This is a genomic window from Sorangium sp. So ce394 (assembly GCF_051474665.1).
Lineage (GTDB): Bacteria > Myxococcota_A > Polyangia > Polyangiales > Polyangiaceae > Sorangium > Sorangium cellulosum_D.
Genome location: NZ_CP150339.1, coordinates 11,262,501 through 11,377,843, shown reverse-complemented (window position 1 = coordinate 11,377,843; position 115,343 = coordinate 11,262,501). Strand labels below are relative to the sequence as shown.

Here is a 115,343-nt window from a genome sequence, read left to right as displayed (position 1 = left end):
GGACCGGGCTGAAGATGGCCGACATCGACCTCTTCGAGGTCAACGAGGCGTTCGCGTCGCAGGCCGTCTACGTGCAGCGGTCGCTCGAGATCCCCGAGGAGAAGCTCAACGTGAACGGCGGCGCGATCGCGCTCGGCCACCCGCTCGGGTGCACCGGCGCGAAGCTGACCGCGACCGCCCTCCACGAACTCCGCCGGCGCGGCGGCCGGTACGCCATCGTCACGATGTGCATCGGCGGCGGCATGGGCGCGGCCGGGCTGATCGAGCTGGCCCGCGCGACCGCGAGCGCCTGATCTCGGCCGGGGCGCGGCCCGCCGCGGCGCCGCGCTCCGGCTTCCCCGCGGCGGGTCGATGGCCTATAGAAGGGCCCATGCCCACCCACCTGACGACGTTTCAGGGGTCGATCCCCGACGCCTTGAAGCGGGCCATCGAAGAGAAGATCGAAGGCTCCACCGCCGAGGTGACCGGCGGCGGAGGGCACTTCAACCTCGTCGTGACCTCGCCGGTGTTCGCCGGCAAGAGCATGCTGGAGAGCCAGCGGCTGGTCTACAGCGCGATCGCCCACCTCATGGCCGGCGACCTGGCGCCCGTCCACGCCATCGACAGCCTGAAGACTAGGACTCCCTGAGCGGGATCAGCGGCGGCGCAACGGCGCCGCCGTCCACGCGGGCTCGACCTCGCAGGCGCTGCTGCAGCCGTCGCCGTCGACGGTGTTGCCGTCGTCGCACGCCTCCCGCGCGGTCTGGATGCCGTCGCCGCACACGGAGACGCACGCGCTGGGCTCGCCGCTGCACGTGTAGCCGAGCGTGACCTCGCAATCCGGGCTGCAGCCGTCCGCCCCGACCGTGTTGCCGTCGTCGCACGCCTCGGTGCCGATGAGCAGGCCGTCGCCGCAGAGCGGGCCGCAGACGCTCGGCTCGCCGACGCACCTGTAGCCCGCCTCGATCACGCAGACCCCGTTGCAGCCGTCCTCGCTCGCGAGGTCGCCGTCGTCGCAGGTCTCGGCGCCGCGCAGGAGGCCGTCGCCGCACATCGTCGAACAGATGCTCGGAGCGCCGGCGCAGGTGTACCCGGCCTCGATGGCGCAGCCCTCGCCGCAGCCGTCCCCCGCCGCGGCGTTGCCGTCGTCGCACCCCTCGGCGCCGGCCACCGCCCCGTCGCCACACACGGCGTCGCCGTCGCCGCCGCCGCCTCCCGCGCCGCCCGCGCCTCCCGCGCCCGCGCCGCCGGCACCGCCTGCGCCGCCGCCGCCCGCGTCGCTTGCGCCCCCGTCGCCGCCGCCTGCGCTCGCGGTCCCGCCGGTGTCCGCCGTCGTCGCGCTCGACACGGAGCCCGACCCGCCCCCGCCCGACCCGGCCCCGCCGCTGCTGTCGTTCGGGCCTCCCTCCCCGCACGCAAGGAGCGCCACGGCCGCGAGCGCCGCGGCCGACCCAGTCCACCTCGTGAACAGCATCCATCCCTCCAGGAGCGAGATCCGCGACCGACGGTGGCCCCCCATCGACTCCGTACCGAGCACCTGTCGCCGCAATCTCCCTCGGAATACCCGTCTCCGATAGCCAGGGACAATTCTAGCGCTGCTGGCGCGCTCGTCGCCCGGCGCGCACCCCGGCGCGCCGGGATCGCGCGGAGGGAGCGCGGTTTTCCCCGGCAGATCGCGGCGCTCCGGCGCGAGGCGACCCGCGCGCGGGGCCGGGCCGCGCCCGCGCCGAGGGGCCCCCGCCCGGCCCGCGGCCGGAGCCCGCCGCGCCGTCTGTTTGACACCGGAATTCGCGCGGTGGTACGTGGCGCCGAGCGCCAGCTCCAGGTGCGCTTGCCCCACCGCGACCTCACGAACCCGAGGACCCTGCCATGACGCCTCGCTCTCCGTTGCCCCCCGCCGAACCGCGCCCGGGCGCGCCCGACGCGCCCGACGATCGGCGCGCGCCGCCCCCCCGCAGCCAGCAAGGCCGGCCCCGCCGCCCGGGCGCCGCGCTGCTCTCCCTCGCCCTCGGCGCCGCGATGACCGCCGCCGCCGCGGGCGAGGCCGCGGCCCAGATGCGCACGGGCGAGGGCAGGAACGGCGACGGCATGGACCTGCACCTGTTCCGGCCGGCGGTCGACTCCAAAGGCCTCTTCTCGGTCAACGGGGCGGACATCCTCGGCGCCAACGACATCAGCCTGGGGCTCGTGCTCGATTACGGGCACAACATCCTGCCGCTCACCGAGAACGACCAGGGAACGAAGGTGATGCTGAATCACGCGTTTCAGGGCACGTTCCAGTTCGATTACGGCATCGCCAACTTCCTGGTCGTCGGCCTCTCCGCGCCGGTGGTGCTCAACGGGGCCAAGGCGATCAACGACATCGGCCCGGGCCCCGGCGGCAATTACGACGACGACTCGCTCGACGCCCAGGCGCTCGGCAACCTGGCGATCCACGCCAAGGTGCGCCTGCTCCGCCCCGATCAGGACGTGATCGGGCTCGCGGTGATCGCCCAGGCCGGCGTCGGCGTCGCCGGGGCGGAGGACTTCGCCGCGGACCCGGGGTTCTTCTTCTGGCCGCAGATCGTGCTGGAGAAGCGGTTCGGCATCACCAACCCGTTCCGGATCGCGCTGAACGCCGGCTACCGCGGCCACACCGGCAAGAACCCGGCGTTCGGCCTGCGCTCGGACGGCGCGACCTACCAGCTGAAGCACGGGGACTTCGAGTACTCGGACCTGATCACCGGCGGGTTCGGCATGAGCTACCGCGTGCTCACGCCGCTCGACCTCGTGGCCGAGACGTACCTGACGCAGCAGGTCGGCGGCGGCGAGAGCAGCAAGCAGAAGCTGTCGGCCGAGGCGGTCGGCGGTATCAAGCTCTTCATCGAGCGCAACAGCTTCCTCATGCTCGGCGCCGGGCTCGGGTACACGCCCGGCTTCCAGGCGGCGGAGCAGCGCGCGACCATCGGGTTCGTCTTCGAGCCGTCGATCGGCGACCGCGACGGCGACGGCATCAAGGACGATCAGGACGACTGCCCCGACGAGCCGGAGGACTACGACGGCTTCCAGGACACCAAGGCGGACTCGCCCCCCGGCAAGTACGGCTGCCCGGATCCGGACAACGACGAGGACGGCATCCTCGACGTCGACGACCGCTGCCCGAACAACCCGGAGGACCGCGACGGCGACGAGGACGACGACGGCTGCCCGGAGGGGAGCGACGGCGACCGCGACGGCGACGGCATCCTCGACTCGCGCGACAAGTGCCCGGACGAGCCGGAGGACCGCGACGGCTTCCAGGACAAGGACGGCTGCCCCGATCCCGACAACGACAAGGACGGCATCCCCGACAAGGCCGACCAGTGCCCGAACGACCCGGAGGACCGGGACGACTTCGAGGACGAGGACGGCTGCCCCGATCCCGACAACGACCGGGACGGCATCCCCGACGTGGCCGACAAGTGCCCGAACGATCCCGAGACGTTCAACGGGCTCGAGGACGAGGACGGGTGCCCGGACAAGGGCAGCGTCGTGATCGAGGAGAACAACATCGTCATCCTCGAGAAGATCCAGTTCGCGACCGGCAGCGCGGAGATCCTCCCGGAGTCGTTCGGCATCGTGCAGGCCGTCGCCGAGACGCTCAAGCACCACCCGGAGTTCACGCTGATCGAGGTGCAGGGGCACGCCGACGAGCGCTCGGCCGACGCCTACAACCTCAAGCTGACGCAGGCCCGCGCGGACGCGGTCGCGGCGGCGCTCGCGCAGCGCGGCGTCAACAAGAACGCGGTGCGCTCGATGGGCTACGGCGAGTACTGCCCGATCGATCCGGCCCACAACGCGGCGGCCTGGGAGAAGAACCGGCGCGTCGAGTTCAAGGTCGTGCGCACCGACAAGGGGCCGACCAACGTGGAGCTCGGCTGCGCGCTGGCCCGCTCCAAGGGCGTCGTCCCGCCGCCGCCCTGAGCGGCGCGCGCCCCCCGCGGCGGCCGCCCGCGCGCGGCCGATCTGGACAGGACGGGCGGGCCCGGGGGAGAGTGGCCCCATGAACGCCCGCGCCCCGCTCTCCGCCGCCGCGGCCCTCGCGGCGGCGGCGCTCGCCGCCCTGGCGGGCGGCTGCATCGACACCGACGCCGCCGTGTTCGTCGACCCCTCCATCGCCGCGCCCGAGGCGACCGTCTCGTCGGGCGCGCTCGGGACCGGCCTTCAGGCGAGCTTCGCGCTGAAGCTCCACCTGGGCCCGCGGGCGAGCGGTCCGAGCCGCGTCGCCGTGCGCGGGTTCGAGATCTCGAGCGCCGATCAGAAGACCGCGATCGTGGCGCCGCTCCCCGCCGAGACGACGACGCCGCTGCCGGTCGAGGTCGCTCCGGGCAGCGACGTCACCGTGGAGTTCACCTTCGATACGGGCGCGGCGGGCACGACGCTGCCGGCCGACGCCGCGGCGGCGCTCTGCGCCGCGGAGGGGATCCGCGTCACGGGGACGATCGAGGACTCGCTGGAGGACGGGGCGACGCCGGTCGCCTCCGCGGTGTTCCACGCGCGCTGCCCGTGACGCGCCGCGCGGCGGCGCCGGAGAGCGCGGCGGCGATCTCCGCGCTCTCCCGCGCCGCCGCGCGCGCGCCGCGCGCGCGCCGCGCTAAAATGCGGGCCATGGCGCAACGACAGCCCCCCCCGCCGCAGGCCGAAGCGGATCGCGCGCTCCGGTCTCCGGCCCACGACGGCGAGAGCAACGGAGGCGCGCCCCGCACCACGAACGGCGGAGGCGGCGACGGGCTCGGGCTCGACCAGGACGGGCTCGCGGCGCTCCGGCGCGCGGTGGCCGCGTGGCGGGAGGGCCCGGTCGCCGAGGCGTCGGCGCGCTTCCCGCCGCGCAGCGAGCGCTTCACCACCTGGAGCGGCGTCGACGTGCCCGACCTCGCGACGCCGGCCGACGCGCCGGTCGACCACGCGGCGGCGCTCGGGCTGCCCGGGGAGTACCCGTTCACCCGGGGCGTCCAGCCGACGATGTACCGCGGCAAGCTCTGGACGATGCGGATGTTCGCGGGCTTCGGGACGCCGGAGCAGACGAACGCGCGGTTCAAGTACCTGCTCGCCGAGGGGCAGACGGGCCTGTCGACCGCCTTCGATTTCCCGACGCTCATGGGCTACGACTCCGACTCTCCGCGGTCGCTCGGCGAGGTCGGGATGTGCGGTGTCGCGGTCGACACGCTCCGCGACATGGAGGTGCTCTTCGACGGCATCCCGCTCGATCAGGTGACCACGTCGATGACCATCAACGGCCCCGCCGTGGTGCTGCTCGCGTTCTATATCGCGCTCGCCGACAAGCGCGGGATCCCGCGCAAGCGGATCGGCGGCACCGTGCAGAACGACTGCCTGAAGGAGTTCATCGCCCAGCACGCCTGGCTCGTCCCGCCGCGCCCGGCGATGCGCGTCGTGACCGACATGATCGAGTTCTGCGCGCGCGAGGTGCCGCGGTGGAACTCGGTGTCGATCAGCGGCTACCACATCCGGGAGGCGGGCTCGACCGCCGCGCAGGAGCTCGCGTTCACGCTCGCGGACGGGCTCGCCTACGTCGAGAGCTGCGTCGAGCGCGGCCTCGACGTCGACGCGTTCGCGCCGCGCCTGTCGTTCTTCTTCGACGTCCACAACGACTTCTTCGAGGAGATCGCGAAGCTACGCGCCGCGCGCCGGATGTGGGCGCGGTTCCTCAAGGAGCGCTACGGGGCGAAGAGGGCCGAGAGCATGAAGCTGCGCACGCACGCGCAGACGGCCGGCGTCTCGCTGACGGCCCAGCAGCCCTACAACAACGTGGTCCGCGTCTCGCTCCAGGCGCTCGCCGCCGTGCTCGGCGGCACCCAGTCGCTCCACACGAACTCGCTCGACGAGACATACGCGCTCCCGACCGAGGAGAGCGTGACCATCGCCCTCAGGACGCAGCAGATCATCGCCCACGAGAGCGGCGTCGCGAACACCATCGATCCGCTCGGGGGGAGCTACTACGTCGAGTGGCTCACCGACCGCCTGGAGCAGGAGGCGCTCGAGTACATCCGGCGGATCGACGAGATGGGCGGGATGGTGACCGCCATCGAGAAGGGGTATCCGCAGCGCGAGATCGCCGCGTCGGCCTACCGGTTCCAGCGAGAGCTGGAGTCGAACGAGCGGATCATGGTGGGGGTCAACCGCTATGCCGCCGCCGGCGAGAAGACGATCCCCCTCCTCCGGATCGACGAGGAGGTGCAGCGGGTGCAGTGCCAGAACCTGGCCCGGGTCAAGGCCCAGCGCGATCAGGACCGGGTGCGAAGCGCGCTCGCCGAGGTGCGAAACAGCGCGCGCGGGCGCGACAACCTCATGCCCCCCATCATCGCGGCGGCGAGCGCGTACGCGACCGAGCAGGAGATCTGCGACGTGCTGCGCGACGTCATGGGCACGTACAGCGACCCTGCCGAATTCTGAGCTCGCGAGATCGCCGGCGCGCGCTCTGGCGAAGGCGCGGGCGCCGGAGTGCGCATCCGATCAGGTCGCGGGCCTCACGGCGGCCCTGGGAACCCCCTCAATTCGTCAGGTTGACACTTCTCTACGTCGGCCGGTAGAGTGCGCCGGCGTCAGGGTGCCGCAGTCGCGGCTCATCCGTGGCGCCGCCGTACGGTCTGCTGTTGTCGCTGCGCTGCGGCGCTGCGTGCTGTCGGTCGAGTGAGAGGATCGTCGCGGGCGACCGAGGTCGCCGCGAGGGAGCAAGCTTATGAAGAGTCGATCCATGTCGCGCCGCATTTTTGCCCTTTCGGCGCTCTTCCTGTCCGTCGGCGCCACGGCGGCCTGTGACAACAAGGGGGCCGAGTCCGGCAAGGACCCGGCGGGGGCGAACTCCGCCGCCGCGGGCCCCGGGGCCAAGGACCAGGGCGGGGCGAAGGGCGGCGCGAAGTTCGTCACCATCTCCAGGGAGCAGCAGGCGTCCTGGGTGCGCAACTTCAACCCGCTGCTCGGCGAGGGGAGCGTGCGCTTCCCCACCGTCGCCGGCATCTACGAGCCCATGATCGTGTACAACACGATGAAGGGCGAGTTCGTGCCGTGGCTCGCCACGAAGTACGAGTGGAGCGACCAGAACAAGAAGCTCACCTTCTCGACCCGCCCCGAGGTCAAGTGGTCCGACGGACAACCCTTCTCGGCGAAGGACGTCGCGTTCACGTTCGGCCTCCTCAAGAAGTTCCCGGCGCTCGATCTCTCGGGCGTGTGGAAGTTCGTCGACTCGGTCGAGGCCAAGGACGACAGCACCGTCGAGTTCAAGCTCAAGGAGGCGTTCGTCCCCGGGCTCCACTACATCGGCCACCAGCCGATCGTGCCGGAGCACAAGTGGAAGGACGTCGCCGACCCGGTCACGTTCACGAACGAGAACCCGGTCGCGACCGGCCCCTTCACCGAGGTGAAGACGTTCCAGAACCAGATCTACGAGCTCGGCAAGAACCCGAACTACTGGCAGAAGGGTAAGCCGGCGGTCGAGGGGCTGCGCTTCCCGGCGTACCCGGGCAACGACCAGGCGAACCTGGCGCTCATCAACGGCGAGGTCGACTGGGCCGGCAACTTCGTCCCCGACATCGACAAGACCTACGTCGCCAAGGACCCGGAGAACAACCACTACTGGTTCCCGCTCGTCGGCGGCACCGTGACGCTCTACCCGAACGCCACGAAGAAGCCGTTCGACGACATCAAGCTGCGCAAGGCCATCAGCATGGCCATCGACCGCGCGCAGATCGCCAAGATCGCGGTCAACGGCTACACGGTCGGCGCGGACGGGACCGGGCTCGACGACGCCTACGCGCGCTGGCGCAACGAGAAGGCCGCGGCGGCGGGCGACTGGACCAACTACGACGTGGCCAAGGCGAACGCCCTCCTCGACGAGGCCGGCTACGCCAAGGGCGCGGACGGGATCCGGGCGAAGGACGGCAAGCCGCTGAAGTTCGACATCAACGTCGTGACCGGCTGGTCCGACTGGGTGCGCGCGGTCCAGATCACCACGCAGAACCTGAAGGCGGTCGGCATCGACGCGTCGCTGAAGACCTACGACTTCAGCGCGTTCTTCGAGGCGCTCCAGAAGGGCACGTTCGACATGTCGATGGGCTGGACGAACACCGAGCCCACGCCGTTCAACTTCTACCGCGATCTCATGGCGCCGGAGTTCGTGAAGCCGGTCAACGAGGCCACGACGCGCAACTGGCACCGCTTCGCCGCCAAGGAGGCCGAGCCGCTGTTCAAGAAGTTCGCGGCCGCGACGGATCCGGCGGAGCAGAAGAGCATCATCGACGAGCTGCAGATGATCTACGCCCAGCAGGTGCCGGTCATCCCGCTGTTCAAGAACCCGTCCTGGGGCGAGTACAGCACGAAGCGCTTCGTCGGGTGGCCCAGCAAGGAGAACCCGTACGCCAAGCTGTCGCCGAACAACTCGCCGGACTACCTCCTCGTCCTGACCGAGATCAAGCCGAAGTGAAGGTCGCTGCGCGGCGCGCCGGGCACCCGGCGCGTCGCGCGCGTCTCCGCGCCTTCAGCGTCTCCGCGCGCCGCTGCGCGCCTCGTCACCTCGCCGCGCGTTCCGCGTAGCTCCTCCCTCCATCTCCGCACAAACCTTGGCCGCCGGCGGCGCCGGTGCGAAGATCGCACCGCAATGCGCCCCTCGGCCGCCCAGATCGCACGGTTCGCTGCGCTCCTCTCCGGAGCCGTCCTCGCCGCCTGCGGCGGCAGCCAGCACGCGGGCGCCGCGGCGTTCTGGGAGGGCGGCACCGTCGACCCCGCCGCGCCCGCCGAGCCGGACGCCGCGCAGCAGAAGGCGCCGCGCCGGGCGGTCGGGACGCCCGACGACTTCGACGGCGCCCCGTCCACGCCCGAGGAGCGGGCTCCCTCGGCGTGGGTCGGCGTGCGGCACGACCTCGCGCTCGCGCGCGCCGCGTCGCGCGCCGAGCGGTGCAGCTGCCTGGCCGTGGAGGTGGGGGAGGCGCGCGACCCGCGGTTCCAGTGGGCGGCCGGCGCCCCGGAGACCGGGGGCGACACGCTCGCCGTCGCCCTGAGCGCGCGCGGGGTGCCCTGCCCGGGCGGCCCCGCCGACGAGGAGCTCCGGCGCCCGTCGATCTCGGCGGTCGATCAGGAAGGGAACGACGTCATCATCGAGGTCGAGGAGCTGCCGCCCGGGCGGCCGCTCGCGACCGGCGCCGTGATCCCGAGGCCCGCCAAGGGCGGGGCGATCTACGTGAAGGGGCGGAGCGCGAAGGTCCCCTACGCGCGCGCCGCCGGCGGCGCGCGCTGCAAGGTGTATTGAGACCGGCGGCGGCGCTCAGTCGCTGGGAGCGCCCGCGCAGATCCAGTCGTTGATCTTCTTGATGTTGGCCTCGGACAGGGCCATGTTCGGCGGCGGGGGCATGCGCTTGCCGCCGTCGCACAGGTCGACGTTGCGCAGCTTGTTGATGATGTAGCTCTGGCTCGGCATGCCCGGCACGACGAGCACCCGATCGGCGCAGGTCGTGCTGTCCCCGTCGACGAGCTCGCCGTGCGCCGCGTTCGCGCGGAGATCGAGCTCGCCGGGCAGGTGGTCGCTGTTGCCGTGGCACCCCGCGCAGCTCGCGGTCAGGATCGCCTTCACGTCGGCGAAGGTCGCGGTGTCCGCGCCGCACGCCGGATCGGTCGGGGTGGAGCCGCCCTCGCCGGTGGAGCCGCCCTCGCCGGTGGAGCCGCCCTCGCCGGTGGAGCCGCCTTCGCCGGTGGAGCCGCCCTCGTTGGCGCCGCCCTCGCCGTTGGAACCGCCCTCGTTTCCGCCGCCTTCGCCCGTGGTGGCGCTGCTGGTCGAGGTGGTCCCGCCGCCCGAGCCCGTGGTGGCGCCGCTGGTCGAGCTGGTCGTGCCGCCGCCCTCGCCGCCGGGGTCGTCGTCCGAGCAGGCGGCCGCCGATAGGCCGACGGCGAGACAGAGGGCCAGTCGAAGTGTAGTTTTCTGGAGAAGCATGGAAGACCTCATTGCACTGGATTGACGCGGCGGTCGCCGCGCCATGAACGCCCGTAGCCTAGAGGTCTCTGTGGTCGTTCACAATGCATTTCGCGAGAAGGGCAGATATTCAGCGCCTCGCGAAATGGCGGCACTGCAACTCAATGGCAACGCTGTACCGCGCTGTCAGGCGCGCTACCCCGCGAGCGCCCTCGAGGACAGCAGCTCTCCCGGATCGCGCTCTGCCATCTCCTCGAAACGCGGGAGATCGGCGAGCCGGCGCGCCGTCGTGGCGCCCGTCTCGGGGTCGCGATCGAACGCGATCGCGCGGCTGAGGCCCTGCTTCGACACGCCCCGGAGCAGCGCGGGCGAGTGGGTCGTCGCCACGATCTGACAGACGGACGGCCGCGCCGCGCCCTCCAGGAGCTGCGCGAGCACGCCCGCGCGCTCGGGGTGCATGCCGGCGTCGGGGTCCTCCACGAGGAGCAGCGAGCCCTCCGGCGCGGTGAGCACGCCGGCGATCTTGCCGAGCGCGCGCAGCGCGCCGTCCGGGAGGCTCGGCGCCGGGACGCGGGCGCCGCCCTTCTCGACGAGCACCATCATCACGTCGCCGAGGCCCGTCTCCGCGAACTCGATATCGAGGATCTCGGGCGCGAAGATCGAGCGCACCCAGCCGAGCACGTCGGCCTTGTGATCGGCTTCCTGACAGAGCCAGCGGAGCACGGCGGAGAGGTTCTGCCCGCCGGCGCCGAGGTTCTCGATCTCGTGCGGCACGTAACCCCGCATCCGCGAAGGGTCGATGTCGATCGACAGCGTGCCCCGCATCGCGACCTGGAGCGCGTTGCAGAGCGCGATGACGTCCGAGAGGCTCACGTCGTCGCCGCGCCCGCGGTGGTGCTCGATCTGGCCGAGCAGGCTGCGCCGCGCGGGGTTGCGATCCATCGACGCGATCCTCATCGAGCGGCCCTTCTTCGACGCCGACATCAGCGCGCCCGCCGCGGCGAACCCCTCCAGGCCCTTCAGCGCCGACGCGGGCGTATCGAAGAGCGGCCCGCCGGCCGACTTCGCCTCGAGCGACTCGTGCTCGACGATCACGTCGGGCTCGACCTGACACGTGATCTTGTGTGTGAGCTCCTCCTTCCCTATCGCCCATCGGCTCTCGATGGTGAACGATTTGGCTCCCTTGTGGGTGGCCCCCTGCGTGCCGCCGCGCAGGCCCGGCCAGATCTCGCGCCTGCCGTCGACGCGGCCGCGGAAGATGTCGCACAGGGGGAGATCCAGCCCGACGCCCTGCAAGAAGCGCAGGGCGTCGAGGAAATTGCTCTTGCCGGAGCCGTTGGCCCCGAGCAGCAGCGTGAAGGGGGACAGCTCCACCGTTTGATCGGCGAAGCTCTTGAAGTTCTTGAGTCGAATGGATGTCAGCATGCCTGGCCGCTCGCAGCTCTCCATGTAGCCAGGCGGTTGGCCGGATGTAAAGCGCCGGCCGACGGCTCAGCGAAAGTCGAGGAGCTCGATGTCGAACACGAGCATGCCGGCGGGCGCGCCGGGGCGCGTCGGCTTTTCGCCGTACGCGAGCTCGGCCGGGATCCAGAAGCGCGCCTTCTCGCCTTTCACCATCAGCTGTACGCCCTCGGTCCACCCCTTGATCACGCCGCCCAGCGGGAAGGTGATCGGCTCGTCGCGGACGATGGAGCTGTCAAACATCTTCCCGTCCGTGGTCCACCCCGTGTAGTGCACGGTGACGCGGCTCGTCGGCTTGGGGTGCTCGGTGCCCGTGCCCTTCTGGAGGACCTCGTAGGCGAGCCCGGAGGGGGTCTTCTTCGCGGCCTTGGGCGGCGCCTTCACGTCCTTCGGCACGGGCGGGGGCTTCGGCGCGGGCGCGAAGTCGAGCAGCTCGACGTCGAACACGAGCATTCCGGCCGGGGCGCCCGGCTGCATCGGCCGGTCGCCGTAGGCGAGGTTGCCCGGGATCCAGAGGCGGCGCTTCTCGCCCTTGCTCATGAGCTGGAGCGCCTCCGTCCACCCTTTGATCACGCCGCCCACACCGAAGCTCGCCGGCTCGCCGCGGAGGACGGAACTGTCGAACATCTTTCCGTCGGTGGTCCACCCCGTGTAGTGGACCTTCACCTTGTCGTCGGGGCCGGGATGCTCCTTGTCCTTGCCCGGCGTCAGCACCTTGAACGCGAGGCCCGAGGCCGTCTTCTGCGCGTCCGCGGGCGGCGCGGCGACGTCCGGGGGCGCAGGCAGGCCGGCGGGCTCTGGCGGAGTCGGCTCCGCGGTGGGCTCGGCCGCGTGCGTGGGCGGCGCGGCCGGCTTGGCAGACGCGGCCGCTGGGGCGTCGGCGGTCGCCTGCGGGGCCGGCTTCTGATCGCAGGCGGCGAGGGGGACGGCAAGCATCGCAACAAGGACGAGGTATCCGCGCTTCATGCGCCGCTTCATAGCTCGTCCGCCGTCGAGAGCCGGTATTTTTGTGAGGTGCGCGGCGCGATTCCGTCGGTTGCGGACCCGGCGCCGCCGCCGGCCGTCCGCGCGCGGCGTTCGAGGGATCTCGACCCGACTGCGCGGAAGGTCTAGCGTGCCCCGGCCATGGGGAGATCGATATACTTCTTCGGCGGGGGGCAGGCGGACGGGGACGCACAACAGAAGGAGCTGCTCGGCGGCAAGGGCGCGGGGCTCGCCGAGATGACGCGCCTCGGCATCCCGGTGCCGCCGGGCTTCACGGTCACCACCGAGGTCTGCAACGCGTACTATGCCGCGGGCAAAGCGCTCCCCGCCGGCGTCGAGGACGAGATCAGGGCGGCGATCGGCCGGCTGGAGTCGCTGCTCGACGCGCGGTTCGGGAGCCCCGAGGCGCCGCTGCTCGTGTCCGTCCGCTCGGGCGCGCGCGCGTCGATGCCGGGAATGATGGATACCATCCTGAACCTCGGCCTGAACGACGAGATCGCCCGGGGGCTCGCGAAGCGCACGGGCAGCGAGCGATTCGCGCTGGACGCCTATCGGCGTTTCATCCTGACGTATGCCGATATCGTGCTCGGCGTGCCCCGCGACCGCTTCGAGGAGGCGCTCGGCCGCGCGCGCAAGCAGGCCGCGGTGCGGCTCGGCGTCGACGCGACGCGCCTGAACGCCGCCGAGCTCGAGCGCAAGGTGCCTGATTCGCTGCTCGATCCGGAGTCGCTCGCGGCGCTGATCCAGCGGCAGAAGGACATCGTCCTCGGGGCCACGGGGCGGCCGTTCCCCGACGACCCGTACGTGCAGCTCTGGGGCGCGATCCGCGCCGTATTCGACAGCTGGAAGAACCACCGGGCCCAGGTGTACCGGAAGATGCACGACATCCCGGAGGCGTGGGGGACGGCCTGCAATGTCCAGGCGATGGTGTTCGGCAACCTGGGCGACGATTCCGGGACGGGCGTCGCGTTCACGCGCGATCCGTCGACCGGCGAGCGGCGCTTTTATGGCGAATGGCTCCCCAACGCGCAGGGAGAGGACGTCGTGGCGGGGGTGCGCACGCCGCACCCGCTGTCGAAGTCCAGTGCGGGCGGCGTGTCCGGTGCGGGCGGCGTGTCCGGTGCGGGCGGCGTGTCCGGTGCGGGCGGCGTCGACGACGCGTGCTCGCTCGAGGCGCAGATGCCCGACGTGTACGCGGAGCTCGTCGAGGTGCAGGCCACGCTCGAGCGGCACTTCCGCGACATGCAGGACCTGGAGTTCACGATCCAGCAGAAGAAGCTCTTTCTCCTCCAGTGCCGCACCGGCAAGCGCACGGGCCGGGCGGCCGTGCGCATCGCGGTCGAGATGGCCAAAGAGGGCCTGATCAGCCAGCGCGAGGCGATCTTGCGGGTGGAGCCGGGCTCGATCGATCAGCTGCTCCACCCGAGCATCGACCCGAGCGCGCCGAAGAAGCTGCTCGCGCGCGGCCTGCCGGCGAGCCCGGGGGCGGCGACGGGGCAGGTGGTGTTCAGCGCGGACGAGGCGGAGCGGCGCGCCGGCCAGGGCAAGGCGGTGATCCTGGTGCGGTCCGAGACGTCGCCGGAGGACATCCACGGCATGAAGGCGGCGCGCGGCATCCTGACGGCCCGCGGCGGCATGACGAGCCACGCGGCCGTGGTGGCGCGGGGGATGGGCAAGAGCTGCGTGGCCGGCTGCTCGGCGATCAGCGTGAGCCAGGGCCAGATGGCGGTGACGCTCTACGACGATCACGGGCACCCGACCGACACGATCACGGTGAAGGCGGGCGACCTGATCACGCTCGACGGCGGCACCGGCACGGTCTACCTCGGGGCGGTGCCGACCGTGCCGGCGGCGCTGAGCGGCGAGTTCGAGGAGCTCATGGTCTGGGCCGACGCGGTCCGGCGCCTGCGCGTGCGGTCGAACGCCGACACGCCCCACGACGCGAGGACGGCGCGCAACTTCGGCGCGGAGGGCATCGGGCTCTGCCGCACCGAGCACATGTTCTTCGACGAGGAGCGGATCCAGGCGATGCGCGAGATGATCCTCGCGGACGGCGAGGCGGGGCGGCGGCGCGCCCTCGCGAAGCTCTTGCCGTTCCAGCGCGGCGATTTCGTGGGCGTCTTCCGCGAGATGGCCGGCTTGCCCGTGACGATTCGCCTGCTCGATCCGCCGCTGCACGAGTTCTTGCCGCAGGACGAGGCGCAGCTCCACCAGCTCTCGAAGGCGATGGGCGTCCCGGCGCAGGACCTCTCGCGCAAGAACGAGGAGCTCGCCGAGTACAACCCGATGCTCGGCCACCGCGGCTGCCGGCTGGCGATCACGTCGCCGGAGATCTACGAGATGCAGGCGCGCGCCATCGTCGAGGCGGCGTGCGAGGTCGCGGCGGCGGGCATCGAGGTCGAGCCCGAGATCATGATCCCGCTCAGCATGACCCGGCGCGAGCTCGCCATCACGCGCGCGCTCGTCGAGGGGGTCGCCGAGAAGGTGTTCGCCGAGAAGGGGCGGAGGGTCGACGTCCGGTTCGGGACGATGATCGAGCTCCCGCGCGCCGCGCTCGTGGCCGGCGAGCTCGCGGAGGAGGCGGAGTTCTTCAGCTTCGGCACGAACGATCTCACGCAGACGGCGCTCGGCATCTCGCGCGACGACGCGGGCCGGTTCCTCGGCGCGTACGTCGAGGCCGGCATCTTCGCGAGGGATCCGTTCCAGTCGCTGGACGCGGCCGGCGTCGGGGAGCTCGTGGAGATCGGGCGGGATCGGGGGCGCGCGGCGCGGCCCGGGCTGAAGCTCGGCGTCTGCGGCGAGCACGGCGGCGATCCGAGCTCGATCGCGTTCTTCGAGCGGGCCGGGCTCGATTACGTCTCCTGCTCTCCCTTCCGCGTCCCCGTGGCCCGCCTCGCGGCCGCGCAGGCGGCGCTCGCGGCCGAGTCCTCGAGGGGTCCGCGCGCGACGGACTGACCACCTCCGCTCCGGGACATACGCTGGCTGGGCGGCGCGACATCCGTTCTCACGAGCGTGCTTTGCGCGCGCGCGAGCGAGCTTTGGTGTCGCGCCGAGTCTGCTAAGACAGGAGCCTCGCCGTTCATCGCCGGTGTCTGGCTTGGCGCGTCTGCCTGCCCAAGCTGCTCCACCGCGCGCTGGCGACTGGAGGTCTCATGCGTCATCTCGGCGTCTCCTCTGCGCTCCTCGCTGTTCTGGGGGCCGCGACCTCGGGTGCGTTCGTCGCGGTCGGCTGCCATGCCTCGGGCCCGCGCCACGATCCCGGCGCGGGCGGCGCGGCCGCCGGCGCGGGCGGCGGCGGCGGCGACGGCGGCGCGGCCGGGAGCGGCGGCGGCGGCGCCCCTTCGGAGCCCGGCTTCGGCGGGGCGGTCTCCCCCGGCGAGGACGCCGGGGTCGTCGACGGGGCCGTGAACCCGTGCGGCACGGAGTGCGGGCCGGAGGAGCTCTGCGACGTCGGCCACCTCGGCCTCGACGACGACTGCGACGGTCAGGTCGACGAGACGTGCTCCTGCGTCGCGGGGCAGGCGCACGCGTGCTTCATGGGCGATCCGTCGTACCGCGCGGTGGAGGGGTGCTTCTCGGGCACCGAGCTGTGCAACGAGGTCGGCGTGTGGGGGCCGTGCCTCGGCGGCCGTCACGCGACCGAGAGCTGCTTCAGCGAGAGCCCGGCGGGCTGCCACGCGCTGCAGGCGCCGCCGTTCGCCGACGTGAACCTGAAGGAGGGGACAGGCACGTTCAGCGCGGACGCCGAGCCCGGATCGGAGACGTGGACCGTGGTTTGCCCGGCGGGCATCGAGCCGTGTCCGGCCGTGTCCGGGGTCGACCCGGCGGATGATTACAAACCGCTCCAGTCGGGGGAGTACAAGGTCGTTTACACGAAGCGGCTCGCGGACGGCACGACCGGCTCGTGCGAGTATGCCCTTTACGTCGGCGCGCCCGGCCTGCGGGTCGAGCTCGAGTGGGAGCACGACCTCGGCGGCGACGGGGTGGATCTCGATCTGCACCTGCACCAGCCGAACGACACGCAGCCGTGGCGGGTCGGCGGATCGGCGAGCGACTGCGGGTACAACAACTGCACGGTGGAGGCGCTGGACTCGAGCCCGGAGATCCGCTGGTTCAGCGACACCGCGTCGCCGCCGGAGCCGGTGAGCTGGTTCCTCGACCCGGTGGAGGCGAAGAACACCTGTTATTACGCGCCGCGCGGGGCCGGGGAGGCGTGGCGCGCCCTCGGCCAGGGGTGCCACAACCCGCGGCTCGACATCGACAACATCACGTGCGATCCCGACGTGACGGACCCGAACAGCAACGATTTCTGCGCGCCCGAGAACATCAACGTCGACTTCCCGCCGTTCGGGCAGTGGATGCGGATCGGCGTCCATTATTATTCGAGCCACGGCCGGCGTTATGCGGTCCACCCGCGGGTGAAGATCTTCTGCAACGGCGCCCTCGGGGCGGATCTCGGGCCGACGGGGTTCCACGATCCGGAGGCGCCGGTCACGTTCTCGTCGGGCGACGGGAGCACCCGGTACTGGCTGGTCGCGGACGTCGCGTTCATCGACGGCGGCGAGTGCGGGGAGGACACGTGCGTGGTGAGGCCGCTGTACGAGGACGAGACGGTGAAGACCCCGCTGCTGACGACGCGCTCGTTCGTGGAGACGAGCGTCGGTCCGGGCTATCCGCCGCCGCCCTGAGGGCCGGTCCCTGGCGCGTCGCGGCGGGCGCGCGGCGAGGGGTCGGCGGGCGCGCCGCGAGGGGCGGGAGGCGCGCGCCGAGGGGGCGCCGGCGGCGCGCCGAGGGGGCGCCGGCGGCGCGGCGCGCGGGCGCTTTACAGGGGCGGCGGGGCGGTGCACGCTACCGGCATGGGCATCTTCGACCGGATGGGAAAGGTCATCTCGAGCAACGTCAACGCGCTCCTCGACAAGGCGGAAGATCCGAAAAAGTCGCTGGATCTCATCGTCGAGGAGATGAAGGACCAGGTCCGCGCGGCGCGGAAGGAGCTGGTCGACGCGGTAGCGGCGGAGAAGGTGCTGCGCAAGAAGGTCGACGAGCTCGACGCCGAGGCGGACAAGTGGGAGAAGCGCGCCGAGCTCGCGCTGAAGGCGAACGACGAGAAGCTCGCGCGCGAGGCGCTCGTGCAGAAGAAGCGGGTCGTGGGCGAGCGCGACCGGGCCGAGGCGATGCGCGCGGAGCAGCGCTCGGCGGTCCTCTCGATGAAGACCGAGCTCGAGCGCATGGAGGCGAAGCAGGAGGAGTTCCAGGCGCGGAAGGGCACGCTCGCGGCGCAGATCCAGCAGCACCGCGCCGGCGGCGGGGCCGAGGGGCTCGGGTCGCGGGGCGGCCAGAGCGCGTTCTCGGAGTTCCGGCGCATGGAGGAGCAGGTCGAGGGGCAGGTGGCGCAGGTCGCGGCGTCGCGCGAGGTCGAGGAGGCGATCTCCGGTGGCGGGCTGTCGGCGGCCGAGCTGGAGGCGAAGTTCGCCCAGCTCGAGCACGGCCGCGGCAGCGCGGGCGGCGCCGACGCGGACAGGCCCGGCGGGTCGGCGGTCGACGATGAGCTCGCCGCGCTGAAGAAGAGGATCCGGATCGGCTCCTGAGGGACCGGCGGGGGAGAGCGGCGCGGGGGAACGGCGCAGGCGGCGTTCGCCCTCGCGGGCCGCGCGCCGCGGGGCGGGCGCTGACCGAGCGCCATTCTGTGAACGGCGATTGCCAATCGTTGGACGGGGAGGACGGCCGCGTCTCGGATCGGCGCTGGCCGCGTGCGCACGTCAGGGGAGGGCGGCGGTGGCGCGCGCGCGCCGGGCCCGTCTGGGTCGATTCTTTTGGCGTGCATGTGGCTCATGGTACGCTTTGTCGCACCACAGAGAGAGAGCTGAGGTGCGAATGAAATGGACATCGATTGTCTTTCTTGGATGCCTGTTGATCGCTTGCGGGGACGATGATCCCAACCCCGGCACCGGCGGCGCGGGCGGCAATGCGGAGGGCGGCGGCGGCGCCGGGGCGGGCGGCAATGCGGAGGGCGGCGGGGGCGCCGGGGCGGGCGGCAATGCGGAGGGCGGCGGCGACGCCGGGGCGGGCGGCAATGCGGAGGGCGGCGGCGACGCCGGGGCGGGCGGCAATGCGGAGGGCGGCGGCGACGCCGGGGCGGGCGGCAATGCTGAAGGCGGCGGGGGCGCCGGGTCGGGCGGCAATGCGGAGGGCGGCGGGGGCGCCGGGGCGGGCGGCAATGCGGAGGGCGGCGGCGGCGCGGGCTCCGGTGGCAATGCGGAGGGCGGCGGCGGCGCGGGGTCGGGCGGCAATGCGGAGGGCGGCGGCGGCTCGGACGGCGGACTCGAGACGACAGAGCTCGCCATCGCTGCCGACGAGGACGGCACCGCCGGCTGCGCGACGTTCGTGGATGGGGTCTGGGGCGTCGATGAAACCGAGTTCTTCGGGGGCGAGCCCACCAACTACAGTTGCGCCCTGGTGCCCGTGCGGGTCGAGGGGGATGCCTACTGGATCTCGTCGCGCGACTTCGCGGGGACCATCGACGGCTACGATCTGAACTACAGCTTCCTGAGCGCCGCCGCGCGGATCGAAGAGACGAGCTCCTCGTTCATCCTCCTCGACACGGCGTTCGAGGAGATCTTCTCAGGGACCCTGAACGTGACGTCGCTCACCGACGATAGCGTCACCCTGTCGATCGAGTAGCCGGACGGCGCCGCTCGCGGTTCGGCGGCGTGCATGGCTCGACAGAGAACGTACACGAGGAGAGAGATAAACAAGGCGCCAAGGGAGCAAAGGGGCAAGGGAGAGAGACCGATTCCTCGCTGTTCCGTCCTTTGCGCCGTTGCAGCTCCTCTTGCGTCGCGTCAGCGAGCCCTCGGCCGAGCCGGCGGACGGAGACCGACCGCCGTCCGTGGCTCGGCCGGGAGCTCGGCGCAGCCGCGGGGGATCAGCGCGGCTCGCTGACAGGGAGGCGGGACTCGACGTGGAGCTCGCGAGTAGCGGCGGAGCTGCTCTTGTGGGTGCGGGCGGTGGCGGAGATGCGGTAGGTCTTTCCGGCCTGCATCGCGGAGGAGAAGGAGACGCCCGGCCGGCGCAGAAGCCGCCGTCGAAGAATGGCGTCCAGATGCCGAGGGATTCCGTGGTGGTCTTGTAGACCCAGCCGGAGCCGACCTTCTCGAAGAGATCTGCGGCGACATAGGTGGCCCCCCCGTTCTCGCGGATGGGTGACGTGGTCATAGCTTTTGAGCACCCTGCAGTTTCCCGAGTCCGCGGTCGAAGGTTCCAAGTGGAACGTGGCCCGCCGCGCGTGCGACTTCGAGGATTAGACAATAGGAGAAGCCCAGTCCGGGGTGCTCGCGGAACTGCGCGACAGCCGCCCTTACCACGTCGGCGTCCTGGACCACCATGCAGTTGTGGTCCAACAGCATCTCTACGCCGTTCCCGATCTGCTCCGGCTCGACGCCGTACACGGAGTCCAGGACCCAAACGGCTTCCATGAGCACGAGATGGGAGATCCATGCACCTGCTTGCACGAAGGCCTCGGCAGCAGCGAGCTGCTTTGCGTCGTCGCGTGCCAGCAAGCGAACGAGGACATTCGTGTCAACGGCGCGCATGGCGGGCCCTCATGCGCTGCCTGATGCCTTCCTTGAGATCCTCAAGGCTTCGCGGTTCGGGTTCCCGCGAGAACAGCGCCCGGTGAAGGTCCTCGAAGCTGTGCCGACCAACGCGCCGCACGGTGATTCGATCACCTTCGGCATCCCATTCCAGGATGGATCCCGGCACGAGTTCGAGGCGCTTGCGCACCTCGGCGGGAACCGAGATCTGCCCCTGAGCCGTGACCCTGGACTGCGCGAGTTTCATGCTGGCACAGTACCATGGTAATGAGCCCCGAGCAAGGACGGTCGCTCGGTCCGTCGATGAGCCCGATGGGTCGCGAGGGAGGGGTCTCCCCCTTCGCTCGCGACGAGCCCCGATCGCGCGGCGGCGCCAGCCACTCCCGCTGAGATCTGCGTCCGTCTCGGAGCGATGGGTCACGCCTTCGCCCGAGGGCGGCCCCGTGCTGTCACCCTCTCGACGGGACAGGGCAGCCCACGAGCTCGATGGGGGGACGCGCAGGGCGCTCAGCGCGGCGCGCCGACAGGGAGGCGGGACTTGACGTGGAGCTTGCGAGTTGCGGCGGAGCTGCTCTTGTGGGTGCGCGCGGTGGCGGAGATGCGGTAGGTCTTCCCAGCCTGCATCTCGGAGGAGAAGGAGACGCCCGGGCCGGCGCAGAAGCCGCCGTCGAAGAAGGTCGTCCAGATGCCGAGCGACTCCTTGGTGGTCTTGTAGACCCAGCCGGAGCCGACCTTCTCGAAGAGATCCGCGGCGAGGTAGGTGCTCTCGCACTTGGCGACGTACTCGGGGTCGGCGAGGGTGGGCAGGCTGTCGGCCCAATCGACGGTGGTGCGGCCCGGGGAGACGGAGCCGCTCGGGTTCTGGGCGTAGAGCGAGGAGTAGCTCTGGACGTCGAGGACGACGCCCTTGTAGCAGCTCGCGGCGCTGTAGCTCTGGGGCGAGGTGTAGTTGATGCCGCCGACGAAGTTTGCGGTGGCGGCGGCGCCGGCGCACTCGACGCCCATGGCCTGCTCGGCCTCGGCGACGTCCTCATCCACCACGTCGTCGACGAGCGCGTCCTCGCCGGTGGCGTCGACCGCGCAACCCGCGAGCGCGATAGCGACGACGCCGAAGCAGACGAAACCGAGCCCGTTGACGATGCGATAGGTATTCATGACGATCTCCTGACTCCTGCGGCTGACCGCACGGGGCCGGTCGGACCGAAGGTGCTCGGTCCGCGGCCATCGCGCGGCGCGCCGCGAATGCGTTGCTGTTGGTTCGGCGGCGTCTCTCGCGCGCCGGACGCCGCCCTATGGAGCAACGGATATGCCAGTGCGTTGGCGCGGGGAGCCGCCGGAAGAGGCCCGGTCCAGCGAGGCGGGCGAGGCGCATTTCGAGCGGCTGCGAGGGGGTTAAGTCATCGAAACTCTATGAATTTCTGGCTCCGCCAGCGGCATGCCGCCCCGCAGGAAGCTCCCGCCGGACGCGCTGGCCCGCGGGACGCCGCGGCGCGTCCCCTGGAGGCGCCACCCCTCCAGGTGGAGGCGGCCGCCATCATGCCCCTGGCGCCCGCCTTTCAGCTCGGCCACGTCGATGCGTTGCTCGCCGATGAGGTGCTGCTCGTCGAGGGGGCGTTGCTCGCCGTCGAGCTCGAAGAGGTGATTGAAGCAGCGCGATGAGCAGGGCCGGAGCTCAGCGCCGACCATCGACCGGGGAGGCCCCTCCGCCCTACTTCGGGCTCGCCCGCCCGATCGCGATCACGTTCTGCTGCGCCGCCGGCTTGCCGCTCTCCTGCACGGCCGCGCCGACGCGCGGGTGCGCCCTGAGGAGCGTCACCGTCAGCGTGATGCCCCAGCCGTCGTTCGTCTTCAGCTCCGCCTGCCCGTGGCTGTCCTCCACGGCCAGGATGAGCCGGCCGAGCGGCTCGAGCCCCGCCGGCGCGGCGCCAGGCGCGGTCAGCACGCGCTGGAGCGCCGACTCCGGCAGACCCAGGCCGAAGCCGACGTCCAGGATCGACAGCTGCACGCCCTGCGGCGCCTCGCGCACCGACACGACCGGGCCGTGCCCGGGGAGCCCGCGGCTCGCGACGTCGACGAGGAACGCCTCGAGCGCCTGCGCGAGCTCGCCCCGGTGCCCGAGCGCGTGCGTCGCGCCGCGGATCGGCTCGAGCCGCACCGCGCGGCCCGTCGCGCGGGCGGCGCTCGCGACCGCGTCGACCACGACGTCGGCGAGCTGGAAGGCGCAGAGCGGATCCGTCGCGTCGCGGGCCGCGAGCGGCCGCACGTTCCCGGACACGGGCGCCGGCTGCTTCACCGGGATCAGCGCGGCGACGTAGCCCGCGATCCACGACGATCCGTCGGACTCGCGGCGCAGCGGGCGCACCGAGATCACCGCGGGCTCGGGCGCGCTGACGCTGAGCTCGATGCCCTCGTCGCTCGCCATCACGCTGGACAGCGACACCTCCGCGCTGCCCGCCGACGTGGCGCCGAGGACGTCGCCCAGCGTGAGCGAGCCGGGCGGGAGCGCCGCGCTCGCGCTCTCCGCGGGCACCGTGACGTCGCGCGCGCGCAGCCACCTCGCGAACTCCGGCGCGAGGAAGCGGACGTCGCCGAAGGCGTCGGCGTACAGGAGCCCGACCGGCGCGCTCCGCAGCATCGACCCGAAGAGCTGGAGATCGTCGAGCGCGACGCGCGCGCCCTCGACGAGATCGTCCGCCGGCGCGTGGCCGGCCCGCCCCTCGCCCGCGCCGCCCTCCGCGATCGCGGTGCGCGCGAGGCGCTTGCGGCGCAGGAGGAGCGCGAGCTCGCGGCCGACGTGCTCGGCCCGCTCCGGCTCGCGCGAGTACGTCGACTCCGCGACCGGGCCGCAGAAGAACACGTAGCCCTCGATCTCGCCGAACGCGATGAGCGGGACCACGACCGCCGGCATGTCCTGCTTCGTCAGGAAGCGGCGCGCCAGGCGGATCGCCGGCACGCCCTGCTCGCTGCTGTACGGCGGGCGGCGCACGTCGTGGCGGCGCTCCGCGACGAGGCTCTCGCCGCCCTGCCGATCGTTCCAGAACTTGAGGTGCCAGCTGCCCGGCGGCAGCTCCGCGACGAGCACGAGATCCGCCGGGTGCGCCTGCTCCGCGAGCCGCGCCACGCGCGGCCAGAACTCCTCGTCCGGCAGCGTGTGGACCCCCTGCATGCGGAACAGCGCGGCGCGCTGGATGAGCTCAGCGGCGCGATCGACCGAGCGCTGGACGGCGAGCCCGCGCAGGATCATCACGCCCGCGAACGCGACCGCGAGGCCGAACAGGGTGCTCGGCAGCGGCAGGAGGCTCGCCTCGGCCCGCGCGGCGAGCGCGCCCTGGCCCGCGGCGAGCGCGAACACGGCGAGGAACAGCGCGGCCGTCGCGACCAGGCTGCCGTGGCGGCGGCGCGCGAGCCCCACGAGCCCGCCCGCCGCCAGCACGAACAGCGCCGGCACCCAGGCCGGGGCCGAGGCGCGCCGGCCGCCGTCGAGCAGGCCGCCGAGCACCGCGGCGACGCCCTTCGCCGGCGACAGCGCCGACGTCGCGACCGCCTGGGGCGGGACGCCCCCCGCGCCGACCGCGACGACCGCGACGCGGCCCTCGAGCGCGGCCACCGGGACCTGGCCGTCCGCGAGATCGCGGAGGCTGACCGCGGGGACGCTCTGCGGCGCCTTCTTGATCACCCAGGGCGCCGCGGAGACGCCGAGCGCGCCGAGCTCGGCCGCGCGCTCCTCGGCGCCCAGCGAGAAGAAGCCGACGACCTCGCCCGCGCTCAGGCGGAGGAGCGCCGGCGGCATCCGGACCACGGGCGCGGCCCCCGCGCCGCGGCCCGCGGCGTCGCCGCCGCAGAACGCGTCCGCCGGGGGGATGAGCAGCGCGCCCCGCGCGCGCCCGCGCTCGAGCAGCCCGGGGAGCGAGCGCTCGCAGAGCCCGTCGCGCAGCGCCTCGGGCGAGGCCGTGACGAGCAGCACCTGCGCGGAGGGCGCGGCGTCGGCGAGCGCCGACGCGGTGAGGCCGCGCGCCACGTAGTCGAACCGATCGAGCGGCGCCACGGCGGCGATCAGCGCGCCGGCGGCGATCGAGAGCACATCGGGCCTGAGCCACGCGGAGCGCGCCGCCTCCGCCTGCGAGGTCATCGGACGCGGGATGCGAAAGGGCTTGGGGATCCGCGGACGGTAGGTCTTCGCCATACTCGCTGAAGAACGCAGCGCGAAAGGGGGCGCCGGACGCCCGGGCTGCCAGAGCGTCGCATCGTGGTCGCATCGATACAATTGTCTACCGAGGTCCGCTGCGCCAAATGCATCTGCGGTTCGAGAAGCAGGACGCCCCCTAGGGCGCGCCGGGGCGCCCCGCGCGCGGCGCGCCCGTGCCCATGCGCGGCGCGGCGCTCCGACCGAGCCGCCGCGCCGCAGCGCAGCGGCGGATCTGTTCGAGACAAGGTGCGATGTGGTGCTCCGCACCCTCCGCCGAGGCGCGTTGTGTTGCGGGCGGCGCCCGTGTGATGCGACGTCGGCGCGCGCTGAAGATTGGGCTGGATCGGCCTGTCGGAAGGGGTTTGAATCGCTCTGGGTATGCGCCGCACTTCACCCTCTCTCCGGGCCGCTCCTGTCCTCGGGTTGTTCGTTCTGGCAAGCAGCGTGGCCTTCTCGGCCTCGAGCTGTGGCTGCGAGTCGGACGTGCAGGTCTTCGATTCATCGGGCGGCGGCGGCGCGGGCGGCGGCGGCGCCGGCGGCGCGGGCGGCGCGACCGGCGGCGGCGGGGCCGAGGCCGGGAGCGGCGGCGGGGGCGCGGCGGAAGGCGGCGGCGGGGCCGGCGGGGAGGGCGGGGTCGCGCTGCCGGACGAGCTGCCCGACTTCACCGAGGAAGAGCTCGAGCCGACCGAGGCCACGGACGGCATCCCGGCCCCGCTGCCGGGCGTGTACACGGACAAGGGCACGGCCGGCGGCGACGAGATCGTCCGCGCGCTGATGGGCTTCCCGATCCGCAACGCGGGGCTCCTCGACAAGGCGATCGAGGAGATCTACGACCCCGAGGGCCCGAGGTTTCGGCAGTACTTCACCCCGGAGGCGCTCATCGCGGCGCACGCGCCGCGGGAGCTCGACGTGCACCTCGTGAAGCTCTGGCTGGAGGAGCAGGGGCTCACGGTGAACTTCACGGCCACGAACCGGCTGCTGATCCAGTTCACCGGCACGGTGGCGCAGTTCAACGAGGCCTTCAAGACCGAGCTCCGGGTCTTCGAGCGCGAGAACCCGCAGGCGGGCAATCCCCCGTTCGACGTCTACGGCACCCTCGGCGAGCTCACCGTGCCGACGTGGGTGTCCGCTCGCACGACCGGCATCATCACGGCGGATCTCGCGGCGAGCGCCAAGCCGCTGCCGGCCGAGGGCGGCAGCATCGCGCCGGATCCGCCGGACAACGTCGAGGATGGGATGACCCTCGCGAAGATCGCGGCCGCGTACGATCTCGACGACCTCTACGAGCTCGGGTTCCGGGGCCAGGGCGTGAAGCTCGGGGTCACGGTCGGCGCCACCTTCAAGTACAGGGATCTCCAGTCGTTCTGGCGGGCGCTCGGCGTGCAGCGGGCGAACCCGGAGGTCGTCGTGACGATGGAGCCGATCGCGACGCGCTACCTGGAGTCGACGCTCGACGTCCAGTGGTCGGGGGGCCTCGCGCCGGAGGCGGAGCTCGTGGTGTACCAGGGGCCCGACGCGCGCAACACGTCGATGGTCTACACGTTCAACGAGGCGATCGCGCGCGGCGAGGTGTCGGTCATCACCGACTCGTTCGCCCACCGCGAGGACTCCGAGCCGCCGGCCGTGCGGCTCCAGTACCACAACGCGGCGCGCATGGCCGCGGCGCTCGGGATCACCGTCGTCGCGGCGACCGGCGACTCGGCGCAGACCGACACGCCGTCGGCGAGCCCGTACGTGACCGGCGTCGGCGGGACGTCGCTCTGGCTCACCAGGAACGGCGAGGTCGAGAGCGAGGTCGCCTGGCCGCGCTCCGGCTCCGGCCCGACGCTCTCGTTCCCGATCCCCTCGTGGCAGGTCGGGGTCGTGGAGGGCTCCGACGGCAAGCGCGCGGTCGCCGACGTCGCCATGCACGCCGCGGTCTCGCCGGCCGCGTACTGGGTCTACTACCTCGGCGAGTGGCAGCGCTACGGCGGGACGTCGTTCTCCGCGCCGGCGTTCGCGGGGCTCATCGCCGTGGTGAACAGCTACCGCGAGGCGCAGGGGCTGCCGCGCGTCGGGTTCCTCAACTCGATCCTCTACACGACGCCCGACGTGCAGGCGACGTTCCGCGATATCGTGAGCGGCGAGACGGAGTTCTTTGCCGCGGGGCCCGGCTGGGACTACCCGACGGGCTGGGGCGCGCCGAGCGCGATCGGCCTCGCCACCACGCTCCCGTAGCGGCGCTCCCCGCCCGACCGGGCGGCGCCGCGCGAAGGCCCGACCCGCCCGCCGCCGCCGCCCCGCCGCCCGCAGCATGCTCGACAACCTGCCGCTCTTCCCACCGAACGGGCTCGATCGGAGCCTCCACACCGCGGTCCTGATCGGGCTCGTCTTCGGGACGTTCTTCACCGAGACGCTCGGCTGGACGTACGCGGGGCTCGTCGTGCCCGGCTACCTCGCGACGGTGTTCTTCGCGGCGCCGGTCACCGCGGTGTTCATCATCGCGGAGTCGGTCGTGACGTACCTGTTCGTCGCGCTGATCGGCCGCTGGATCACCCGGACGGGCGCCTGGTCGACGGCGTTCGGGCGCGAGCGGTTCTACCTGTTCATCGTCGGCGCGGTGATCGTGCGGCTCTTCGTCGAGGGCTTCGTCGTGCCCGAGGTGTCGGCGCGGTACGACTTCGTGCACTCGCGGGAGCTCTACAGCATCGGGCTCGTGCTCGTGCCGCTCATCGCGAACGCCTTCTGGAACAGCGGCCTCGTGCGCGCGGCGCCGCGGCTCGCGGTCGTCACGGCGCTGACGGCGCTCGTGCTCGGCGTGCTGCTCCGGACGACGAACCTCTCGGTCTCGCGCTTCCAGGTCCTCAACGAGAGCCTGTCGCTCGAGTTCCTCGAGCTGCCGAAGGCCCACATCATCCTGGTCATCGGCGCGCTGCTCGGCGCCCGCAACAACGTCCGCTACGGGTGGGACTACAACGGCATCCTCGTGCCCGGCCTCCTCGCCGTCGCCTGGTACGAGCCGACGAAGCTGCTCACGACGACGATCGAGGCGCTCGTCGTCTACTACCTCTCGCGCTGGATCACCTCGGTCCGCCCCTTCTCCCGGATGCTGCTCGTGGGGCCGAGGCGCATGATCTTCGTGTACGTGCTCGGCTTCATCGTGAAGATGGCGATCGGCTTCGCCATGGTGCGGTTCGCGCCGGGGCTGCAGATGATCGACTACTTCGGGTTCGGCTACCTGCTCCCGAGCCTGCTCGCCGTGAAGATGTGGAACAAGGAGCACGTCGGCATCGTGATCATGCCGACGATCCAGGTGTCGCTCACGGCGTTCCTGGTCGGCAACGGGGTCGGCTACGCGCTCGTCGCGCTCGGCTGGGGCAGCGCGCCGCCGCCGCCCGCGGCCGAGGTCCGCCCGCCGCCGCGCGTCGAGAGCGCCGCGCTGTCGCTCGTGCTGGCCGACACGACGCCGCGCCCCGGCCCGCGCCCGAGGGCGGCCGCGATCGCCGCCGACATCGAGTCGCGGCGCGTCGCGCACCGGCTCGCGCGCAGCGTGCTGCGCGACGGCCGGCCGGCGGACGAGATCCTCGGCGTGGCGGAGCGCGCGCGGCTCTTCGTCGGGCGCGCGGGCGACGGCGAGCGGCCGTGGTACCTCCTCGGCGCCCGGTTCGACGATCCCGAGGACACGCCGAGCGCGCCGCGGGCGGCGATCCGGAGGCGCGCCGGCCGGGGCCCGGGGGCGCCGGAGTGGGTGGTGCTGGCGGCGCCCGCCGAGGTCGGCTCGGCGCTGCCGGCGGTGGCGCTCCGGGTCGCGGAGCTGCTCGACGCCGCGGGGGTCGTGCTGCTGTCGCGCCACGGCGCGATCCGGCGGCACGACGAGGCGTTCGCGGCCTCGATGATCGAGGCGCTGGAGAGCCCGCAGGTGCTGATCGTCGAGCCGGGCGGCGGCGACGCGCCGGAGCTCAGCGTGGTGGGCACGCCGGCGGGGCTGCCGGTGGTGTCGATCGGCGAGGGGCTCGGCGCCGAGACGGCGATGACGTTCCGCCCGGCGGCCGAGCAGGCGACGCTCCTCGCCGACGCGCCGCGCCTGCGGGTGCCGCGCCACGTCGCCGAGGCGGTCGGCGCGCGCGTGCTCGGCGCGCCGGAGGTCGTGCGCTGGAGCGGGACGCTCGAGGAGGAGCTCTCGAAGCGGATGGTGTCCCTGACGGAGGTCCAGCCGGGCCGGTTCCGCCCGCCGTCGATCGAGGAGCTGCGGCTGTTCGACAGCGTCGTGGCGCCGCGGCTGATCGCGGCGGCGACGCGCCCCGGCGGCGCCGCCGGCGCGCCGCCGCCGACCGCGTGGGAGCGGGCGATCCTCGGGCGCCTCGGCTTCCGCGAGGTGCGCATCGGCGGGACCGACGCCGCGCCCGCGGCGTGGGGCATCGCCGAGCCCGGGCCGGAGGAGGGCGGCCCGGAGCGCCGCGGGAACCCGGCGTGGCTCGTGCTCGCGAACGCGCCCGCGCCGCCGCTACTGGCGCCGCGCGCGGGGGACCCCGCCGGCCCTGCGCCGTCGATCGGCGGCATCCTGCCCGTGTCGCCCTCGCCGGAGGCGGTGAGGACGGCGCTCACGGGCGCGATGCTGGTCGAGGTGCCCGCGCCGCGCTGGCAGATCGGGGCGTTCGGCGCGGGGCTCGCGCTCGCCGACGCGCTCTCGGCGCAGTCGCTGCTGCTCGCGGGGGCGGTGCCCACGGCGGAGCCGAGCGGGGCCGCCGACGTGCGGCGCGCCGAGGGGCTGCGCAGCTTCTTCCAGCGGGCGCACGAGGTCTGGGTCGGCGACGGCGGCAACGCGCTGTCGGTCCAGGCGATCGAGGCGGACCGGAGCTACGAGCGCGACGCGGTGGTCTCCTTCGGGTACGAGGTCGTGCGGCCGGAGCACGTGCCCACGTTCGCGGGGCCGCTGCTGGAGACGCTGCGCGATCTGGAGCTGCGCGTGGGGATCTTCGACGGCACGCGCGAGCAGGTGCCGTTCAGCGGCGCGACGGACATGGCGATGGCCTACGCGAAGCGGTTCGCCGAGGGGCGGTTCGCGATCGTGTACCTGGGCAGCGCGATCCGTCGCTTCTTCGAGCTCCGGCGCTTCGCGGCGCCGGGGCAGGGGGAGACGCGCCTCGAGGCGCGGCTCACGCGGCTCGGCGTCGCGCCGGTGCCGCTCGACGTGGCCGCGCGCGCGCAGGCGCTCGCGACCTGCGCGGGGAGCTCGGGCGCGGGCGCGAGCGGGGACGACGCGTGCCCGACCCGGGGCGTGACCGAGGGGTGCGATCTCTCTGCTGCCATGGAAGCTTTCCGTCGTTACGCGACCGAGCGGAACCCGTACTACCTGCGGGCGCATTTCTCGGCGCTGGCGGCTGGGCCGGGGGGCGGGTCCGGGCCATCCGCGCAGGGGAATGCGCCGGCGCTGGCGCCGCAAGGCGTGGCGGCGGCGCGTGGCGTGGCGGCGGCGGCGGCGCGGGGCGTGGCGGCGGTGGCGCGGGGGGGTGGCGCGGCGGCGCGAGCCGGTGCGGCGCCGCCGCCGCGGGTCGAGGCGCGGTGCCATGTGGAGCTCGGGCGCGACGTGATCACGGGGCGGCCGTGGGTCATCGCGGCCCGGCCGGGGGAGGCGCAGCTCCTGCCGATCGACGGCGCGCTCGTCGCGGTCCCGGGCGCCGCCGTGCCCGGCGGCGTGCGGCTGCGGCGCGCGGTCACCATCGGCACGAGCGCGCTCCGGACCGAGGCGGGCTCGCCGGGCGGCGGGGCGGCTCCGGGGGCGCCCGGGTCCGGCTCGTCGGTGCCTGCGTCCGGCTCGTCGGTGCCTGCGTCCGGGTCGTCGGTGCCTGCGTCCGGGTCGGCGACGCCTGCGTCCGGGTCGGCGACGCCCAGCGCGGCCCCGCGGCAGGAGGCGACCCCGTGACCGCCCCGGCGAAGCACCGCGCGCCGGCGGGCCACACCGCGCCCGCGCCGCCGCGCCCCGCGCGTCCGCCGCTCCGGGCGCGCTCGGCGACCGGGGGCTTCCGCGCGCACGCGAGCGCGCCGCGCAAGGCGCTGAACCCGCGCTGGCTCATCGCGATGGCGCTGCTCGGGGTGACGGCGTTCGCGCTCTCGATGCTGCCGGGCGCGCCGCCGCTGGGCACCTCGCTGCCGGCCGAGGACGAGATCCTCGCCTACCACATCGAGCCGGAGCGGGACCTCGCGATCAAGATCCCGGCCGAGATCGACGCGGTCGAGGTGACGACCTGGGCGGCCGTGAAGGCCGACGTCTGCGACTCGGCGCGGCGCTATCCCTACGGGTTCGTCGCGGCGTTCGTGAACGAGCGGGGCAAGGAGGTCGCGCGGCACGTGTACGACCTGGAGAGCCGGGTCAGCTGCGATCCGGACCGCCCGCTCGGCGAGGGCGAGTACGCGGCGCGGCTCGCGAGCGGCGCGGGCGCGGTGACGGATCCGCGCTCGACGCTGCTCATCACGCACGACGTGCTCCCGCAGGGCGGGCAGGTGCGGCTCCGGGCGAAGCCCGCCGTGGACACCGACGGCAGGCCGCTCGACCTCACGATCCTGTCGCGGCTGGAGGGGCGCTACCAGCGCAGCGAGGCGTCGCGCGCGCTCTACGAGCAGAGCCTCGACGCCGAGGAGCGGCGGCAGATGGGGCGCCGGGTATCGGCGCTCGGCTTCGCCGACCTGCCCGAGCCGTCGCGCAAGGAGCTGCTCCGGGGCTGGGCGCGGCGGCTCGAGGCCGGGGGCCGCGAGGGGATCGACTACGAGATGTCGCGGCTCCTCTTGCGGCGGTTCCGGATGCCGTTCCCGCGCGCCGAGGGGCGCGGCGCGTCCGAGTTCGTGATCGGCGAGCGCCACGCGGCGGCGCTGAACTTCCGCGGCCCGCTGTCGCTCGACATCGAGGGCCCGCCGGGCCGCACCGTGCGCGTCGCGGACGGCGCGAGCGCGCCGGCGAGCGTCGAGCTCGGCCCGCTCGGGCGGGCGACGGTGCGGCTGTCGCGGGAGGACATCCGGACGGTGGTGATCGACGGGGTCGGCCCGGATTTCGGCGTGCGGTTCGGCGCGCCGGAGGCGCAGGCGATGCAGCAGATCGGCGAGATCGTGCACCCGGCGATGCCCCCGCCCGCGGTCGCGGCGGCTCCTTCCGCGGCGGCGGAGGCTTCTGGCGCGGCGGCGGAGGCTGCTGGCGCGCCGGCGGACCCGGCGACGGACGCCCCCGGCGCGGCGCGGGCCGCGCCGTTGCGGCTCCAGACGCCCCCGGACGTGCGCCTGGTGCGCTACCTGGCGCTGGATCCGAGCGATCCGGTCATCGCGCGGATGGCGCCCGGGCAGGAGCTCCTCGGGCTCTTGATCCGGACCGAGATCGAGGCGAGCGGCGGCGCGAACCAGGGCGACGCGACGGTGGTGGCGCGGTGGGGGCCGGGTCCGACCGAGCGCGCGGAGCTCAAGGTGACGCTCCCGCGCTCGCGCTTCGAGTGGTGGACCGACGGGTTCGACGCGTCCGAGCCGCGGCTCGCGATCCTCCGGCCGCCGGAGGGGGTCGAGCGCATCGAGATCACGGGGGACGCGAGGACGCACGTGCGGCTGCGCGCGATCGAGCCTGGCGTGAACGAGACGCTGTACCGGCTGCCGTACCGGGTCACGCTGGCCGAGGACGAGACGTGGCGCTACGCGCCGTTCGACGTGAGCACGTGGACCGACGTCCGCGCGGCCAACCTCGACGAGCTGGAGCGGAAGGAGCGCTTCTCGGATCTGCGCGAGCAGGTGCGGATCGAGCGGTCGGGGGAGGGGGCGAAGTCGGACGCGGATCGCCCGGAGCGGATCCTGCTTCCGGAGCATGCGCCGGTGCGTCGGCGGCTCTTGATGCCGGCGTGGCAGTCGGCGGGGGAGGCGTCGCCGGGCGACGCGTGGACGCCGCTCTTGGTGGCGAAGGACGTGCGCGTGGACGGGGAGGGGGCGCGGGCGGGCCGGCTGTCGGTCATCTACCGGGCCGCGCGCGTGTCGTTAGGCAAGGAGGTCGCGGTGCGCGTGGACGGCGAGGTGGCGCTGAGGGAGCCGATCGTGGCGCTGTCGGGCGCGCTGCGCGTGGCGGCGCCTGCGGGCACGCGGCGGGTCGAGATCGAGGGGCTCGGCGACGCGGGGGTGGCGTACACGGACGCGCCGCCGGCGAACGGCGGGGCGATCGTGCGCCGGCGCGACGTGTTCGAGCTGACGCGGGCGCGGCCGATGACGTACCGGTTCAAGCAGGCGGCGGGCGAGACGCTGCACCTCGTGCTGTTCGTGGTGACGCCCGGGGAGAACGCGGACTACCGCATCCGCTACCGGATCGAGGGGGCGAAGCCTGGGTCGCGGGAGGCGGCGTTCTTCCGGCGGGTGACGATCCCGGACGGCGTGCTGGCGGGCCGTGGCGGGGATCTGACGCGGGCGACGCTGTGGGAGGCGGCGACGGAGGAGCGCGGCAAGGACGGGGTGGGGCGCGGGGTGATCCGGCTGGGGGACGATCTCGCGCCGGGGGAGCGGGTGGTGCGGCTATCGCTGCTCGGGCCGCAGGCGGGCGACGCGGGTGAGCCGGCGAAGACGGTCTGGGTGGGGGCGGTGCTGGTCGGGCAGCGGGCGCCGGGGCGGGACAACGGGCCGCGGCTGTGGGTGGAGGACGATCCGTGATGGGGGGGCGGGTGGAGCGGGGGCCTGCGGGCCTAGAGGGAGCCGGTGCGGGCGCAGGGCGGGAGACGCTGGGCAGCAGGCTGCGCGCCATCCGGGCGCGGATCGATCGCTCGGGAGAGCCGCTGCTCGACGAGGCCGGCGTCCGCCAGGAGCTCGCCGAGCGCCGGGGCGGCGTCGCGGCGCTGGAGCTGCGGGGCGATGCGCACCTTCGTTGATGCGGGGGTCCTGAGGGTCGCGGCGCGAGGTACGGGCAAGTATGTAGAGCGCGCGCGCTCGGTCTCGACGATCAAGGCGAGAGTTCGTCGCCAATGCGTTGTTGAAGCTGGAGGTGCTGCCGAAGCCGCTCTACTTCCGCCGTGCGGAAGACTTCGAACTCTACGAGACCTTCTTCTCTGCGGTCCGCGACTTGGCACCGCTTTCGGCCGAGCTCTCGGCGCATCCGTTCGCTCTGGCCTCGCAGCATGGCCTGGCTGGGATGGATGCATTGCACGTCGCGGCGGCGCTCACGCTCGGCGCGGAAGAGATGATCGCAACGAGCTCTTCGCGTCGAGCGACGCCTCGCTGGATCCCTCCCAGGTTGGTCGTCCGTCAGGTTTTGTTGTAGGGTCTCCCCGCGCGGCCGCGGGGTCGCCGCAGCGGAACGAGCACACATGGCGGAAACGACAACGCGCCCGCTCGGGAGAGGCCACCTCGAGGCGCCGAGGTTCCAGATCGCCGACACCCGCCGTGGCGCGGGGTTCGCGCCGGGCAGGAGGGCTGTCGTCGGGCTCGCGTCGGCCGTGGCGGTCGTGCTCTGCGGCGCGGCGGCGCGCGCGCAGGAGCCGGCGCGCGACCCGGTGGCCGCCGAGGCGCTCTTCAAGGCCGCGCGCGCGCTTGTCGACAAGGGCGATTACGCGGCGGGGTGCCCCAAGTTCGAGGCGAGCCTCGCGCTCAACCCCTCGGCGAGCACCATGATCAACATCGCGCGATGCCACGAGCGCGAAGGCAAGCTCGCGACCGCGTGGCACGATTACAATCGAGCCCTGGTCCTGAACCGCGAGACGGCGGGGGAGCAGCGGAAGCGGAGCCTCGAGCAGATCGCGCAGAAGGAGATCGCGGCCCTCGAGCCGCGCGTACCGAAGCTCCGCATCGTGGTCGAGGGCGCGCCCCCGGGCGTCGAGGTGCAGCGCGACGGCACGGCGCTCCCGGCGGCCGCGCTGGGCGAGCCGCTGCCGATCGATCCAGGCCCGCACGAGATCCGCGCGAGCGCCCCCAGGCACGAGACGGAGACCCGCACGATCACGATGGCGGAGGGGCAGACGGAGACGGTCGAGCTCACGCTGCGACCGGCGGCCGCCGCCGGGGCCGGGGCTGGAGCCGCGGCGGCGCCTGCGAAGGCGGACGAGGCGCCCGGCGGCGGCGGCGTCCCGGCGTGGGCATGGGTCTCGGGGGCGGCCGGCATCGCGCTCGTGGGCGCGTCGGTCGGGTTCCTGATCGACGATCTGTCGGCGATCGGCGCATTGCGCGACAACTGCCGCGAGGTCCCGGGCGGGACGTACTGCAATCCCGGCTATGACTTCGCGGCCGACAATGCGCGCAAGAACCGCGATGTCGCCCTCTTCGCCGGCCTCGGCGGCGCGGGGCTCGTCGCGCTGGGGGTGGCGGCGTACGGGATCGTCGGGGCGGGCGGCGAGAAGGAGCCAGCGCGGGCGCAGGGAGCCGTCGCGCTGCCGTGGATCGCGCCGTCCGGCGCGGGCGCCAGCATCTCCGGGAGCTTCTGATGCGCACAGGGGAGAGCGTGCGAATGCAATTTCATAGGCCGCTCGCCGCGGTCGCGATCTCGCTGATCGCCGGGGGCGCGTGCATCCCTGACGTGGAGCCCAACGTGTTTGTCTTGTCGCGCTGCGACCAGGTCGCGCCCACCTGCGGTCCGACGGTCGACGAGAGCTGCTGTGCGGAAGGCGAGGTGGTGGGCGGCCAGTTCAACCGCCTGAACGACGCGAGCTATCCGGCGACGGTGGCCGATTTCCACCTCGATCGCTTCGAGGTGACGGTGGGGCGGTTCCGGCAGTTCGTCGAGGGATATCCGGCGACAAAGCCGAAGGCGGGCGCCGGCGCGCACCCGCTCATCGAGGGCAGCGGCTGGGATCCGGCGTGGGACGCGAGCTTGCCCGCGGGCAAGGACGAGCTGCGGGCCTCGCTGCAATGCGACGCCAACTTCCGGACGTGGACCGACGAGCCCACCGGCAACGAGGCGGCGCCCGTCAACTGCGTGAGCTGGTATCTCGCGTTCGCGTTCTGCGCCTGGGACGAGGGCCGGCTGCCCACGGAGGCGGAGTGGAACTACGCCGCCGTCGGGGGAAACCAGCACCGCGCGTACCCGTGGGGAGACGAGGCCCCGAGCGCGGAGCTGGCGGTGTACGGCTGCGAGACGACGACGACGGTGTGCCCGATCCCGCCCGTCGGCTCCAAGTCGCCGGCGGGCGACGGGGCATGGGGTCAGGCCGACCTTTCGGGGAGCCTGTTCGAGTGGGTCCTCGATTACCACGCCGATCTCGCGCTGACCGGGAACTGCGTCAACTGCGCGGCCCTGAGCGACGGAGGCTTCGGGAGGGGCTCCCGCGGAGGGGCGTTCTCTCACGGCGAGGAGACGCTCAGCCCGACGTACCGCATCGGCGAGCTGCCGGAGAGGACGCTGTCCTTTTACGGTATGCGCTGCGCGCGGGGCGAGTAGTGGGCTGACGGCGTCCCGGCGCAGTCGCGCTCCTCGATACGTCTCCCCGGCGAGGCGTACCGCGCTGTGCGATGCGCGCGAGCGACGGAGAGCCGTCGCGGCGGATATCTCAATGGCTGCTGCAGAGACCGTGACGCTCGAGGTACACCCGGAACATGAGTGAGAAGGGAAAGTCGGGCTGACAAAAGCTCCGTAGCAGCGCCTTCTCGTTTTCGTTCATGTCCTTTCGACCATCGGCGATCTGGGCATCCTTGATGCGGACCAGCGCTTCGTTGAACAGCTGGAGTTGCTTCAGTCGCTTGTGGTCCAGATCCTTCCGGTCGAGCCTGTACTTCTTGATCGTCGCAAGTCCTTGTGTCGAGCCTTCTCGAGCTCGAATGAGCTCTTTCTCGAACATCAGGTGGGCGGAAGGCTGAGTGCCGGGGGCGCAAGGGTCCAGGCAGTAGGTCACGGGGATGGCCCGATGGGGCTGCTTTTGGTGATTGCACTCCCAGCAGGCGAGGTAGAGGTTTGCCCACGTGAACGCGCGCGTCGGATCTTCCGCGACGTCGATGTAGTGATCTACCTCGCGCCGCGTCTGCTTCGTGCTCTGCTCGCAGTAGAAGCACTTGTGATGGCTCATCGCCTCCAGGGCAGAAACGACGTCGGGGTGTGCATACTGCTTGGAGCTGGGCCGCTTCTGTGGATCTTTTGCGCGCTGCTCCAGGAACGCGGTGCGCCAGCGATCTTCATTTCGAGCGAGCACATCAGGCGCCGGCAGTCGCTTGATCGGGATCATTTCCCCTCTCCGCGTAGCGACTGCAGCCGATCTTCGATATCAATGTACGAGAAGTACTCGGGGTTCTTGTCCTTGAGTTGGTTCTCGATCTCCTTCCGCCGGACGGAGTCCCCCGCTTCGAAGGCGGCCTTCCGTTCCTCGAGCAAGCGCGAGATCTCCTCGCCGAACGGCTGCGTGCCATCGAACGCAGGAGAAAGCAAAATCTCTTCCACCGGCTTGTTCGCGTACAGATCCGTGGCGTCATCGACCACGCAGGTCTTTCGCTCCCGCTCGTAGCGGCAGACGAACACCCGCGCGCCCGGGACCGAGCCGACGATGAACGGCGAGTGCGTCGTGGCGACGATCTGAAGATTCGGGAAGATGCCGAGCACGTCGCGCAGAAAGCGCTTCTGCCAGCGAGGATGCAGGTGGTTCTCGGCCTCGTCGATGAGCAGCAGTCCAGGGGTCTTGCAGAGATCGGAGGCGTCCGTCTCGCGCAGGACGTGAACCGCGTACATTTTTCCTAGCAATCCGATCATGTGCTGGATGAGGTACGCGTTGCCGCTGCTGAGATTGGAGAGCGGCACGAGCTGGCCGCTCTGACGCACCATCGGCATGAACGCGCGCCGGTCCACGTGGCTCAGCTCCCCGTCGAGCACGCTGAGCTCGACGATGCAGCGTATGGTCTCGTAGAGGACCTCACCGTCCCGGCGATCGCGGGGATCGTCGCTGCCCCGGAGGTAATCGAAGGCGCAGACGAGCTCGGTCACCGCGGCGTTGCGCTGAATGCCTTTCAGAGCATTGTTCAAGAAGCTCTTTGGCGCAGGTCGCGCGAGTTGGGTGATCGTGTAAGCATCTGCGGGAAGCGAAGAGCGCCAGAAATCCACCACCCAGTTGGGACACGGCTGGCCCCCTTCGACGTCGATGGGAAGACGATGTATCTTCGAGTTGTGTGGGAGAAAGTCGAACGCCCCTTGTGAATACTGTTTTTGTCTCGAGAGCAGCCTTTCTCGTTGTCCGTTGATGAATAGGGTTGCTTCTATTTGGAATGGCGTCCCGTTCCGCCAGATTGCGCGCTCAAGGCGTCCGTAGTATTGGCCGAACAGTCCCCGGATTGCGTCGAGCAGGATCGTTTTTCCGGTCCCGTTCTCGCCGGTGATGATCGCTACCGGCACCGGATCGTCGTGCGCTGACAGGAACTCTAGGCGCGCCTCATCGAACGGACCGATGTTCTGGATGGATAGATCGAGCAATCGCATGGGAGACCCATGCGTACCGTAGCACCCCTGCCGGTACATCGGACAGGGCCAGCGAGCAGCCCGGCCGCCCCATCCTCTGTAGCTGAGATCGCCGGATGGGCGCGCCTGGGGCAGATGAGAATCAGGAGCATCGGTGAATCGACCGCTGCCAGCTCGGGGGGGGCGGACCGCTCCCGGGCGCGTGGTATCGATGCCGGAAGGGCGGTCGGACCGCTCCCGGGCCCGTGGCATCGACGCCGGAAGGGCGGTCGGACCGCTCCCGGGCGCGTGGTATCGATGCCGGAAGGGCGCTCGGACCGCTCCCGGGCGCGTGGTATCGATGCCGGAAGGGCGGTCGGACCGCTCCCCGGTGCCTGGATCGATGTCGGAGGGGCGCTCGGACCGGTCCGCCGAGTCCGTTCGCGGTCCAGGAGGGCGGTCGGACCGGCCGGGAGCGCCCTTGCGCCTCGCAGCAGACCGCTGCGGCAGCCGGCCGCCGAAACGGTGATGCATCCTCGTGCATGCCCGGAATCCACGGGCATGCGACCCAAGTATCCCATTCAGCCTCCCGAGATCCTGTCCTGCCCCACGGTGCCCGCGCAGCCCGGGCCGCTCGCTCACGCCCATGGAGATCCCGCCGCCGCGTCCTCCTCGGCGCCTCCGCCTCCCCCGGACCCCGCCGCGCCGGACCTCCCCGCGACGCGCTCCGACCCGCGCGGGCCTTTCCGCGCCGCGCAGGTCCGGCCCGGCGACCCGTACGAGCTGTCCCATGGACACCCCGTTTTCTGCCTGCCCAGCGGCGGGCGCGCCTCGAGCGCCCACCTGCTAGGCGCCGCGGTCGTCGCCTGGGACCCCGCCGTCCGCGAGGCCGGCATCGCCACCGGCTACAGCCCTGCGCCCGAGCTGCTCCGCGCGCCGCACGTCGCCGTGGGCAATGTCCCCGACTCCCCGGGGTGGGCGCCGGGCGCGCCGGCGCTGGCCATCGCGTACGCCGACCTCGGCGAGGACGAGGCGCGCCTCACGCGGAAGATCCACGACCTCCTGGCCGCCGGGACGCGCTGGGTCTGGGTCGTCCGCCTCGCAGCCCCGCGCCACGTCGAGGTGCACGCGCCCGGCGCGCCGCCGCGGCGAGCGGCCCCGGGAGAGCTGCTGCACGCGCCAGGCGTGCTGCAGAACCCGCTCGAGGTCGAGGCGCTCTACGATCGGGCCGCGGCGCAGCAGGCCGCCCTCGCCAACCTGCTCCAGCGCGAGGGCCACGCGAGCCTCTCGTCGCTCCGCGAGAGAAGCCTCCGCGAGGGCCGCACGGAGGGGCTCCAGCTGGCCGTGAGGGAGGTGTGCGAGGTGCTCGGCATCGCGCTGTCGCCCGACGATGAGGCGTCGCTCCTCGAGCTCGACGCGGCGGCGCTCGCAGCGCTGCTGGAGCGCCTGAAGCGCGAGCGGCGCTGGCCCCTGCCGTAGGCCCCGGCGCGCTGCCGCTGGGGCCGCCGCGGCCCGCCTCGCCACCGCGAGGGCCGGGGCGCGCCCGCCGATCGCGCGCTTGCGCTCGACGCCGGAAATCGGTTAGCCCGGTACCTCACGGCGCACGGGGCGCACGGTGGGCATGGTGCAAGGGTAATCGCCGTGGATCTCGACGCCTTGGCCGCGTCCGCCGCCCGCCGCGCGCTGCTCGGCGCGGCCCTCGCCCTCGCCCTCGGCGTGGCCCCCGGCGCCCCGGGCACGCGCGAGGCCGCGGCCGCAGCGCCGCTCGCCTGGGTGCCGCCGGACAGCGCGCGGGTCGTCTCGTGGAGCAACGGTCCGCAGCAGGTCGCGCCTGCTCCGGAGGGGACGCCCGCCGCGCCCATCGCCGCCGATCCGACCGGGCCGATCGCGCTCACGGCGGGGCAGCTGCTCCTCGTGCCCGTGGAGCCCGGCGACCGGCTGGAGGTGCGCGGCGAGGTCGCGGGCATCGGCCTCGGCTCGGGCGTCGGGGACACGCCCGACGCGATCACGTGGATGCCGCTGCCCCCTCTCAGGCAGGGCGCGCGCGACGTCGCGGTGCCGGCCTGGTCGAGCGCGCGCTTCGCCGCCGTGCGCGCGGCCGTCCCGCGCGGCGCGGAGAGCGCGCCGGTCGCGGTGCGGGTCGCCGCGCGCGAGAGCGCGCCGCTCGCCTGGTACCGCCTCGACGAGGACGTCGCCGCCTGGCTCGGCGGCCGCGCGCCCGCGCCGGCCACCGCGCCCGGCGAGGCCGCCGCGCTGCTCCGGTGGGTCGACGCCGTGCGCGCCGCGCTGTCGGCGCCGGGCGCCTCCGGCGCGAAGGCCGCGCCGAGGGCCGCAGGGGCACCCGCCGCGCCGGCCCCCGCGCCCCTCGCGCCCGACGCGGCGGCATGGCTCACCGCGCGCTACCTCGAGGAATCGCTGCTCCTCCGGCCGCTCATCGAGCCGTACTTCGTCGCGCGGGAGGTCGAGCTGCGCGGAGGCCGCGAAGGCCCCGACCTCCCGGCCCTCGAGCGCGCCACGCCCTGGCGGTCGCTCGGGGCCGGCGGGCGGCTCGGGCTCCACGCGCCCGGCGCGGACGTGCTGCGCATCGCCCTCCGGCCGCGCGCCTACGGCGCGACGCGCGTCGTGGTCCGCGCCGGCGGCGCCGTCGTGCGCGAGCTCGCGTGGCGCACCGGGGCCCGGCTCGCGGACGCCGCGCGCTGGCGAGAGCCGCGGTGGATCCGGGTGCCGCTCCCGGTCGACGCGCGCGCGGCGACCGTCGAGGTCGTCGAGGGGGAGATCGCCGTCGCCGCCAGCGGCTACCGGCAGCGCGCCGGCGTCGCCGAGCTCCTCGCGCCGCAGCGCGACCGCGCCGCGCTGCTCGACCGCGCCGCGCAGCGCGGCCCCGCCGGCGATCGCGCGCCGGCCCACGCCGAGGCGCCGCGGCTCCTCGCCGCCGCCGATCGGGCCGCCGCGCCGGGCGCCGCGAAGGCCGCGGTCGACCTCGCGGCCCGGCCGGCCGTGCCGCCGCCGCTGCGGGCGCTCCTCCTCGCCGAGGCCGTCCGGTGGGCGCCCTCTCCCGGCGCGGCGTTCGCGCGCGCAGCGCAGGCCTATGCGGCGGCGCAGGCCGTGCCGGCGGCGACCGCCGTTCCCCTGCAGCGCGCCGTCCTCGTGCGGCTCGCCGCGGCGCGCGCGGACGCCGGCGCCGGGGCTGCGCCCTGGTCGCCGGCTGCCGGCGCGCGGGCACCGGCTGCCGGCGCGCGGGCACCCGCCGCCGGCGCGCCGCCGCGTGATCGCGCCGCTGGCGCGCACCCGGACGACGTCGCGACCGTGTCCGCGCTCAGCGCGGCCCTCCCGCCGCCGCTCGATGGCCGCCGGCCGGTGGGAGCGCCGCTCGCGGAGCGCTACGCGCTCGGTCACGGCGACATCGAGAGCGCGGCGCCGCTCGCGCGCACCACCTGGGCGCGCGAGGCCCCGTGGGACGCGCTCGACATCCCCGAGGGCGTGATCGCGTGGAGCTCGATCGCGCCGCCGCGCGACGCGCCCCCGCCCGGAGGCGCCGGCGCATCGCAGAGCGCCGTCGCGGACGCGCTCTGCGACGTGAACGCGGAATCCGGGCTCCGCTGGACGCTCCTCGACACGCCGCGCGCCCGGCTCGAGGTCGAGGCGCCTCCGGACGCCCACGCGCGGGTGCTCCTCCGGAGCGCCGCGAGCGAGGTGGTCCCCGAGTCATCGGTGCTCATCGACGGCACGCCGGCCGCGGTGCACGGCGGCGCCGGGCTCACCTCCGTCGTCGCGGTGGCGCCCGGGGTGCGCGTTTTCGAGCGGCCGGCGGGCGCGCCGCCGGTGCTCGCGCGCATCCCGCGCAGCGGGCGCGCTCCCTGCGCGTCGCTGCGCGAGATCATGCAGTGGGCCTGGGTCGACGGCGCCGTGACCTTCGCGCTCCCCGACCCGGAGCGCGCCACGGTGGCGCGCGTCGTCCTCGCGCCGGCCGCCGTGATGGGCGAGGCGGCGGGATCGTCCGGTGCGCAAGGCGCCGCGGCGCGAGCTCCTCAGGCCGCCGTCGCGCCGCCCGCCGCCGCCGCGCCGCCCGCCGCCGCCGCCGCGCCGCCCGCCGCCGCCGCCGCGCCGCCCGCCGCCGCCGCCGCGCCGCCCGCCGCCGCCGCCGCGCCGCCCGCCGCCGCCGCCGCGCCGCCCGCCGCCGCGCCGCCCGCCGCCGCCGGCGACGCCCGCGTGCTGCGCGTCAGCGTCGGCGCCGCCGTCCACGAGGCCTGGGTGCGCGCGGGCGCCACGGGCGCGATCGAGATCCCGGTCCCCGCCGGCGCCGGCGAGTTGCGCGTCGAGACCGCCGCGCCCGCGCTGCTCCGCGCCGCCGTGCGCCTGCACCCGGCCGCGCCCGCCGAGCCGCGCGTCGTCACGCCGGCGCGCCCGCCGTCCGGCGCGCCCGTCGACGGCACGCTCGAGCAGATCCGGCTCGCCACGCGCGCCCTCCGCAATGCGCCCGCGGCCTCGCGGGCGCGCGCGGCGCTCCGCGCGGAGCGGGCGGCGTCGCTCGAGGCCCTCGGCTTCCCGGCGCTCGCCGCGCTCGATCGCGCCGTCGAGGTCGACTCCGAGGACGCCGGACAGCTCCCGGGCGCGCCGGCCGCGGGCGCGCCGCCGTCGACCGTGTTCTCCCTGCCGCCGGGCAGCCCGCCGGCCGTCCCGCTCGGCCTGCCCGCGCGCGTGCCGCCGCTGCCCCTGCCCGACGACCCCGCGCCCCTCGCTACCGCGCGCGCCGCGCGCATCGCCGGCGACCCGCGCCGCGGCGTCGCGCTGCTCGCCGGCCCCGCGGGCGGCAGCTCGGGCGCGGACGCGCTCCTGCTCGGCCTCCTCGCCGAGCGCGCCGGCGAGGCGCGGATCGCCGCCGACGCCTTCACCCGGATCGGGCTCGCCCACCGCTCCTCCGCCGCGCTCGCCCGCGCCGCGAACCTCGCCACCGACGTGGCTGCCGCCGCCCCGGCGCCCGATCGGCGGCTCACCTTGCGCGCCCTCGCGCTCGCCGAGCTCGCCGTGCAGGCGGCCGCCCGCGAGGCTTCCGCGGGCCAGGACGCCTCGGCCCTCGGGAACGCCGCGCCCGCGCCCTCCGGGAGCGCCGCGCCCGCGCCCTCCGGGAGCGCCGCGCCCCGCCCCGCCGCCGCGCCTCCCGCCGGCCCCGCCTCGGCCGCGCCGTCGCCGCCGCTCCAGCTCCCGCCGGCCGCCCTCGCGCGTCTTTCCCCGGTGACCGGCTGGAACGTGCCGCCGCGCGCCGACGCCACGGCCGGCACGGCCACGCTCGAGATCCGGGCCAGGGCCGAGCGCGATCTGCCGCTCCGCGTGCGGGTGCGGCGCGCGCTCGTCGACGCGCCGGAGGCGTCGCTCCTCATCACGGACGGCGCGCGCGCCGAGTTCCGGCTCGACCGGGCTGCGCCGGGCGCGATCGTGCTCGACGGCGCCTGCCGGTCGCTCGACCGCGAGGAGACGCCCTGCGCGTTCTCGATCGCGCTCGACGGCGCGCCGGTCGCGTGCTCCGCGGCGTCCGCGCCGATGGCCGATCGCTGCGTCGTGGAGGTGCCCAGGGGCAGCCACCGCATCGAGGCGCGGCCGCCGGCGGACCGGAGCGTCCTCGGCTGGATCCGCGCGACCGCGGCCGGAGCGGCGCAGCCGTTCTCGGGCCGCGTTCTTTCGACCTGGAACGACATCGATCCCGACCGCCCCCTGGAGCTCGCGTTCGTCGGCCCGACCGTGGTGCGCGTCCGCGCCCGCGCCGCCTACGAGTGCGTCGCCTCGCCCCGCGCGCGCGCCGCGCCCGCGGACGATCCGGCCTGCCACCCCGAGGTCGCCGCGGCCACGCCCGCCGGTCAGCTGCGCTTCTCGGTGGCGCCGCTCGACGGCGCGGCCGCGCCCGGCGCCCCCGGCGCCCCCGGCGCTGCCGGCGGCAGCCCGCCCGGCGCGGCCGGCGGCGCCCCGCCCGGCGTGCTGGAGGAGGGAACCCTCGCGCTCGACCCCGCCGAGGACCGCGAGGCGCGCCGCCTCGGCGTCACGCGCGAGCCGTTCTTCTGGCTCGGCGGCGAGGTCGAGTCCCGCGTCGCCGTCCTCGCCGAGGGCCCGCACGTGCTGCGCGTCGCCTCGCCCGGCGGCAGGGCGCTGCTCCGCGTCGAGCTCGCCGTCGCCCACGGCGCGCCCCGGCCGCGCGTGCCGCCGCCCGCGCCGCCGCCGCCGGCGCCCCTCGCGCCCACCGAAGAGCGGCTCCGGCCCGCGCCCCCGGTGGGAGAGGACCCGGACGCGGGGCCGCTCTCCGTCGGCGGCTACGCCCGCCTCGTCGACGCCGAGCTCACGGAGGAAGATCTCCGCCTGCCGCTCCGCTTCCTCGAGCTCGGCGTCGACGTGCACCGCGAGCTCATCGAGCGGCGCGCCTGGGTCGCGGCCGCGGGGTTCGGGCGCCTGCGCGACGGTCCGGAGAGCTTCGGCGCCGAGGCGCGCTTCGACCTCGGCTCGCGCGGCTGGATCCCCGGCGCGGCGCTGAGCGGCCGCGTCGTGTTCCAGCCCGGCGCCAGCGACGCCGTGGGCGGCAGGGCGAGCGCGAGCGCGTTCTGGTCGATCCCGCTGGGCGAGCTCACCCTCTCGCCGTGGGCGGGCTTCACGTACCTCGCGGTCGACGAGTCGCTCCGGGGTTTCCCGGGCGCCGACAAGGACATCTTCACCCCGTACGCCGCCGAGCACCGGACGCAGGCCTCGCTCGGCGCGCGCCTCAGGCACCGGCCGTTCGTCGACGCGCTCGTCACGGCGGGCACGTCGCTGCGGCTGAGCCCGGTGCCATCGACCCTCGATCGCATCGACGCGACGCTCGACCTCGACCTCCTCCCCGGCCGCGGGCTGTTCCCGTGGATCCAGCTCGGCTGGCTCGCGAGCTACCGGCCCGAGAACGAGACCCGCGACGAGGCGTTCCTGCGCGACGCGTTCACCGCGGGGCTCACGTTCTGGAGCTGGGTCTCGCGCGGACACCGCGTCTCGCTGGGCGCGGAGGGGACGTTCCTGTTCGACATCCCGAGCCCGGCAGAGACGTCGCCGCGCCTGTCGGCGCTGCTCTTCGCCCGCTACGACTACACCGCCGGCCGCGGCCTGCGCGACTTCCCGCCGCAGTCGACGCCGTTCCGCGACCGGCAGGAGGAGGGCAGCGGGCTCATCGAGCGGGAGCGGCCCGCGGTCGAGCCGTCGTGGGAAGACCCGTAGAGCAGGGGGAGCGGCCGGCGCCGGCGCTCCGCGGCGCCGCCGAGCGTGGCGCACGCTCCGCGCGCGAAGCCCAGCCTCGGAGAAGCCTACGGAAGCGCGTGCCGCTCGAGGACGCTCCAGGCGAGCTCGGGGATCATGAACGAGGTGTAGCTGCCGCAATGCGTGCCGTTTTGGCTCCCGGGGGGCGTCGGGTTTGTCACTCCCCCCTCGATCCTGTGCCGCGCTACTCTCGGCGAGCGACGAGGTTTCTCGTCGAGCCTTATGACGGTCGAGCTGATTCACGCCATCGTTCGCCAGACCACCGTTCTCATCGCCCAGCTGGCGACCTCGGGGGGCTGGCGTGCCCCGTTGGCCCAGCTCGCGGACCAGGTGTTCCAGGACCTCGCGACCGAGCTTGAGCGGCAGGGGGTCAGCCGCAAGGTGAGCGCCGACATGTTCGGTATGGGGCTGAGGAGCTACCAGCGCCGGGTCCGGCGGATCACGGAGAGCTCGGTGGAGCGGGGCCGCTCGCTCTGGGAGGCCGTGCTCGACTACATCCGCCGCCGGGGGATCACGCCGCGGGCCGAGATCCTGAGGGCCTTCGCCGCCGAGGACGACGTCCTGCTTCGCGGGGTGCTCTTCGACCTCTGCGAGAGCCGCCTGATCTTCCAGGCGGGGCAGGGGGCTCAGGTGGTGTATCGCGCGGTCTCGGACGACGAGCTCGGCGCGCTCCGCGCGCTCCGCTCCGGCGAGGGCGTGGACGAGCTCGTCTGGGCGATCATCTATCGGGAGGGCCCGCTCACGCGCGACGAGCTGCTGCAGCGGACGCACATCGAGCGCGCGGAGCTCGAATCCGCCCTGGTGCGCCTCGTGGAATCGGGGCGAGTCGAGCGGACCGAGGAAGGCGCCGGAGCGACGTACAGCGCCGCGAGCCTCTACGTGCTGCTGGGCTCGCCCGTGGGGTGGGAGGCGGCGATCTTCGATCACTATCAGGCGATGGTGAAGACCATCCTGTGCCGGCTGCGCGAGGATCGCACCGCGCCCGGCCTCGCCGACCGCGTCGGGGGGAGCACCTATACCCTCGACGTGTGGCCCGGCCATCCGTACGAACAGCGGGCCTACGAGACGCTGGGGCGCCTGCGCGCCCAGCTGGTCGAGCTTCGCGAGCAGGTCGAGGCATTCAACGCGGGGCGCGAGACGCCGGACAGGTACACGCAGGTCGTGCTCTACATCGGACAGTGCTTGATCCAGCAGGATGTCGGGGGCGGCGATGAGATCTAAGGTGATCGCGGCGGCGTGCCTCCTCGCGAGCGCGGCGCTCCTGGGTGCGTCCTGCAAGGGCCTGGGTCCTCAAACCGGGAGCGAGACCAACTTTCTCACGAGCTGCGATGCCGGCTGTGGGGACGGCCTCGCCTGCATCTGCGGCGTCTGCACGCGCGCCTGTTCGGCCGAAGGCGAGTGCGCGGCGCTCGCCTCAGGCGCCCAGTGCGTGGCCGTCGCGGAGCGGCCCGTCGGGGCGGCGTGCGCCGGGGCCGAGAGCGCCGCGTTCTGCGATCTCTCCTGCTCCGATCACGCCGATTGCGAGCCGCTCGGCGCGCCGTTCCGCTGCCAGGGCGGCTTCTGCCGAGCGCCTGGCGACGGCGAGACGGCGGCCACCTGCCCGGTCACCACCCTTTCGGTCGGCGACAACGACCGCACGTTGACGGTCGGAGACACGACCCGCAGCTACGTCGTTCGCCTCCCTGCGAGCTACACGGGGGCGAGCCCGCTGCCGCTGGTCCTCGACTTCCACACGCTCGGCGGGACCTCGGCGGCGGAGGCCGAGGCCTCGGGGTACCGCGAGCTCGCCGAGCGCGAGGGGTTCATCGTCGCGTGGCCCCAGGGCATCGAGGGCGCGTGGAACATCGGTCCGTGTTGCACCTCGTCACGCGACGTCGACGACGTGGGGTTCGCGCGCGCCCTGGTCCAAGAGGTCCAGGCGGAGGCGTGCGTCGACGTCAAGCGCGTCTACGCCGTGGGCGTCGCGAACGGCGGCGGGATGGCCTACCACCTGGCCTGCAACGCGGCGGACGTCTTTGCCGGCGTCGCCCCCAGCGCCTTCGACCTTCTGGCGGAGTCGGAGCAGCCCTGCCAGCCGGCGCGTCCGGTGACCGAGATCTCGTTCCGGGGCACCGCCGACGTGCTGGTCCCCTACGCGGGAGGGGCGCAGCAGGCGCCGAACGGCGCGAACATCACCTTTCTCGGCGCGGTCGGCACCTTCGAGAGGTGGGCCGCGCTGAATCAGTGCACGGGCTCACCGAGCGCGGCGGACGAAAGCGGTTGCTCGACCTACTCGACCTGCGCGGGCGGCGTGGAGGTGACGCTGTGCACCGCGCAGGGCGGCGGCACGGCCTGGGGGAGCGCCGAGATCGGGTGGGCCACGCTGAAGCGGCATTCGCTGCCGTGAGCGAGGAACGAACGAGCGCCGGTCGAGGGCCGGGGGCGGCGCGCGGTATGCTGTCGATACTGACTGATGCGCACCGTCACGATCCATAGAATGCTGACTGCGAACCCTGGAACTCTAACCTGACGGAGCGGTCGCGCTCGCAGGCGTACTCCTGGTCGGTCGGTGAGCTCCGGGCCGCAGCTGCCCGCGAGATCGCAGGTCCATCCGGGTTCGTAGAGCGGCTGACCCCTGTCGTAGACAGCTCCGAGACGGGGCGGGGATGACAGGAACGGTCGAAGGGGGGCGATGGAGTCACCCCCCCTCGGCGAGCCCGCGGGCTCACCGAAGCGAAGCGGCCTTGCGGGTCGACGGCCCGCTCCGCCCCGCGGCCGCCAGATGCCCCCAAGCCATCGCGAGCGCCATCCCTCCCGGGGGCTGCACGGCGGCACGCCGCGCGCCGCTCTCGGCCCTCGAACAGGTCGAAAGCGCTCGTGGGAGTCATGCCGAGTCAGGCCGAACGAATATTTCAGGTGACGCTCCCCGCGGAGGAGCGGGCATCGTGACGGCTCTCGAAGTCGACGAGGGGGGATGACAAATTTGTCCAAGGGGGCCGACGACGATCTCGCCGTCTATTCGCGCGGGTCGCGGCGGCAATAGAACAAGGACGGTCGGACGCGAGCCGAGATCCCTCGCGAGTCCCGACCCAACGCCCCCCAACAGAAGGTGACGACGATGAACTCTCTTGCTCTTTCCTACCGATGGATGGCCCGCTGCGCTCTTGGGATAGCCGCGCTCTGCCTCGGCGCTTGCGGTTCGGACAGTGACCCGGTCGACGGCTCGGGGTCGGGAGACGTCGCGACCGGAGGGACGACCGGCACCGGCGGTCCCACGACCGGAGGCTCGACCAGCGCTGGGACAGGTGGAGGCACCAGCGCGGGCGGCACTACCGTCGGCACCACCGGCGCCGGCGGAGACGGCACCGGCGGCGCAGGCGCGGGCGGATCCCCGTCGGGGAGCACCGCGAGCACGGGCGGCGCTGGCGGCACTGCCGGAACGGGCGGTGAGGACGACGGCCTGCCTCCAACGGGAGACAACTCGGTGGCGTACACTGGCTGCTCGATGGCCAACAACATCGGCACTGGCTACAAGCGCGTCGGCGGCAGGATCATGTGGAACTCGGACGATTATCAAACGGGCGCCATGGTGGTGCAGAACTGGACGAACCCCAACAGCTCTTCCTGGCAGCTCTTCGACCGGAAGATGGCGTCGATTGGAGGGAAAGACGTCGTCAAGGCCATCATGGTCCAGATCTGCGTCTTCTCGCAGCGGGCGACCGACAAGGAGCTCCATGACATGGTCAACGCGGCGCGTCAGCATGTCAACCCGGGCACGCATATCTACATCGTGGGCCAGCCGGTCTACAATGCAGGGCACGATTGCTTCCTCTCGGGAGCGGGCGGCGCCACTTGGGCTGACATGAAGGCACAAGAGCTGGCCAAGGACCCGACCGTCAACGAGAACATGAGCTACCTCGGGAAGTTCATCCTCAACAACGACGCGGGCGAAGTCAGCGACGGCTGCCACGCCAGCAGCCCGAAGGGCGAGAACGTGCTGGGAGAGCAGGCGAAGGCGTTCTTCGGGGGCTGATCGGGGCGCAGGCCCGACGAAGCCGAGCTGCGATGTCGACGGGCGCGCGCCGCGCGTAGAGGCGCGCGCTCCGGGGGGAGCCCTGCTCATCGGATGGGAGCAGGCATTGACCGGTGGATGACCTATGCTTTCGCTTGCCCGTCCTTGTCACACCGTGGGTATCGCATTTTTCGGGCTGCTGTTCTCGGCAGGTTGCACCGCGGGCGAGACGATCGCGGAGGACCCCAGCCGCGGCCACGCGGACGCTTGCGGTGGAAGGGCGCCAAGTTGCGCCGGGCTGCCGGCGACCTGCGGGCCATCGGGGGACGAGGACTGCTGCAAGAGCTTGCTGGTCCCCAGCGGAACCTTCGCTCGAAGCTACGACGGCGTGGACTATCTGGACCGAAACTACCCGGCGACGGTGAGCGACTTCTACCTCGACAAATACGAGATTACGGTGGGCCGGTTCCGGGCTTTCGTGCACGCAGGCATGGGCACGCAGGCCAGCCCGCCTGGGGATGGCACGGGCGCACACCCGAAGATCCCAGGCTCTGGCTGGAGCTCCGCGTGGGACGCCAAGCTGCCCCCGAACACGGCTGCCCTGAAGAAGGCCCTGAGTTGCATTGTCCATCAGAGCTGGACGGACACGGCGGGGAGCAACGAAAATAAGCCGATCAACTGCCTGGACTGGTACACGGCGTTCGCGTTCTGTGCGTGGGACGGAGGACGGCTGGCGACAGAGGCGGAGTGGAACTACGCGGCCTCCGGGGGCAGCGAGCACAGGTACTATCCGTGGTCGAAGCCAGCCACCTCCACGACAATCGATGACAGCCACGCGGTCTACTGCGGCGGCACCTGCAGCCTACAGGACGTCGGATCGAAGTCGCCGAAAGGCGACGGAAAGTGGGGCCAGTCCGATCTGGGCGGGAACGCGTGGGAATGGACGTTGGACTGGGATCCGGTCCAGTACCCGATGCCATGCCATGACTGTGCCGCTGTGACAGCAGGCTCCTACCGGGCTTTCCGGAGCGGTAGCAACGACGACCTCGCCCCGACCCTGCGGTCAGCCACCCGCCACGTCTACTACCCCGAGCACCGGGGCAACATCGGGGCGCGGTGCGCCAGAACCCCTTGAGGCGCGCGGCACACCGGCGCGCTCGCGCGCCTCACCACCAGCCGATGTCCTGGATGATGGTGCCGATGTCGCCGTGCCGCACGATCGCGCGGTTCTGGCGGATCTCGTACGATTTCGGCGAGCTGTCGACGATGTCCTGATCGAAGGTGTGGCACTCGAGCTTGTAGGTGCCCGCGCCCTGCATCAGCGCGCCCTTCAGCATGATGTACGTGTCGTTGTGACGGCTCCTGAGCCGCTCGATCGCCTCCGTGCTGGCGTCGATGAGCAGCTCGAGGTGGACCGTCTTCTCCTGCTTGCTGTGCGACGCGTCGAACGCGAGGTTGATGACGATGCCGGCATCGAGCAGCGCATCGATGTTGGACTTGGAGAACGTCTCGTACACCATGAGCTTCGCCATTGCGCGCTCCTTTCAAGATGTGCTCGTAGATGTACCACGGCGCGGGACGCCGGGCCGAGGGGCATCGGCGCAGCGCGGCGCCGGACCCCCGGGGTTGCCCCCGGCACCGGGCTCTGCGGTGCCGCCGCCATGATCGCTCGCGCCTCGAAGCCCGCGGGCTGTCAACCGCGCCTGTCAACCGGTGCAAGCCGCGGTTGACAGCACGCCCGGATCTCAGCCGCCATGGGTGGAAAATTCTCGCCACGCGACGGTCGTCGCGTGGCCCCTCCCGTCGATCCGGCGCCTGGCACAGCGCTGGAACGTCCTGTGCATCTCGGTTCACGACTCGCTCGGCGTGGACGTCGTGAGCGGCGGCAGGACGGCTCCTGCCACGCCATCCAGCCTCCGGCTCCGCGCGCGCTCCCGGCGCTCGCGCCCTCGGCTTCCGGGGCGCGGCGCGCTTCAAGGATGGATCATGTTCAACAAGACTTATCAAGCCACGCACCCGGACATGATGAAGGGCGCGGACAACCAGGCGCTCCGCGACCGATATCTCGTGCAAGGCCTGTTCGCTCCCGGCCATACCCGGCTGAGCTACTCGCACAACGAGCGCTTCGTGATCGGCGGGGCCACGCCCACGAAGGAGACCCTGACGCTGCCGGCCCAGACCGAGCCCAAGAGCGCCAAGGGCCGTCCCTTCCTGGAGCGCCGCGAGCTCGGGATCGTCAACGTGGGCGGCGCCGGCCGCGTCACCGTCGACGGCAAGGCCTACGACCTCGCGCCCCGCGACGGGCTCTACGTGCCCATGGGCGTCGCCGACGTGACCTTCGACAGCGCGGACGCCGCCGCGCCGGCCAAGTTCTACCTGGCCAGCCTGCCGGCCCACACCGCCTTTCCGGTGACCAAGATCTCGATCGAGCAGGCCAAGCCCCTGGAGCGCGGGTCGCCCGAGCAGTCCAACGAGCGCACCATCTATCAATACATCATCCCGGGCGTGTGCCAGTCGGCGCAGCTGCTCCTCGGCGTGACCTTCCTCAAGCCGGGCAGCGTCTGGAACACCATGCCGCCGCACCTGCACGACCGCCGCTCGGAGATCTATCTCTATTTCGGCCTGACCGGCGACAGCCGGGTATTCCACTTCATGGGCCAGCCCGACGCCATGCGCCACCTCGTGGTCGGCGACGGCGAGGCGGTGATCTCGCCGCCGTGGTCCATCCACATGGGCGTGGGCACCTCGAACTACGGCTTCATCTGGACCATGGGTGGCGAGAACCTCGATTACACCGACATGGACGTGCTCGACGTCTGCCAGCTGAAGTAAAGTGGGTGGTGGCCGGATTTGAACATGAAGGCGGGAAGGCGGGAAGAAAAGATCATGGATCTTCCTGTCTTCCCGCCTTCATGTGAATCACTCCGGGGCACGGCCGCCCGGTAGGCAGCCGGCCGGCCGGGCGCAGGTCGCGCGCACGAAGCTCCGGGCGCTCAGCGGGAACAGGAGCGAGTCGCGGGGGACGCTCGAGGTGCCCGGGCGGGGAGGGGCCATTTGACCGGGGAGGCCTGCGCGTGCGAAAACGCCCGGTCCCGAGCCGAGATGACGTTCGTCCCGCTGCAGCCGCCCGACCTGCCCCCCATCCGCGCGCGGGGGACGCCGCGCTGCCGCGGCTGCGGTCTGCCGCGATCGATGTGCCTCTGCGGCGCGCTGCCCCGGCTCGCGGTGCGCACCCGCGTCGTGCTGCTCACCCACCGGATCGAGCGCACGAGGAGCACCAACACGGGCCGGCTCGTCGCGCGGCTGCTCGAGGGCGCGGAGGTGCGCGTGCGCGGCGAGATCGCGCCGCGCGCGCGCCCGCCGCTGCCGGAGGGGCGCCGGCTCGTGCTGTATCCGTCGCCCGGGGCGCGCGCCCTCTCGCCCGACGACGCGCGCGGCGGGCCGGTGGTGCTGCTCGTTCCGGACGGCAACTGGAACCAGGCGCGCCGGGTCGTTCACCGCGACGCCGACGCGCAGGGCGCCGAGCCGGTCGCGCTGCCGCAGGGCGCGCCGAGCCGCTACGGGCTGCGGCGCGCCCCGCACGAGGGCGCCCTGTCGACGCTGGAGGCGGTCGCGCGCGCGCTCGGCCTGCTCGAAGGCCCGGAGGTCGAGCGGCGGATGATGGAGGCGTTCGACGTCTGGGTGCACCGCGCGACGTGCGTGCGGCTCACCGGAAAGCTCACGGACGGGGCGGCGGCCCCGGGAGCCGAGGACGGCGCCGAGGCGCTCGTGGTGCGGGAGGTCGACGGCGCGGAGAGCGGGTGAGCGGTCGCGCGCCGGTCACCGGAAGTTCTGCACGGCCCAGACGCTGCCGTCCGGGAACGTGTGGAATCCGCAAGCCACCTTGGTATACGCGGTGTTGCTCATGTTGATGTAGTGGCCGTGTTTGTTGAAATCCTCGCCGGGCCCCTCGTCCCACATGGCTTGCAAGCACGGGACGATCATCGATTCGGGCGGGCCGTTCCAGCCGGGGCACTCATTTTGAGCCCGCTCGTCGCAAGCGCCGAACGCGCCGTGCGCCTGGCCGGTGTTTCCGTCGGACTCGCACTCTTCATCGGAGCACGACTCCGCCTCGGTCCAGCGCGCGAGGGGCGGCAGGCCGAGCGTGGCGCGGTGCTGGTTGATCGTATCGACGCACAGCTGCGCCGCGCCGGTCGGGTCGCCGTTGCCGCCCGCGCCGCCGGCGCCGCTGCCGGACCCGCCGGCGCCGCTGGTGCTCCCCGCGGGTGAGCCGCCGCTGCCGCCGGCGCCCGCGGTGGTGGAGCCGTCGCTGCCCCCGGCGCCCCCCGCGGGTGCGCCGCCGCTGCCGCCGGCGCCCGCGGTGGCGGAGCCGCCGCTGCCCGCGGTGGTGGAGCCGCCGATGCCGCCGGGGGGCGAGCCGCCCGAGCCGCCGCCCGCGGCGGTCGAGCCGCCGCTGCCCGCGGTCGAGCCGCCGCCCGGCGGCCCGCTGTCGTCCTCGCCGCCGGCGCCGCTCGTCGTCCCGCTGCCTTCGCCCTCGGTCGGCGCGCTGCCAAGCTCGCCGATGCAGCCCGACAGCACAGAGGCCATGAACGTCGCGGCGAGCGCGACGGCGTAGGAGTGAGTCGAAGGGTTAAGCATCTGCTGAGTCTATGGTGCTTTGGGCCCATGCTCAACTTCGACCGATCGTGCTGGACTTTTGTAGATTGAGCGCGGTTTTGGCGCAGCTGGTGAGCGTGCGGCGTTTCTGTGCGGAGGAAAGTGTGGGTGTCGCACAGGAGGTGCGTTTGCTGGTCTTGGTTTCAGTCGAGCGGGATAAGTGCATGTGTCCGGGCAGAGAAAAAAACACGACGCCAAGGCGGTCAGGAGAGGGGCGCGCGAGGAGAGGCTCTCTCTCTATCTCTCTCCTCCGTTGGCGTCCTTGGCGTCTTGGCGGCTCAGCGCCCTTCGCCCGCCGGCCGCTGCGCGCCCCGCCGTCGCTGCAGATAGACGATCAGCGCGCCGGCGAGGGCGTTCGCGACCATGAGCAGGTTCGTCGCCACGAAGACCCAGTTCTCGACCAGCCAGCTGTAGACGACGAACCCGACCGAGGCGGCCAGCTGGCCGAGGAAGAGCCATTTGGAGACACCCTCGCTCGTCTTGCTCTTCCACTGCTTGTGGACCTGCTTGCCGACCGTCAGGACGAGGATGATGGAGCTGATCCAGCCGATTGCTTCTTCCATGGTCGACCGCCGAACGGCCGCTCGCGTGCCCCGGACCGGCGGCGCCGCGCGCCCTCATGAACGCCCACAAAACGGCCACGGGGGCAGGGAGGGCGCAGGGCCTCCGCCGCCCCTGCGCTCTCCCTGCCCCCGTGGCTCGAACCCGGTCCGTCGCGCGCTCGCCGTCTGCGCGCGCAGGCCCCGTCAGGCCGGGTTGGCGCCGTTCGCGTGCTTCGCGTGGCTCGCCTTGTCCGCCGACGTCTTCTTGTAGCCCGCCGGCAGGAGCGCCTCGTACCCCTCGGCCAGCCGCTGCTCGAACTCCGCCTTCAGCTCCTTGCCGAGCTCCAGGAGGCGCTTCTCGTCGATGGCCTCCTCGACCTTGGGGAAGAGCTCTTCCTCCTCCTCCTCGACGTGGTGCTGGATGAGCTCCTTCAGCGTCGTCACGCGCGCCTTGAACGAGATGTCCTCCGGGTCCGTCGCGAGCAGCCGCTTCAGGGCGAGCTCGGCGATCGCGTGCTCCTCGTAGCTCTCGAGGATCAGGTCCTCCTTGATCTGCCGCACGGCGGGATAGAAGCTCTCCTGCTCGATCGCCATGTGCGCGGCGAGCTCGTTGGCGAGCTCGGCGAGCAGGGGCGCCGGCTCCGCCTTGCCGCTCTCGAGCTGCTTGAAGATCGACTCCACCTTGCGGTGCTGCTTCTCGAGCAATGATGTCGCTTTCATGTTCCTGCCTCCACGCTGCGAGCCGCGCCGCGGCGCGGCCGGGGTCTTCTGGGTTCAACCTTCGGCCGCGAGCGCCTCGGGCGCAGGCGCTCCGGCCAGCTTTCTTCACAGCGCAACGCCGCCGACGGGCCGGCCCTGCTAGACACCGATCAACTTGAACGCTTATGAATGAAGAGATTCGAGCCACAGAGGCATAGAGGGCACAGAGTTAGTTTGTTGTTCCTCTGTGTCCTCTGTGCCTCTGCGGTTCGATTTCTCGGGGTTTCAACCCGGTTGTCGCTCTAGTCCGTCTTGTCCTCGACCTTGTCGCCCGCCTCCTCGGCGGCGTCGCCGGTCGACTCCGCCGCGTCCTTCGCCTCGTCCTTGACGTCGCGCGCAGCGTCGTCCACGGCCTCGCCGGCCTTCTCGGCCGGGCCCTCCGGCTGAGGCTTGCTGCCACCGCAACCCAAGACCACGCCGCCCACGAGCAGCGACAGATACAGAGTTCTCACGGTACCTTCTCCTCCGAGCCGGAACGCGACCAGCGGCACCTCGCCCCGGGCGCGCTCGGCGGTTCTTCAACGACGCTCACGCTTGGTTCAGCCTCCTCCGCTCAGCAACGCGCGGGCCAAGCGGGGGCGAGCGCCCGCGCGTCCTCCTCCGCGCTCTCCGCTGCGCGCTCAGCGCTCCCCGCCGCGCGCTCCGCGCCGCGCGCCCGCCCCGGCGCGAGGTCCCCTGAGACATATCGCCTCGACCGTGGCGTCCTGCGACGCGCTACGGCCGCCCGATCGCCGGGGCGCGGCGCTCCGCGGGCGAAAGCGCAGGCGCCGGCGAGGCCGCGCGCCGGAGCGCGCGCATTCGCTTGGCCTCGGTGCCGATCGGCGCAAGAATCCGCCCCGGGACGCGACATGATCCACGACATCGCCCGCGCGCTCAGCGCCATCTTCTCAGGCGAACGAGCCCGCCTGCTGCACGTGATCGTCCCGGCGCACGTCCACGGGCACACGCTGGCGCTGCTGCGGGCGCTCGGCGAAGCAGGCCCGGCGCCCCGCCCCGTCTGGGTGCTGGCCGACCCGGTCTACGGGCCCAGCCGTGGCTGGGCCGCCCGCGAGCGCTCGCTGACGCGCGAGCTCGGCGCCTCGGCGGCGGCCGAGCCGCCCGCCTCGACCGCGGAGCCAGGCCCCCTGCGCGAGCCGCTCGACGCCTTCGCGGGCGCGCTCGCGGCCCACCTCGCCGCCCGCGCGCCGGACGCGACCGCCGTCCTCGTGCTCGCGCCGCAGCACGTCGACGACCCCCGCGCGTACGCCCACGACGTCCTCTGGCTCGCGCAGCGGCCCGAGCTCGCGCTCGTGCGCTGGGTCCTCGTCGATCCGGTCCACTCGAGCGTCGGCGACCTGCTCGCGCGCTTCGGCGAGGGCGCGTCCCGCGTGGTGTGGCCGGAGGCCGACAGCGCGGCCATGATGGATGTCGAGCGCCTGCTCACCGACCTCTCGGCGCGCGGGCAGCGCCTCCCCGCCGACCTCGAGATTCGCATCGCGCCCGACTCCCCCCTTCGCGCGCCGGATCTCCTCCCCGCGCGGCGCCTCCTGCACGAGGCCGACAAGTGCTTTCAAGCGGGGCGGCACAACGAGGCTGCGCAGGTCCAGAAGCAAGCCGAGGAGCTGCTCGCGGGCCGCGGGCTGGGCGAGGAGGCGATCCACGTGGCCATGCAGCGCGCGCGCTCGCTGATCGCCGCGGGCGTGGTCGACGAGGGACATCGGGTGTTCGTCGCCGCGCTGAAGGAGGCAGAGCGGCGCGGGCTGTCCGCGATCGTCCCCGAGGCCTACGCCTCGCTCGGCAGCCTGCACAGCAAGCAACGGCGCTTCCTCGACGCGTCGGAGGCGTACGCCCGCGCCGGAGAGCTCGCCGACCGCCGCGGCAGCCACGAGTTCGCGGCGGACATGCACCGCTGCTCCGGGCACGCGGCGCTCAACGCCGACATGCCGGACGCCGCCGCGAAGGCGTGGCGGCGGGCGTTCGAGCTGCTCGGTTCCGTGGCGCCGGCCGTGGGCGCGCTGGACAAACCCCAGCAGATCGTGATCCTCGGCCTCGCCCTCGCCGACGTCTTCGAGACGCACGGCAACCTGCCCGCCGCGCGCGGGCTGCGGGGGCACGCCGAGGCGATCGAGACCCGCAATCCGCGGCGATCGGAGACGTGGAGCTGACGAGGGCTCGCGCCGACGCTCAGCCCGCGCCGGGGCGCTCGGCGACGAGGAGCCGCAGGTTGGCGGCGGGGTTCTCCGGGTCGAAGGGGGCGCCGAGCTGGCGGGCCCAGTCCGCCGCGCCGGTGTCGCTCGAGGCGCGGAGCCCGGCCCGCTCGACCTCGGCGCGCATGACCTCGCGCCGGCGCAAGCCGACGAGCGGCTCGCTCCAGAGGCGCGTGACCAGGTGTCGCAGGAAGGCGAGGGGGCGCCGGCCGCCGGGCTCCATGTAATTCACGAGGAGGACGCTGCCCGGCGCCGACGCTTCGGCGAGCGCCCGCAGCGTCGCCCGGAGCGCCTCGTCCGACAGGTACATCACGACCCCTTCCCATACCCACGCGGTGGGCTCGTCGGCCCGATGGCCGGACGAGCGCAGGCGCGTGGAGAGCGCGTCGCGCTCGAAGTCGACCGCGACGTACGTCAGCCGCTCCACGACCGGCGTCAGCGCCGCCGCCTTGCCCCGCTTGAACGCTTGCGTCGCCGGGTGATCGATCTCGAAGAAGTGAGCCGCCGAGAGCGCCTTCATCCGGAACGCGCGCGTGTCGAGGCCCGCCCCCAGGCTCACGACCTGACGACACCCGCGCTCCACGGCGCGCTCGAGCTCGACGTCGATGGCCCTCACGCGCAGCGGGACCGCGGAGAGCCTGGCCAGGACGCGCGCGCGCTTCGCGGCGTCCATGCGCCGGATCCGCCGCGCGAGCAGCGTCAGCGCGGCGCTCCACCCGGGCGACAGGAGCCGGTGCACGACCGGGTCCTCGAAGCCCGGCACATCGGTCAGGCCCTGATCCGCGAGCGCCCGGATGAGCGCGACGGAGGAGGCGGTCTGGCTGGGACGACGCTCGCGCATGACGGCTGTCATAGCGGCAGCCGCCGCCGTTTCAAAGCGCGAGCGACGCCGGACCCCAGCTCGCCGCGCGCCCCGCCGAGAGGCGCGCGGCGAGCTGATCCGTCCATGATGCGGTCTCCTGGGAGTGCCGCTAGGCTGCGCGCCGCATGACCTCGGAGGCCATCGTCGCTCTCGTCATCCTCGGGCTCGCGATCGCCCTCTTCGTGAGCGATCGCATGCGGCTCGACGTGGTGGCGATGACGTCCTTGCTCGCCCTCACGATCTCCGGCGTCGCCACCGTCCCCGAGGCGCTCGCCGGGTTCTCGAACCCGGCCGTGCTCATGATCGCCGGCCTCTTCGTCGTCGGGGCCGCGCTCACCGACACGGGGGTCGCCGACTGGCTGGGCCAGCGCCTCGAGCGCTTCGCCGGCGGGGGGGAGGCCCAGGTGACCATCGCGGTGATGGGCGCGACAGCGCTCGTGTCCGCCTTCATGAGCTCCACGGGCACCGTGGCGATCCTCCTCCCGGTCGTCGGGACGCTCGCGCTCCGCCGCGGGATCGCGCCGGCGCGGCTCTTCATGCCCGTCGCGTTCGCGGCGCACCTCGGGAGCAACCTCACGCTCATCAGCACCCCGCCGAACCTGCTCGTGAGCGAGGCGCTCCGCGAGGCGGGGCGAGCGCCGTTCCGCTTCTTCAGCTTCACCGCCCCGGGCCTCGTCGTGCTCGCGGTCGGCGTGGCGTACATGGTCGCGATCGGCCGCCGCGCGCTGCCCAGCAAAGGAGACAGGGCCGAGGCGGGCGCGCCGCGGTCGCTCTCGCTCGACGATCTCTCGATGGAGTACGGCCTCGGCAGCGCCCTGCGCGCCGCGCGCGTCGCGCCCGGATCGCGCCTCGCCGGCCTCACGCTCGGGGAGGCGAACCTGCGGGCGGACTTCGGCGTGACCGTGGTCGGCATCGCGCGCCCCGGGCCCCACGGCCTCGAGGCGCAGCGCGTGGTGCCGCAGACGGTCTTCGCCGCCGGCGACGAGCTGCGCATGCTCGGCAGCGACGCGGCGATCGCGGCGCTCGCCGACCGCTTCGGGCTCGAGGCGCTCTCGGCGCGCCCCGTGTTCTCGCTGCCGCCCGAGGAGTCCCTCGCCGAGGTGGTGCTGCCGCGGCGCTCCGGCCTGACGGGGAAGACCCTGAGAGAGGCCAGGTTCCGCGACCGCTACCGCGCCAGCGTGCTGTCGATCCGGCGGGGCGACGGCTGGCTCCCGGTGTTCCACGCCACGCCCGAGCTCAGGGATCTCAAGCTCCGCGCCGGCGACACGCTGCTCGTGAAGGGGCGGCTCAAGCACCTGAAGAACCTGCGCGACGAGCGGCGCGATCTCGTGCTCGTCGCCGAGCCCGACGCGCGCGGCGACGTCCTCGTCGATCGCGCGCGCGCCGCCTTCGCCCTGTGCATCACCCTGGGCATGCTCGTCTGCATGGCGTTCGGGTGGCTGCCCAACGTGATCGCCGTGCTGCTCGCCGCGCTCCTCCTCGTGCTCGCGCAGTGCGTGCGCCCGGTGGACGCCTACCGCGCCGTGAACTGGGAGAGCGTCGTGCTCATCGCCGGCATGGTCCCCCTCGCCGCCGCGCTCGAGCGCACGGGCGCGATGGGGGCCGTCGTCTCCGCCGCCGAGGGGCTCCTCGCGGGGGCGCGCCCCACGGTGGTGCTCGGCGCGCTCGTGCTCTTCACCTCGACCATCGGGATGGTGCTCTCGAACACCGCGACCGCCGTGCTCATGGCCCCCCTCGCGGTCCGGCTGGCCGGGGCGCTGGGCCTCGCGCCGGAGCCGCTGCTCCTCGGGGTGGCGTTCGCGTCCTCGGCCGCGTTCGCGACGCCGATCGCCTCCCCGGTGAACATCCTCGTCATGGGGCCGGGCGGCTATCAATTCAAAGACTTCACGCGCGTCGGCCTGCCACTGCAGCTCCTCGTGCTGGCCACCACCCTGATCGTCGTCCCGCTCGTCTGGCCCTTTTGAGCGCCGGTCAGCGCGCCTCCGGCGCCCGCCGGGGACTGCCGCTCGCGAAGGACGCGAGAGCGCCGCGGACGTCGTGTCATGACCTCTCGGACATTTCCCCGCTCCCCGGCCACAGGCACGCTCGCGTCTCGCCTGCACGCCGCCGCGCGCAGCCCGCCGGACCGCGCGGGCGACGGCTCTCCAATCTTGCGCATTCCGGGGCGATCATGTAGCGCAGGATTTACGGTGATCGCTCGCAGAGAACTCACGCACATCGGGGCGTGCCCGCCGCGTGGGCCGATGGCCATCGCCCTCGTGCCGCCGCCGCGGGGTGACGCATGAGGGAGCGGCTCGAGAGCCTGCTCCTCGTCCTGGCCGTCGGCTCCGTCGTCGCCATCGGCGCCAAGCGCGTCGGGGTCCCTTACAACGTCGCGCTCGTCTTGATCGGGCTCGTCCTCGTCGTCCTCGACGTGCTGCCGAACACGCCGATGGACCCGGAGGTCATCCTCATCGCCTTCCTCCCGGTGCTCGTCTTCGAGGGCGCCCTGGCCGCCGACGCGGACATCCTGCGCGCCGCGAGCCGGCCCATCCTCGCGCTCGCCGTGCCGGGGGTGCTCATCTCGCTGCTCGGCACCGCCGCCGTGGCGACGCTGGTGCTCGATCTCCCGTTCGCGGCGGCGCTCCTCCTCGGCGCGCTGCTCGCCATCACCGACACCGTGAGCGTGCTGCTCGCCTTCCGGAGCGTCCGCGTCCCGCACCGGCTGGCCGCGATCATGGAGGGAGAGAGCCTCTTCAACGACGGCACGGCGCTCGTGCTCGTGCTGATCGCCTCGCGCGTCCTCGCGAGCGGCACGTTCGACCCGGTCGAGACCTTCCGCGCGCTCTCGATGGCGATGCTCGGCGGCGCCGTCCTCGGCGGCGCGTTCGGCGCCCTCGGCGCGGTCCTGCTCCGCCGCACGCCGGACCACCTGACCGCGATCCTCGCCTCGCTCGTGCTCGTGTTCGCCACGGCCCTGCTCACCGAGCGGCTCCACGCCTCGCCGGTCATCGCCGTCGTGGTCGCCGGCGTGGTCGTCGGCAAGGCCGCGCGCCGCCACCTCGAGCCCTCGCGCGTGCTCGCGCTGGAGGGGTTCTGGGAGACGACCGGCTTCCTCCTCAACGTGCTGCTGTTCCTGCTCGTCGGCATGCAGATCCAGGCGGAGATGCTCGTGCGCGAGGCGGCCTCCATCGGCCTCGCGCTCATCGCCCTGCACGCGGGCCGGGCGGTGGCCGTCTACGGGTGCTTCGGCGCGCTCCGGGCGATGACGCGGGAGGTCGTGCCGCTGCGCTGGCAGCACGTGATGCTGGTCGGCAACATCAAGGGCGCGCTCTCGATGGCGGCCGTCCTCAGCCTCCCGAAGGACATGCCGTTCCGCGAGCGGCTGATCACGATCGTCTTCGGCGTGACCTTCGTGACCCTGGTCGTGCAGGCGCTGCCGTTCGCGCGGCTGCTCAAGCTCCTGCGGGTCGCGGCCCCGAGCGCCGACACCGCGCTCGACGGCGCGAAGGCGACGCTCATCGCCGCGCGGCGCGGCCAGGCGGAGCTCGACGACCTGCTCGCCGCGGGCCTCCTCTCCCGCAAGGAGCACGCGGAGCGCCGGGCCGCGTTCCAGCGCCGGGTGATCGCGGCCGAGGCGGCGCTCCAGTCGCCCCAGGGCGAGGCGGAGCGCGACCACCTCACGGATCTCGCGCTGCTCACGGCGGAGAAGGCGGCGCTGCTCGACGCGGCGAGGCGCGGGCTCATCGCCGATGAGACGGCGAACGCCCAGGTGGGCGAGATCGATCGCGAGATGATGAAGCTGCACGAGCACGAAGGAGGCCACTGAGATGCGCGTTCTCATCGCGGGCGCCGGGCGCGCGGGCCTGAGCGTCGCGGTCCACCTCGCGAAGACGGGCCACGAGGTGACCATCGTCGATCGCGACGAGTCGATCGCCAACAGCGCCTTCGAGCGCCACGGCCTCGTCTCGCTCGTCGGCGACGCGACCGACGCCGGGCTCCTCAAGGAGGCCGAGGTGGGGCGCGCCGACGTGGTCGTGGCCATGCTCCGCCGCGACGCCGACAACCTCGCCGTCGCGCTCCTCGCCCAGGCGGCGGGCGCCAAGCGCGTGATGGTGCGCATGCGCGACTCCGACTACCGGGGCGTCTACGTCCGCGCGGGCGTCCAGCGGATCCTCTCCGAGATCGACGTCTTCATCGGCGCGATGGCCACCGCCATCGAGCACCCGGGCGTCCGCCACGCGATGGTGCTCGGCGCCGGCGAGTCGGTGGCGTTCGAGCTCGACATCCCGGCCGACGCGGCGGTCGCGGGCCGCTCGGTGAGCGTCATCGCCGGCAGCGCCGGCTTCCCCTCGTCGTGCGTCTTCGCCGGCGTCTACCGCCCCGACGGCCGCGTCGAGGCGCCGCGCGGCTCGTCCATCGTCGCGGGGGGCGCCACCGTGCTCCTCGTGGCCGCGCGCGACGAGCTCGCCGACGTCATCGCGTTCTTCCTCCGGCGCGAGCTGGGGAACGGCGGGATCCACGAGCGTCGCTGACGCGAGGGCAGGTGTTTCCATGGTGAGGTGCGCGGGCTACACGGGCTTGTCGGCATGGCTGGGCGCGGCGCTGGCCGCCGCCATCGCGGGGTGCGGCGGCGACGACGGGGCCGGGGCGGCGGCGGGCGGCGGCGTCGCGGCGGCGGCCTCGTACTACCGCGACGTCAAGCCGATCTTCGACGCGCGCTGCGCGGGGTGCCACAGCGCCGGCGGCGTCGCGCCGTTCTCGCTCGAGGGGCCCGACGCCGCGGTGCCCTGGGCCCCGCTCATCAAGCGGGCCGTCGTCGAGCGCACCATGCCCCCCTGGCCGGCCGACGGCGCCTGCGCCGACTACGTGGGCGATCGGTCCCTGTCCGAGCGGCAGATCCAGACCATCGCCGCGTGGGTCGACGGCGGCGCGGCCGTGGGCGACCCCGCCGAGGAGGGCCCGCCGCTCGATCGGCCGCCGAGCCCCGAGCTCGAGCGCGTGGACCGGACGCTCGAGATGCCGGTCGAGTACACCCCGCAGGCGGGGCCCGACGACTACCGCTGCTTCGTGATCGACTGGCCGGAGGAGAGCGCGCGCTACGTCACCGGCTTCGGCGTCAGGCCCGGCGAGGAGCGCATCGTCCACCACGTGATCGCCTTCATCGCCGCGCCGGAGATGGTCGCCGACGTCGAGGCCCTCGACGCGGCCGACCCGGGCCCGGGCTATCCCTGCTTCGGGGGGCCGGGGATCAGGCCGCGCTGGCTCGGCGGCTGGGTGCCCGGCGGCGGGAGCCTCACCTTCCCGGCGGGGACGGGCACCCGGATCGAGCCGGGCTCCAAGCTGGTCGTGCAGGTCCACTACAACACGCTGACCGCGGGGAAGCTGCCGGATCGCTCCGCGATCGACCTGATGCTGGAGAGCTCGGTCGATCGGGAGGGCTCCACGCAGCCGTGGACGAACCCGGCCTGGCTCACCGGCGACGCCATGACCATCCCCGCCTTCGAGGCCGACGTCGTCCACCGCTGGGGGGCGCAGCCCACCCGGGCGCTCGCCGGCGGCGCGCCGATCGAGCTGCACATCGCGGGGCTCCACATGCACACGCTCGGCAAGCGCGCGCGCCTCGAGATCGAGCGGGCGGACGGCAGCTCGGAGTGCGTGCTCGACATCCCGCGCTGGGATTTCCACTGGCAGGGCAGCTACACGCTCGCCCAGCCCAAGGTGCTCCACCCGGGCGACACGCTGTCGCTCGAGTGTCACTGGGACAACACGCCCGAGAACCAGCCGATCATCGACGGTAAGCCGCGGGTCCCCGGCGATGTCGTGTGGGGTGAAGGCACGAACGATGAGATGTGTCTCAGCACCTTCTACATGACCGAGCTCTGATCTCCGCCGCGGAGCGTCGAGCCATCGAGTCCGATCACGCGCTGCGGCGACAGCGCGTCACACCCCGAGCGCTGGATGTGGCGCCCTGCGCCGTCGCTTCGGGCATCCCCGGCGGTGTCGATACGGAGTCCATCCGGCCGCACCGGGTATATTCGTCAGGCCACCGCTGAGCCAGGCGCGCCCTCGTGAAAGAGAAAACCGCTTCGACCCTCTCGCAGGCCGCCCTGCGCCCCGGCGGGGCGGAGACGCAGCCGCGGGCGTCCGAAGAGCCGCCGCCGTCGAGCTTGATGCCGTCGAGCGCGGGCCCCTCGAGCTTCAGCCCGCCGAGCCGCTTCGAGGAGTACCGGCTCGTCCAGAAGCTCGGCAGCGGCGGCATGGGGGACGTCTACCTCGCGCACGACACGCTGCTCGACCGCATGGTCGCGGTGAAGCTCATCCGCGCAGAGACGGCGGACGCCGAGGTGCGCGCGCGGCTGCTCGCCGAGGCGCGCGCCGCCGCGCGCATCCAGCACCCGAACGTGGTCGCCATCTACCGCGTGGGCGAGCTCCGGGGACAGCTGTACATCGTGTCGGAGTTCGTCCGCGGCCAGAGCCTCGACCGCGTGACCGTGCCGATGCCCTGGCAGCGCGTGCTCGAGCTCGGCGCCGGGCTCGCGCGGGGCCTCGCGGCCGCCCACCGCCGGGGGGTGCTGCACCTCGACATCAAGCCGGCCAACGCGGTGCTCACCTTCGACGGCGAGGCGAAGCTCCTCGACTTCGGCCTCGCCAAGCTCCTCGACCCGGCGGCGGTGCAGGCGCCCGCGATCCGCGGCGTCGTGACGCCGCCCGGGGCGCACGGCGACGACGCGGCGCTCGGCGACGAGCCGCTCGACGGCGGGATCCGCGAGGCGGCCGAGATGGCGGCGCTGCTGCTCGACGCGACGAAGGGCGTCGACGGCGGCACGCCCCACTACCTGCCGCCCGAGCTGTGGCGCGGCGAGCTGGCGACGCGCCGCTCCGACGTGTACTCGCTCGGCGCGCTGCTCTTCGAGCTCTGCGCCGGCGTCCCGCCGCACGACGACGTGCCGATGCTCGATCTGCCGCGCGTCGTCCAGTGCGAGCGGCCCCGGCCCCTCGCCGCGCTCGCGCCGGGCGTCGACGCGCGGCTCGCGGCGGTCATCGAGCGGTGCCTCGAGATCGACCCCGCCGCCCGCTTCGCCTCGGGCGACGAGCTGCGCGACGCGCTCGAGCAGCTGCTCGCGCGGAGCCGGCACGCCTCGATCGCGCCGGAGGGCAACCCCTACCGCGGGCTGCTCGTCTTCGACGTCGAGCACCGCGCGGTGTTTTACGGGCGCAGCTCCGAGACGGGGACGATCCTCGACCGGCTGCGCTCCGAGCCCATGCTCGTCGTGGCCGGCGACTCGGGCTCGGGCAAGTCGTCGCTCTGCCGGGCCGGCGTGCTCTCGCTCGTGCTCGAGGGCGCCCTCGGCGGCGGGCGCGCCTTCCAGGCGGCGATGATGGTGCCCGGCCGGCGCCCGCTCGCCGCGCTGGCCGCCGCGCTCGAGCCGGTCCTCGGCGCGCCCGCCGAGCGCATCGCCGAGGCCGTGCGCGCGGCTCCGGGCTCGCTCGTCCGCGACCTCCGCGCGCGCCTCGGCGAGCGCGGCGGGCTCGTGCTGTTCATCGACCAGCTGGAGGAGCTCGCGACCCTCAGCGGCCCCGCCGAGGCCGCGCTCGTCGGCGAGGTCCTCAGCGCCTTCGCGGCGCGCTCGCCGTCCCTGCGCCTGCTCGCCACGGTGCGCGGCGACTTCCTCGCGCGCGTCGCCGGCATCTCCGGCCTCGGCGACGAGATCGAGCGCGCGCTCTACCTGCTCCGCCCGATGTCCGCGGACAAGCTCCGGGAAGCGATCACCGGGCCGGCGCGGGCCAAGGGGGTCGCGTTCGAGTCGGACGCGGTGGTCGACGCCCTCGTCGAGTCCACGGCCCGCGCCGAGGGCGGGCTGCCGCTCCTCCAGTTCGCGCTCGCCGAGCTCTGGGACGCCCGCGCCGCGCCCGACGCGCCCCTCAGCAGCGCGGACCTCGCGCAGATCGGCGGGGTCGAGGGCGCGCTCGCCCGCCACGCCGATCGCGTGCTCGGCCGCATGCCGCCCGCGGTCCACGCGGCGGCGCGGCGGCTGCTCGGCGAGCTCATCACGCCGCAGGGCACGCGGGCGCGGCGCGCGGAGGCCGAGCTCGCGGGGCCGGGCGGCGACGAGGCGGCGCGCGCGGCGCTCGAGGCGCTCGTGCAGGGCCGCCTCCTCTTCGCCCGCGAGGGCGAGCAGGGGACGGTCTACGAGATCGCCCACGAGGCCTTGATCCACGGGTGGGGGACGCTGCGCCACTGGCTCGAGGAGCAGCGCGAGCAGCGGGCGATGCGCCTGCGCCTCGACGCCTCCGCCGCCGAGTGGGAGCGGCTCGGCCGGCGCCGCGACGCGCTCTTCAGCGCGCGCCAGCTGATGGAGGCGAAGGGCCTCGATCCGGGCGATCTGCCGCCGCGCGAGGCGGCGTTCCTCCGGGCGTCGCGGCGCGCCGTCCTGACGCAGCGCGTGGCCCGGTGGGCGCTCGCCGTGGGGGTCCCGCTCGTCGCGGCGCTGCTCTACGGCGCGCTGGAGCTCAGGGCGGCGCGCCAGCTCGCCGCGCGGGCGGACCGGAAGATCCAGGAGGCCGCGGACATCTCGGCCGCCGCGTCGCGCGAGGGCGCCGCGGCCGAGGCGCTCCGCGCCGAGGCGCTCGCGGCGTTCGACGGCCGGCGCCGCGACGAGGGGGAGGCGCTCTGGGAGCGCGCGCGCAGGCGCGCCGCGGAGGCCGAGCGGCTCCACCTGCAGGCGAGCCAGAAGCTGGAGGCGGTGCTCACGCTCGACGGCACCCGCCGCGACGCGCGCGAGCTGCTCGGCGACGTGCTCTACGAGCGCGCGCTCGCCGCGGACGGCCGGGGCCACCCCTCGTTGCGCGACGAGCTGCTCCAGCGCATGACCACGTACGATCCCGACGGCGTGCGTCGGCAGCGGTGGAGCGCGCCCGTCGAGGTGTCCATCGAGACCGACCCCCCGGGCGCCGACGTCACGCTGGAGCGGTACGAGACCGACGCGGAGGGGCGCCGGCAGCTTGTCGACCTGCGGGTCCGCGGGTCGACGCCGCTCTCGGACATCGCGCTCGCGCAGGGCTCTTACCTGCTCACGTGCGAGGCGCGGAACCGCACCATCGTGCGGTATCCGTTCCTGGTCCGCCGCGGCGAGCCGCGGCGCCTCTCCATCCCGCTGCCGCCCGCGGGGGACGTCCCTCCCGGGTTCATCTACATTCCGCCCGGACGATTCCTCTTCGGCGCCGCCCTGGACGACATGTACCGGTGGGCGTTCCTCTCGACCGTTCCCCTTCACGAGATCAGCACGGGCGCCTACCTCATCGCGCGGCACGAGACGACGTTTCAGGAGTGGCTCGACTACGTCCAGACGCTCCCGAGAGAGTCCCGCGAGCAGCCGTCCATCATCCAGGCGGGCAACGGCGCCATGACCGGCGCCCTCGGGCTGCGCCGTCTGCCCAGCGGCGTATGGCAGCTAACGATCCAACCCACGGTGCAGGCCTACACGGCGCGCGCCGGCGAGCCGCTCGTCTATCCCACGCGGGAGGTCCGGGCGCAGCAGGACTGGCTTCGTTTCCCGGTCACGGGCATCTCGTTCGCGCAGGCGACCGAGTATGCCGCGTGGCTCCACAAGACGGGCCGTGTCCGCGGGGCCCGGCTGTGCACCGATCACGAGTGGGAGCGCGCGGCGAGGGGCGCCGACAGCCGGATCTTCCCGCACGGGGACACGCTCTCTCCCGGCGACGCCAACTTCGATGAGACCTATGGCAAGGAGAGCTCCACGATGGGTCCAGATGAGGTGGGCTCGCACCCTGCCTCACGTAGTCCCTTCGGGGTCGACGACATGGCGGGGAACGTCCTCGAGTGGGCTATTTCGTCGATAGAGGTCGACAAAGTGCTTTTGCGCGGCGGGGCTTACCTCTACGATCAAACATCGGTCCGGAGTGACAACCGGACCGTCGTTGACGGCACCTTCCTCGATCCGGTGATTGGGCTCCGCATCTGTGCTTCCTTTCCTCCACCTCCGTAAAGGGTGACGAGGATCTGCGGCGCCCCGGCAGCGCCGAGAGGCGCCGCGCCCCTCGCGGGAGCGGCGCCGACAGCCGGGAGGAAGATCGTCGGCGCGCAGGGCGTCATGGCTTGAGCGTCAGCGTTCGGAGGCGATCATGTTTCAGCGAGGGTTCCTGGCAGGGGCGATGGTCGGGCTCATCTCCGTGGGTGTCGGTTGCGCCGCGGAGGTCGAGGGCGGCGAGGGCGACGAGGCGCCGGCGGAGAGCGCGCTCGAGCTGCAGGCGCTCAACGATCTCACCTTCAACGGCACCTACCTGAACGGCACCCAGCTCAACGGGGTCCGCTTCAACGGGGTCCGCTTCAACGGGGTCCGCTTCAACGGGGTCTCGCTCGACGGGGCGACGCTGGTCGGGGCGCGCGAGAGCGACGGCAAGCCCGTCCGCGGGGCCGACTTCATCGGCGCCGAGATCGAGGCGGTCCTGGACGATCGATCGACCGTGATCGTCCGCATCGCGAACGTCGTCGAGCGCGACGGGATCGCGTATTACACGGTGAAGTACAACGCCGGCGGCGCGGGCTGGGCGAACGTCTGCGGCGAGGGCGTCGAGGCGATCGCGGTGAGGGGGACCTGGGATCCGGTGACCGGCGTCTTCTCGGACGACGGGAGCCAGTTCACGTTCGCCTGCCAGGGCGCGGCGATCGCGAAGTGCGCCGAGTGGGGCTACAGGGACTGGGCGACCACGGCGGAGTGCGACGGCAAGCGCTGCGAGAGCAGGGCTCTCTCGTACTTCCACAAGGCGTGCGTCCGCATGGTGCGCGCGGACTACTGCGGCGACGGCGCGCCGCACACGCGGGCCGGGACGGCGATCGACGTCTGGGATGCGCTCGGCATCCAGCGCGAGACGGAGGGCTCTGGCATGAGCCTCGAGGCGGAGTGGACCGTGGACGGCGCCGCCTGCATCCGGCGCACGCGGTGGCGGGGCGCCGTCGGCAACCCGGACCGCGACTACGTCACGGCGCATTGCCCGGAGCGGTGGGCCGGGGCCGATCCGAGCTGCGGCGGGCCCGGCTCGACGTTCAACAAGGAGAGCGGCTTCGCGACGCCGCTCGCCGAGCGGCGCCTCCTGCGGAACGCGTCGTTCACGACGAACGTGAGCCCGCTGTAGCGCGGGTCGCGGCGCTCAGCTCTTCGCTGCGGCGAGGATCGCCGCTGCGTGCTCCTTCGGATCCACATCGAGCCAGACCTGCTTGATCTTGCCGTCCTTTCCGATGAGGAAGGACTGGCGCGCGGCGAGGTCGTTGCGCATCGGCACGTGGAACGCGCTGGAGATCGCGCCGCCTTCGTCGACGACGAGCGGGAACGGGAGCTCGTATTTCTGGATGAAGGCCTGGTGGCTCTGCGCGTCCTGGGTCGAGACACCGTAGACCTCGAGCCCGGCGCCCTGGAGATCGGCCCAGCCGTCGCGCAGGCCCTTGGCCTGGATGGTGCAGCCCGGCGTGTCGTCCTTCGGGTAGAAATAGACGAGCACCTGCTTGCCTTGCAGGCTGGAGAGCTTCACCTCTCGGCCGTCGTGCAGCTTGAAGGTCACGTCGGGCGCGGCGTCGCCGGGCTTGAGCGCGGCGGGCTGGGCGGAGGCGCCCGTCGTCTCGGAGGGCTTCTCGGCGGCCTTGCCGGACGCGCCGGAGGGCTCGTCGCAGCCGGCGGCGAGGGCCAGCGCGGCGAGCGCGATGGCGAGGGTGGAGGTGAGGTGCGTCGTGCGCGTCATGATGGCGTGCATCGTTCCACCGGCCTCCGCGAACGGCAAGCGCCGTCGGGCGGCGGCGCGCCGCCGCTGAGGTTGCCAGGGCCATGCGGACGTTGGCAGGGGATCGGGGGCGCTCGCGAGCGCGCGAGCGCGTCGAGGAGAGACATCGTCAACTCGTCAGGAGAACTGGTGAGCTGACTCGGTGTCTCCGGCGATTGAAGGGGTGAGCGTCAGGCTCGTTGTCCACACCGCGCCTCGCTGCTCAGGGCCGCCGCGGGCCGGCGCAGGGGGCGACCCGCTCGCGCGCCCCCCCCACGCCGGCACCGACAGCAGGCGAGCAATGCAAAACGTCCTGACGAAAAGCTAAGGTGGCGCCCGAGGCGCGCTCCACGCTATATCTGCGTTTGCCATGCGCTGGACACCTGGGAAACGCAGTGCGAACCTCCGAGATCTCCGCGGCGTCTCCGGCGGAGCGAAGCTCGGCGTCGGCGGGACGATGATCCTGCTCGTGCTCTCCCTCGTCTTCGGGAAAGATCTCCTCTCCTCGGGGCTCGGCCAGGGCGTCTCGCTCCCCGGCGCGCAGCGCGAGCGCGCGAGCTCGCCCGAGGAGGAGCGGCTCGTCGACTTCGTCTCCTTCGTCCTCGATGACACCGAGGCCGTGTGGAAGCAGGTGTTCAGCCGGATGGGGCAGACCTATCCGGCGCCCCAGCTGACGTTGTTCACCGACTCCGTGAGGTCGGGCTGCGGCGTCGGCGAGGCGGCCATGGGGCCGTTCTACTGCCCAGCCGATCGCACGGCGTACATCGACCTCGGCTTCTACCGCGAGCTCAAGGCGCGGTTCGGCGCGCCGGGCGACTTCGCCCAGGCGTACGTGCTCGCCCACGAGATCGGCCACCACGTGCAGAACGTGCTCGGCATCGAGCGAAAAATGCGCCAGCAGCAAGCGGCGCGCCCGAGCGAGCGGAACGCGCTCTCCGTGCGCATGGAGCTCCAGGCGGACTGCTTCGCCGGCGTGTGGGCCCACTCGACGGCGAAGCGCGACCTGCTCGAGGAGGGCGACGCCGACGAGGCGCTCCAGGCCGCGTCCGCGATCGGCGACGATCGGCTGCAGAAGAGCGCGACCGGCAGGGTCAACCCGGAGACGTGGACGCACGGCTCATCCGCGCAGCGGGTCGCCTGGTTCAAGCGCGGCATGCGGGGCGGCCGCGTCGAGGACTGCGATACGTTCGCGGAGGCCTCGCCCTGAAGGCGCGGCGCGCGTCCGAGGCGGCCCGGCGCGTCCAGGCCGGCAGGGCCAAGGCCGGGTGAAGAGCGGCTCGCGACAGCTCCGCGCGACGGTGTACCCTGCTCGCCCGCCGATGGTCTCGTCGTACGGTGCCCCTCGCTTCCCGCCGCAAGGCCGCTCGCTGCGCGATCGATCCCGCCCGGTGGCGCCGTGAGCCTGCGCGAGGCGACCGACCCCTGGACCGCGGCGCCGCGATCGATCGCGGAGATCGTCGAGGACAGCCTCCCCCAGATCGAGGTGCGCTGCCGCCCGCGGGCCATCGCCACGGTCGTCGCCCGCGTCACGGCCGACCTGGGCGACGAGGATCCCCCGCGGCCCGCGCTGCTCGCCGCGCTGGCCCGGTGCGCCGACGGCGCGGCCGCCGAGGTCGACCGGCTGCGCAGCGCCGAGTCCGCGCTCGTTGTCGCCTACCAGTCGGCCGCCACCCCGGCCGAGCGGCGCGAGCTCCTCGCCCGGCAGCTCCGCGTCTGGGCGCGCGAGCGCAAGAAGACCGGCGCCGCCTCCCCGCTCGGCTGGGCCGCGGCGCGCGTCGAGCAGGCCGGCGACCTCTCGGCGCTCGCCCGCAACCTCGACCTCGAGGCGGCCCAGGAGCGCTTCGCCACGGCCATCGCCGACCGCCTCGACGAGATCGAGGTCGCCTACCACGCGCTCACGCACCTCGCGCAGGACCTCGACCCGCCCGACGCGCTGCACGTCGTCCGCGACGGCGGCGTCCTCCGGCTCGCCATCGCGCACGCCGAGCCGAGCCGCCCCGCGCCCGTCCGCCGGGCCGCCATGCTCGCGGCCGTCGCCCTCCTGCACCGCATCCCGGCGCGCGAGCGGCTCGGCCACCTCGGGCTCGACGCGGCCCGCTCGGTGCTGGCGTGGTCGCGCGGCGTGGGCGCGTCCCGCTGGGTGCAGATCGCCGCGCTCGAGATCGGCGTCCTCCTCTTCCCCGACGAGGCGTTCTCGCTGCTCGCCGAGCGCATCCGCGCGCGCGACCCGGCGGACAAGGACGGCCCCATCCTCCGCCGCAACGCCCTGCGCCTCCTCGGCGCGGCCGCGCGCCCGTCCGCCCCCGTGATCCCGCTCGGCGAGGCGCGCGCGGCGAGCGCGGCGCGGCCCGCCGGCGCCGCCCAGGACCCGCGCCGCTGGAACGGCGCGCAGGCTGGCAACGGCAGCAGGCCGAGCGCCGCGCCGGAGGGAGCCTCGTCCGGGGGCGCCGTCGAGGGCCCGGGCGGCGCCGAGCTGCCCGACGCGCCCGCGCCCGACTCGGCGCCCCGGCTCAGCGCGGAGACCGCCGCGAGCGCGCCGCCCGCGCGCGCGGCCGCCACGAGCGCGGACCCGCTCGCCATCGCGCTCCTCGCCCGCGACGACCCGAGCGAGCACGTCCGCCAGGAGCTCGTGCGCCAGCTCCTCGCCCTCGGCAGCGCCGAGGCCCTCACGGCGCTCGCCGAGGTCGCCGAGGGCGACGGGTCGCCGCGCGTCCGCGGCTACGCCATGCGGGAGCTCTCGCGCTTCGCGACCGAGCACGCGGACGCCGTCCCGCACGCCGAGCGCGTCGTCCGCTTCGCCCTCACCAAGCCCGGCCCGCCGCTCGCGTCCCGCGCGGCCCTCGAGGCGGTGCGCACGCTCTGCGCCGGGCCCTACGCCCCGCTGCCGCCGGCGACGTTCGTCGACCTGCTCGCCGAGTTCGCGAGCCGCCCGGCGATCTCGCCGGATCTGTCCGACGAGGCGGCCGCGGCGCTGCGGCTGCTCGAGGTCGAGAGCCGCCCGGTCGCCGAGCACATCCGGCAGGCGCTCGTCGCCGCGGCCTCGGAGCTCCTCGAGGGCGAGAGCGCGCCGGTCGAGATCCCGGCCGACGCCGAGCCCCGGGACATCGAGCGCGCGCTCCTGGTCGCCTCGCGCGGCGACATGACCTACACGCTCCGGCGCCGCGGCCGGGGCCGGTACGTGCTCACGCGCGGCGAGCCGCGCGGCTTCCGCCTCTGGCGGCTCATCCACGAGATGCGCACCCCGATGCCGGACAAGCGCAAGGGGTGGATCCACACGAGCGGCCGCCTGTTCGCGGGCGAGCTCGTCGCGCCGCCGGTCGGCATGGCGGAGGTCACGCCCACGCGCGTGCCGGGCGAGCGCCACGTCTACCCGCCCGTCGGCGGCTGGGGGCCGTTCGTCCCCCGCATCGACGATCTGCTCGCCGCGGCCAGCCTGACCCAGCGCGAGATCCGCCTCATCACGGCGCGCGGGACGGTCACGGTGCGCGCGCCGGCCAAGCTCGCGCACCGGCTGCGCGCGCGCGCCCTGCTGACGTGGCGCTACGACCGCTACGCGCAGGCCCGCATGCGCGCGCTCGTGGCGCAGGAGCCGGCCGAGCAGAAGAAGTTCACGCTGATGACCGGCGAGCTCGGCTTCACGGTCGCGCTCGGCGACACCGGGGGCGAGGTCGACGGCCGCCCGTTCGCGCTCGAGCCGCACCTGCCGAGCAAGTACCTCGCCGTCGCGCTGCCCTCGGCGTTCCAGCTCGGCCGCGACTGGCTCGTCGGCCCGTCGGTGCCCGTCTGGATCGACAGCTTCCTCTCGTACCTCGTGTCGCCCGCGGGCAACGTCCCGACGCAGCTCGCGTGGATCGTGTTCCTCGTCCTCGCGTACATGGTGCTGCGCGCCGCGTGGATCATGACGCAGATCGAGCGCGCGCGCCGGGGCATCCCGCTCACCATCGGCGGCTGGGGCACGCGCGGCAAGAGCGGCTCGGAGCGGCTGAAGGCCGCGCTGTTCCACGCGCTCCGGTACGACGTCGTCGTGAAGACGACCGGCTGCGAGGCGATGTTCATCCACGCGATGCGCGACCTGCCCGCGCAGGAGATCTTCATCTACCGCCCCTACGACAAGGCGACCATCTGGGAGCAGCGGAACATTCTCGCGGCCGGGAGGAACCTCCGCGCGCAGGTGTTCCTGTGGGAGTGCATGGCGCTCCAGCCGCTCTTCGTGGACACGCTCTGCTCGGAGTGGATGCGCGACGAGATCACCACGCTGACGAACGCGTACCCGGATCACGAGGACATCCAGGGCCCCGGGGGCGAGGACGTCGCGCGGGTGATCGCGCGCTTCATGCCCACGGACGGGCTGTCGTTCACGACCGAGGAGCAGATGCTCCCGCTGCTCAAGGACCAGGCGCAGCGCAAGGGGACGAACCTCGTCGCGATCCCGCCCATCGACGCGGATCTCTTGCCGGTGGATCTCCTCGATCGGCTCCCGTACCAGGAGCACCCGCGCAACGTGGCGCTGGTGCTGGCGCTGGCGGATCACTTCGGGGTCGATCGCGAGTTCGCGCTGGTCGAGATCGCGGATCACGTCATCCTCGACCTCGGCGTGCTGAAGACGTACCCGACGGTGCAGTACCGGGGGCGGAAGCTGACGTTCTCGAACGGGATGAGCGCGAACGAGCGCGCCGGGTTCATGTCGAACTGGACGCGGCTCGCGTTCGACAAGCACGACATGGACGCGACGCCCGGCAAGGCGACGGTGATGGTGGTGAACAACCGCGCGGATCGGGTCGCGCGGTCGCGCGTGTTCGCGCAGATCATCGTCGAGGACATCGGGGTCGATCACGTGGTGCTGATCAACTCGAACCTCGGCGGGATGATGCAGTTCATCACGGAGGGGCTCGACGCGCGGCTGCGCGACATGGTGATCACGGGCGACGGGGGCAAGGAGCGCGCGCTCGAGCGCTTCGACGAGCAGATGAAGAAGGTCGGCGTCCCGGCGCGCGCGGGCGCGTTCGAGGACGATCTCACCCGGATGCTGCGCGCGCTGCCGACGATCGACGAGGCGGCGGCGGCGGCGATCGTGGGCGGCCCCGAGGTCCTGGGCAAGAAGGGGGAGCCCGAGGCGATCGAGGCGGCGGTGAAGAAGGCGCTGGAGGCGCACGCGCCGCCCGCGGGCGAGGACGACATCCGCCCGGACATCGTCCACCACGCGGCGCGGCTGTCGCGGCGGCTGGCCCGGCGCGACAAGGCGCGCGCGGAGGTCGAGGCGGCGCTGTCGCGGGGCGCCGACGCCGAGGCCAACCAGGCGTTTCGGGCGGCGTTCCGCGAGCTGTTCCTCGAGCGCATCGCGGTCCTGTGGAACGCCGACGCCAAGGGGGACAAGGTGATCGACTTCATCACGCGCGAGGTCCCGCCGGGGTTCGACGCGCGGCTGATGGGGTCGCAGAACATCAAGGGCACCGGGCTCGACTTCGTTTACCGGTGGCTGTCGATGGACCGGGTGCGGACCGCGATCGAGCGGATGCAGAGCAACCCCTCGGCGCGGCGCGAGGTGCTGACGTTCTTCCTGTCGTACTCGGATTTCGGCCTCATCGATCTGCGCGAGGCGCTCGCGGCGGTGCGCGCGGCCAAGGAGCAGGGCGGCGCCGGGTGGGCGGAGCACGCGAACCTGATCGACGGGGCGATCCGCAGGCTCGAGGCGCTCGACAAGGAGAAGACGGCGGCGCTCGTGGTGACGGGCAAGACGGGGGTGGGGACGAAGGTGCTGCTCCGGATAGAGCAGTTCGTGGATCACATGGACTCGGTGCGCCGGACGCGGTGGGCGAAGATCGTGATGGACGATCTGTTCGCGATGCGCATCGGCCACGGCCAGGCCGCGCTGCTGCTGCGGGAGATCGTCGGGCGGCAGAAGGGCGGCTGGCTGGCGAAGGACCTCGCCAAGTGGGTCGAGAAGCGCAGGGCGTGGCTGGAGAGCCGGCGGAAGAAGCCGAAGAAGGCCGAGGCGGCCGCGCCGCCGGGGGCGCCGGCGACGGAGCAGGGGTGAGGGGGGGAGGCGGGCGACGGCGTGAGCTCGACCGCCTGGGGGAACTGGGGGAAGGGGAGCCGCCGGGGAAGGAGGGCGGCGGTGGGCCGCTCCGGGCCTTCCGAGGGAAGGGGGGCGGGCGTCTCGCCTCCGGCGGGCGGATGCCGTACGCTGTCCGCGATGGGACATCCTGCCAGGCGCACCGGGCTCTCGCCCGCGGAGTACCTCGCGTTCGAGCGGGCCTCCGATCAGAAGCACGAGTACGCGAACGGCGAGATCTTCGCGATGGCGGGCTGCACCCGGGCGCACAGCCTGCTGGCCGGGAACCTCCAGCGCGAGCTCGGCAACGCGCTGCTCGATCGCGCCTGCGAGGTCCACACCTCCGACCTGCGCGTCAAAATCACCTCCACGGGGCGTTACGTGTATCCCGACGCCTCCGTGGTCTGCGGTGATCCCGCGTTCGAGGATGCGGAGCTCGACACGCTGATCAACCCGAGCGTGATCGTCGAGGTGCTCTCCGATTCGTCGGAGGCCTACGATCGCGGCGACAAGTTCGCGCAATACCGGAGCGTCCCCTCCATCGTGGAGTATGTGCTCGTCTCCCAGAAGGAGGTGCGCGTCGAGCACTTCCAGCGGCAGCCGGACGGCCGGTGGCTGCTCGCCATCCTGGGCCCCGGCATGCAGCTCGAGCTGGAGTCGGTCGGCGTCGTCATCGACGTCGATCGCGTCTATCGCAAGGTGCCGCTCGGGCCCTCCGAGCTCGACTGAGCGGCCCTCCTCGGGCGGCCCCGGGCGCGCTCGCGCCCGGGGCGGCGAGCGTCACTGCGCTGGACGGCAGTACTCGTCCTGCGGGGTGACCGACTCCACGACGACGGTCGTGCCCTTTCTGATCACGAACTCGCTCAGGCCGACCTCCTGGCCCTCTGGGCTCCAGTCGTACGTGTAGCCGAGGCGCGTCCACGGATATCCATCCTCGCCATAGGACGTCGCCTTCAGGGCGTTGAACCAGTCCTCGTGTTCTTGCGGCGTGCCGTCCGGGAAGTCGAGATCGGCGGTCGTGTCGTCGATCTCCAGGTCCGGCGTCGGGCGGAACATCGACTCCGCCGGCACCCAGAGCGCCACGACGCGGTCCTTGCCGCTGTCCGGCGGCAGGCCGAGCAGCTGCTCGAGCCGCAGCGAGAGCGCCGCTCCTTCGAGGCCGCTCGCGCGGCAGAACGCCTGGAGCTCGGGCGCCGCCGTGCTCCACACCTCGACGCCGAGCTCCGTCTCCTCGCCCACGAGCTCGTCATAGCCCGCGTAGGACGTCCAGGTGAGCATCAGCACGCGATCCTCGGCGTCGCGGACGAGATCGGCGGTCTCGTCGTCGATCGCTGTCAACGTGTCCACGCGCTCGCTCTCCTCGGCGATCTCGGCGTCGGCGACGGCCGCGTGGTACAGCGCGAGCAGGCTCGCCTCGCCGCCCGCGCCGCCGCTCCCGCCTGCGCCGCCGCTTCCGCCTGCGCCGCCGCTCCCGCCTGCGCCGCCGCTCCCGTCCGTGTCGTCGCCGCCGCACGCGACGAGCAAGGCGCACGCGCAAGCCCCCACCGCCAACCAGGTTTTGCCCATATCTCCTCGATGCCTCCCGCCCGTCCCGCCGGCTCAGCGAGAGCCGGCCGGACATCAGCCGCCGCAGGCTACAGCAACGAGGTGACCGGCGGGCCACGGCGTTGAGGTGACGGCGCGAGGTCGTCGCCCGCGCTCTCCCGGCGCGCCATCACGCCGCGTCGTGAAAGATGATACCCACCGTGTGGCGATGCCCGGATCGCACACGGCTGACGCCGTGCCGCATGTTGACCCGGTACACGCCGCGCGTGCCCTGCACGGGTCGATGGCGGACGGCGAAGACCGCCGCGTCGCCCTGGCGCAGCGGCACCACCATCGGTCGAGATTGCATCCGCGGGCGCTGCTCCGTCATCACGAGCTCGCCGCCCGTGAAATCGCGCTCGGGCTCGGAGAGGAGGATCGCGACCTGGAGCGGAAAGACGTGCTCGCCGTAGAGATCTTGATGCAGGCAGTTGTAGTCGCCCTCGCCATACTGCAAGAGGAGCGGCGTCGGCTGGACCTGGCCCGCGGCATGGCAGCGCTCGACGAAGCCCGCGAGCTCCTCCGGATACCGCACGTCGAGGCCCATCGCCGCGCTCCAGCGGTTCGCGACGGGCGCGAGGCGCGGATAGAGGCGGGTCCGCAGGGAGTCGACGAGCGCGGGCAGCGGGCGCGCGAAGTACTTGTACTCCCCGCGCCCGAACCCGTGCCGCGCCATCACCACCCGGCTGCGAAAGAGCTCGTCGCGCGCGTACAGCGCGGCCAGGTCGCCGCACTCGGCCCCGGTGAGCAGGCCCTCGATCACCGCGCAGCCGTGCGCGTCGAGGTCCTGCGACACGCGCGCCCAGTCCACCGACGCCACCCGCTCGTCGTCGTCGTCTTCGTCGCCGTCGCCGTCGCCATCGTCCACGCCGCGCGCGGGGGCGACGGCCCTGCGAGGCGCGTTCACGCGCCCGCCTCCCGGTCGAGCAGCGCGCGCTTGCGCTCGACGCCCCAGCGGTAGCCCGACAGCCCGCCGTCGTTCCGCACCACCCGATGGCACGGGATCGCCACGGCGAGCGCGTTGGCCGCGCACGCCCGCGCCACGGCCCGGACCGAGCTCGGAGCGCCGATGGCGCCGGCGATCTCCGCGTAGCTCGCGGTCGTGCCCGCCGGGATGTCCCGCAGCGCCTGCCAGACGCGCTGCTGGAACGCCGTCCCGCGCACGTCGAGCGGCAGCTCGACCGGGGCGCGTGGGCTCTCCACGAGGCCCACCACCTTCGCGACGAGCTGCTCGAACCCGGCATCGCCGCCGATCAGGTGGGCTCGCGGAAACCGGCGCTCGAGATCGTGCAAGAGCTCCTCCGGATCGTCGCCGAGCAAGATCGCGCACACGCCGCGCGCGGTGGCGGCGACCAGGATCGCGCCGAGCGAGCACTCCCCGATCGCGAACCGGATCTCCATCTGCGCTCCTCCGGCGCGGTACTTCGTGGGCGTCATGCCCAGCACCTGGTTCGACTGCTCGTAGAAGCGCCCGCCCGAGCCGTACCCGGCCGCGTAGATCGCCTCGGTCACGGTGCCGTTCCTGCCGAGCTCGGCCTTCACTCGCCGGGCGCGGTGCGCCGCCGCGTACGCCTTCGGCGTCACCCCGGTCACGGCCTTGAAGATGCGGTGCGTGTGGAAGACGCTCAGCCCCGCGTGGCGCGCCAGCGCCTCGAGGCTAGGCGCCTCGTCGCTCTGCTCGATGAGCCGGCACAGCGCGGCCACCTGGGCCGCCTGGCGCTCGGCCAGCGGGGGTTGGTCCGGCTTGCAGCGCAAGCACGGCCGGAAGCCCGCCCGCTCCGCGGCGGCCGCGGTCGGATGAAAGCCGACGTTCTCGGGCCTCGCGGGGCGCGCGCCGCACGACGGACGGCAGTACACGCCCGTCGTCTTGACCGAATAGAAGAACCTGCCGTCCGCGCTCGCGTCGCGGGCGATCACGGCGGTCCAGCGAGGGTCGCTCTCCACCACGGCGGCGAGGGTATGGGCCTTTCCCGGCATGTCGTCTGTCTCCTTCCGGCGCATCTTGCGGGTCACGAGGCGAGCTTAACCCCCGCCCGGAGGGCCGCACTCCGGGTCTTGCTCTCGAATCCACGGGCGCCGGCGGGGCGCCGGAGCGAGGCCGAGCGAGCGCGGCGCGCCGCCGGGATCGCTTTGGATCTGCGCGCCGGGCGCGGGGCGGTCAGCTGCTGGGCTCGATCCGGGACAGGATCCCCTCCAGCGCCTCGACCGCGCGCATCGGCAGCCGCACCGAGACGGCGGTGGAGATCGTGGTCTCTTCCGGGTTGATCTCGACGGTCGGCACCCCCGAGCGCGCGGCCTCGAGGACGGGCCCGGTGATGTAGGGGAAGAGGCTCGACGTGCCGATCGAGACGACCACATCGAAGCCCTGCGCGAGCTCGCGCCGGAGGAGCTCGACCTTCTCCAGGGGGAGCATCTCGCCGAAGAGGACGACATCGGGCCGGAGCACCGCGGCGCACTCCGGGCAGCTGGGGCAGGGGGCGAGGTGCGCGTAGTCGTCGACGTGCGCCTCGTACGTGCAGCGCGTGCAGAGGATGCGGCGGATATCGCCGTGGATGTCGATGACGTTGGTGGAGCCGGCGAGCCGGTGGAACCCGTCGACGTTCTGGGTGAGCACCCAGCAGCGCGGGATGCGGCGCTCGATCCGGGCGATCGCCGCGTGCGCGGCGTTGAACCGCGCGCCCCGGCACGCGCGCTCGATCTGGTGGATGTACTTCCACGTGACCTCGGGGCGCCGCTGGAACATCCAGCCCGAGAGCGCGTCCTCGATGGCGAGCCCCTCGTCGGTCCCCTTCTCGCTGTAGAGCCCGCCGATCCCGCGGTAGGTCGGGATGCCGGAGGCCGCGGACACGCCCGCGCCGGTGATGAAGAGGGCTGACCGGGCCGAGGCCAGAAGCGCGCTTGCTCGCTCGATCGACATCAGGGGCGCAGTCTACCCGCGCTGCCCGGGCCTGCGCCCGCGGATCGGCCCGGGGCGCGCGAGAGGTGCTCGGGCGCGCGCCCCGGTCCGGCGAGGGCCGGCCGCGGCGCCACCGTCCGGGCCCGCGGAGCCCGGCCGCGCCGGCCGCGTCCGCCACGGAGCCCGGCCGGCGCGGCCGCGATCACGCGCTCTTGCCGTCGAATTTCATCGTCTTGAGCGACTCGATGTCGACGTCGTCCAGACACCGGACATTGATGGCGCACATCTCTTTGCCGTCAGGCCCGATTCCCCGAGCGAACGACTCGATGCCGCAGACCGAGCAAAACGTGTGGTGAATGACCTTCTTGTTGAACTGGTAATCGGTGAGGACGTCTCCTCCTTGCTTGAGCGTGAACTGGTCCGCCGGCGCGAAGGCCAGCATCACGCCCAGCTTCGAACAGCGCGAGCAGTTGCACACGCCCACGGGAGCGCTCAGGTCCACCTTGACCTCGTAGCGAACCTTCCCGCAGTGACAGCCACCAGCATAGGTCTTGAGCTCCGTCATGGGCGCATGGTGCCACAGCGAGCTGTCCGCGTGCCGCAAAAACGCGAGGCGCCGCGGCGGCTCGCGCACGGGAAGGGGACGAGCCCGCGCCGCAGCGGCCGCTCGCCGTCACCGGGTTCTGCGGCGAAGCATTGGCTTCTGTCGGAAACTTTTCTCAGGGTTCAGGCTGCCAGCGTTCAGGCTGGTGCAGCGTGCTGGGCTCCCGGAGAGGGATCGACTCAGGCCGTGTGCGTCGCCTACTGCTCCTCATAGTTCCAGGTGAGCCCGCCATCGACGAAGTACGTCGAGCCGGTCACGTAATCGGCGTCCGCCGAGGCGAGGAACACGGCGAGCCCGGCGACGTCCTCCGGCTTCCCCAGGCGGCCGAGAGGGATCTGCCCGAGCAGCGCGCCCAGCTTGTCGCGATCCTTGAGCAGATCGGCGTTGATCTCCGTCTCGATCGCGCCCGGCGCGATGGCGTTCACGGTGATCCCGGTGCCGCGCAGCTCGACCGCGAGCGTGCGCGTCAGCATGCGGACGCCGCCCTTGCTGGCGCAGTAGGCCGCGAAATTGGGGAACGGCAGATCCTCGTGCACCGAGCTGATGTTGATGATCTTGCCGGGGCGCCCCGCCTCGCGCAGGTGGCGGACCATCGCCTGGCTCCCGAAGAACACCGCCTTGAGGTTGGTGTTCACGACCTGATCGTAGTCCTCCTCGGTCACCTCCCAGAACGGCGCCCGCTTCTCCATGCCCGCGTTGTTGACCAGCACGTCCAGCCGGCCGAAGCGCGCGACGACATCGCGGATCAGCTCCTGCACGCTCTGGACGGAGGCGACGTCGACGGAGAACAGATGACCTCGCCGTCCGGCGGCCTCGACCTCGGCCAGGGCTTCCTCGGCGCCCTCCTTGCTCTTGTGGTACGTGAGCGCCACGTCGGCGCCCTCGCGGGCGAAGCGAACGGCGATGCTGCGGCCGATGCCCCGGCTGCTGCCTGTGACGAGCGCGATCTTGCCTTGCAATCTCATGGCGGCCTCCTGTCTCGACGGGGGACCGTGCCCCCGCGCCCCGCCGCTGTTGCCAGCGGAGCGTCACTCTGCACTTCCCGCGATCCGCGCGCGCCCTTCTGCTCGCTGCTCCGCTTGGTCCTCTCGGGCGTGGCCTCTCGCCGACCCGGGCTTCTCTAGCATGTTTGCGTCGCAGGCCAGCGAAGGCCGGCCGCCCGGCGCACGCCGCCTCGGGCCGCAAGCACGCAAACGGACGAGGCCGGCGAGCGCCCGCGCTGGCCGCGCGCTCGAGCCATCGACTCCGCGCGCTCCGTGCCATTCGCCACGCGCGCTGTCGCAAATTGCCACGCAGCCGGGCCCCATCGCGCGCAGGACGCGCCGCTCTCGGCTCAAATCGATGGCAAACCGCTTGCAAGGCGCGGGGGAGAGGGAGCCGCCCGGCACGGTCGGCTCGCCCCGACCGGAGGCGCTCCATGACCGATCGCGCATACGACAAAGACACGGCCTGGACCCACGCAGTGCTCCCGCCCATCGCCCCTCTCGCCGCCGAGCACAGAACGACGGTGTGCGTGGTGGGCGCGGGGATCGCCGGGCTCACGACCGCGTACATGCTGGCCAAGGAGGGCCGCGGCGTCATCGTCCTGGATGACGGCGTGATCGGCGGGGGCGAGAGCGGCTTCACGACAGCCCACATCGTCAACGCGCTCGACCGCCGCTGGACCGAGCTCGCGAAGCTCCACGCGCCGGAGCGCCTCCGGCTGGCCGCCGAGAGCCACACCACCGCGATCGACACGATCGAGCGGATCGTGCAGGACGAGGGCATCGACTGCGACTTCCGCCGGGTGCCAGGGTACCTGTTCGCGGCGCCGGGGCAGCCGTCGAGCACCATCGAGGACGAGATCAAGGCGGCTCACCAGGCCGGCCTCGAGCGCGTGCACGGGGTCGACCGGGCGCCCCTCGAGAGCTTCAACACCGGCATCGCCGCGAAGTTCCCCGATCAAGCCCAGTTCCACATCCTCCGCTACCTCGCGGGCCTCGCCCGCGCCGTCGAGCGCCACGGGGGCAGGATCTACACGAGGGCGCACGTGGTCGACGTGGACGAGCAAGCCGAGCCCGACCACGTGGTCGTCAAGACGGACCGTGGCGTGAACATCGTCGCCAACGAGGTCGTGCTCGCCACGAACTCCCCGTTCCTGCCGTGGATCTCGGTGCACATGAAGCAGGCCGGCTACAGGACGTACGTCATCGCCCTGCGCGTGCCGCGGGGCTCCATCCCCCCTGGCCTCTACTGGGACACCGAGGATCCGTTTCACTACGTCAGGCTCAGCAACCTCGACGGCGCGGACGGCCCGGACGAGCTCCTCATCGTCGGCGGCGAGGACCACAAGACCGGTCAGGCCGACGACGCGGATCAGCGCCACGCCCGGCTCGAGGCGTGGGCGAGGGAGCGCTTCCCCCAGGCGGGCCAGGTCGTCCATCGCTGGTCCGGGGAGGTCATGGAGACCGCCGACGGGCTCGCGTTCATCGGCCGCCTCAAGAAGGAGTCCCGCATTCTGCTCGTGACCGGCGACTGCGGTAACGGCATGACCCACGGGACCATCGCAGGCCTCCTGTTGAACGATCTCGTCCACGGCCGCGAGAACGCGTGGGCCGAGCTCTACGACCCGGGCCGCCTCAACCTCACCCTGCAATCCGCGTCGGAGTACCTCAAGGAGAACCTGAACACGGCGGCGCAGTACGCCGACTGGCTGACGGGGGGAGACCTCGACGACGTGGAGAAGCTGCCCCCCGGGATGGGCGCCATCATGAGGAGGGGGCTCACGAAGCTCGCCGTCTACCGCGATCCGCAAGGCCATGTCCACGAGCGGTCGGCCGTGTGCACCCACCTCGGGTGCATCGTCGCCTGGAACCCGGCCGAGCGGACGTGGGACTGCCCCTGCCACGGGTCGCGCTTCGAGTGCACCGGCCGCGTCATCCACGGTCCGGCGACGAGCGACCTCAGGCCCGTCGAGACCGCCACGCCGGGCGAGGCCGAGGCGCCCGCCGACAAGCGGCTCGCCCGGACCGGATGAGCGCGCCGCCGCCCCCGGGACACCGCGCGCGCCCCGGCGCGGCCTGCCGCGGAGGCGCCCGCCCAGCAGCGGCTCGGCGGCGCGAGCGCGGGCGGGCGGGCTGTCCAGACGCCCCCGCGCTCGTCGCGGTAGGTGAGGAACTGTGACACGACGGCGTGTCCAGGTATACGGAGAGCCATGCAGGAGAGCCAGAAGCCCGGGCCCGCCGCCCCGCCCCGCGAGGCGCCGTTCCTCGCGGGCGACGGCGAGATGGCGCAGCTCATGCGCGATCTCGACTGGTCGCGCACCCCGGTCGGCGCCATCGACCGGTGGCCGCAGAGCCTGCGCACCGCGGTCAGCATCTGCCTCGCGTCGCGGCACCCCATCGAGATCTGGTGGGGGCCCGAGTACGCTCGCTTTTACAACGATGCATACCGCCCCATCCTCGGCGCGACGAAGCACCCGCAGTTCCTGGGTCGCCCGGGGCGCGAGTGCTGGAGCGAGATATGGGACGTCATCGGCCCGATGCTCGACGGGGTGCGCGCCACCGGGCAGGCGACATGGTCCGAGGACTTCCAGCTGATCCTCTCGCGCAACGGCTACCAGGAAGAGACGTACTTCACGTTCTCGTATGCTCCTGTCCTCGTCGAGGACGGCACGGTCGGAGGCATCTTCTGCGCGTGCGCCGAGACGACGGGGCGCGTGCTCAGCGAGCGCCGCCTCCGTGCGCTGCGCGCCCTCGGCGCCCAGTCCGCCGCGGCGGCGATGGTCTCGTCGGAGGAGACCATCGCCCGCTCGTTGAGCACGCTCGTCGAGAGCTCCGCCGACGTGCCGTTCGCGCTCGCGTACATGATCGAGCCGGGCGGGGCGGCGGCCCGCCTCGCGGCCGCCGAGGGGCTCGCCCCCGGCGGCCCGGCGAGCCCCGAGCGCATCCCGCTCGCCGACGGGGGCGGGATCTGGCCGCTCGCGGACGTCGCGCGGAGCCGCGCGTGCCTGCGCGTCGACACCCCCGCCGGGCGGTTCGGCGCGCTGCCCGGCGGCGCCTGGCCCGAGCCGTGCCGCGAGGCGGTCGTGCTGCCGCTCTCGCGATCCGGGCACGCCGCGCTCCAGGGCTTCCTCGTGGTCGGCGTCAGCCCGCGCCGCGCGCTCGACGCCGCCTACAGCGACTTCTTCGAGCTCGCGGCCGGCAACATCGCCACGACGATCTCCGGCGCCCGGGCCTACCAGGAAGAGCGGCTCCGCGCGGAGGAGCGGGCCGAGCTCCTCGCGCGCGAGCAGGCGGCGCTCGCCGAGGCCGAGCGGCACAGGTCGCGCCTCGAGACGCTGTTCATGCAGGCCCCGGCCGGCATCTGCGTCCTGCGCGGGCCCGAGCACGTCTACGAGCTCGCGAACCCGCGGTACCTGGAGCTCGTCGGCGATCGCGACATCCTCGGCAAGCGCCTCCGCGACGCGCTGCCCGAGACCGCGCCGGCGGTCGTCCCGGTGCTCGACCGCGTGTACCAGACGGGCGAGCCCTTCTTCGGCAACGACTTCGCCGTGTTGCTCGCGCGCGGCGGCGAGCCCGAGGAGCGCTTCTTCAACTTCATCTACCAGCCCATCTACGACGCCATGGCCAGGGTCGAGGGCATCGCCGTGCTCGCCTTCGAGGTGACCGACCAGGTGCGGGCGCGGCGGCGCGCCGAGCAGCTCGCCCACGCGCTCGCGATCACGAACCAGGATCTCGACCAGTTCGCCTACGTCGCGTCCCACGACCTCAAGGCGCCCCTCCGGGGCATCGCGAGCCTGTCGGAGTGGATCGAGGAGGGGCTCGCCGACAAGATGAACGACGAGGCGCGCCAGCAGATGCGCATGCTCCGCGGCCGCGTGCACCGCCTCGAGGCGCTCATCGAGGGCATCCTCAGCTACTCGCGCGCGGGGCGCATCCGCGACAGGCTCTCGCCCGTGGACGTGGGCGCGGTCGTCGCCGAGTGCGTCGAGCTCCTCGCGCCGTCGGCCGAGGCGCGCATCGCCGTCGGCGACGGCATGCCGACGATCCTCGCCGAGCGCGTGCCGGTGCAGCAGGTGTTCATGCACCTCATCGGCAACGCCCTGAAGCACGCGCGCCGCGCGGACGCCGTCGTCGAGATCGCCTGCGCCGACGCGGGAGAGTTCTACGATTTCACGGTGAAGGACAACGGCCCCGGGATCCCGCCGCAGTTCCAGGAGCGCATCTGGGGCATCTTCCAGACGCTGGAGGCGCGCGACAAGGTCGAGGGCACCGGGATCGGCCTGTCGGTGGTGAAGAAGATCGTCGAGACGCGCGGCGGCCGCGTGGCGCTCGAGTCGGAGCCGTATGCCGGCGCGACGTTCCACGTCTTCTGGCCGAAGCGCCCGAAGGCGGCGTCGTGACCGGCGCGGCGGCGGCCGCGCTCAGCCGCCCGCTGGCGCAGACTCAGTGTTTGCCGAGGCGCTTGACCTCTTGTCCCGCGAGCAGCGCGTGCGCCTCCGCCAGCACCTCGGGGATGCGCTGCCGCTGCGCTGCGCCGGCGAGGGCCTGCGCGAGGTCGAGCTCCCGAACGCGCTCGGCGCGGTTGCCGGGGAACCAGTGGTCGCCGTTCCCGAGCAGGTTGTACCGCGCCTTGCCGTAGGCGGTCATGTCGAACGCCCTGACGTAGTTGTACAGCCGCAGGATCTCGCGAACGTTCACGTGCCCCGGGACGGCCTCCCACTCGGGCAGCCCGACGTGCCATGTGTCGACCCACGCGCGGCCGAGCACCCGCGCGAGCTCCTCGTCGAGCCGGCGCAGGATCGGCGCGAGCGTGTCCTCCGCTGCGCCCTCGCGTTCCAGGAACGGCAGGACCTTCACGTGCTCGTCGAAGTCGGACGGGCGCGCCGCGCCGACGCTGATCGTGTGGACCTCGGGGCGGGCGAGGCAGAAGAGATCGTTGAACACGATCGGCGAGAGGGGCTCGCAGAGCCGCACGAGCTTGTCGCTCGGCTCGTGCAGCTTGCCCCCCTTGTCGGTGGGGCTGATGATGAAGACCCCCATGTCGCGCTCGGCCGCGGCCTGGATGGCCGGCCAGGCGGTCTGGTTCACGTAGTACCAGTGCAGGTTCATGTAATCGAGGCGGCCGTCCTGCACCATCGCCATGATCACGCGCAGCGGCGCGTGCGTCGAGAAGCCCACCGCGCGCACGCGCCCCTGCCGCTTCAGCTCGAGCGCGGCGTCGAGGCAGCCCCCTTTGCGCAGCGACCACGCGACGCGCGTCTCGTCGTTCACGCCGTGGAGCGCGAACAGGTCGACGTGATCGAGGCGGAGGAGCTTCATCGAGCGCTCGAACGTCTCGAGGAACCTCTTCGGCTCTGCCTCGGGGACGACCTTCGTCTGGACGATGATCCGGTCGCGCGGCAGCTTCGGCAGGATGTGCCCGAGCTGCTCCTCGCTCGTCCCATAGCCTCGGGCGGTCTCGATGTGGTTGATGCCGAGCTCGAGGGCCCGCGCGATGCACGCCTCGACGTTGCGCTGGCTCTCCGGCGAGGTGCGGTCCTTGTCGTTCCAAGAGTGCTGGTACCGCATCCCTCCACACGAGAGGACGGGCATCTGGATCTCGGTGCGACCGAATCGGCGATAGAGCATGCGTGTCACCTCAGACTCGGGAGGGGAAATCTACCGCACCGTGACAGCCCTCGGCAGGCGCCGCAACGCGAGGAGCGCGAGCGGCGGCGGCGAAAGGAGCGGAGGCGCCGCCACGGCGACCCGCGTCAGAGGCCGCCGCCGCCGCCGTCCGCGCCTCCCTCGGGCTCGACGCGCCCCGCGAACCGGTCGATTTGTGTTGACATAACCATTGTGAGCGCTCACATCGATGTGAGGGTTCTCCCTTTGCTTCGGCCTGGTCCCCCAATGCGAGCGAAACCACAGCCTCGGAGCTGGGCACCGCGCACTTCGTGCGATCAGGGGTTCAGCCGCCGCCCCCGACACCACCGACGAGCATCCGAAGCGCTGAGGCCTCGAGCGCTCCAAGCCCTTTGGGCGAGCGCCCGTGCCTCGCTCGTGATCGGCCTCGGCGCAGGGCTGGTCGCCTGTAGCTCGGACAGCTCCCCCGCCGCCGCGGGTGGCGCGACGATGTTCGACGGCAGCAGCGCAGCCGGTTGCGCGCCCGCTCCCTTCGCGCAGAACCCGCGCAGCATCGCCGAGGTCGTGCGACTGGTGAATACGCTGGAGAAGCCGCTCGAGCTACCGTGCTTCCTGGCGCACCTCGCTGGTCCGCTGCAGATGACCGCCTCCCTCAGCCCTACCAGCGCCCAGCCGTCGTTCGATCGTCGCAGCCCGCGGATCTTCGTGTTCCTGGATCCTCTCGTGTTCACCGTCGTGCCGGAGGGGCCGGGGCGGGGCCTGCTCGAGTTCGGCGAGCGCCGAGGCGACGCGCGATCGTTGAAGGGGGAAATCGAGTTCCCGGTGGCGAGCGAGCTCACGCCGGAAGCGCCGTTCGAGCATATCATCTTCAACGAGCAGTACTCGACCTGCGCTTTTTGCCACGCCGACGAGACGCGCGCGCCCGACGTCCCCTTCGCCCGAGCCTTCGAGTCGGTGGCGCTCCGCCCGCCCGACAGGGCGGTGGTCAGCGTCGACGAGCTGCGGTCGGAGGTGCAGTCGTGTGACGCCGCGAGCGACCCCTACCGCTGCGCCATGCTCCACGCCCTGTTCGACCGGGATGGCGTCATTCAGCGCGACTTCCCCGAGAGCTACGGTACGCTTTGACGTCGGCGAAGGCCCTCCGCCGGCGCCGCAACGCGAGCAGGGCGAGCGGCGAGAGCAGCGGGAGGAGCCGCCACGGCGACCCGCCCCGGGGGTCGACGGCGCAGCCGCCGCCGCTGTCGCCCTTCTCGTCGGGCGCCCCGCCGCCCGTGGCCCCGGAGGCGCCCGTGGTCCCGGCGCCGCCGCTGCCGGCGCTCGTGCTCCCGGGGGTGCCGCCGCCGGTCCCGCTGCTGCACGTGCCGTTCGGGCAGCCCTCGCCGGGCGCGCAGAGGCCGGGATCCTCGTCGGTCTCGCCGTCGCAGTCGTCGTCGAGCGCGTTGCACGTCTCGGGGCTCGGCTCGCCGGGCGTGCACGAGCCGGGGGTGCACGCGATCGCCTCGCGGGCGCACATCCCGACGCCGCACACCTCGCGCACGCCCTCGTCCACCCGGCCGTCGCAGTCGTCGTCTACCAGATTGCACGTCTCGGCCGCGTCCGGGTGGACGTCAGGGGACCTGTCGTTGCAATCGTTCGAGCTCGGCGCGTAGCCGTCGGGGGGGCACTTCGCCTCGACCGTCGCGCCGAAGAGCGACCCGTACCCGTCGCCGTCGGAGTCCTCGTACTGCGTGGTCACCGCGAGATCTTCGTCGATCTGACCGTCGCAGTCGTCGTCGCGCCCATTGCAGGCCTCGTCCTGATCGGGGTGGATGTCGACGCTGTAATCGTCGCAGTCCCCGGCGCGCGGAGCGTAGTCGGCGGGCTGGGCGCAATCGACCCTGGGCACGCCGGAGTCGCCGTATCCGTCTCCGTCGCGATCGAGGTAATACGTCGTCCCCTCGCACCCGTAGGCAAACGCGGCGCTGGCGGCCGACGCGCCGTCTCCGCGAGAGCCGTTGTCGCCGTTGGCCGCGACGGCCCACACCTCGACCACGACCCCGCCCGGGGCCCCCGGCGCGATCCACTGCGCGTCGAAGCGGACGACCCCGCCGCTCGCCCGCTTGGGCGCGGAGTGGACGAGCTGGCGGTCGTCGATGAGGTGAGTGCCCTGTCCGTCGATGGGCGCGAGGCGGCCTGTCCCGGTGCGGAGATAGATGCCACCGGCGTTGATGTTGGCGGCCTGGATCGTGACCTGCAGAGTCACCGCCTCGCCGGCCGCCGGGCTCTCGGGGCTATGGTCGATGGTGATCGTGGGCGCGGCGCCGCCGGTGTGGCAGCCGTTGCACCCCTCCACCGCCGTCCCGCCGCGGCGCGCATGGGCCTCCGACGCGACCAGCGTGGTCAAGAGGGCCAAGCTCACCGAGAGGGCCGGTGAAGAAAGCGATGTACTTCGCATGCGTCTCGCGCGCAGCTCGGGCTCGCGAGCTCCGCGCGCACCGCTGCGACGCTCAGGGATAGCCGCACGCGATGGATGCGACAAGGAGGTATGCGCAGAGCGAAACATTGTGCTGCAACCACCCGGCGCGGCGGCGGCTCTCTGTTGTCTGTCGCGCGCTCGCGCGCCGTTTGTCTGTCGCGCGTTCGCGCGGCGTTCGCGCGGCGTTCGCGCGGCCGGGACGGCGGGTGTCGAAGAGCGGCTTGCCGCTCGGCGCGGTGCGTTGGCGCGTCAGGCGAGCCGCGCGTGTTGCGGCCGTGTGACGTCGCAAACCACGCCGTGGTACTTGAGCAGGCCCTCATCGAGGGTCACGACGGTGGCGTCGGTGCGGTGGGCGGCCCACAGATACACGAGGTCGGTCGCGTTGGCGAAGGGCCTGCGGCCGCGCATGCGCTTCGTCAGCAGGGCGAGGAACTCGGCGATGGCGCCCTCGTCCTCGGGCGCGACCAGCTCGACGGCGAGGCCTCCCAGCGCGCTCGCGGCCGCGGGCGCGCCCCGGCGCGACGTCGCGAGCCGTTGCTCGGCCACGTACACCTCCAGCCACAGCTCGGGCGGCGCGAGCACGCGCGCCGCGCCCGCGGCCACGGCCGCGCGGGCGCGCTCGAGAAACGCGAGCGCGTCCGCGTGCCCTGGCTCGGCGGGCTTCATCGAGGCGATGGCGACAGAGCTATCGAGCACGAACCGCATGAGACCTCACCGGGAGGCGGCGAGGGCCATGATGGCACACGCTGGCACGGCGGGGCGTCCCGGCGGCCGAAAACCCGCTGCATTTTGTACGGTACATGCCTTGCCTATCGCCGGACATGCGAACATTGCTGCGCCGTATTCTCGTCGCGTCCCAGTGGGGCGCGAGCCTCGCTCTGGCATCCGCCTGCGGCCCGCACGTCGAGTCTGGCGGGGGCTCGGCCTCGCCTGAAAGCACGTCGTCGCAGTCCGGCGGGGGCTCGACCTCGCCTGAAGTCACATCGTCGCAGTCCGGCGGGGGGTCGACCTCGTCTCAAAGCGCATCGTCGTCGTCCGGGGGCGGCGGCGAGCCCGGCCCTTCGCCGCTCGAGCCGTATCCGGATCCGACCTGCTTCGGTCCGGAATACGACGACGGCTATCACGGCCGGTGCTGTTACGAGGTGCACTGCGCCGCGCCGGTCGACGGCGTCTGCCCCCCGGCCACGGCCACCGAGATTCCGCTGGACCTCGGGGGAATCGCGCCCGGCTCGGGATCCTGCATGTGCTACCGCGAGGACCTCACCGACGCGCTCGAGGGCCCGTACGCGAACCGCGACGCGTCGGCGCCCGAGAGCTGCTGTTATTTCGTCGGGGTCATCAGCTGCGAGGGGCGCCCCCTCCTCGTCCGGGGCGAGCCCCGCGTCGCGCCGCTCGCGCGCGCCCCGAGCGCCTGGTCGCAGACCGACGTGCGGCGCTTCGAGCGCGCGCTCGCCGACACCGACCTGGGCGAGCTCGCGCCCGCCGAGCGCCGCGAGCTCGCCCGGCGCTGGGCCGAGCGGGGCCAGAACGAGCACGCCTCGGTCGCCTCCTTCGGCCGCTTCGCGCTCGGGCTGATGGCGATCGGCGCGCCTCCCCAGCTGCTCGAGGCGGCGCACCGCGCCGCGGTCGACGAGGTGCGGCACGCGCGCCTCGCGCTGGCGATCGCCTCGGCCTACGCGGGCGAGCCGGTGGGCGTCGGCCCGTTGCCGCTGGGCGGCGCGCTCGACGACCTCGGCTCGCTCGAGGGCCTCACCCTCGCCGCCGTCGTGGAGGGCTGCATCGGTGAGACCCTCTCGGCCATCGAGGCGGAGGTCGCCGCCCAGGCCGCGCAGCCGCCGGCGCTGCGCATGGCGCTCCTCTCGATCGCGCGCGACGAGGCGCGCCACGCCGAGCTCGCCTGGGCGTTCGTCCGCTGGGCCATCGCCGAGGGCGGCGCGGGCCTGCGGGCGCGCGTCGCCGCGGCCTTCGCGCGCGCGCTCGACCAGGTGGCCGCCGAGGCGCCCGGCAGCGCCGGCGGCGAGCTCCCGCCCTCCCACGGCTTCCTGCCCGCCGACGAGCTCCACCGGCTCCGGCAACAGGCCCTCACCGACGTGCTCCGCCCCGCCGCCGCGGCGCTCGTCGGCGCGCGCTCTCCGTCGGCAGAGCGCGAGTTCAGCGGCGCCAGCCGGAACGTCATCCTGAGCGCCGCCGCGACGTACCTGTCGACGTGAGCTTGGTGCTCTATAGCGGTTCTCGGCTGGGACTGAGACACCGTCCTCCGTCTCTCGTCCCCGTCTCTCGTTCTCCTCTCCCGTCTTCCGTCTTCCGTCTTTCGTCTTCCGTCTTTCGTGCGCCTCTTCGTGCGCGTGCGCGCTGATTCCGGGGAATCGTGCACGCGCACGAAGGACGCGCACGAAGGACGCGCACGAAGGACGCGCACGAAGGACGCGCACGGAAGACGAGCGACGAGAGACGAGAGACGAGCGACGTCTGCGTCAGATCCGAGCGAAATCCGCTCTACCGGCGGGCGGTGGCCAGGCCGCTCGCCATCTCGCGGTCGCTCGCCGGCACGGGCGACTCGCGCGCGGTGGGGGCGTCGCGCCGCTCCCGCCAGAGCAGGAACATGCCGAACGCGTAGATCGCGAGCAGCACATACAGGTTCACCGAGAGCGCGAGCTCCGGCAGCCGCCCCTTGAAGCGGTCATAGACGTACGGAAAGTCGATGGTGGCGAGCGACAGCAGGACCACGAGCGCGCCCATCTCGAGCCGGCGCTCCTGCGCCGCCGCGCGGTCGAGCGCGTAGAGCGCGGCCGGGAAGAGGTAGAGCACGTGGTGCACGTAGGTGAACGGGCTCGCCACGACCATCGTGACGAGCAGCGGCAGGAGCAGCCGCAGCGAGCGCGGCGGCGAGGGGGAGCGGCCTGCCAGCGCGAGCGCGGCGCCGAGGAGGAGCAGGACGGTGATCGCCGACGCGAGCTTGACGGCGGCCGCGCCCCCGTCGAAGAGCCGCGCGTAGAAGCCGGCGAGCGAGAAATTCGGCACCGTCCCCGGGTCGAAGAGGCCCGGGATCTTGGCCCCGTGCGACATGCGCGGCAGCCGCCGCAGGAACTCGAGCCACGCCGGCCCGGCGCCGAACGGCAGGCTGACCAGGACGAGGGCGGCGAACCCGGCGGCGAGGCCGGCGAGCGCGCGGAAGCGCCGCTCGATGACCCAGGGGATCGCGAGCAGGATCGGCGTGACCTTGATCCCCGCGGCGACGGAGAGGGCGAGCCCCGCGGGGATGTCCTTGCGCGCCATCGAGAGCGCGAGCGCGGCGCAGATGAACGCGAGGACCAGCGGGTTCACCTGCCCCATGGCCAGGCTGTTGCGCAGGTTGAGCGCCCACGCGAGAAAGGCGATGAGCGCGATGAGGACGGTGGGGACCGCGGTCCGGCGGGCCGCGCCGAGCGGGTCCGGCGACGCGCGGCGGACGGCGAACACGGTGAACGTCGCGGCGAGGCCGTAGCTGACCACGGCGATGCTCGACCAGGTCTGCTGGGCGATGCTCGGGCGCAGGCGCGCGAGCCACGAGAAGGTGTGCGCGAAGAACGGCGGATACAGATAGGGGAACGTCGGAGCGTGCGGGAGCCGCAGCTCCGTCGCGATCGCCTCGAGGACCTCGACGTCGTAGACGTCGAGGCCCCGGCGGGCCGCGACGGCGGCCGCATAGAACGATTTGAAATCGACCGCGACTGGCTGCTTGAGGACGATATCGAGGACGCAGAGCCAGGCGGCGCCCGTGGCAAACGCGAAGATGGCGAGGTAACTCGGGAGCTCGCCCGAGAGGCGCTTTTTGACGGCGGCTGCGAACGGCATCACGGCGCGCACGTTCTGGCGTGTTCGTCCACGTTGTCAAGTGTCCTGGCCGGAGCTCCGGCGCCGCCGATTCCGCGGATCACGCCGGCGCGCTCGCGCTCGTTCTGGCGGCCTGCTTCTCTCGCTCGAGCTCGTAGAAGAGCGTCCCGTCGTACATCCGGCGCAGCTGCTCGCGCGTCAGCTTCCCCCCTTTGCCGGCGAGCGCATAGAGCACCCCCCACTCGCCCGCCGACGCGAGGAACCCGAACACGTCGAGCAGGTCGCGATCTCCCAGCGTGCGCGCCACGAGCTCGCGCGCGTTCAGGGCGCCGTCGCGGTCCTTGTCCCAGCGCGCGAACAGCTCGTCGAACTTCTGCGGATCGAACCTGCCGTCCTTGTCGTAGACGCCCGTGTCGCTCGCGTGCTTCGCTCGGTGGATGTTCTCGAGCGTGATCGAGAGCGTGGGGACGAACGATCGGGACGTCGGGAGCCCGAGCGCCCCGTTGATGACGAGCGCGAACCACGCGGAGAGCACCCGCCCGATGCCGATCGCGCGGAGCCCTTCATAGGTCTCGCGGAGCGTGATGATGCCGTCGTGGTTCCTGTCGAAGAAGGCCGAGTGCATCTCGAGCGCCGTCCTGTCGCCGAGCGCCGCCGGCTGCGCGCCGCGCGCGTCCCCGGTCGCCGACGCCGACACGAACGCCGCCGGCCCGCGCCCCTCGCCCTGGGCCGCGCCGCGCGGCGGCGGTCCGCCGTCCGCCGCGCTCCCGGGCACCCGTGATGGCTTGGTCGGCTCGAAGGTCCTCGGTCCGCCGTTCAGCTTGTCCATGGTGCTCCTCTCCCGCGTCCGCGGCCGCGACCTTTCCGCGCGTGCCTGGCCGGGCGCGGAAGCACGATGCGGGCCGACGCCGCGCGCAACGGGGCGGGGCTCGCAACCCGCTGGTCTCGCGTCGCGGCCGGCACCGCGACGTGAGGCCAATTGCCTCGTGAGTGGGCCAGCGGTCACAAAAATGGCCCAGGCTGGCGCACTCGGCCGCAAAGGCGTCGCGCGGGGCGGTGGTCGCGTTCGTCCGGAGAGGGCTTCGTGCGCGTTCGTCCGGAGAGGGATCCGTGAAGGCGGCTTCCCACGTCCGCCGCCGCCCGGTCGTGAGCGAATGTCTCAGCGCGGGCGGCGCGCGCCGGGCCGGCCGCTCGCCGCGACGAGCACGGCCGACCCGGCGCGCTCGTCGGGTGCGCGCGCCTTGTCCTCCCTCTCGCGCGGGCGGGCGTGCTGCCGGGCCGGCGCGCCTGCGTCGGCCTGGATCACGGAGCGCGGTCCGGCGCTGGGCACAATCTTGCTTGGCGCGTCGCGACGAGGTGGAACGATATGGCAACACTCTCGACGTCTGCATGGGTACTGCATGAGCTCGGTCTCGCCGCGGGGTTCGGCGGCCCTCTCTTCGGCCGGCTGGCGCTGCACCAGGCGGTCAAGGATATCCATTCCGAGGCCGAGCGCGGCAAGGTGCTCGCCGACGCATGGCAACGATACAACCTCGTCAACGCGATCTCGCTGGGCACCGCCGCGGCCACCTGGTTCATCGGGCGGACGATGATCTCGGGGCGATCGATCGACGAGGAGACCCGCAGTCTGGTGCGCCTCAAGGACTTCCTGCTCGGCGCGACGCTCGCGACGAGCCTCGTCAACATGGTGAGCGGACGTGAGATGAGCGAGCAGGCGCCCGGCCGCGCCGTGCCGATCCGGGACGGCGACACGCCGTCGCCGCGCACGCCCGCGAAGGCGGCGGGGCTGCAGCAGCTGCTCAACGTCATGGGGCCGCTCAACATCGCCCTCACGGCGGGGGTCATCGGCGTGACCACGGTCCTCGCGATGAAGTCCGGCCGCTCGACGAAGTGGAGCTTCATCTCCCGGCTCCTGCCCTGAGCCGCCCCCTCTCCGGCGAGGGCGCCCTGGCGCCCCGCGCAGCTCCGGCGGCGGGGCTCCTCTCTCCGGGGCCCGCGCCGGCGCGCGCGGCGCCGCGCTCGTGGTACGATGGCCCGATGAAGGTGATGACACGCATGGCGCTCGCCGCGCTCGCCCTCGCCCTCGCCGCCTGCAGCAGCGGCCACGGCGAGGAGGGCTGTCCTGAGCTCTGCGAGCGAGCGGTGGAGTGCCCGGGCGCTCCCATGACCGAGGACAGCTGCCTGGACGCCTGCGGCGCGGAGACGGAGCAGGCCGAGGAGGCTGGCTGCGAGGACGCGTGGGAGTCCTACCTCGAGTGCCGAAACCACGCCGAGGACAACTGCGATCCGGTGAAGTACGAGGAGGAGTGCAGCATCCAGCTGGAGTCGCTGAACAGCTGCCTCCAGCGCAGCTAGCTCCGCCCGCCAGCAGACGCTATCAAGGCCGGCGGGCCCCCCCTCGGTGCAGGCCGAAGAGCCGCTGCCCGTCGGCGCGGCGCGGGGCCGTCCAGCCGCGCGTCAGCCCATCTGCTGTATGCATGCCTTAAGCCCGTCCTTCAATGTCGCCAGCGTCCGCACCTGGTCGAGGTTCACGCCCAGACCCACCACGGTTTGCGCCACCGCGGGCGCGATGCCGGTGATGATGAGCCGCGCTCCGAGCAGCGAGACCGCTCGGATGATCTTCACGAAGTGGTTCGCCGTCGCGGTATCGACGGCATCGATCCCGGTGAGATCGAGGAGGATGTAGCGCGATCCGCTCTGGACCACGGCCTCGAGGAGAGCCTCCGTGACCCGGGCCGCCCGCGTCGAATCCATCACACCGACGAGCGGCAGCGCGAGCACGCCATCCCATACCTTGATGATCGGCGCGGACAGCGCGGAGATGGCCGCCTTCTGGCGCTCGATCGTCATGAGCTTCTCCTCGAGCTCGCGCGCGATGGAGTAGCTCGTCGCCGCGAGCGACTCTTTCCACGGGGTCGCCTCGGGGCCCCAGGCGTCAGGCGATTGAATCTCGACACGACACTCAGGCGCCCCCATCCCTGCGCATGCGTGCTCGATCGCGATCAGCGGCGCGCCAAAAAAGGCAGAGGACCAGCCGCTCGCGTAGCCGGCGAGCGAGTGGCACACCGGGCCCGTTGACAGCCCGAACTCCCTGACGTGCACCTCCGCCTCGTACGAGTGACGCCAGAGCACCGTCATGTGAAACCGGCCGGCCTTCCTGTCAAAATCGATCTTCGTCGGCTCGACATGGACGATGCCTTCCCATGTGTGCATCACGGGCCCGGCCGCGAGCTGGTCGAGCTCCGTATCCCAGGAATACCGGGTCGACATCGACTCGTGATCTCCTGCGCCGCACCGATAGCCGAACTGCGTGAGCAGCGCGCGCGCCATCGTCTCGCCGAGCTGCGAGTAGAGCAGATTGCGGAGGTGTGCAAAGGCGTCCTGCCGGAAGATCAACATCCGGTCGCTGCCCAGGAGGATTTTGCCCATGGCAGGATGAAATTTCAGGACTTTGCTAAGATCGAACTCGTTGACCTTCAAGATCTCCTCCCCGCGCGGGCGGTGGTCCATGTAGCGTGGTCCGCTCAGCGCGTCATCCTCTGGCGGCTAAATCTGGCGGTTAACGGGCTCATGCATCGCATGCAGAGAACATGTTCGGTGGCCAGGGAGGTTGGCAGATACAGCCTTCGAAGCCAAGAGGGCAGAGCAGAGATCGCGATGGTGGAGCGAGCATCGTGGGGGCGGCGGCGCTGTGCGAGAGCGCCGCGCCCGGCGGAGCGCCGCCGCCCAGCCGCGGCTACTGGAAGCGGTGGACCGGGCGCCCGCTCGGGACCTCGTCCGGGATGAGCTTCCTGAGCTGCTTCGGCGTCGCGCGCGGGTCGAGCAGCGCCTCGCCGACGAAGGCAGAGAGCCAGCGGATCTCCTGCTCCGAGAGCTCGATCGGCTCCTCCAGCAGGGGGTCGACGGCGGCGAGCACCGGCGCGAGCGGGCCCATCTCGCCCCGCAGGTCCCGATCGAGGTGAGCGTTCGTGTACTCCGTGGCCGACGTGTAGACGTCGAGGTGGTGGCGGATGGCGCCCTCCAGCGACGTGAACGAGCCGTTGTGGAAGAACGTGGGCTGGAGGGCGACGTTGCGCAGCGGCGGGGTCCTGAACTTGTACCGGTCGGCCGGGTCGCCCGTGACCTGCTCCAGCCCGAAGTCCTCATCGCCGTTCGGGCCGTCGAAGACGACGTTCGAGAGCGCCGGGTCGTCGGTCGGCGCGATCTGCGGGACGCCGATGGCGTGCTGCTGGAAGTCGCTGAACATCTCGTTCGACGGCCCCGACACCGCGTGGCAGCGGACGCACCCCGCCTCGCCGAAGAAGAGCAGCGCGCCGCGCTTCTGCTCCAGCGTCATCGCGCTCCGCCGGCCGCGGGCGAACCGGTCGATGGGCGCGTCGGCGAACGTGAGCGACATCTCGAACTCGGCGATGGCGGCGGCGATCATCTCGTAGGTGATGGGCTTCCCGCGCTTCACCGCGTCGAACCGCTTGCCGAACCGGCGGCGGTACGCCTCGACGTCGTTCACGCGCGCGGCGACCTCCTCGCGCACGACGTCGTGCGACGCCGGCGCCTCGTACCCGGTCATCTCGGGGATCTCGGTCGGCGGGATGAACGCCTGCGCGGTGAGCAGGTGGGGCAGGGACGAGAGCGACATCCCCTCCGGCGAGGTGAACGAGAAGCCCTCGCTGTTGTCGAAGGGGTCGCCGGACACGGCGAAGAACCGCGAGTTCCACATCAGGGTGGGGTAAAAGGCCGTGTTGATGACGGTGGGCGCGCGACGCTGGTTGCGCGGCCCCGCGCGGCGCGGCCCGACGACGCCGTTGTTCTCGATCCCGATGGCGATCGACTGTGTGTCGGCGAAGCCCGCGGTGGGCGAGTGGCACCCTGAGCACGAGTTGTCGTCGTTCAGGCCGAGGATGCTGTCGAAGAACAGCTCACGCCCGAGCTTCGCCAGCTTCCGGTCGAGCCTCCGCCCGAGGCGCGACTCCAGCGTGGACTCGATCTCTCCGGTGAAGCCGTGTCGGGCGAGCGTCGCCTCGAGCTGCTCATCGACGTGAGAGCCCTTGGCGAGCGCCGGGCGCGCGAGGAGGAGCGTCACAACGAGACAGGTCGCCAGGGCGGCGAGCGCCGGCACGAGAGATCGCAGGGTCATGGTGCCTCCAGCTCCCCCGGCGGGGGAGGCGCGCGTCGGTGCGCGTCCGTGAGATCAACCAGTCCTGCCCAGATCCTGGCCGAGCGGCGGTGAATCGGATGCTGGGAAATCTAATGTTGCGAGTCGGCGACCGGCAAGGACAAACTTCCATGATTCAATAGACTTACTGCGTCTCCGGGAGTCCGGTTACCGCGTTATCTGCGGTTGTCGCGCCTACATTCGGCGGCGACGCTGCGGCGCGGCGTGGCCGCTCGCGGCGCGGCGTGGCCGCTCGCGGCGCGGCGTGGCCGCTCGCGGCGCGGCATGACCGCGCGGCCGCGTGGCGTCGTTGTAGGTGTGTGGCCGGCGCTCCGCGTCGGTGCGGCGCCCTCGCGCAGCGCGCCTCCGAGGTCGCCCGATACTCACGCTTTGTGGGGCGCGATGGGACGTCGTATGCTTGAGGTGATGGGCCGGACAGCAACTCTGGCGGATCCGACGGCGCTCGTGGGGGGCGCGCTCACCGGGGGATATCGGGTCGCCCGCGTCCTCTCCGCGCAGGGGTTCGGCGTCGTATTCGAGGCCCGGAGCCCCTCCGGCCGCCGCGTCGCGCTGAAGGTCCTGCGGCCCGACGTCGTCACCGAGGACACGCTGTCGCGGCTCAGCCGCGAGGCGAGCGTCACGTCGAAGCTCGACAACGCCCACGTCGTCCCGATCGTCGACGCCGGCCACGACCTCGAGCGAGATCTCGCCTACCTCGTGATGCCGTTGCTCGACGGCACCGACGTCGCCGCCCTCCTCACCGAGACGGGCCCGCTCGCGCCCGAGGTCGCCGTGCGGATCGCGCTCCAGGCCGCCGCGGGGCTCTCGGCGGTCCACGCCGCGGGCCTCGTTTACCGCGACGTCCGCCCACCGCGCCTCTTCCTGGAGCACCTCCCGACCGGCGAGATCCTGGTCCGCGTCTTCGGCTTCGGGCTCTCGAAGGGCTACGACACGGCCGCCTCCGATCCGGGCAAGGCGAGGAGCACCGGTCCCCAGCGCGACGAGTCGGGGCCGCGGGATCGCGCCGCGGACGTCCGGGGCGACGTGTTCGGCCTGGCGGCGACGCTCTACGAGATGCTCTGCGGCGTCTCGCCGTGGGCCGAGCTCGACGTCACGGCGGACACCGCCGACTTCGGCCCGGCGGACACCGCGGCGGACGCGCCGTCGCCCCTCGCGCAGCTGCCGTCGATCCAGGACCGCGCCCCGTGGATCGAGGCGCGCCTCGCGACCGCGCTCTCGCTCGCGCTGCACAGCGACGTGGACCGGCGCTACCCGTCGATCGAGGCGTTCGCCGAGGCGCTGCGCGCCGCCTCCGGCGGCGAGGAGCGGATCACGATCGACATGCTGAGGCCGCTCGATCCCGAGCTGCGCGAGGCGATCGCCGAGCGCGCCGGCGCCGAGACCGATCCGCTCGTCGGCCGCGAGCTCGGCGGCCGGTACGCGGTGCGCCGCCTGATCGGGCGCGGCGGCATGGGCGCCGTCTACGAGGCGGAGTCGCCGGAGGGGCGGCGGGTCGCGGCCAAGGTCATCTTCAAGAGCGCCGTCGGGCAGGACGACCACGCCGTGCGCCGCTTCATCCGCGAGGCGCGCGCGGTGACCGCGATCCAGAGCCCGCACGTGGTCAAGACGTTCGAGCTCGGGACGGATCTCACGCTCGCCACCCCGTTCATCATCATGGAGCTCTTGCACGGCGTCGATCTCGCCAAGCTCCTCCGGATGCGCGGGCCGCTCGAGCCGGCGCCGGTCGTGCGCGTCTTCATCCAGGCGGCGCGCGGGCTCGCGGCGGCGCACGCCGAGGGGATCGTGCACCGCGACATCAAGCCGGCGAACCTCTTCCTGCACGCGCCGTTCGAGGCCGCGATGAGCCGGGCGTCGAGCTCGATCGTGCCGCCGCCGTCCACCCAGCGCGGCGCCCTCGCGGCGGCGCCGCCGCCGTCGACCCGCCGCGGCTCGAGCTCGGTCAGGCCGCCGCCCTCCGGCCAGCGCCTCTCCGGCTCGATCCGCCCGCCCCCGTCGACGCGCCGCCCGTCCGGCTCGATCCGCCCGCCGTCCTCGAGCGACCGCCGGCTCGTGGTCAAGGTCTGCGATTTCGGCATCGCGAAGCGCACCGGCGACGGCGTCTCGCACGAGCTCACGCGCGCCGGCGGCGTGCTCGGGTCGCCGATCTACATGTCGCCCGAGCAGGCGAAGATGGCGAGGGACGTCGATCGCCGCTCCGACGTCTGGAGCCTCTCCGTCTCGCTCTACCAGGCGCTCTGCGGGAGCTGCCCCTGGGATCCGAACGCCTCGCTCGCCGAGCTGCTGCTGTCGATCTGCACCGAGCGCGCGCCGCCGCTCGCCGCGGCCGCGCCGTGGCTCGATCCGGCGCTCGCCGCCGTCGTGCACCGCGGCCTGAAGCGCGATCCCGGGGAGCGATGGCAGAGCATGGAGCAGCTGATCGCCGCGCTCGAGCCGCACGCGGAGGGGACCGAGGTCGTCACGCTGGATCAGCTGCGCGGCATCGACGCGGAGCGGCGCGCCGGCGCCACCCCGATGTCCACGCTGCGCAGCGAGTCGAGGCTCGCCCGCTCCGCCGAGGGGGAGGATCGCTCGATCGGCGGCAGCTCGTTCACGGCGTCGCAGGCTCCCGCGGGCGCCGCGCGGCGGCGCTTCGTCGGGGCGGCGGTCACGGCGGTGGCCCTCGCCGCGGTCGGCGGCGGCCTCGCCCTGCGCGCCTCGACCGGCGGCGAGGTGCGCGCGCCGCCCGCCGCGCAGCGCGAGCCCGCGCCGCCCGCCGCGCCGGCGCCGACGCCCGCGCCGGCGCCGACGCCCGCGTCCTTCACCGCGGTCGTGACGCTCCCGAAGGAGGCGACGGTGCGGGTCAACGGCGCGGAGCGCCCGGTGAGCGATGGCCGGCTCGACCTGACCGGCCAGGCCGGCGACACGTTCGAGGTCGAGGTGAGCCGCGGCGGCGCGACCACGAAAGAGACGGTGTTCATGCTGAGCGACGGCCGGCTCCTGCCCGATCGCATCGAGCTCCAGCCGCTCGCGACGGCCTCTGCCTCGGCCGCGGCGTCCGCGCCGGCCCCGCGCCGCGACCGGCCGCGCCGCGCGCCGCGTGGCTCCTCCGCGCCGGCCGATGGGCCCACGTCCTCCACGGGGGCGCCCGCGGCCCCGCCGGCCCCGACCGCGGTGATGCCGGTCGATCGGTGGTGATCCGGACGCCGCGCGCCCCTCGCGCCGCGCGGCGCTCCGTCGCGGTGTCCGCGCTCGCCGCGGCGCTCGCGGCGCTTGCGCCGCCGGCCCTCGCGCAGCCCGAGCCGGCGCCGCCTGCCGCGGCGCCCGCGCCCTCGCCGTCCGCAGCGTCGCCGACGCCCTCCGCGGCGCCCGCGCCCACCGCGTCGGCCGACGAGGCGCTCGCCCGGGCCAAGGCGCTCTTTCAGGAGGGCAACGAGCTGCGCAAGATCGGCGACTGCCAGCGCGCGCTCGAGCTCTACCTGCGATCGCGCCGGCTCGTCGCGTCGGTGCCCAACACCCTCAACGCCGCGTTCTGCCTCGATCAGCTCGGTCGTTACGACGAGGCGCTCGAGCTCTACGAGGCGCTGCTCACCGATTTTCGCGCCGAGCTCGGCGAGCCGGAGCGCAAGACCGTCGCGTCCACGATCGCCGCGCTGAGGGCGCGGATCGGCAGCGTCCTCGTCTCGTCGAACGTCGATGGCCTGGTGCTCATCGACGGCAGGCCGCGCGGCCGCATCCCCGTCTCCGGCCCGATCCGGCTGCTCCCCGGGGGCCACACGCTTCGCGTCGTCAAGGACGGCTGGCGCACGTTCGAGGCGATCGTGACCGTCCGGGTCGCCGAGACCGCCGCGGTGGACGCGAAGCTCGAGCCGCTCGCCAACACGGGGCGGCTGAAGATCGAGGACGAGCGGCTCGTCGGCGCGGATCTCTTCATCGACGGCACGCTCATCGGGCAGCTGCCGTGGGAGGGCGCGCTCGCGCCCGGCCCGCATTTCTATTCGGTGCGCAAGGGCAACCTCGGCTCCGCGCCGCGCGAGGCGAACGTCGTCGCGGGGCAGCTCGCGGTCGCCACGGTCGAGGCGGGCCCGCTCGGCGAGGAGGTCCGCGTCGTCGCCCAGCCGCTCAGCGCGGATCTGGCCATCAACGGCGTCCCGGTCGGCAAGGGGCAGTGGCGGGGGGCGCTGCCGCTCGGGCGCCACACCTTCGAGGCGCATGAGCCGGGCTATTTCGCGCGCACGCTCCGCACGACCGTCGATCGGACGACGACGGGCGATATCGTCCTACCGCTCGCCATCGACGAGGCCCACCCGCGCTGGGGGCGGAGGGTCGGTGTCTTCCGGCTGGAGGCGGCCTCCGGCTACGCCTTCGCCTCGTCGCTCGAGAGCGACGCCGAGCGGAGCTGCGGCAGCTTCCGCTGCTCCAACGTCTCGCGCCCCTCCGGCTTCCTCGCCGGCCTGCGGGGCAGCTACGAATTCCCGATCGGCGCCGCCATCGAGCTCACGGCCGGGTACCTGAGCCTCCACACGGCGCTCGAACGCTCCCTCGACACGACGTACCTCGCGCCGGGCGGGGGCACGGAGCGGCTCCCCATCCGGTACACGTTCCAGGACGACATCGACCTTGCCGGCGTGACCGTGATGGTCGGCGGCAGCTACCATTACGGGCTGTCGTCCTGGTTCGACGTCGGCGGCGCGCTCGGGCTCGGCGTGGTGCTGGCCGAGATGCGCGACGCGGTGACCGGCGCGGCGTCCGACGCGCGGCGGACGGTCGCCGTGGCCGTGCAGAACGCGGGCAACGGCGTCCGCGCCGCCGCCCCGTTCGCGATGCCGGAGCTCAGGCTGCGGCTGAAGCTCGGGCGAATCACCGCCAGCGCCGGCCTCGGCGTCGCCTTCTTCCTCGTCGACGGCCCGCCGCTCGAGACGGGCAGCACCTACGTCGTCGGCGCCGAGTGCGACGAGGCGGACCCGACGGTCGACTGCGCGCCGGGCAAGAAGGTCGTGTTCGAGGAGCTGGCCCACGGCACGTTCACGATGTTCCTTCCGAACGTCGCCGTGGGATACCGGTTCTGAGCGCCGGCGGCCGCGGCGCTCATCGGCTCGCCTGGTCCCTCTCGTGGCGCGCCTGCTCCCGCACGACGTCGAAGAGGCGCGCCGCGTCGAGCAGCGAGGCCGTGAGCCGGCCGAACTGGATCACATCGCCGACCGCGACCTCCGCCGGCTCGTTCTCGGAGAGCAGCTTGCCGTTCACGCGGGTCCCGTTCTGTGAGCCGTTGTCGATGAGCACGAGCTGCCCCTGCGCGCTCTGCCGGAAGTGCGCGTGCAGCTTCGAGACCGACGGGTGGCGCAGCACCACATCGCAGTTGCGCGTGCGGCCCACCGAGATCTGATCGGGATACGGATTGCCCTTCGCCTTGACGACCTCGAACACCTCGCTGGTCGGACCGGGCGGAGGCGGCGGCTTGCGGTGCGCCGCGGGCGAGGCGGCGACCGTCCGGAAGGCAAATTGCTGGTTGTCCGCACCAGCCTCGGACACCACGAGGAGCAGGTTCGTCACCCTGCGGACGAAGCGGTCCCGAGGCATCAGACGCGCCAGCTCGATGATGTCCCCTGATTCTTCCACGATGCGCCGAGTATAAGCCGATCCCGAGGAGCGGAACGTGGGTGAGCGTACTTTGCCGTAGCGACACGCCCACGTCTCAGCAGCGCGGTCTCGCGGCCACCATTGCGCTGGCGCACATCGCGTCTCCACCGCGCCGCGCGGCGCGCCTCGAGTCAGAATCGGTGTTCCGATGTAAGCGCACGTGGTGCCCTGGGGGCGCATCACCCCTGTTTCTCGCCGCGCGGTCGCGCCTCGGCACCGATGCGGCGGCTCGCCGGGCAGACCGCGCTCGAAAACGCCGCGACCTGGCGTACCTTCCGCGCCCATGCACGCACTGGTTCGTGGACGCATCTCGGTCAACCCGCGCGGCTTCGGGTTCCTGAACATCGAGGCCTCTCCGGAGAAAGGAGGGGCGCCGGGCAGGCCGCCCCTGGTCCCGGCGACCGCCTTCATCACGCCGCCCGATCTGAACCCGTTCCTCGACGGCGACGTCGTGGACGCGGTGGTCGTCGAGGCGGAGCCTGGCCGCTACAGCGCGTCGCAGCTCGCCCTCGTCCATCGCGATCGCGCCGAGCTCTTCGGGACGGTCGTGTCGCACGCGAAGCGGCCGCACCTCCGGGTCGATCGCCTCGTCTCCAACACGGACTGGCCGTTCAAGCCGGGCGCCGCCGACGACCTCGCCGAGGGCACCGCGGTGGTCGCCGTCATCGAGGGCGCGGCCGTCGTCCCGGCGCGGGTCGTCGCGCCGGGCGCCGATCTCGGCATCGAGCGCTGCCTCGCCCGCAACGGCGTGCGCGCCGTGTTCCCGGGCGAGGTCGTCGAGGCGTCGCGCGCGGCGGCGGCGGCGGTGTCGATCGAGCGCGAGCTCGCGCGGGGCCGCCGCGACCTGCGCGAGCTCACCACGGTCACCATCGACGCGCCCGTCACCACCGACATCGACGACGCCCTCGCCGTGCTGCCGGCCGGGCCCGACGGCGCGCTCCGCGTGTTCGTGTCGATCGCCGACGTGGACGCGTTCGTCCAGGAGGGCTCGCCGCACGATCTCGAGGCCCGCGCCCGCGGCACGAGCGTCTACCTCGCCGGCCGCGTCATCCCGATGCTCCCCGAGTCGATCTCCAGCGAGGCGGCGAGCCTGCTCCCGGGGGTCGATCGGCTCGCGGTCACGGCCGAGCTGCGCGTCGATCCCGAGGGCGGCGTCACCGCGGTCGATCTCCATGAGAGCGTGATCCGCTCGCACGCCCGCCTCTCGTACGACGCCGTCGAGGAGTTCCTCACGACGGGCCGGTCCGCCGGCATCCCCGAGGCGGCGTGGCCGGTCGTGCGCTGGCTCCGCACCGCGGCCGCGCGCCTGTCGACGGTCCGCGCCGCGCGCGGCGGCGTCGAGCTCGACCGCGACGAGGCCTACGTGACGCTGGACGCCGAGACGCGCGAGCCGACCGGCGTCTCGCCGCGCTCGGACACCGGCGCGCACCGCCTCGTCGAGCGGCTGATGGTGGCGGCGAACGAGGCCGTGGCCAGCTGGCTCGTGGCGCGCGGGCTCCCGTGCGTCTTTCGCGTCCATGACGAGCCCACCGAGGAGCGCGTCCAGGCGCTCGAGCGCTTCGCGCACAACTTCGGCGTCGAGGCCGGGTTCGGCCCGCGCCTGAGCCCCCTCGGCCTCGCGGCGTTCGAGGCGCAGTACCGCGGCTCGGAGCTCGCGCCCGCCATCCGCACCGTGCTCGGCAAGGCGCTCGGCCCGGCCCGCTACACGGCCGCCGGGGGCCTGCATTTCGGCCTCGGCGCCCCGCTGTACCTGCACTTCACGTCCCCGATCCGCCGCTATGCCGACCTCGCCGTGCACCGCGTCATCAAGGGCTACCTCCAGGGCCGCCGCGATCAGCGCGTGGACGCCGAGGCGCTGGCGTCGCTCGCCCACCACCTGAACGCGCGGGCGCGCAGCGCCGGCAAGGCCGAGACGGAGCGGCACCGCATGCTCGTGGCGCGCCTGTTTGCCTCCCGGATCGGCGAGGAGATCGAGGGCAACATCGTGTCCATCAAGCCGTTCGGCCTCGTCGTCCAGATGGTCGAGTCCGGCGCGACGGGCACGATCGCGCTGGAGGCGCTGCCGGAGGGCCCGTACCGGATCGACGCCGCCGCCCAGGCGCTCGTCGGCGCGAGCCGCCGCTACGGCGTCGGCGAGCCGATCCGCGCCGCCATCGCGTCGACGAACGAGGAGCTCGGCCGCGTCGACCTCGTCCCCGCGGGCGCCCGCGGCGCCGCGTGACCCGGGCCGCGGCGCGCGCCCGCGGCCGCGGCGGCGGCTCACGGCGCGCGCGCGGCCGCCGCTCGTGAGCACCTGGCGCAGCCGCTCCCGCGGCGCCCGGCGGCTACGGCGACAGGCTCACGACGAACGCGTCGGTGCCGTTCGCCGTGTGCTCGCCGAGCCCGAAGTCGATCCGCCCCTCGGCCGTACCGCAGAGCACGATGGCGCTGTTCACGGGCGAGATGGCCGTCGCGTTCGACTTCTGGTTGCCGGCGGCGCCGAGCACCTTCCCCCAGAGGGTCTTGCCCTGCGGGTCGAGCTTCGCGACGAAGGCGTCGAAGCCGCCGCCGCTCCGGAGCGGCTCGTCGCCGAGGGCGATCACGCCCTGCGCCGCGCCGGTCACCACCACGTTGCCGGCTGCGTCCGCGGCGATCGCCATGCTCTCCTGCGAGCCGTCGCCGGCGAACGACCGCGCCCACGCGGGCGTGCCGTCGGGGGCGAGCGACACCACGAACGCCGTCTGTGCGTCGTTCGCGTGGAGGGTCAGCTCAGGGCCGAAGTCGAGCTCGCCCAGGTACGTCCCCGTCACGACCACCGCGCCGGACGGGGTGACGGTGATCCCGGTGCCCGCCTGCGAGGCCGTGTCGCCGTAGTCCGAGAGCCAGACGCCGTTCCCGCTGCTGTCGAGCTTGAGGACGAACAGGTTCGGCCCGAGCCCGGTGTTCCGCACCTGCCGGCTCCCGACGGTCAGCGTGCCGTTGTACCGGCCGGTGAGGAACACGCTGCCCGTGGCGTCGACGGCCACGCTGGTGGCGAACTGGTTCGAGGTGTCCCCGTAGATCCTGGTCCACAGGACGGCGCCGAGCGGATCGTACTTCCGCACGAAGATGTCGGTGCCGCCCTCGCTGCTGGCGCAGACCGGGAGGGGCGGCGCCGAGCAGAGCAGCGATCCGCTGAAGTAGCCGGCGATCACGATGTTGCCGGCCGCGTCCACCGCGATGGAGCGCAGCGTCTGATCCGCGCTGTCCCCGATCTGGCGCGCCCAGCCGGGGGTGCCGTCTCTGTCCAGCGTGGCCACGAAGCTGTCGAGCGCGTTGACGCTGCTCAGCGTCGCGCTGCCGAACGTGAACGACCCGTAGAACGTCCCGCCGATGACGAGCTTGCCGTCGGGCGTCACCGCGAGCCCGTTGAGCGTCTCGGCGCCGCTGCCGCCGAACCTCGCGCTCCAGCGGTGAGCTCCGGTCGCGTCGAAGCTCGCGACGTACACGTCGGCGGTGCCGATGCTCACCAGCGTCTCGTCGCCGAACTTGAGGGTCCCCGAGAAGGTGCCGCCGATATAGATGTTCCCATCCGCGTCGACGCCGACGCCCGTCGCGCTCTGGATGTTCGGGTCGCCGTAGAGGGCCGACCAGAGCGGCGCGCTGCAGGCGAAGCCGTCGCAGTCCTCGTCGGTGTCGTCCGCGCACGTCTCGGTCGCCGGGGTGACCTCGCCGACGCACGGCCGCCACGACGTCCCCGTGATGTCGCACATCCGGAGCCCCGGCGCGCAGAGCCCGACGCCCTTCGTGTCGTCGGAGCCGCTGTAGCAGGTCTCGATCTGGCCCGGGGTGCACACGCACCCCGCGTCGGCCTCGTTCGTCTCGCCGTCGCAGTCGTCGTCCAGGGTGGTGCTGCAGTCCTCGAGCTTCGGGACCACGGCGCCCTCGCAGTCGCCGAAGCCCTGGCCGTCCGGCAGGCACCTCCGCACGCCGGCCGCGCACACGCCGACGCCCTCGGTGTCCGCGGGGCCGGGATAGCAAGCCTGCTCCTCGCCGGCGCTGCAGAGCGGCGCGCCTCCGGTGCCACCTCCGCTGCCGCCGCCGCCGCCCCCGCCCCCGGCGTCGGGCCTCGGGTTGAAGGGCACCGGGTCCGAGCACGCGCCAGGGAGCATGAGAACGAGCGCAGACCCGACGAGCATCGATCGAGCGCGCAGGGTTGTCCTCGTGACCATCAGGGGATGGAGCTCCATGTTCGGCGATGTTGACTTCAGTCCTGATGTGGCTTTCTCGTCTGGCGCTTCTTCTTCAAGTCGATGATGATCGTGCTGACGGGCGGCGGCGCGCTCGATGAGGCGCCGGGCGGGTCCGGGCGCATCGTCTCCGGCGCCTCCAGGGCGCGCGGCGGCTCGTCGGCGATCTCGGACGGGGAGAGCTGGGTGGGCCTCTCGCTCGCGCTCTGCGCGGGAAGCAGGTCGTGCTGCTGGACCGCGTCGCTCTTGGGCTCGTCGCGGAGCGCCATCCACACCGCGACTACGCTCGCGATCACGAGCGCTACGCCGCCGATCGCGAGCAGGATCACGAGCTTCGGCGGCTGCTTCGGCGGAGCGCGGCGCGGCCCCCAGCCGGCGGCCGGCTGCTCGCCGTAGGGGGCGCTCGGGGCGTGCTGCGACGCGGGCGCGCCGTAGGACGCGCCGGTGCTGTGGAGCGAGGCCGGCGCGCTGTGGGGCATGCTGGCGGCGTGCGACGCGGCGGGGGCGCCGTAGGACGCGCCGGTGTTGTGGAGCGAGGCCGGCGCGCTGTGGGGCATGCTGGCGGCGTGCAGCGCGGCGGGGGCGCCGTAGGAGGCGCCGGTGCTGTGGAGCGCGGCGGGGGCGCCGTAGGACGCGCCGGTGTTGTGGAGCGCGGCGGGGGCGCCGTAGGACGCGCCGGTGTTGTGGAGTGCGGCGGGGGCGCCGTAGGAGGCGCCGGTGCTGTGGAGCGCGGCGGGGGCGCCGTAGGACGCGCCGGTGTTGTGGAGCGCGGCGGGCGCGCTGTGGGGCGCGCTGCCGCCGTGGAGCGAGGCGGGCGCGCCGTGCATCCCGGCGTGGCCTGCTCCGGTGTTGTGCAGGGCCGACGGCGGCCCGTTCGGAGCGCCGGGGCCGATCTGCGCGAGGCTCGGATGGCCTCCGCGCGCCTGGGCGGCATCCATGGCGCTCGCGCCCTGGGCCCCGGGCGCCGCCACCGTGGCGGCCTCCCACGAGGTCGCTCCGCCGGGGCCGGGATCCGGCCCGATCGCGGGCGCCGAGCCCCTCTCGTTCCACCTCGCGCCCGAGGGGGCCGCCGGCCGCGGCGGCGGCTCGGCCGGCGCCTCCACCGAGGCGGGCGCCGCGAGCATCGGCGAGGGCTGCGGCGCGCCCGCTGACGGCGAGTCCCCCGCCGCGAGCCGCGCCGACGCGAACGGCGGCGGCTCTCCGCGCAGGAGCGCCCGCATGTCCGCCTGCATCGTGCGGGCGTCCGGGTAGCGCCGGTCGCGATCGAACGCGAGCGCCCTGTCCACGAGGGCGCACAGCCCCGGCGGCGCCTCCGGCGCGACGCTCGCGAGCGGCGGCGCCGCCATGGTCGCCATCTTCACGAGCAGCTCGGACTCCGTGCGCGCCTCGTGGATGCGCCGCTTCGCGATCAGCCGGAACATCGTCGCGCCCGCGGCGAAGAGGTCCGCCCGGTGGTCGACCGAGATGCCGCGCACCTGCTCCGGGGCCATGTACGACACGGTCCCGAGCGTCGCGCCCGTCCGGGTCCGCATCGCCGTCTTCACGCCGTCGCGCATGCGGGCGATGCCGAAATCGAGCACCTTGAGGCGCCCGGTCCGCTCGACGAAGAGGTTGTCGAGCTTGATGTCGCGGTGGATGATCCCCTGATCGTGCGCCGCCCCGAGCACGTCGAGCAGCTCGTCCATGAGGCGCAGCATCTCGCCCGTCTCGATGTGGCCGAGCCGCTGGAGCCTGTCGGCGAGCGACTCGCCGTCGAGGAGCTCCATCACGAGGAACGGCGCGCCGTCCTCGGTCATGTCGATGTCGCGGATCTCGACCACGCCGGGGTGCCGGAAGCGATTGACCGCCTGCGCCTCCCGCTCGAACCGGGCGCGCAGGTCCTTCGAGCGCGCCACCTCGGGGTGGAGGATCTTGATCGCCTCGCGGCGCCCGATCTTGTGGGTCGCGGCGTAGACGGCGGCCATCCCGCCGATCCCGAGGAGGCGATCGATCGTCCATTTGCCCCGCAGGGTCGTCCCTACGCGCCTCTCGCAGGCCGCCCGCTCGTCGTCCATGCCCCGATCGAATGTCACAGCGCGCGGGATCGAGGTCAAGGTGAGAGCCGCGGCGGGGGCGACATCGTCTCGCTTCCCGTGCCTTCCCGGCGCCGACGAGCCTGCCACCGGCCCGGGCTCAATCGGGGATCGGGTGCATGCCGTCGCGCACCCAGGGATCGATGGTCGGCCGGAACGCCGCCTCGGTCCGGAGCCCCGCCAGCACGGACGCGAGCCCCCACTGCAGCCGATTCACGAACGTGAAGTCCTGCGGCATCTTCGGCACGTGGGGGATGGTGGGCATCTTCTCTCCCTCCTTGAAGGTGAGCCCCCGGATGCCGCGGGTCAGGTAGGCCACGGTCTCGCGCGCCTTCTCCGGGGAGCACTTCCAGGTCCCGTGCGTGCACAGCGGGACCATGAGCTCCATCGTGTAGCTCCGGTAGAGATCCCAGCTCTCGTCGTTCGGATCGTAGCCGAGCACCTCCACGCAGGCGCGATCGAACTCCTTCCAGTCCGCGTCCATGGCGGCGCGCATGTAGCGCTTCATGCCCGCCACGAGGTCGGGCGGGAGCTGCTTGACGCAGCCGAAATCGAGGATCGCGACCCGGCCGTCCTCGTAGAAGCGGTAGTTGCCGGGGTGCGGATCGGCGTAGAGCCAGCCGTACCGCAGCATCGAGCGGAAGGTGAAGCGCCAGATCGAGAGGCCCGCGCGGTTCTTCGCCTCCTGGCTGCCGCGCTCGCAGAACTCGGCGTAGCTCATGCCGTCGACGAACTCGAGCGTGATGATCCGCCGCGTGGTGAGGCTGTGGTGGATCCGGGGGATGTAGACGTCCTCGTCCCCGGCGTTCATGCGGCGGAACAGGTCCGCCATCTCGGCCTCGCGCGCGTAGTCGAGCTCGGACAGGAAGACCTTGCGGAGCTCGTCGACGGTCTGCCGGGCGTTCAGCTTCTTGGCGATGGGCGCCATCATCGCCTCGAGCATCGAGACGCTCTTCAGGTCGTTCTCGATGGCCCTGTCCATGCCCGGGTACTGCACCTTGACGGCGACCCGCTCGCCCGCCTTCGTCGTCGCCCGGTGCACCTGCCCGATGCTCGCCGCGGCGAACGGCTCGCGCTCCCAGGCCGCGAACACCTCGTGGGGCGGCGTGCCGAGCTCCTGGATGACCATCTGCTCCGCGGCCTCGGGCGACAGGGGCGGCGCCTTGTCGAGCAGCTTCTTCAGCGTGGCCTGGAACTTCTCCTCGTACCCCGGCGGCGCGAGCCCATCGATGTAGCTCGCCATCTGCCCGAACTTGAGCGGCAGGCCCTTCATCTCGCCGAGCGTCTTCAGCATCGCCTCGGCGGTCTTCTTCACCTCCTGGGTCATCTTCCGCCGCGCCTCGGCCTCTTCCTCGTCGGTCCGCGGCGCGCCGAAGGCGCGCTTCGCGCCCTCGATGGCGAACGGGAGGGTGCGGGGCGCGAGGCCGGCGAGGCGCGCGAGGCGCCCGAGCTTGGAGGTCGGCGGTTTGTCTCTGGGCTTGTCGTCGGCCATGCGGACTGACTCGTTAGGGTAGCGTTGGTCGGCGCGGAGCGGTCATGCGCCGACGCGGCGCCTCGGGGCGGCGCGGATCTTCGGAACCGGCCACAGGGACACGGTGTTCCTCAGCTGCTGAGCCTGCTCCGGGGAGATGTCCCCCTCCACGTGGACCCGGGCCTTCCGGTCCTCGACCACGACCCGCACCGCGCCCCGTCCGACCGGCGCCGCGCGGAGGACGTCCGTGATGTCGTCGAGCAGGCGCTGGGGCAGCCGGCCCCGGAGCAGCCGGACGTTGCGCCCCTCGACGCGCACGTAAAATAGCTCGTTCGCGCGGAGGAGGGCCACGGCGAGCGGAACGACGACGGCGAGCAGGGCGAGGGGGATCAGGAAGGACATGGCGGGCCGCCCACGACGAGAGCGCCTCCCCCAGGCTCACCCGCGGCGTCCGGATCGTGAGCCCGCGCCGGCCGTTGTCAACGCCGGCCGCGGCGGGCTCCCGGCGCCCGCGAGCGCCGTCCGGGCCGGGGGCCCTGGTCAGGGGGGCGCGCGGTGCCTACCTTAGGACCTCATGACGAGCGCCGCGCCCCAGCCTGCCGCCATCGACCCGCGCCTGGATCTCCACGACGAGATCAGCCGCCTGAAGCGGGAGAGGAACGCCGTCCTCCTGGCCCACTACTATCAGGACGGCGAGATCCAGGACCTCGCAGACTTCCTCGGCGACTCGCTCCAGCTGGCCCAGCAGGCGAAGAAGACCACCGCGGACGTCATCCTGTTCGCCGGCGTGCACTTCATGGCCGAGACGGCGAAGATCCTGAACCCCGAGCGCATCGTCGTGGTGCCCGACCTGCAGGCCGGCTGCTCGCTCGCCGACGGCTGCCCCGTCGACCGCTTCCGCGCCTGGCGCGCCCGGTACCCCGGCGCGGTCGCGATCTCGTACATCAACTGCTCCGCCGAGGTGAAGGCGGAGAGCGACTACATCTGCACGTCGTCGAACGCCGAGAAGATCGTCCGCGCGATCCCCGAGGGGCAGGAGATCCTCTTCGCGCCCGACAAGAACCTCGGGCGCTGGCTCATCGAGCGGACGGGCCGCCCGATGCGCCTGTGGCAGGGCAGCTGCCTCGTGCACGAGACGTTCAGCCTGCGCAAGATCGTCGCGCTGCGCGAGCGCCACCCGGACGCGAAGCTCATCGCGCACCCGGAGTGCGAGGAGCCGATCCTGCGGATGGCCGACTACATCGGATCGACGACCGCGCTGCTCAAGTACACGATCGCGGACGACGCCGCGAAGTACATCGTCGCGACCGAGAGCGGCATCGTGCACCAGATGCGCAAGGCGTCGCCGCAGAAGGAGTTCATCGAGGGGCCGCCCGAGGGCAACTGCGCCTGCAACGAGTGCCCCTTCATGCGGCTCAACACGCTCGAGAAGGTCTACCTCGCGCTGCGCGACCTCGCGCCGCGCCTCGAGATGGCGCCCGAGCTGCGCGAGCGCGCGCGCATCCCGATCGATCGCATGCTGGCCCTCAGCTGAGCCCGCCGCGCGGCTCACCGCCTCGGGCACGCGTGGCGGCGCAGCGTGCAGATGTTGGTCCGCTCGCACGTCGTCGACATCGTGAGATCGCGGCAGGGGCGCCCCTTCTCGTGGGGCCGCTCCCGCGTCGCGCGGACCGGGTGCGGACGCGGCTCGTGGGCCACGGCGCAGTCGTGGTCCCCCTCGCACGGCACGGGCAGCACGCGGAGCAGCGCGCACGCGCCGGCGTCGCAGTAGCAGACGATCCCCTGGTCCGTGACGGGCGGCTGCCGGTTCAGCCGCGGATCGGCGCCGCAGCGCTCGCCCGCGGGGTCGTAGCCGCAGTCCGCGTCGATCGCGCACGCGGTCGGGAACGCCTGCTCCCGGGGCAGCGCGGCGTCGTCGCCCGCCGTGGCCGCCGGGTCGTCTTGGCCACCGGCGCTCGCGGCGCGCGTCGTCCCGACGCCGTCGTGCTGCGAGCGCGGCGCCGGCGCAGGCGAGCGCGCCGCCGGCGCGGACGCGAGCGATCGCGGCGGCGCCGGCGGGCGCCCCGGGGCCGGATCGCCGCACGCCGCGAGGGCGAGCGCGGCGGTGAGCAGGAGGCGCCTCGCGCGCTCGCTCACCGCGGCGATCACAGCACCAGGGAGAGGCCGAGGGTGTGGATGAACGAGCCTCGCGCCTGCGGCAGCCCGCCGATGGCGCGCCGCCGCCCCAGGCCGTCGATGGCCTGGGCCTCGCGCGTGGCGTCGCCGCCCCGGCCGAGGAGGAAGGCCCCCGAGCTCTCCAGCTCGATCGTGAGCCAATTGCGGATGAGGTCGAACGACACCCCGAGCCCCAGCGGAATGGCGACGTACGAGCCGCCGCGCTCGCGGATCGTGAACTCGCCCTCGGGATCGGAGACCCGCATGCGGCCGAAGTCGAACCGGTCGTAGCCGACGCCGACCGAGACCCACGAGCGGGCGCGCTCGCCGAGCGGCAGCGTCGGCGCGAGGCGCGCGCCGAGCGCGAGGGCGCGCGCGGCGGGCGCGCCGTCCTCGCGCGGCTCTGCGGTGATCGCGCCGGGCTGCCCGAGCGCGCCTTGCTGCATGGCGAGCTCGTGCCGGGCGAGCACGACGAAGGCGGAGAAGCGCAGGTGCTCGACGATCTCCCAGCGCGCGTGGATCCCGAGCCCGATCGCGGGCTCCAGGCGAACGCGCGACAGGCGGCCCGCGTCGTCGCGCGTCCCGAGCCAGCTGACGAGGGCCGCATCGGCCCCGATCTCGATGTGCCGGCCCCACGGCAGGTGCGGCGGCGGGGGCGCGGGCGGCAGCGGCGGCCGCGGCGGCTTCGCGGGCTCCTCGGCGCCGGCGTCCTGGGCGGGCCCGGCGGTCTCCGGCTCCTCGGCGCGCGCGGTCGCGGTGCAGGCGAGCGCCACCGCGCCCGCCGCCATGCCTCGTTGCACGAGGGCGCGAGCGGTTCGCATGCCCGCCCTTGTAGCAGGCTTTGGCGGCGGCCGGTCCCCGAGCTGCGGAGCCGCGCGCCTCGCGGCCCGCTGCCGAGGAGCCGCGCGGCCGGCCCGCTCCCCCGGGAACATCGCGCGCCGGCGCCCCCGGCGGCGCTCGCCCTCGGGCGGGTGGCAGGGGCCCGCCGGGTCGGGCAAACTCGCGTTCATGCGTGCAAAGCTCCTCGTCTCCCTGTCTGTCCTGGTCCTCGCGCAGCTCGGCTGTTCCGCCGAGCGCAAGCCCGACAGCGAGCCGGCTCCCGCGGCGGCGCCCGCCCCTGCCGCCGAGGGCGCCTCGCCCATGCAGGCGTCGGCGTCG

Annotated in this window: 85 protein-coding genes (2 of these 85 cut by a window edge); 48 read left to right on the top strand and 37 right to left on the bottom strand. The window is 73.0% G+C overall.

The features are described from left to right. Positions 1–293, top strand: partial view of a thiolase family protein gene (locus WMF33_RS42030; protein WP_437333855.1) — the 3' end only. The gene continues 889 nt to the left of window position 1, outside the view; the window shows 293 of its 1,182 coding nt (coding positions 890–1,182); the start codon falls outside the window, past its left edge; it ends in the stop codon at positions 291–293. Positions 294–370: 77 nt separating this feature from the next. After that, on the top strand, positions 371–628 hold the full coding sequence (locus WMF33_RS42025) for a BolA/IbaG family iron-sulfur metabolism protein (protein ID WP_020740589.1): 258 nt from the start codon (positions 371–373) through the stop codon (positions 626–628). 6 nt (positions 629–634) lie between these two features. Here the strand turns inward: WMF33_RS42025 and WMF33_RS42020 are convergent, their stop codons facing one another. After that, positions 635–1,453, bottom strand: coding sequence for a DUF4215 domain-containing protein (locus WMF33_RS42020; protein WP_437333854.1), 819 nt, complete (start codon positions 1,451–1,453; stop codon positions 635–637). A gap of 395 nt (positions 1,454–1,848) precedes the next feature. Here WMF33_RS42020 and WMF33_RS42015 point away from each other — a divergent pair, with 395 nt between their 5' ends. The 5 genes from WMF33_RS42015 to WMF33_RS41995 all read left to right on the top strand — a co-directional run bounded on the left by WMF33_RS42015 (position 1,849) and on the right by WMF33_RS41995 (position 9,256). Beyond that, entirely contained in the window at positions 1,849–3,921 is a 2,073-nt protein-coding gene (locus tag WMF33_RS42015) for an OmpA family protein (protein WP_437333853.1), read from the top strand. A 79-nt stretch (positions 3,922–4,000) separates the two neighbouring features. Continuing rightward, the gene (locus tag WMF33_RS42010; RefSeq protein ID WP_437333852.1) at positions 4,001–4,507 is read left to right on the top strand and encodes a hypothetical protein; all 507 of its coding nucleotides are present in this window, start codon (positions 4,001–4,003) and stop codon (positions 4,505–4,507) included. Positions 4,508–4,605: 98 nt separating this feature from the next. Then, positions 4,606–6,408, top strand: coding sequence for an acyl-CoA mutase large subunit family protein (locus WMF33_RS42005; protein ID WP_437333851.1), 1,803 nt, complete (start codon positions 4,606–4,608; stop codon positions 6,406–6,408). Between the two features lie 286 nt (positions 6,409–6,694). Continuing rightward, complete coding sequence (locus WMF33_RS42000; RefSeq protein ID WP_020740584.1) at positions 6,695–8,434, top strand: ABC transporter substrate-binding protein; 1,740 nt, start codon at positions 6,695–6,697, stop codon at positions 8,432–8,434. A gap of 174 nt (positions 8,435–8,608) precedes the next feature. Then, the gene (locus tag WMF33_RS41995; protein WP_061629129.1) at positions 8,609–9,256 is read left to right on the top strand and encodes a hypothetical protein; all 648 of its coding nucleotides are present in this window, start codon (positions 8,609–8,611) and stop codon (positions 9,254–9,256) included. Positions 9,257–9,271: 15 nt separating this feature from the next. Here WMF33_RS41995 and WMF33_RS41990 read toward each other — a convergent pair whose 3' ends face one another. From WMF33_RS41990 to WMF33_RS41980, 3 genes are all read right to left on the bottom strand, one after another. Then, positions 9,272–9,934, bottom strand: a complete 663-nt coding sequence (locus WMF33_RS41990) for a PE-PGRS family protein (RefSeq protein WP_437333850.1) — start codon at positions 9,932–9,934, stop codon at positions 9,272–9,274. 174 nt (positions 9,935–10,108) lie between these two features. Further along, positions 10,109–11,338, bottom strand: a complete 1,230-nt coding sequence (locus tag WMF33_RS41985) for an AAA family ATPase (RefSeq protein WP_437333849.1) — start codon at positions 11,336–11,338, stop codon at positions 10,109–10,111. Between the two features lie 66 nt (positions 11,339–11,404). Beyond that, positions 11,405–12,340, bottom strand: coding sequence for an FKBP-type peptidyl-prolyl cis-trans isomerase (locus WMF33_RS41980; protein WP_437315575.1), 936 nt, complete (start codon positions 12,338–12,340; stop codon positions 11,405–11,407). A 159-nt stretch (positions 12,341–12,499) separates the two neighbouring features. Between WMF33_RS41980 and ppdK the strand changes: the two genes are divergently transcribed. From ppdK to WMF33_RS41960, 4 genes are all read left to right on the top strand, one after another. Beyond that, complete coding sequence (gene ppdK, locus WMF33_RS41975; RefSeq protein WP_437333848.1) at positions 12,500–15,313, top strand: pyruvate, phosphate dikinase; 2,814 nt, start codon at positions 12,500–12,502, stop codon at positions 15,311–15,313. Positions 15,314–15,510: 197 nt separating this feature from the next. Further along, positions 15,511–17,046, top strand: a complete 1,536-nt coding sequence (locus WMF33_RS41970; protein ID WP_437333847.1) for a hypothetical protein — start codon at positions 15,511–15,513, stop codon at positions 17,044–17,046. 168 nt (positions 17,047–17,214) lie between these two features. Continuing rightward, entirely contained in the window at positions 17,215–17,946 is a 732-nt protein-coding gene (locus tag WMF33_RS41965) for a PspA/IM30 family protein (protein ID WP_061623882.1), read from the top strand. A gap of 322 nt (positions 17,947–18,268) precedes the next feature. Next, positions 18,269–19,039, top strand: coding sequence for a hypothetical protein (locus WMF33_RS41960; protein ID WP_437333846.1), 771 nt, complete (start codon positions 18,269–18,271; stop codon positions 19,037–19,039). 530 nt (positions 19,040–19,569) lie between these two features. Here the strand turns inward: WMF33_RS41960 and WMF33_RS41955 are convergent. From WMF33_RS41955 to WMF33_RS41945, 3 genes are all read right to left on the bottom strand, one after another. Beyond that, the gene (locus tag WMF33_RS41955; RefSeq protein WP_437333845.1) at positions 19,570–19,950 is read right to left on the bottom strand and encodes a PIN domain-containing protein; all 381 of its coding nucleotides are present in this window, start codon (positions 19,948–19,950) and stop codon (positions 19,570–19,572) included. After that, entirely contained in the window at positions 19,937–20,197 is a 261-nt protein-coding gene (locus WMF33_RS41950; RefSeq protein ID WP_437333844.1) for an AbrB/MazE/SpoVT family DNA-binding domain-containing protein, read from the bottom strand. The genes WMF33_RS41955 and WMF33_RS41950 overlap by 14 nt, the downstream gene beginning before the upstream one ends. Positions 20,198–20,457: 260 nt before the next feature. Next, positions 20,458–21,105 carry a hypothetical protein gene (locus WMF33_RS41945; RefSeq protein ID WP_437333843.1) on the bottom strand — a complete coding sequence of 216 codons (648 nt, stop codon included), beginning with the start codon at positions 21,103–21,105 and terminating at the stop codon, positions 20,458–20,460. Between the two features lie 363 nt (positions 21,106–21,468). Between WMF33_RS41945 and WMF33_RS41940 the strand changes: the two genes are divergently transcribed. After that, positions 21,469–21,609 (top strand): hypothetical protein, encoded by a 141-nt coding sequence (locus tag WMF33_RS41940; RefSeq protein ID WP_437333842.1) that lies wholly within the window; start codon positions 21,469–21,471, stop codon positions 21,607–21,609. 49 nt (positions 21,610–21,658) lie between these two features. Here WMF33_RS41940 and WMF33_RS41935 read toward each other — a convergent pair whose 3' ends face one another. Then, the gene (locus WMF33_RS41935; RefSeq protein ID WP_437333841.1) at positions 21,659–24,079 is read right to left on the bottom strand and encodes a hypothetical protein; all 2,421 of its coding nucleotides are present in this window, start codon (positions 24,077–24,079) and stop codon (positions 21,659–21,661) included. Positions 24,080–24,580: 501 nt separating this feature from the next. On the opposite strand from WMF33_RS41935, the gene WMF33_RS41930 reads away from it, so the two are divergent. The 7 genes from WMF33_RS41930 to WMF33_RS41900 all read left to right on the top strand — a co-directional run bounded on the left by WMF33_RS41930 (position 24,581) and on the right by WMF33_RS41900 (position 35,492). After that, the gene (locus WMF33_RS41930) at positions 24,581–26,353 is read left to right on the top strand and encodes a S53 family peptidase (RefSeq protein WP_437333840.1); all 1,773 of its coding nucleotides are present in this window, start codon (positions 24,581–24,583) and stop codon (positions 26,351–26,353) included. Between the two features lie 76 nt (positions 26,354–26,429). Further along, positions 26,430–30,038, top strand: a complete 3,609-nt coding sequence (locus WMF33_RS41925; RefSeq protein ID WP_437333839.1) for a poly-gamma-glutamate biosynthesis protein PgsC/CapC — start codon at positions 26,430–26,432, stop codon at positions 30,036–30,038. Then, entirely contained in the window at positions 30,035–32,779 is a 2,745-nt protein-coding gene (locus WMF33_RS41920) for a hypothetical protein (RefSeq protein WP_437333838.1), read from the top strand. Before WMF33_RS41925 ends, WMF33_RS41920 begins: the two co-directional genes overlap by 4 nt. Further along, a complete protein-coding gene (locus WMF33_RS41915) occupies positions 32,776–32,994 on the top strand; it encodes a hypothetical protein (protein WP_437333837.1) in 219 nt (72 codons plus the stop codon). The genes WMF33_RS41920 and WMF33_RS41915 overlap by 4 nt, the downstream gene beginning before the upstream one ends. Positions 32,995–33,095: 101 nt before the next feature. Then, positions 33,096–33,383 carry a hypothetical protein gene (locus WMF33_RS41910; RefSeq protein ID WP_437333836.1) on the top strand — a complete coding sequence of 96 codons (288 nt, stop codon included), beginning with the start codon at positions 33,096–33,098 and terminating at the stop codon, positions 33,381–33,383. 46 nt (positions 33,384–33,429) lie between these two features. Next, entirely contained in the window at positions 33,430–34,539 is a 1,110-nt protein-coding gene (locus WMF33_RS41905; protein ID WP_437333835.1) for a PEGA domain-containing protein, read from the top strand. Between the two features lie 23 nt (positions 34,540–34,562). After that, positions 34,563–35,492, top strand: a complete 930-nt coding sequence (locus tag WMF33_RS41900) for a formylglycine-generating enzyme family protein (protein WP_437333834.1) — start codon at positions 34,563–34,565, stop codon at positions 35,490–35,492. 109 nt (positions 35,493–35,601) lie between these two features. On the opposite strand, the gene WMF33_RS41895 is transcribed toward WMF33_RS41900, so the two are convergent. Next, positions 35,602–36,270 carry an HNH endonuclease gene (locus WMF33_RS41895; RefSeq protein WP_437333833.1) on the bottom strand — a complete coding sequence of 223 codons (669 nt, stop codon included), beginning with the start codon at positions 36,268–36,270 and terminating at the stop codon, positions 35,602–35,604. Beyond that, positions 36,267–37,508: an AAA family ATPase gene (locus WMF33_RS41890; RefSeq protein WP_437333832.1), complete on the bottom strand. Its 1,242-nt coding sequence runs from the start codon at positions 37,506–37,508 to the stop codon at positions 36,267–36,269. The genes WMF33_RS41895 and WMF33_RS41890 overlap by 4 nt, the downstream gene beginning before the upstream one ends. A gap of 519 nt (positions 37,509–38,027) precedes the next feature. Between WMF33_RS41890 and WMF33_RS41885 the strand changes: the two genes are divergently transcribed. The 6 genes from WMF33_RS41885 to WMF33_RS41860 all read left to right on the top strand — a co-directional run bounded on the left by WMF33_RS41885 (position 38,028) and on the right by WMF33_RS41860 (position 49,855). After that, positions 38,028–38,945, top strand: coding sequence for a hypothetical protein (locus WMF33_RS41885; RefSeq protein ID WP_437333831.1), 918 nt, complete (start codon positions 38,028–38,030; stop codon positions 38,943–38,945). Between the two features lie 162 nt (positions 38,946–39,107). Then, the gene (locus WMF33_RS41880) at positions 39,108–44,690 is read left to right on the top strand and encodes a hypothetical protein (protein ID WP_437333830.1); all 5,583 of its coding nucleotides are present in this window, start codon (positions 39,108–39,110) and stop codon (positions 44,688–44,690) included. A 261-nt stretch (positions 44,691–44,951) separates the two neighbouring features. Next, positions 44,952–45,950 (top strand): hypothetical protein, encoded by a 999-nt coding sequence (locus WMF33_RS41875; protein ID WP_437333829.1) that lies wholly within the window; start codon positions 44,952–44,954, stop codon positions 45,948–45,950. Further along, the gene (locus tag WMF33_RS41870; protein WP_437333828.1) at positions 45,940–47,115 is read left to right on the top strand and encodes an alpha/beta hydrolase family esterase; all 1,176 of its coding nucleotides are present in this window, start codon (positions 45,940–45,942) and stop codon (positions 47,113–47,115) included. Before WMF33_RS41875 ends, WMF33_RS41870 begins: the two co-directional genes overlap by 11 nt. 711 nt (positions 47,116–47,826) lie before the next feature. Further along, positions 47,827–48,741, top strand: coding sequence for a hypothetical protein (locus WMF33_RS41865; protein WP_437333827.1), 915 nt, complete (start codon positions 47,827–47,829; stop codon positions 48,739–48,741). A gap of 325 nt (positions 48,742–49,066) precedes the next feature. After that, complete coding sequence (locus tag WMF33_RS41860) at positions 49,067–49,855, top strand: formylglycine-generating enzyme family protein (RefSeq protein ID WP_437339570.1); 789 nt, start codon at positions 49,067–49,069, stop codon at positions 49,853–49,855. Between the two features lie 31 nt (positions 49,856–49,886). Here the strand turns inward: WMF33_RS41860 and WMF33_RS41855 are convergent, their stop codons facing one another. After that, positions 49,887–50,252, bottom strand: coding sequence for a hypothetical protein (locus WMF33_RS41855; RefSeq protein ID WP_061628992.1), 366 nt, complete (start codon positions 50,250–50,252; stop codon positions 49,887–49,889). Between the two features lie 454 nt (positions 50,253–50,706). Between WMF33_RS41855 and kduI the strand changes: the two genes are divergently transcribed. Both kduI and WMF33_RS41845 read left to right on the top strand, forming a co-directional pair. Beyond that, entirely contained in the window at positions 50,707–51,552 is an 846-nt protein-coding gene (gene kduI / locus WMF33_RS41850) for a 5-dehydro-4-deoxy-D-glucuronate isomerase (protein WP_437333826.1), read from the top strand. Between the two features lie 270 nt (positions 51,553–51,822). Beyond that, the gene (locus WMF33_RS41845) at positions 51,823–52,524 is read left to right on the top strand and encodes a tRNA-uridine aminocarboxypropyltransferase (protein WP_437333825.1); all 702 of its coding nucleotides are present in this window, start codon (positions 51,823–51,825) and stop codon (positions 52,522–52,524) included. Positions 52,525–52,539: 15 nt separating this feature from the next. Here the strand turns inward: WMF33_RS41845 and WMF33_RS41840 are convergent, their stop codons facing one another. From WMF33_RS41840 to WMF33_RS41825, 4 genes are all read right to left on the bottom strand, one after another. Next, positions 52,540–53,358, bottom strand: a complete 819-nt coding sequence (locus tag WMF33_RS41840; protein WP_437333824.1) for a CAP domain-containing protein — start codon at positions 53,356–53,358, stop codon at positions 52,540–52,542. A gap of 296 nt (positions 53,359–53,654) precedes the next feature. Then, positions 53,655–53,939, bottom strand: a complete 285-nt coding sequence (locus WMF33_RS41835; RefSeq protein ID WP_437333823.1) for a hypothetical protein — start codon at positions 53,937–53,939, stop codon at positions 53,655–53,657. A 183-nt stretch (positions 53,940–54,122) separates the two neighbouring features. Further along, a complete protein-coding gene (locus tag WMF33_RS41830; protein WP_437333822.1) occupies positions 54,123–54,638 on the bottom strand; it encodes a hemerythrin domain-containing protein in 516 nt (171 codons plus the stop codon). 281 nt (positions 54,639–54,919) lie between these two features. After that, complete coding sequence (locus WMF33_RS41825) at positions 54,920–55,129, bottom strand: hypothetical protein (RefSeq protein ID WP_063823571.1); 210 nt, start codon at positions 55,127–55,129, stop codon at positions 54,920–54,922. A gap of 396 nt (positions 55,130–55,525) precedes the next feature. Between WMF33_RS41825 and WMF33_RS41820 the strand changes: the two genes are divergently transcribed. Then, on the top strand, positions 55,526–56,821 hold the full coding sequence (locus tag WMF33_RS41820; protein WP_437333821.1) for a hypothetical protein: 1,296 nt from the start codon (positions 55,526–55,528) through the stop codon (positions 56,819–56,821). Positions 56,822–56,840: 19 nt separating this feature from the next. On the opposite strand, the gene WMF33_RS41815 is transcribed toward WMF33_RS41820, so the two are convergent. Then, positions 56,841–57,704 (bottom strand): class I SAM-dependent methyltransferase, encoded by an 864-nt coding sequence (locus tag WMF33_RS41815; RefSeq protein WP_437333820.1) that lies wholly within the window; start codon positions 57,702–57,704, stop codon positions 56,841–56,843. Between the two features lie 146 nt (positions 57,705–57,850). Between WMF33_RS41815 and WMF33_RS41810 the strand changes: the two genes are divergently transcribed. The 6 genes from WMF33_RS41810 to WMF33_RS41785 all read left to right on the top strand — a co-directional run bounded on the left by WMF33_RS41810 (position 57,851) and on the right by WMF33_RS41785 (position 68,861). Next, positions 57,851–59,689, top strand: a complete 1,839-nt coding sequence (locus WMF33_RS41810) for an SLC13 family permease (protein ID WP_437333819.1) — start codon at positions 57,851–57,853, stop codon at positions 59,687–59,689. 317 nt (positions 59,690–60,006) lie between these two features. Beyond that, positions 60,007–61,533, top strand: a complete 1,527-nt coding sequence (locus WMF33_RS41805) for a cation:proton antiporter (protein ID WP_437333818.1) — start codon at positions 60,007–60,009, stop codon at positions 61,531–61,533. Position 61,534: 1 nt separating this feature from the next. Next, positions 61,535–62,239 carry a potassium channel family protein gene (locus WMF33_RS41800; RefSeq protein WP_061622938.1) on the top strand — a complete coding sequence of 235 codons (705 nt, stop codon included), beginning with the start codon at positions 61,535–61,537 and terminating at the stop codon, positions 62,237–62,239. Between the two features lie 19 nt (positions 62,240–62,258). After that, entirely contained in the window at positions 62,259–63,590 is a 1,332-nt protein-coding gene (locus WMF33_RS41795; RefSeq protein ID WP_437333817.1) for a monooxygenase, read from the top strand. 185 nt (positions 63,591–63,775) lie between these two features. Continuing rightward, positions 63,776–67,714, top strand: a complete 3,939-nt coding sequence (locus WMF33_RS41790) for an nSTAND1 domain-containing NTPase (RefSeq protein WP_437333816.1) — start codon at positions 63,776–63,778, stop codon at positions 67,712–67,714. Between the two features lie 136 nt (positions 67,715–67,850). Then, the gene (locus tag WMF33_RS41785; protein WP_437333815.1) at positions 67,851–68,861 is read left to right on the top strand and encodes an ADYC domain-containing protein; all 1,011 of its coding nucleotides are present in this window, start codon (positions 67,851–67,853) and stop codon (positions 68,859–68,861) included. A 15-nt stretch (positions 68,862–68,876) separates the two neighbouring features. On the opposite strand, the gene WMF33_RS41780 is transcribed toward WMF33_RS41785, so the two are convergent. Then, the gene (locus WMF33_RS41780; RefSeq protein ID WP_437333814.1) at positions 68,877–69,461 is read right to left on the bottom strand and encodes a peroxiredoxin; all 585 of its coding nucleotides are present in this window, start codon (positions 69,459–69,461) and stop codon (positions 68,877–68,879) included. Between the two features lie 388 nt (positions 69,462–69,849). Here WMF33_RS41780 and ypfJ point away from each other — a divergent pair, with 388 nt between their 5' ends. The 3 genes from ypfJ (at position 69,850) to WMF33_RS41765 (ending at position 76,260) form a co-directional block, all read left to right on the top strand. After that, entirely contained in the window at positions 69,850–70,686 is an 837-nt protein-coding gene (gene ypfJ / locus WMF33_RS41775; protein ID WP_437333813.1) for a KPN_02809 family neutral zinc metallopeptidase, read from the top strand. 189 nt (positions 70,687–70,875) lie between these two features. Further along, a complete protein-coding gene (locus tag WMF33_RS41770; protein WP_437333812.1) occupies positions 70,876–75,513 on the top strand; it encodes a capsule biosynthesis protein CapB in 4,638 nt (1,545 codons plus the stop codon). A gap of 159 nt (positions 75,514–75,672) precedes the next feature. Then, positions 75,673–76,260: a Uma2 family endonuclease gene (locus WMF33_RS41765; protein WP_437333811.1), complete on the top strand. Its 588-nt coding sequence runs from the start codon at positions 75,673–75,675 to the stop codon at positions 76,258–76,260. Positions 76,261–76,311: 51 nt separating this feature from the next. Here WMF33_RS41765 and WMF33_RS41760 read toward each other — a convergent pair whose 3' ends face one another. From WMF33_RS41760 to WMF33_RS41735, 6 genes are all read right to left on the bottom strand, one after another. Next, complete coding sequence (locus WMF33_RS41760) at positions 76,312–77,097, bottom strand: hypothetical protein (protein ID WP_437333810.1); 786 nt, start codon at positions 77,095–77,097, stop codon at positions 76,312–76,314. Between the two features lie 148 nt (positions 77,098–77,245). After that, positions 77,246–77,983, bottom strand: coding sequence for a 2OG-Fe(II) oxygenase (locus WMF33_RS41755; RefSeq protein ID WP_437339569.1), 738 nt, complete (start codon positions 77,981–77,983; stop codon positions 77,246–77,248). Between the two features lie 35 nt (positions 77,984–78,018). Beyond that, a complete protein-coding gene (gene ada / locus WMF33_RS41750) occupies positions 78,019–79,092 on the bottom strand; it encodes a bifunctional DNA-binding transcriptional regulator/O6-methylguanine-DNA methyltransferase Ada (RefSeq protein WP_437339568.1) in 1,074 nt (357 codons plus the stop codon). 181 nt (positions 79,093–79,273) lie between these two features. Next, complete coding sequence (locus tag WMF33_RS41745; protein WP_437333809.1) at positions 79,274–80,032, bottom strand: NAD-dependent deacylase; 759 nt, start codon at positions 80,030–80,032, stop codon at positions 79,274–79,276. 181 nt (positions 80,033–80,213) lie between these two features. Then, complete coding sequence (locus WMF33_RS41740) at positions 80,214–80,576, bottom strand: GFA family protein (RefSeq protein WP_061623104.1); 363 nt, start codon at positions 80,574–80,576, stop codon at positions 80,214–80,216. Between the two features lie 236 nt (positions 80,577–80,812). Further along, entirely contained in the window at positions 80,813–81,580 is a 768-nt protein-coding gene (locus tag WMF33_RS41735) for an SDR family NAD(P)-dependent oxidoreductase (RefSeq protein ID WP_437333808.1), read from the bottom strand. A gap of 452 nt (positions 81,581–82,032) precedes the next feature. Between WMF33_RS41735 and WMF33_RS41730 the strand changes: the two genes are divergently transcribed. After that, a complete protein-coding gene (locus WMF33_RS41730) occupies positions 82,033–83,631 on the top strand; it encodes an FAD-dependent oxidoreductase (RefSeq protein ID WP_437333807.1) in 1,599 nt (532 codons plus the stop codon). A 177-nt stretch (positions 83,632–83,808) separates the two neighbouring features. Continuing rightward, positions 83,809–85,998 carry a sensor histidine kinase gene (locus tag WMF33_RS41725; protein WP_437333806.1) on the top strand — a complete coding sequence of 730 codons (2,190 nt, stop codon included), beginning with the start codon at positions 83,809–83,811 and terminating at the stop codon, positions 85,996–85,998. Between the two features lie 43 nt (positions 85,999–86,041). On the opposite strand, the gene WMF33_RS41720 is transcribed toward WMF33_RS41725, so the two are convergent. Continuing rightward, positions 86,042–87,226 carry an aldo/keto reductase gene (locus WMF33_RS41720; RefSeq protein ID WP_437333805.1) on the bottom strand — a complete coding sequence of 395 codons (1,185 nt, stop codon included), beginning with the start codon at positions 87,224–87,226 and terminating at the stop codon, positions 86,042–86,044. A 561-nt stretch (positions 87,227–87,787) separates the two neighbouring features. Between WMF33_RS41720 and WMF33_RS41715 the strand changes: the two genes are divergently transcribed. Then, positions 87,788–88,348 (top strand): hypothetical protein, encoded by a 561-nt coding sequence (locus WMF33_RS41715; RefSeq protein ID WP_437333804.1) that lies wholly within the window; start codon positions 87,788–87,790, stop codon positions 88,346–88,348. Here the strand turns inward: WMF33_RS41715 and WMF33_RS41710 are convergent. Next, on the bottom strand, positions 88,308–89,621 hold the full coding sequence (locus tag WMF33_RS41710) for a putative metal-binding motif-containing protein (protein WP_437333803.1): 1,314 nt from the start codon (positions 89,619–89,621) through the stop codon (positions 88,308–88,310). The two genes, WMF33_RS41715 and WMF33_RS41710, sit on opposite strands and share 41 nt — an antisense overlap. A gap of 306 nt (positions 89,622–89,927) precedes the next feature. Further along, on the bottom strand, positions 89,928–90,383 hold the full coding sequence (locus WMF33_RS41705) for a PIN domain-containing protein (RefSeq protein ID WP_061623091.1): 456 nt from the start codon (positions 90,381–90,383) through the stop codon (positions 89,928–89,930). A gap of 116 nt (positions 90,384–90,499) precedes the next feature. On the opposite strand from WMF33_RS41705, the gene WMF33_RS41700 reads away from it, so the two are divergent. Beyond that, positions 90,500–91,888, top strand: a complete 1,389-nt coding sequence (locus tag WMF33_RS41700) for a hypothetical protein (protein WP_437333802.1) — start codon at positions 90,500–90,502, stop codon at positions 91,886–91,888. 286 nt (positions 91,889–92,174) lie between these two features. Here WMF33_RS41700 and WMF33_RS41695 read toward each other — a convergent pair whose 3' ends face one another. Both WMF33_RS41695 and WMF33_RS41690 read right to left on the bottom strand, forming a co-directional pair. Next, positions 92,175–93,512 (bottom strand): glycosyltransferase family 87 protein, encoded by a 1,338-nt coding sequence (locus tag WMF33_RS41695; protein WP_437339567.1) that lies wholly within the window; start codon positions 93,510–93,512, stop codon positions 92,175–92,177. Between the two features lie 79 nt (positions 93,513–93,591). Beyond that, a complete protein-coding gene (locus WMF33_RS41690) occupies positions 93,592–94,320 on the bottom strand; it encodes a caleosin family protein (protein ID WP_437333801.1) in 729 nt (242 codons plus the stop codon). A gap of 438 nt (positions 94,321–94,758) precedes the next feature. On the opposite strand from WMF33_RS41690, the gene WMF33_RS41685 reads away from it, so the two are divergent. Both WMF33_RS41685 and WMF33_RS41680 read left to right on the top strand, forming a co-directional pair. After that, positions 94,759–95,412: a hypothetical protein gene (locus tag WMF33_RS41685; protein ID WP_437333800.1), complete on the top strand. Its 654-nt coding sequence runs from the start codon at positions 94,759–94,761 to the stop codon at positions 95,410–95,412. A 116-nt stretch (positions 95,413–95,528) separates the two neighbouring features. Continuing rightward, a complete protein-coding gene (locus WMF33_RS41680; protein ID WP_437333799.1) occupies positions 95,529–95,846 on the top strand; it encodes a hypothetical protein in 318 nt (105 codons plus the stop codon). Positions 95,847–95,948: 102 nt separating this feature from the next. Here WMF33_RS41680 and WMF33_RS41675 read toward each other — a convergent pair whose 3' ends face one another. Continuing rightward, positions 95,949–96,971 carry a XylR N-terminal domain-containing protein gene (locus WMF33_RS41675; protein WP_437333798.1) on the bottom strand — a complete coding sequence of 341 codons (1,023 nt, stop codon included), beginning with the start codon at positions 96,969–96,971 and terminating at the stop codon, positions 95,949–95,951. Positions 96,972–97,227: 256 nt separating this feature from the next. Then, entirely contained in the window at positions 97,228–98,625 is a 1,398-nt protein-coding gene (locus tag WMF33_RS41670; RefSeq protein ID WP_437333797.1) for a cytochrome-c peroxidase, read from the bottom strand. A 444-nt stretch (positions 98,626–99,069) separates the two neighbouring features. Here WMF33_RS41670 and WMF33_RS41665 point away from each other — a divergent pair, with 444 nt between their 5' ends. After that, positions 99,070–101,838 carry a serine/threonine-protein kinase gene (locus WMF33_RS41665; protein ID WP_437333796.1) on the top strand — a complete coding sequence of 923 codons (2,769 nt, stop codon included), beginning with the start codon at positions 99,070–99,072 and terminating at the stop codon, positions 101,836–101,838. Beyond that, entirely contained in the window at positions 101,832–103,709 is a 1,878-nt protein-coding gene (locus WMF33_RS41660; RefSeq protein WP_437333795.1) for a PEGA domain-containing protein, read from the top strand. The genes WMF33_RS41665 and WMF33_RS41660 overlap by 7 nt, the downstream gene beginning before the upstream one ends. 19 nt (positions 103,710–103,728) lie before the next feature. Here WMF33_RS41660 and WMF33_RS41655 read toward each other — a convergent pair whose 3' ends face one another. Continuing rightward, positions 103,729–104,259 (bottom strand): FHA domain-containing protein, encoded by a 531-nt coding sequence (locus WMF33_RS41655; RefSeq protein WP_437333794.1) that lies wholly within the window; start codon positions 104,257–104,259, stop codon positions 103,729–103,731. A gap of 304 nt (positions 104,260–104,563) precedes the next feature. On the opposite strand from WMF33_RS41655, the gene WMF33_RS41650 reads away from it, so the two are divergent. Next, complete coding sequence (locus WMF33_RS41650) at positions 104,564–106,501, top strand: ribonuclease R family protein (RefSeq protein WP_437333793.1); 1,938 nt, start codon at positions 104,564–104,566, stop codon at positions 106,499–106,501. Positions 106,502–106,604: 103 nt separating this feature from the next. On the opposite strand, the gene WMF33_RS41645 is transcribed toward WMF33_RS41650, so the two are convergent. The 4 genes from WMF33_RS41645 to WMF33_RS41630 all read right to left on the bottom strand — a co-directional run bounded on the left by WMF33_RS41645 (position 106,605) and on the right by WMF33_RS41630 (position 112,433). Next, positions 106,605–108,470 (bottom strand): hypothetical protein, encoded by a 1,866-nt coding sequence (locus WMF33_RS41645; RefSeq protein WP_437333792.1) that lies wholly within the window; start codon positions 108,468–108,470, stop codon positions 106,605–106,607. A gap of 35 nt (positions 108,471–108,505) precedes the next feature. Further along, entirely contained in the window at positions 108,506–110,542 is a 2,037-nt protein-coding gene (locus tag WMF33_RS41640) for a protein kinase domain-containing protein (RefSeq protein WP_437333791.1), read from the bottom strand. A 118-nt stretch (positions 110,543–110,660) separates the two neighbouring features. Continuing rightward, on the bottom strand, positions 110,661–112,052 hold the full coding sequence (locus WMF33_RS41635; protein WP_437333790.1) for an ABC1 kinase family protein: 1,392 nt from the start codon (positions 112,050–112,052) through the stop codon (positions 110,661–110,663). A gap of 42 nt (positions 112,053–112,094) precedes the next feature. Then, entirely contained in the window at positions 112,095–112,433 is a 339-nt protein-coding gene (locus WMF33_RS41630) for a DUF3634 family protein (RefSeq protein ID WP_020740483.1), read from the bottom strand. 172 nt (positions 112,434–112,605) lie between these two features. Here WMF33_RS41630 and nadA point away from each other — a divergent pair, with 172 nt between their 5' ends. After that, the gene (gene nadA / locus WMF33_RS41625) at positions 112,606–113,565 is read left to right on the top strand and encodes a quinolinate synthase NadA (protein ID WP_061621779.1); all 960 of its coding nucleotides are present in this window, start codon (positions 112,606–112,608) and stop codon (positions 113,563–113,565) included. 14 nt (positions 113,566–113,579) lie between these two features. Here the strand turns inward: nadA and WMF33_RS41620 are convergent, their stop codons facing one another. After that, positions 113,580–114,167 carry a hypothetical protein gene (locus tag WMF33_RS41620; RefSeq protein WP_437333789.1) on the bottom strand — a complete coding sequence of 196 codons (588 nt, stop codon included), beginning with the start codon at positions 114,165–114,167 and terminating at the stop codon, positions 113,580–113,582. Positions 114,168–114,175: 8 nt separating this feature from the next. Continuing rightward, positions 114,176–115,006: a hypothetical protein gene (locus WMF33_RS41615; protein WP_437333788.1), complete on the bottom strand. Its 831-nt coding sequence runs from the start codon at positions 115,004–115,006 to the stop codon at positions 114,176–114,178. Between the two features lie 187 nt (positions 115,007–115,193). On the opposite strand from WMF33_RS41615, the gene WMF33_RS41610 reads away from it, so the two are divergent. Beyond that, positions 115,194–115,343, top strand: partial view of a DUF4920 domain-containing protein gene (locus WMF33_RS41610; protein ID WP_437315500.1) — the start only. It continues 396 nt past the right edge of the window; the window shows 150 of its 546 coding nt (coding positions 1–150); it begins with the start codon at positions 115,194–115,196; the stop codon falls past the right edge of the window.

Coding starts and splice junctions, on each gene's coding strand:
- WMF33_RS41945 (WP_437333843.1), bottom strand. CDS start 21,105: ATGAATACCTATCGCATCGTCAACGGGCTCGGTTTCGTCTGCTTCGGC.
- WMF33_RS41985 (WP_437333849.1), bottom strand. CDS start 11,338: ATGCTGACATCCATTCGACTCAAGAACTTCAAGAGCTTCGCCGATCAA.
- WMF33_RS41680 (WP_437333799.1), top strand. CDS start 95,529: ATGAAGGTGATGACACGCATGGCGCTCGCCGCGCTCGCCCTCGCCCTC.
- WMF33_RS41765 (WP_437333811.1), top strand. CDS start 75,673: ATGGGACATCCTGCCAGGCGCACCGGGCTCTCGCCCGCGGAGTACCTC.
- WMF33_RS41635 (WP_437333790.1), bottom strand. CDS start 112,052: ATGGCCGACGACAAGCCCAGAGACAAACCGCCGACCTCCAAGCTCGGG.
- WMF33_RS41970 (WP_437333847.1), top strand. CDS start 15,511: ATGCGTCATCTCGGCGTCTCCTCTGCGCTCCTCGCTGTTCTGGGGGCC.
- WMF33_RS41720 (WP_437333805.1), bottom strand. CDS start 87,226: ATGCTCTATCGCCGATTCGGTCGCACCGAGATCCAGATGCCCGTCCTC.
- WMF33_RS41640 (WP_437333791.1), bottom strand. CDS start 110,542: ATGGACGACGAGCGGGCGGCCTGCGAGAGGCGCGTAGGGACGACCCTG.
- WMF33_RS41855 (WP_061628992.1), bottom strand. CDS start 50,252: ATGGCGAAGCTCATGGTGTACGAGACGTTCTCCAAGTCCAACATCGAT.
- WMF33_RS42025 (WP_020740589.1), top strand. CDS start 371: ATGCCCACCCACCTGACGACGTTTCAGGGGTCGATCCCCGACGCCTTG.
- WMF33_RS42000 (WP_020740584.1), top strand. CDS start 6,695: ATGAAGAGTCGATCCATGTCGCGCCGCATTTTTGCCCTTTCGGCGCTC.
- WMF33_RS42010 (WP_437333852.1), top strand. CDS start 4,001: ATGAACGCCCGCGCCCCGCTCTCCGCCGCCGCGGCCCTCGCGGCGGCG.
- WMF33_RS41780 (WP_437333814.1), bottom strand. CDS start 69,461: ATGACGCGCACGACGCACCTCACCTCCACCCTCGCCATCGCGCTCGCC.
- WMF33_RS41815 (WP_437333820.1), bottom strand. CDS start 57,704: ATGCGCGAGCGTCGTCCCAGCCAGACCGCCTCCTCCGTCGCGCTCATC.
- WMF33_RS41980 (WP_437315575.1), bottom strand. CDS start 12,340: ATGAAGCGCGGATACCTCGTCCTTGTTGCGATGCTTGCCGTCCCCCTC.
- WMF33_RS41745 (WP_437333809.1), bottom strand. CDS start 80,032: ATGTCGATCGAGCGAGCAAGCGCGCTTCTGGCCTCGGCCCGGTCAGCC.
- WMF33_RS41645 (WP_437333792.1), bottom strand. CDS start 108,470: ATGGTCACGAGGACAACCCTGCGCGCTCGATCGATGCTCGTCGGGTCT.
- WMF33_RS41830 (WP_437333822.1), bottom strand. CDS start 54,638: ATGAAAGCGACATCATTGCTCGAGAAGCAGCACCGCAAGGTGGAGTCG.
- WMF33_RS41925 (WP_437333839.1), top strand. CDS start 26,430: ATGCTCGACAACCTGCCGCTCTTCCCACCGAACGGGCTCGATCGGAGC.
- WMF33_RS41725 (WP_437333806.1), top strand. CDS start 83,809: ATGCAGGAGAGCCAGAAGCCCGGGCCCGCCGCCCCGCCCCGCGAGGCG.
- WMF33_RS41895 (WP_437333833.1), bottom strand. CDS start 36,270: ATGATCCCGATCAAGCGACTGCCGGCGCCTGATGTGCTCGCTCGAAAT.
- ada (WP_437339568.1), bottom strand. CDS start 79,092: ATGCCGGGAAAGGCCCATACCCTCGCCGCCGTGGTGGAGAGCGACCCT.
- WMF33_RS41845 (WP_437333825.1), top strand. CDS start 51,823: ATGACGTTCGTCCCGCTGCAGCCGCCCGACCTGCCCCCCATCCGCGCG.
- WMF33_RS41700 (WP_437333802.1), top strand. CDS start 90,500: ATGCGAACATTGCTGCGCCGTATTCTCGTCGCGTCCCAGTGGGGCGCG.
- WMF33_RS41690 (WP_437333801.1), bottom strand. CDS start 94,320: ATGGACAAGCTGAACGGCGGACCGAGGACCTTCGAGCCGACCAAGCCA.
- WMF33_RS41695 (WP_437339567.1), bottom strand. CDS start 93,512: ATGCCGTTCGCAGCCGCCGTCAAAAAGCGCCTCTCGGGCGAGCTCCCG.
- WMF33_RS41805 (WP_437333818.1), top strand. CDS start 60,007: ATGAGGGAGCGGCTCGAGAGCCTGCTCCTCGTCCTGGCCGTCGGCTCC.
- WMF33_RS41935 (WP_437333841.1), bottom strand. CDS start 24,079: ATGACCTCGCAGGCGGAGGCGGCGCGCTCCGCGTGGCTCAGGCCCGAT.
- WMF33_RS41950 (WP_437333844.1), bottom strand. CDS start 20,197: ATGAAACTCGCGCAGTCCAGGGTCACGGCTCAGGGGCAGATCTCGGTT.
- WMF33_RS41835 (WP_437333823.1), bottom strand. CDS start 53,939: ATGGAAGAAGCAATCGGCTGGATCAGCTCCATCATCCTCGTCCTGACG.
- WMF33_RS41740 (WP_061623104.1), bottom strand. CDS start 80,576: ATGACGGAGCTCAAGACCTATGCTGGTGGCTGTCACTGCGGGAAGGTT.
- WMF33_RS41650 (WP_437333793.1), top strand. CDS start 104,564: ATGCACGCACTGGTTCGTGGACGCATCTCGGTCAACCCGCGCGGCTTC.
- WMF33_RS41820 (WP_437333821.1), top strand. CDS start 55,526: ATGATCCACGACATCGCCCGCGCGCTCAGCGCCATCTTCTCAGGCGAA.
- WMF33_RS41705 (WP_061623091.1), bottom strand. CDS start 90,383: ATGCGGTTCGTGCTCGATAGCTCTGTCGCCATCGCCTCGATGAAGCCC.
- WMF33_RS41840 (WP_437333824.1), bottom strand. CDS start 53,358: ATGCTTAACCCTTCGACTCACTCCTACGCCGTCGCGCTCGCCGCGACG.
- kduI (WP_437333826.1), top strand. CDS start 50,707: ATGTTCAACAAGACTTATCAAGCCACGCACCCGGACATGATGAAGGGC.
- WMF33_RS41730 (WP_437333807.1), top strand. CDS start 82,033: ATGACCGATCGCGCATACGACAAAGACACGGCCTGGACCCACGCAGTG.
- ypfJ (WP_437333813.1), top strand. CDS start 69,850: ATGCGCTGGACACCTGGGAAACGCAGTGCGAACCTCCGAGATCTCCGC.
- WMF33_RS41995 (WP_061629129.1), top strand. CDS start 8,609: ATGCGCCCCTCGGCCGCCCAGATCGCACGGTTCGCTGCGCTCCTCTCC.
- WMF33_RS42020 (WP_437333854.1), bottom strand. CDS start 1,453: ATGCTGTTCACGAGGTGGACTGGGTCGGCCGCGGCGCTCGCGGCCGTG.
- WMF33_RS41800 (WP_061622938.1), top strand. CDS start 61,535: ATGCGCGTTCTCATCGCGGGCGCCGGGCGCGCGGGCCTGAGCGTCGCG.
- nadA (WP_061621779.1), top strand. CDS start 112,606: ATGACGAGCGCCGCGCCCCAGCCTGCCGCCATCGACCCGCGCCTGGAT.
- WMF33_RS41990 (WP_437333850.1), bottom strand. CDS start 9,934: ATGCTTCTCCAGAAAACTACACTTCGACTGGCCCTCTGTCTCGCCGTC.
- WMF33_RS41665 (WP_437333796.1), top strand. CDS start 99,070: ATGGGCCGGACAGCAACTCTGGCGGATCCGACGGCGCTCGTGGGGGGC.
- WMF33_RS41870 (WP_437333828.1), top strand. CDS start 45,940: ATGAGATCTAAGGTGATCGCGGCGGCGTGCCTCCTCGCGAGCGCGGCG.
- WMF33_RS41735 (WP_437333808.1), bottom strand. CDS start 81,580: ATGAGATTGCAAGGCAAGATCGCGCTCGTCACAGGCAGCAGCCGGGGC.
- WMF33_RS41630 (WP_020740483.1), bottom strand. CDS start 112,433: ATGTCCTTCCTGATCCCCCTCGCCCTGCTCGCCGTCGTCGTTCCGCTC.
- WMF33_RS41865 (WP_437333827.1), top strand. CDS start 47,827: ATGAACTCTCTTGCTCTTTCCTACCGATGGATGGCCCGCTGCGCTCTT.
- ppdK (WP_437333848.1), top strand. CDS start 12,500: ATGGGGAGATCGATATACTTCTTCGGCGGGGGGCAGGCGGACGGGGAC.
- WMF33_RS41670 (WP_437333797.1), bottom strand. CDS start 98,625: ATGACCCTGCGATCTCTCGTGCCGGCGCTCGCCGCCCTGGCGACCTGT.
- WMF33_RS41785 (WP_437333815.1), top strand. CDS start 67,851: ATGTTTCAGCGAGGGTTCCTGGCAGGGGCGATGGTCGGGCTCATCTCC.
- WMF33_RS41810 (WP_437333819.1), top strand. CDS start 57,851: ATGACCTCGGAGGCCATCGTCGCTCTCGTCATCCTCGGGCTCGCGATC.
- WMF33_RS42015 (WP_437333853.1), top strand. CDS start 1,849: ATGACGCCTCGCTCTCCGTTGCCCCCCGCCGAACCGCGCCCGGGCGCG.
- WMF33_RS41795 (WP_437333817.1), top strand. CDS start 62,259: ATGGTGAGGTGCGCGGGCTACACGGGCTTGTCGGCATGGCTGGGCGCG.
- WMF33_RS41875 (WP_437333829.1), top strand. CDS start 44,952: ATGACGGTCGAGCTGATTCACGCCATCGTTCGCCAGACCACCGTTCTC.
- WMF33_RS41955 (WP_437333845.1), bottom strand. CDS start 19,950: ATGCGCGCCGTTGACACGAATGTCCTCGTTCGCTTGCTGGCACGCGAC.
- WMF33_RS41965 (WP_061623882.1), top strand. CDS start 17,215: ATGGGCATCTTCGACCGGATGGGAAAGGTCATCTCGAGCAACGTCAAC.
- WMF33_RS41890 (WP_437333832.1), bottom strand. CDS start 37,508: ATGCGATTGCTCGATCTATCCATCCAGAACATCGGTCCGTTCGATGAG.
- WMF33_RS41760 (WP_437333810.1), bottom strand. CDS start 77,097: ATGGGCAAAACCTGGTTGGCGGTGGGGGCTTGCGCGTGCGCCTTGCTC.
- WMF33_RS41905 (WP_437333835.1), top strand. CDS start 33,430: ATGGCGGAAACGACAACGCGCCCGCTCGGGAGAGGCCACCTCGAGGCG.
- WMF33_RS41615 (WP_437333788.1), bottom strand. CDS start 115,006: ATGCGAACCGCTCGCGCCCTCGTGCAACGAGGCATGGCGGCGGGCGCG.
- WMF33_RS41885 (WP_437333831.1), top strand. CDS start 38,028: ATGCGACCCAAGTATCCCATTCAGCCTCCCGAGATCCTGTCCTGCCCC.
- WMF33_RS42005 (WP_437333851.1), top strand. CDS start 4,606: ATGGCGCAACGACAGCCCCCCCCGCCGCAGGCCGAAGCGGATCGCGCG.
- WMF33_RS41900 (WP_437333834.1), top strand. CDS start 34,563: ATGCAATTTCATAGGCCGCTCGCCGCGGTCGCGATCTCGCTGATCGCC.